The following is a 110,806-nucleotide window of genomic DNA, read 5'->3' as shown; positions in this document are numbered from 1 at the left end:
CCGCTGATTGATTCCGGTGAGATGCGCGGTGCTGTTACTTGGAAGGTTCACAAATGATCGACGTTGCGATTGCCATCGATGAGGAAGCAGTGGCCGTCACGCACGAGCCGCGTGCGCCGGGTGCTTACGTTCCCGGTGGTCGCTATGTCGAGGGTGAGGCAACGCCGGTGATCATTCAAGCGACCATACAGCCGACAACCGGTCGCCAGTTGATGGACATGCCCGAGGGTGTGCGTACAGAAGCGCGCTGGATGGCATGGAGCCGTTCGGAAGTGTCGGAAGACGATCACATCACCCACATGGGCAAGCGCTATCGGGTGTTGTTCCTGTGGCCTCGTTTCGAAGGTGCGTTCTACCGGTTCGCGCTGGGCTTGGAGAAGCGGAATGACGAATGATGCTGTCATTGACGCCGTAGCCAAGTGGGTCGAGTCACGGACCAACCTCGTGACAATCCGGGCGCATGAAGGGGGCAAGTCGCCGCCACTTCCGTACGTCATGGTCTCGTTTCTGGGCATGGATGATGTCCGCCAGCACGAGCAGGACGTGGAATACTTCGATGAGTACGGCAACCAGCTAATTTTGGTCGCTGATAACACACTTCTGACCGCAGATAACGCCACGTCGACAGGCGATGAGGTCACCGAATCCGAGGTGCAAGCTGTTCCGGTTGTCGAAACTGAATGGCGCTTCTCGATCCATGCTTACGGCTCGGATGATGTGACCGGACTGCTGCGCCCCGTGCGGGCTGCGGCGCGGCTTAGTCAGACCATGGAGCCCATGTTTCCGTCTCTGGTGGTTCACCGAATATCACAGGTCCGCAACGTCCCGGACTGGATCAACAACCAATGGCAGCCGCGAGGGCAAATGGACCTCTATGTCCGTGGGATGATCCGCGACGGCATGCTGATCGACGTGATCGAGCAGGCAAGTTTCATCCACATCCGCGCCGAATAATCCGCCCTGACAGGGCATTTTCTGAAAGGGCCACGTAATGGCAAAGATACCCTACAGCAGAGTCGTCAATGTCTCGCTGTCCCGAAATGACAAGTCCCCCAGCCGCCGGGGGTTTGGTACGGCGCTGCTGATCCAGCCCACGGCAATTGCAGGGCAGGTGGATGCGAGCCGCCGGGTGAAGGCCTATGGCACGCTCGATGAGGTCGCAGCGGACTTCGTGACCACCACGGATGCCTACAAGGCGGCTGCGGAAGCGTTCTCGCAGAACCCGCGCCCCTTGCAGATCAAGATTGCGTATTACGATCCGACCGTCGCGGCCAACGCCGCGGGCCTGACGGCGCAGTTGAACCTGATCTACGACTATGACCCGGACTTCTACTTCGTGACCGTGGACAGCAGTTTGCGCGACACGCCAAAGCTTGACGGTCTTGTGTCGTGGGTGCAGTCCAAGAACAAGCAGACCTTCATCGATAGCAACGATCCGCTGATGCTGGTTGCGTCCAACACGACAAACATTGCAGCACGGTTCAAAGGCACGGTTGATCGCACCTCGGTGTTCTACCATTCGGACCCAGCTGAATGGCCTTCCATCGCGCTTGCTGCCAAGCTGGGCACGTTCAACTTTGACGATGCCAACAGCGCATACACAGCGAAGTTCAAGACGCTTGACGGTGTGGCTGCGGTGAACATCGCATCGGCCGCCCTGACCGCTGTTACGGGCTTTGTGCCGGGTATCGGACAGGACAAGGTGTCCGGTCATTGCGCCAACACCTACATCGATATCGGCGGGCGCAACTTCGTCACAGAAGGCTCTACGCTGACACCGAACACTTTCATCGATGAGGTTCACGCAACGGACTGGATCGTAGCGCGGACAGAGGAAGCCATGCTTGGCATCTTCCTGAACAATGCCCGTGTGCCCTTCACTGATGCTGGTTTGCAGCAGGTCGCATCTGCGGCGCGGCAGGTCATGCAGGCGGCAACCCGTGCCGGTCTGGTGGCGAACGATGTGAACCCGTCAACGGGCGATTATCAAGCGGCTGTGACGATCACAGTGCCATCCGTGTTCGATGTGCCAGAAAGCCAGCGTAAGGCGCGTGTTGCCCCGGCCATCGCGGTTAACTTCCGCTACGCGGGCGCGGTTCACTACGCCACCGTCAACTACACCATGCGTTTCTAAGGATCATAGAACATGGCAACCACAACCGCATATTCCATGATCAATGTCGTTGCTACAGTTGATGGCCAGAGGGTCATCGGTCTGTGGGACGGCGATGACGCAATCGCAGTATCGAACGGTACAGACATCGGAACCGGACTTATTGGTGCCGATGGCTCCGGCATCTTTTCGCAGTCTGCGGACCGCTCGGCCACAATCAGTCTTAAGCTCCAGCACACCAGCCCAACACACCGGCTCTTGTCGCAAAAGCTGAAACGCCAGCGTGCGCTCGGCGTGGTTTCGACAGCGTTCCCGTTCTCGGTCGTAGACGCGGCCAGCAATGAGGGTGGCGTGGCAGACAAATGCTTCATTCAGCAGGCCCCAGCCGACAACAAAGGCACCAACGCCAACGTTCGCGAATGGTTGTTGTGGACCGCTGAATGGAACCCTGAAATCCCGAACGCCTGATAGGAGAGCATCTTGGCTGAGAAGAAAATCAACGGGCGCACGTTCAAGGTTGCGCCCATGCTTGCCATTGAAGCCGTCGTCATGCAGGCGCGCTTGATGCAGTTGCTTGGCGGCGCACTGGACCGGTTGCCGGAAATCCTTGCCGGACGCAACGACAAGGCCACGGATGAAATGAAGGCCAAGTCCGATGCGATGGCGGTGGCCGCGTTCACTGACATCTTCAAGCATCTGGACCCGCGTGAGTTCGGCAAGCTGGTGAAGGATATCGTTGAACTGGCGTCGATCCAGCGCGAGTCCGGCACATACGATCCGGTCGACATGGACGGCGATTTCACAGGCAACCTGAAAGACCTGATCCCGGTTGTTATCTTCGTTTTGGGTGAGCAGTTCGGGGATTTTTTTTCCGGCGCCCTGGCCAGTGGCAATCTAAGCCGGGTGGCGCGGGCTTAAATCAGAACGAGGTTGAGCGTGTCGCGCCCAACCTCAATATGTTCCTGTGGCGTCCTATCCTTGCCGAACCGCCGTTGTACGACATGCTGGCATTGCGGCAGTGGGTGACATTGCGGGATGTGATGGACGCGCATGAAGCGCTGGATTTGAAGGCGGCTTTGAACGAGCGTGCAAATGCGAAGTGATTTACTTGCCGCGAACCTTCGCCAATGTCGCATTTGATGTTCTGCCCCCACAGATCGGACACCGGTAGGCTTGAAGGCCTGAAAAGAATGTCACGAGGAACCACACTGGAATCCAAAATCCTACGGTTATGACCGATAGAATTAGGTGCAAAATGTGGTTGGGTTTGTTTCGCTCCGCCAGCACGTACCGTGCGTCTGTAGCGCAATACCTTTGCTTCTTTTCAACAGCCATCGTTCCTCGCTTCCTGCCTGATATTCGGAATATGGCGTTCTCCTAAGGATGTAGCAACCCATGATCATTGATGAACTGGTCGCCATTCTTGGTTACGACATTCAAGGTGAAGCCAACCTCAAGAAGTTCACAGCAGGCATTGAGACGGCTGCGGCTAAACTGGTCTCGTTTGCGGCGGTCGCCACTGCGGCTGCGGCTGGTGCAATGACGCTCTTGGGCAAGAATGTCATATCCACCTCAGCGACGTTCGAAAGCTATGCCGCTACCCTTGAAACCATTGAAGGATCAGCGGAGAAGGCGAAAGCCTCTCTGGATTGGGTTGCGAACTTTGGCAAGACCACGCCTTACGAAGTGGGCGAGGTGACAGAAGCGTTCGTCCGGCTCAAGGCTTACGGCCTAGACCCCATGGACGGCACACTGTCGGCTGTGGGTGACGCTGCAAGCGCCATGGGCAAAGGTTTGATGCAGGGCGTTGAAGCCATTGCAGACGCGGCCACGGGCGAATTTGAGCGGCTGAAAGAGTTCGGCATCAAGTCTAAGGCTGCGGGTGACGATGTCACATTCTCGTGGTCCAAAAACGGCAAGGAACTGACGAAGACCGTCAAGAAAAACAGCACGGAAATCACGAAGTTCCTGAAAGAGAACTTTGGCGACCGCTTCAATGGCGCCATGGAGAAGCAGTCCAAGACCTTCAACGGCATTGTCTCGAACTTGCAAGACACATGGGTGGACTTCCAGCGCCGTATAGGTGATGCGGGGTTCTTCGATGCGGTCAAAAACCAGCTTGGACGCCTTACTTCATTTATTGATAGGCTGGACGAGGACGGGACAATTGACCGATGGGCGAAGAACCTGTCGGACGGGTTTGTCTGGGCGACAGACGTGATCGGTAGCGCCTTTACTGTGATGCAGCGCAACTTCGCCACGCTTTCCCAGATCATAGATGAAAACAAGGGTGTGTTCGAAGCCTTCAAGTGGGCGCTGGTGGCCTTGGCTGCTTATGTGTTCCCGATCACGGCGGTTATCGTCGCGCTGGGCTTGGCGCTTGAAGACTTCCTGACCTACATGCGCGGCGGTGAGAGCGTTATAGGCGCGTTCATCGAATGGATGAAGCAACTACCGTCCACGCTGTCCGATACGTTTGGTGAGCTGTTTCCAAAGGCTATAGCAGCCTTTCAGAACATCATCGGTGCCATCCAGAACCAGAACTGGTTAGCGCTGGGGCAGAATATCGCCCGGTTCTTCTTGGATGGCGTTCGGGAAATAGGCACGAACCTTGTTCGCCTGATCACTGATAGTGTCTCATCGGTTGACTGGTCTGGTATCGGCCTGCAAATCGCCAATGGTTTGATGACGGGAATCAAGGGGCTTGTCGGCTTTCTGGCGGGCTTCTGGAGCGAGGTGGCGTCTGATGCAATCAAGACGTTTTCTACGCTGGGCTCTGCCATGGGCCAAGCTATCTTCGATGGTTTGAAAGCGTGGGGTGCGTCTATCCAAGCTTGGTTTGCAAATCTCATTCCAAACATCAATCTTGGCGGCGCTGGTACGGGCGGAGACGGTTCCACACCGGGGCGATTTGACCTGTCGCTCAACCCAGATGATCAGCGCAAGCGCAATCTTGCCGGTGCGCAAGACGCTGCCGCAAGGGCTATCGAGAACTACCGAAACAATACCGTTCGGCAGAGCGGTGGGTCGGCGGCAACGGCAGTGGCGAACGATAACAGCCAGGACAACCGCAACCAGTCCGTGGTGATCAACTCAACAGTCAACCAGACGGTAACGCAAGCTACAGCAGCACCGGGCGCAGCAGCACAGGCAACAGGCGCGGCAGTATCCGGCGCTGTCGGCGCGGCTCGTGTAGAACAAGGACCGGCATTCTGATGAGCATGATCGCGTTTTCCCGTGTGATTGGCCCGGTGCCTATCTCGTGCATCGTGTCGGAGAAGCACCGGAGCCGGATTGAGGTCACAGAGCTGCCCGTCGAAAACGGGTCGAGGATCACGGATCACGCCTTCCTCTTGCCCAAAGAGGTAACATTGGAGGTGGCTGACAATAACGCGGCCGCCACACATGCAGCGTTGGTGCGCTTTCAAGAAAGCCGTGTACCTTTCACGCTGGTGACGGGTCTTAAGGTCTACAAAAACATGCTGATCACGGAAATCAGTCCAGAGCGGGACTCGAAGTTCTCGCGGGTGCTTCGCTGCACGGTGGACCTGAAAGAGGTGATCATCGTCAGCACGTCCTATGCAGCCTCGCCAGACGGTAAGGACAGTAGTCAAGCATCTGGCAAGCCCGGCGGCGAGAAAAGCAGCAAGGCGGCGTCTCCTGACCCTTCACGGGCATCTGGTAGCGCCACACAGGATCGAGCAACCTCAACGGTGCAGCAAGGCGACAAGGCAACGGTTACGGAGCGGGATCAATCCTTGCTTTCCAAATGGACAGGGATCGGCGCGAAATGATTTCCTTTACGGTATCCGATCAAGCCGACCAGCAGTTTTCAGCGGTGGTGAGCAACCGGCGCATCACGCTCCGGCTGCGATACAATCCAACGAACGACCGATGGTCTTTCGATCTGTCGATTGATGATACGCCAGTGCTTCATGGCCGGCGCATCGTCATTGGCGTTGATTTGCTCGCGGCGTTTGACTTCGGCGTGGGTGTGATCTTCGCGGCTCCGGTGGTGGAGGGTGCAGAACCTAACCGGGTCCAGTTGCCGAACGGCAGTGTCAAGTTGCTTCACGCGACACAGGAAGAGGCGGCGGCAGCCTCTGCATAAGAGGGATTCATGCTTCAATACTTACGCAAGATTAGAGCGACGTTCAACGGTGGTTTGACGGTCAACGCGGGCAACAGCCAGTCACACCAATTGAAGATCGGCTTCAACATCGACAAGGGCGTATCCAGTTCGCCAAACACGGCGGACATTGAGATATGGAACCTCAACGAAAGCCACCGAAATTCAATCGGCAAAGAGCTGGACACGATCACACTCGAAGCCGGGTACATGCCTCCGGGTGAGCAAGGCAATGTCGGCATCATTTTCAAAGGTGCAATCCGCGACGTAGAACACCGCCGGGAAGGCGCGGATATCGTCAGCAAGATCATATGCGGCGACGGTGATAAGGCGCTGCGCAAGGCAACCATTTCCAAGTCCTACAAGAAAGGCACCCCTGTCAAAGAGGTTGTCGAGGACATTTACAAGGAACTGGAGAAGGACGGTGTGAAGCGTGGGGAATGGAAGTTTCCCGATGACATGCCAGAAACCTATCCCAGACCATACGCCATGTGTGGGTCCTGTCGGCGTGAACTTGATACCATCGGGCGCGGCATGGGCTTCTACTGGAATATCCAGAATGAAACCATGGAGATCATACCGGGCGACGGGTACGTGGGCGGCGTGGTGCTGCTATCGGCCCAGACCGGTTTGATTGATGCGCCGACGATCACAGACAACGGCGTCCGCGTCACCGCTTTGCTCAATCCTGAAATCAGGCCGAACCGGCGTGTGCAGGTGATCAGCGAAACGCTCCAGATGAACGGCGAGAACGGCATGTTCCGGGTCTCGACATGCACCTATTCCGGCGACAATCGAGATGGTGACTTCAAGGTGGAAATACACGGCGAAGCGCTTCAAGGCGGCAAGGTCGATCAAGGCAAAATCGGCAAGCGCAAAAAGCGAAAAGCCAAGACATAGGAGGCGTTCATGCCGGGATATCTGGGGAAGGCCACCAACGGTGCACGCGATGTCATTGGACAGCAGATAGAAGCCGACAGAGAAGCCATGCTGGGGCCGATACCGGGGCAGGTGGTGGATTATGACCCCGCCAGCGGAACGGCCACTGTGCAGCCTCTCTATCGGCCTGTGCACAACGGCGAGCAGGTTGATATGCCTGTCCTATACGAGGTGCCGGTGGACATGCCGCGCACGGGTAATGCAGGCATCACGTTTCCGGTCCCGGCAGGCACTAAGGTTATGCTCACACCGCAAATGCGAAGCATGGACAACTACGACACGGGCGAAGGTCGGTATGCTTTCGACAGCCGGTCCTTTGCACTGTCTGACATGCGCGCCTCGATCTCTGGCGGCGACAGCTTGGCCGATCCATTGCCTAACGTGGATCCGGACAATTTCCACATCCGGTTCGACCCAGAAGGCCAATACGGAGTTCGAGGAAGCCCGGAGGGAAAAATCGCCATCGAGGGTGCGGAAGGCAACGTCTACCTAATCCTGGCGGAGTTCATGGAGCTGGTGGCGTCGGATCAATTGCAGATCAATTACGGCTCATCGGCAGGCACAGGCCACCAATTGCAGAACCGCGCGCAGCTGATTGAGTTGGCCGCGAAAGTAAGGGCGATGGCGCTATGACTGAACGTGTAGGGCTGGCCATTGATGAAACCACCAATGACCTGAGATTGACCGCTGACGGCAATCTGGCGCTGGTGCAGGATGCAGAGACCGTAGGTCAACACGCTCGCCAGCGGCTGAATACGCACGAAGGCGAATGGTTTCTTGATACGACAGCCGGTGTTCCTTGGCTGAACAACATCCTCGGGTCTGGTTATGACCCGGCACTGGCCGAAGGCGTCGTGAAGGCGGAGATACTGGACACGGACGGCGTTGAGGAAATCACCTCATTCTCTGTTCGGTTCGACCGCTCCACACGCGGGCTTGTGATCCACGGCGTCAACGTCCGAACTGAATATGATATAGAGGTTGAAGTATGACCGATTACGGCGTTGTTTCGACGGGATTTTCGCGCAAGCCGCTATCCGTGATCCTGTCTGAGATCGAAGCCAGCAACATCACGATATTCGGTCCCGGTCTGGTGCAGACGTCACAGTCGCCTATGGGGCAATTGAACGGGCTGCGTGCCGATTTGATCACACAAGCATGGGAAATGTTCGAGGACGTCTATCAGTCCTACGATCCAGATCAGGCGGACGGCACGCGGCTGGATATTCTGGCCCGCCTGCGGCTGATCACTCGGCAATCAGGTGAAACAGATGCGTCGTTGCGGTCTGCAATATCGAACGCCGGTCTGGCCAATACCCGGGATGCTGACTTCTACCGCGCTGTGGTAAATGTCGACGGCGTGACCTATGCCAAGATTTACGCGAATGACGACAACACCATTGATGCAAACGGTCTGGATCCACACAGCGTGAGCGTGGCCGTGCTGGGCGGCGATGATGTGGAAATTGCAACGGTCGCGCGCCAGTACATCGTCCCCGGCATTTCGTCGTTCGGCAATACGGCGGTATCAACCACGGTCGGCGGGTTTTGCCGCTCTATGAGGCTTTTACGGCCTGATGAGGTGCCAATCACGCTTGCACTCACTGTATCGAAGCAGAACGGTGCGAACGGTTGCCCACCACCATCAAATGCGGCCATTGCTCAAGCGCTTTGGCTACAGTTCAACGCGGCTGCAACGCGTCCTGACAACGGGCAGGACATCACGCTTCACATGATCCGAACCTATGTGTCATGCGCGTACCCGAACGTTCAGATCATGGACATTGACGGTGGCAGGGTAGGCGGCGCTCAAGGTGATCTGCCTATCAGCATCGGTTTTGCAGAGATTGCCACGCTCGGACTGAACGCGATCACCATCACGGCGGTATGACATGCCTTACACTCATCTGGACGCATGGCTTGATACTGCTGACAGTAGCACGGCTGATGCTTCCTCGACGGCACTGACGGCAGACACCGGCGGATTGTCTGGCCCGGCTTTGATCGAAGAACGGATCAACCGGATACTGACGCAATACCGGGAAAGCCCTCGGCTTCTGGGCATCCTTCGAAATGATCTTGAAGCGGTCGCGGACATCATCGTCGCCAGCTTTTCACTGCCGGATGCGTTCGACATCAACAGCGCGACCGGTGATCAATTGACCCTTGTCGGCAAGCGTCTGGGCTGGCCACGTTGCCACTGCGTTTGCACCATTCAGCCGGTGTTTGGATTCTCGTGCGGGCAGGTGACGCCAAACCAGCCAATCGTTGGGTTCTGCGAAGGTGGTTCATGGTTCGGCTGCAATGAGGCGGGCACGACAGATTACTGCTTTGCCGACGATGAGGTCTATCGCAATTACCTGCTGGCGCGCCGGTATCAGGCGTTACAGCTTTGGGACATAGAAAGCCTTCAAGACGCGGCTGCCCATCTGTGGGGCGACAGTGCTTCGGTGGTCAACATGGGTGGTGGTCGCGTGGCCGTATCGCCGGGCCGTTCGCTTACACTTGCAGAGCAGACAGAGTTGCCGCTGGCCTTCCGAGTCCTGCCAATCGCACCGGGCATCAAGCCCCACGTATCGTTGAACGCCGGTCCGGTCTTCGGGTTCGGCGCTGGCTGGGCTGGCCTTTGCGAAAGCGCGGAATGGTTCTGCCCAACACCGATCGATCCTTACACCTGCTCATAGGAGTGGCTAAATGCCGTTATTCACAAAAGGGGTTGCTCCTTGGAACAGCCTCGATGACAACACGCGTGCGCCGCTCGCTTCTGAACTTGAAGGCGGCTATCCATGCGGGCAGGCTGACCAAAGCCTGTTCAATTTCACAACCGGCTATCCGTGGGGGCAGATACACAACGTTCTGCTGAGTTCGGCGGTATCGGTTGACTATCCGAACCTTCTCCAGCTTGCGCAGGCTATCCAGTCGCAGAAGATGAACTACACGGTTGCGGCAGGATCAACCAATGCGCTGACTGTCGCTTTGACCCCTGCACTGGAGTCTTATCAGGACGGTGTGCTTATCCGCATGAAGGTAAGGATAACCAATACCGGCCCTGCAACGTTGAGGGTTGGTACGCTGGCAACCCTGCCAATCGTGCGCGCCGACGGTTCGCCTTTGCAGCGTTCGGACCTCATTGCCGATCAGGTTGTTGATCTGGTCTGCACCGGCACAGCGTTTCAGGTGTCGGGTCTCAAAACCATTGATCTGCCCAGCCGTAATCTGTGGTCCAAAACCACGGCTGGCGCTGGCAGCTTCGTTGTACCTGTAGGCGTCTTCAAAATCTTCGCTCGGGTTGTCGGCGGTGGCGGTGGTGCTGCGGGTGTCGGTCAGTACGCAGACGGATCGGCCAAATGCTCGGGCGGCGGTGGCGCTGGTGGGTATGCTGAAAAATGGATCGATGTTGTTCCCNGTGAACAACAATGGTAGCCCCGGCCAGAATGGGGGCAGCACCACTCTGACTGCTAACGGCACCATTATCTCAGCTACCGGCGGGGAACAGGGTTCCGGTGCCACCACTGTCGCAGGTGGTTACGGCGGCATTGGCTCCGGTGGTGATTTGAATTTCGCTGGTGGGTTTGGAACCGATGGTGCGCCCGTAAATGGTGTCTATGGCGGTAACGGCGGCGCTGGTGCGTTCGGTGGTGGCGGTCGATCCGGCACAAACGGCGGTATCAATGGCGTTTCTCCCGGCTCTGGCGGCGGTGCGCACTACGGTTATTGGGCTGCAAACGGCAAGGGTGGCAATGGCGCTGACGGCGCAGTCATCATTCAGTATTAAGGGAACGGTCATGAAGTACGCCAGAATTGCAAATGACATCGTGGCCGAAGTGGTTGATCTACCGGACGACATGGCGGTGACAGATCTGTTTCACCCGGACATCGCGAAAACGATGTTTGAAGCACCAGCGGATGTAGACCAAGGGTGGTCATACATCGAAGGTGAATTCGCGCCTCCGACAGTTGAGGGCTTTGACCTCGACCAGATCAAGGCTGACTTGGCCGCAGCGGTTGATGCATCGGCGGAAGTGGCCCGGCTCAAATACATCACACCGGGTGCGGGGCAGGCCATGACCTACCAGCAGAAGGTTGATGAGGCCAAACGTCTACAAGCTGCTGAGGGCACACCGAAGGCGGCTGACTATCCCATGCTGTCGGCAGAGGTCGGCATTACCGGCAAGACGCTGGTAGCCGTTGGTGAAACCGTGCTGGCTTCCTTCGCACAATGGCAGCAGGTCGGCGCACAGATCGAAGGCTTGCGGCTGGGTGCCAAGGCCAAGATCGGCGCTGCCAAATCCGAAAAGACAGTCCGGGCCGCAGCCGTGGTTGACTGGCCTTAATCCAAAAAATCAGGATACCCATCCATGGCTATTAAAACGATCAATGTTGGCGTCAAACCCAACGATGGGACCGGCGACCCTAATCGTGACGCATTCATCAAAGCGAACGACAATTTTCAGGAACTGTTTTCGAACACGGATGCCGCACAGGTAGCGACAGACGCTGAGGCTCTACAGGGCATTGACGATCTGCGGCGCATGACGCCAGCCAAGGTGCGCAAATTCGTTGAATCGTTCGTGGGTTCGGCAGGCCGCAAGGCAATCGAGTTCTTCGCGACGGCTACCGAACGCGATGCTATCAACGCGGCACTCACAGCCACCAATGCTACTGTTTCCACCCTTGCGGACTCTGTGCAGGGTGCAGCCGCAGGCAACGTCAGTGCCGTGTCGTGGTCTGTATTGAGTGCCATCGTTGGAACTCGTGTAGGGCAACCTGCGACTGTGGCTGATACGGACACCGGCACTCACACCGATCCGGTTGTGGGCGGCACTGTCTCCAACGCTGGTGAATACGCTTGGAGCGCAAGTCCGGCTGGATGGCGGTGGGTAAGCAACTCTGCCAGTCTCGTGAAGACTGCGGTGTCTCCATCCGCCCTTTATTTCGGCTCGTCTCCGATCTTGTCGGATTGGTTCGGGGATTACGGTCAAGCCAGAACCTTCTATGTCAACCGGACGTTTTTCGCCCGCACCTTGAAGGGCGCAACCTCGCTCACAATCGGCACTGACAGTGCACGTATCCCAGGCTATACGGAGCTACAGGTTTCCGGCACGACCACTCTGTACGGGGTTTTCATCAACCGCCTTACAGGTGAAATCACAGCGTTCGCACAGAACGCATTCCCGGTCTTGAACGATACGCAAGTGCACCTGTTTGACGTGCGGGGCGGCATCATCAGCAATGAAGATTACCCCGTCATTCCGATTGAGAATGGAATAGGTGGCTTGTACGCCTTCAATGCGTTCGTCATTGAAGAAAACAACACCATCCTTGTGCCGCGCGTATCGTGGAACAGCAGACTTTTCAGTTCGATCCGGCCTACTCCAGCAGGAATGTTCGAAAAGGAAGTAACAGGGTTTGCTTCGTCGGCAACCGGCCAAGTGCTTTACTTTGACCAGATCGCAGCAGCAAAAGGCATTGACCCATTCATCGTTGCGAGCAACCCGGCTTGGCCTGAAAGCGCAACAACGTTCCCGCTTGTCAGCAAGGCAGGCAGCGCGTCCCCGTATGCGTCGCCAAAGGGAGTTCCGCTTATCGGTGCGGTTCCGGGCGGCAGTGTTCCAAACCAAGCCAATATGGGCAAGAACGCAGTCGAGCGCGCTACTCTGCTTTACCGCACCACCTTACCCTGTGACATCACAAATGCCGACTTGATTGCACTCGGGTTCACTCGTGGCGTTAACGACACGACTTACTACACGCCTTACTACGGGAACGCCCTCAAGGATCCAACTGCCGGCGCTCTTTTGCATGCTCGCTTCTATGTGCAAAGTGATGCAGACAACAACTTCCCTGTTATGCAGGCGCGTTGGTTGGACGCGAATGGTGCCACCATAACCACGGTGACGGCATCTATCGAAAAGCAGATCGGCCTACGGGCAGCAAGCTATTTCGTTCGGGGTGCAATCCCAGACGGCGCGACAGGCGTATGGTTTGGAACCATTGCAGCCGCGAACCGGGATATTCGTCTGTGTGGCTTGCAAATGCACAGCGGGGCTCGCGTTCCACTGTGGATCCTGCGGTCTGATTATCCGGCACCTGTTGACGCGTCTGGAAGCGACCCAACCACAAACCCGGCTGTCAAGCAGGCGATACTGCTTGCTGGCGACAAATCAGACGGGAAGCTTCTATACCCGAGCGAAATGTTCTTGATAGAAGGACGGGAGCAGAAGCTGTACGGAGACCAGTTGTTTGAAACCCGTACGGACGGCCAAGACGTGTTTATGACGTTGGAAGCGCGTTCCATGATGGCAAACAACGAATGGCCTTTGCCAGCCTCCGGCAAGCGTGAATTGACCGTTAAAGGGGGCGCTCTTGCCGCGTCAACGGCTTTGGTCACCCGCACAATCAGCCAAGCGAGCAAGGATAACCGATCCCTGCGCGAACTGAACGTACGGACCGCCGGCCTGACTGCGCTGACCGGTTCGTCTTCGACGGCTCTGTTCATCGGCGACAGCCTGACTGAGTTCACTGGTTACCCGCAAGCGGCAGGTCGTGAATTGGCCAAGGCAGGCATGACACTGAACTTCACCGGCACGGTGGATATCAGAGAAGCTGATGCGGCAACTGGTGGACAGAACATCGTGAAGGGCGAAGGTCGCGGCAGTCGTGACATTCGCAACTACACCTATCAGGACGGTACGGGGGCTGCTGTTCCCTGTGATCCATTCCCAGACAGCTTTATCGCTACCTATCTGGCGATGAGCACAACGGACAAAAAGGCTTACAATCCGTTCCTACGGCCTGCTACCGGAGCGGACCCAGCGGACCGCGTGTTCAATGGGTACATCTTTGATATGCGGTTCTACCTGACCCGTTTTGGTCTGGCCGATCCGGCGATTGTCGTTTTCAATCTGGGTACGAACGACATCAATCACGGCGGGCTGCCTGCGCAGTCGGCTGCGGTTGCCACCGGCATCAAGGTTCTAATCGCTCAAACACTGTTGGCGTTGCCAAACGCTTATGTAGGGCTGGTGGTAAACCCGCTTCCCCGCACAGTGTCTGGTGACAGCAAATGGTCACAGCAGGTCATGCTTTACAAGATACTTCAAGCCGCCGCACTGGCGCGTACAGAACTTGATGGGGCAGGGCGTCCACGGGTATCGCTCATTCCGGCATATGCTCACTGCACGCCAGATACGGGCTATACTGAAACAGCAGGCGATACGGACCCCGCTACCGGTGCCAAGACTGTCTCAATGACCGATCCCCTGCACTATAAGGGAACCGTCAAAGAGCAGGTTGGGCGAGCTGTCGCGGCTTGGATTGCTTGCCGAAAGGTGGGGGCTTAGGCCCCCGCAACCTTTGCTTCACGCACATTCGTAATCCGTAGGGCCGCTTCCTCGGGCGTGATGCCAAGTTCGTTCAGAATAACCTCCACGTGATCCCAATACTCAGACGCCTGCGCTTCGTTGTAGCTTTCGATCTGGTAAACGGGAACCATCTCATATCCGAAAATGGCGTCGATGAGTTCCTTGATGCCATCGGGCGGTGTCTCAGGTCTTGTGGACTGATTTGTCATTATTCTCTCCTTGATAAAACGATGATTGCACGGGCACCCCACGGCATCAAGTGATGCTTGGTCCCTATGGTTCAAAGGACATCGCTATGAATTTCAACACATGGCTGCAAAGCCGGTTGACGGCGCACGGCTATCCAGTCGGTGCCATTGACGGGATTGTTGGCGGCAAGACAATTAAGGCGCTCTATAGCTTCCTGTCGGCAACGAAGCTCACAGACGGCGATTTCATTGAGATAGCCGCGAAGCTGGATGCCCAACCGGAAACCGCGCCCGCGCCTGTCTCTGGCGGAATGAAGACTAGCGCCAATGGCCGCAAGCTTATCGCGGAACACGAAGGCAATATGCTGACGGCCTATCAGGATAGCGTGGGGGTCTGGACAATCGGCGTGGGCCATACCTCTGCGGCCGGCGCACCTGTCGTCACCAAGGGCATGAAGATCACCGCCGCGCAGTCAGATGAAATCTTGTCGCGCGATCTGGCTAACACTGAGAAGGAAGTTCGCGACCTACTCAAAGTCGATGTGACGCAAAACGAGTTTGATGCGCTGGTGTCATTGGGTTTCAATATCGGCGGTACCGCGCTTGGCAAGTCAACATTGATACGCAAGCTGAACGCTGGCGACTGGGCGGGGGCAGCCGATCAGTTCCTTGTCTGGAACAAGGCCAAGGGCCGCGTACTCGCTGGCCTCACAAAGCGCCGCAAAGCTGAGCGTACACTCTTTCTCTCCAAGTAGGACGATTTACTATGAAAACCTTCTTTCTCGCTCTGTGGCCCGTACTGGAGCCGCTGGTAGCTCTGTTCGTCACCATTGTCGGTCCCGTGCTGGTGACATGGATTTCAGCACAGCTTATCGCTTTCCTTAAGATCAACAGCGAGGCTCGAAAAGCCGAGCTGGAAAAGACGGTGAGCGAGGCATTGCATCGGTCCATCGCCAACGGACTGAAAGCCGCTGTCACCAAGTTCAAAGCGGACTCGGTGTCTACGGTCATCATCAACGCAGCCGCCGACTACGTGGTTGCAAACAACCCGGATGCAATCAAGCGGTTCGATATCTCACCGGGCACGCTGAACGAGATGATCCTTTCGAAGGTGCCAGACGTTCTTGCCACAATCAACAAGGCAAACACGCCATGATCATCGTCCGCGTGTACCGAGGTGTTGCCGATCACTTCCCCATCCGGGTATCGGAATGGGTCATGGTATGGCCCGCCCTCGGCATGTGGCTGGCTTTGCAGATCGACATCAACATGTTCACCACATCGCCATCGTTTACCACTTTGGCGGAATGGGGCAGCCAAGGCACATGGGCGCTTGTCGTTGCAGCCAGTGCGATATGCAGACTGGCCGCGCTGACAATCAACGGCACGTTCAAGGGTTTCGCTTTCTCGCCGCAAATCCGGGCAGCGGCTTCAATCGTCGGCGTCGTTGTCTGGTCGCAGATCAGTTTGGGGTTCTTTGTTGCCTACATGAGTTCCGGCGGCGCTCTGTCTGGCGCTGTCGTTTGGTCTACGCTCGTACTTCTGGAAATCGCCAATGTGCACCGGTCATGGTCCGATGTCGGCAAGAATGCAAGGGATCGGTAAGCATGGACCTTGGCAGTCTCGACATTGAGAAATTGGCAAACGCAATCGTAGTGCTGGTCTGCGGGCTGGCAGCTGGGCTTGGCTTTAGGTCCGGGCGTAAAGGCACGGATAAAACCCCGCAAGCGTCTCCCGTTGGCACGGTAGAGGTCGCAGCGGCACTGGTGGACAATCGCGCTGTAGCGTCTCTCACGGGCGAGGTGGCAGCGCTCAATATCAATTTAATGGAAAGCCGGAAGGTGTCCTACGGGCATGCAGAACGGATCAACGCCAACCTACAGGATTTGACCGAAGCTGTCGAAAAACAGACAGCCGCGCTGGTCGGTCTCAAAGAGGAAATGATCCGGCGGCACTGACATAAACATTCTGAAAAAATCCCCCCGGTGGCCTTTATTGGTCGCCGGGGGTTTTTTGTCGTTTCAACTATCGCCGACCTCACCCGGCAACGCCTTCCGCCGCGTCAAATCCTTTATGCTGTAAACCGGTATGAACCCGGTGCGCTGTAGCGGCGACATGGCAGCCTTCAGTTCTTCCTTCTCACGCTCGGCTGTCTTGCACAGGAATAGCAGCGTCTCTATCGCAGCCAGCATATCGCCGCGATGATCACGAACGATAGATGAGGGGGACCATAGGTCAATTTCGTCTGGGGTGAATTTTTGGCGCACGTCTGCAATCTCCTGCGATGGTCACAGTAGCTGTGGTTTTGAACTGATGATGAATGCCGGCATCAGCGGCTTGATGTTCTCATCATGTTCTACTCGAAGGAAAGAGTCAAGCGAGTCGGCGGGATAGATGGGATTTAAGATGTCAGGTTCAGTGAACCTAGTGGGCGCTTCGTAGGGCGCTACCATAACAGTCAAATAAGTGTGCAATATCAGGTAGTTCCGATGGTGGTCGTGACAGGGATTGAACCTGTGACCCCTACGATGTCAACGTAGTGCTCTCCCGCTGAGCTACACGACCATTCGGTGAGGCGCATACACCACAAAACCCTTTGCCACGTCAAGTGTGCTTTTCAGAATTTTGTGATGTTTTTCGGTTTGTTAGGCGGCCAGCATCTTGTTCACTTCATCCACCAGATCACGCAGGTGGAAGGGCTTGGATAGCACCTTGGCGTCCTTCGGTGCCTTGGAATCCGGGTTGAGCGCTACAGCCGCAAAGCCGGTGATGAACATGACTTTCAGGTCCGGGTCCAGTTCGGTTGCGCGGCGCGCCAGTTCGATGCCATCCATTTCCGGCATGACGATATCGGTCAGCAGCAGGGAAAAAGGTTCTTCACGCAGCCGGTCATAGGCGCTTGCGCCATTGTCATAGGACAAGACCTTGTAACCTGCTTTTTCCAGCGCTTTGACCAGAAAGCGACGCATGTCGTTATCGTCTTCAGCTAGGAGAATTTTTTGACTCATGGGATTGGCCGCTGCTATTCTTTAAAAAGGATTTTCTGCCCGCACAAGACGGCATTTGGGTAAATATCCGATGAACGAAGCCGAATTCAAGGCCGCACACGCAACTGTGCGCCAATCTTAGGTTATCGTGATGGAAAGTCTGGACACAGCCATGCCAGACTGGCAACATGACAACCAGCCAGAGCATGTATAGCAGGGTATGATGACGGCGGAAATGTATGCCAGTGAGCCGTTCGATGTGTGCGAACCCGATGCACTTCGTCTGCCGATCGTGCTGAACTCGCCTCACAGCGGACGGGATTATCCGGCTGCTTTCCTCAACGCGTCCAGGCTGGATTCCCTGTCGATTCGCCGGTCGGAAGATCATTATGTCGATGAACTTTTCGCCCCTGCCGTGGCACTGGGCGCGCCGCTGCTGCGCGCACATTTTCCACGCGCCTATCTCGATGTGAACCGCGAGCCCTATGAACTCGACCCGCGCATGTTCGATTCGCCGCTGCCGCCCTACGCCAATGTCAGTTCCATGCGGGTGGCCGGTGGGCTTGGCACCATTCCACGCCTTGTGGCGGAAAACATGGATATTTACCGCAGCCGCCTGCCGCTCGCCGAGGCATTCGAGCGTATTGAGACAATCTACAAGCCCTACCACGCCTGCCTGCGGCGGCTGATCGCCCGCAGCCATGTCACCTTCGGTTTTGCCGTGCTGCTCGATTGCCATTCCATGCCCAGCAATGTGAGGCTTCCCCATCACACTCTTCGACCCGATATTATTGTGGGGGATCGTTACGGCACGAGTGCGTCGGCAGACCTGTCGCACTGCGCGGTGGCGCTTCTGGAGGAGCTCGGATTTTCCGTGGCGCGCAACAAGCCGTATGCCGGTGGTTTTATCACCGAGCATTATGGCAGGCCAGCGCGTGGGCTGCATGCCCTGCAACTGGAAATCAATCGGAGCCTCTACATCGATGAACTGACGCTGGAGAAAAAGCCGCAATTTGCAAGGCTCGCCGCCGATATGCTGACCTTCGTGGCGCAACTGGCTGAGCATGTAGAGATATTTGCCGATCAAAGCCGTCTGGCGGCGGAATAGATCGCTCTCAAAAATCAAACCAATAACCCTCAAGGCTTCTTCATGCTTCCAGATCGTGCTTTTTTCAATCAGCTTGCCGAAGCTGCCGCGGCAGAAACGCTGCCCCGGTTTCGTACCGGTATCAATGTGGTGAACAAGGAAGCCGCAGGCTTTGATCCGGTGACGGAAGGCGACCGCGCCGCAGAAACCGCCATTCGCGCGTTGATCAGCGAACGCTATCCCGAGCACGGTATTCTAGGTGAGGAACATGGCAGTGTGGGGCTGGACCGGGACTATGTCTGGGTAATTGATCCCATTGATGGCACCCGCGCCTTTATCTCCGGCCTGCCTGTCTGGGGTACGTTGATCGGCCTTTACCGCAACGGCAAGGCTGTGATGGGGATGATGGATCAGCCCTTTACGGGCGAGCGGTATTTTGCCGACAGCACCCATTCATTTTATGAAGGCCCGGGCGGCGCGCGGACGTTGACGAGCCGCAAGGGTGTGACGTTGGCGCAGGCCACGCTGTTTACCACGTCGCCACATTTGCATACGGGCGAAAACAAGGCCCGTTTTGATGCGCTTGAAAACACCGTGCAACTCAGCCGTTACGGCACGGACTGCTACGCATTTGCGCTTTTAGCATCCGGACATATCGATCTGGTGGTCGAATCTGGTCTGAAGCCCTATGATATCGGCGGGTTGATTGCGCTGATCGAGCAGGCGGGCGGTGTGGTAACCACATGGGATGGTAGCCCGGCGGAAATGGGCGGCGATATCGTGGCGGCAGGCAGTGTGGCCCTGCATGCGGAGGCACTGGCGCTGCTGAGAGGCTAAAGTCAGCTTCCCATACTGCCATCGTCCCCTTGTGTGCCAGGGATAAAGGCTTCTATAGCCGCCATCACCTGCGCGCGGTAGCGGTCCGCCTCCTGCAGCAGTTCGTGGCGTGCGCCGTCAATGGGGATGAGGTGTCCTGCCCGGAAATTGCGGGCAAACGCCTCGAAAACGGAGAGGGGCACCAACGGGTCCTGTCCCGGTGCCAGAACCAGCGTGGGAATATGAATGCGGGTAAGGTGGCCGCGCACCGTGACACGCCGGATGGCGCTCAACAACTCATGCAGCCACCGGCCGCTGGGTTGCGCCAGAAACAACTCGGGATGATGCTCCACAATCGCCATGTTTCGGGCGAAACGTTGGGGATCGGCGGTCAGGAGATTTCGCTCGAAACCAGCCTGTTGACGCTCCCGGCTAAGGGGCAGGGACCCAAGGCCGAGCATGCTGGTCATACGGGCCAGTACCGCAACCAGGCCCGGGCGAATGATCTGACCGCCGAGATGAATGAACGGCGCACAGAGCACCATGCGGTCGATCCGCCCTTCCAGTTCCGGTGCCAACGACAGCGCGACCAGACAGCCCATGGAATGGGCAAGAAGGAAAAACGGGCGGCGTGTATCCGGCAGCACGATGTGATCCATGAACAGCCGCAAATCGTCTTCATAGTCGGAAAAGCGCCGGACATGCCCCCGGCGCACATGCTTCATCAAACGATCCGACGCACCCTGTCCGCGCCAGTCGAAAGTAGCAACCCACAGACCCCGCGCGGTCAGGTCGCCAATTGTTTCATAGTATTTCTCGATTGTTTCATTGCGTCCCTGCAACACCAGCACGGTGCCGTGGCATATCTCCGTCTCGCTACGGAAAACTGCGTAGCGGAGGCGGCGGCCGTCACTGCCTTCGAAAGTGCCGGCATGGGCCTGCGGTGGAACGGGATTATCAGGCGTCGCGTGAAGCATAACAGTCATCATAAACCCGGAATGGTCGGTAAAGTGTGCCGCTAACAGGGTTAGGAGATCGCAGCGCATCCGTCAAAGAAAATGCTGTCCAAAAGCCTCTTGACGCTCGCCAAATCAATTCCCATCTCTTGGTTCACAGGCGCCGATACCGGGTCTGTTCACCGGTTTTGCACTCGCCTCGTGAAGGGAATGTGAAACCACCTATCGCAATTCGTCGCTCACTGGAGGACACCATGCGTCACGTTGATTTTTCCCCCCTGTACCGTTCCACGGTTGGTTTCGACCGCCTGTTCACCATGTTGGACAGCCTCGGCCAGCCAGATCAGGCCCAGACCTACCCACCCTACAACATTGAGCGCACCGGCGATAACACCTACCGCATCACTATGGCCGTTGCCGGTTTTGACCAGAGCGAACTGAGCATTGAAGCCCGTGAACAGACGCTGACCGTGAAGGGTGAAAAGGCCGACGACAAGGCCGATGAGATCGCTACACAGTTTCTGCATCGCGGTATTGCCAAGCGCGCGTTTGAGCGCCGCTTCCAGCTTGCCGATCATGTGGAAATCAGTGCCGCTTCGCTGAAGAACGGTCTTCTGCACATAGACCTGCTGCGCCAGATTCCCGAAGCTGCAAAGCCACGGAAGATTGCGATTACAGCGGCCAATGCAGAGCCCAAGCAGATTGAAGCCACCACGGCTGCTGCTTAAACGTTCGGTTGCAGTCGATAACAAGGCGGTGCCCCTGAGGGGGTGCCGCTTTTTGCGTTTATGATTGGGTAACGGTCACGACCAGCGCGGGCTTTGGCTGTCGTGCAAATCGCTGGGCCAGCACCGCGCACACCATCAGCTGAATCTGGTGGAAAATCATGATGGGCAGAACAATTGCCCCCACACTCTGTCCGGCAAAGATAATGTTGGCCATGGGCACACCGGTCGCCAGCGATTTTTTCGAGCCGCAAAAGGTAATCGTGATCTGGTCCTCCCGCGAAAAGCCCATCAGGCGGCTGCCGAAATAGGTGATCATCAACACCAGCGCCAGAAGCACGATATCGACAGCGACGACAACGATCAGATCCTGCGCCGACAGTGTTTGCCAGATGTGCTGGGTAACAGCCTCGCTGAACGCTAGATAGACGACCATCAGAATGGAGCCGCGATCCACCGGCATCAACAGGGTTTTGCGCGCGCGGATGAAGTTGCCGATCCACGGTTGCAGGATTTGCCCGATCACGAATGGGGCCAGCAATTGCAGCAGGATGGAGGTCAGTGCATCCAGCGAAAAGCCACCATGCCCGCCTGCCGAAAAGACCAGCCCCACCAGCAAGGGCGTCAGAAACATGCCGAAAATGTTGGAGGCCGATGCCGAGCAGATGGCCGCTGGCACATTTCCGCCTGCCATGGACGTAAACGCAATGGACGACTGCACGGTGGAGGGCAGCACGCATAGAAACAGAATGCCGGTATAAAGCGCCGGTGTCAGCAGGCTGGGAACCAGCAGGCTGGTTGCAAGGCCAAGTAGCGGAAAGATGGCGAAGGTAACGGCCAGAATCACCAGATGCAGGCGCCAATGCAGCAACCCCGCCAGTACGACCTCGCGCGACAGCCGCGCGCCGTGCAGGAAGAAAAGAAGGCCGATTGCGATTTTCGTCGCCAGTCCAAAAATCTCCGCCGCTTCACCACTGACCGGAAGGAAAGACGCTACGGCGATGGTGGCCAGCAGCATCAGGGTGAACGTGTCGGGCAGGAAACGGCGCATTGGGGTCTCATTTGGTATGGGTAGGACGAACGTAACTGGCTTGAAGCATAAACGGAAACCCGGTCATGCCATTGCTCTCGGCAAATGTTGTCAGGGTCCTCACTAAAGTGGATACTTGTGAGCTAGGCACTCTCCACTCTCCTCCGTCATTCCTGTGCTTGTCATAGGAATCCATGACGGGTCCAAATGAAATTAGAGAGTGCCTCTAACGACCCACCATCAGCAATGGGCCAGAAATCCATCCACATCGGCCTCTATAGTCGCAAAGCTCGTCACTAGACGGATCATCACCTCGTCGTCTGCCACCTGTCCCGCCAAGGCAGCCGGTACGTGCCAGTCATAAAACACGGCGCCCTTATCGCGCAGGGTCTGGGCTGCCTGCTTGCGGATAATGGCGAAGACTTCGTTGCCTTCCGGCTGCCAGGCCAGCCGTGCGGTGTCCGAGCCAGAGAGCCCCGAGGCCAGCCGCGCCGCCATGGTGTTGGCGTTTCTGGCGAGCGACAACCAAAGATCGTCCTGCAAATAGGCTTCGAACTGCGCGGCAATAAAGCGCGATTTGGAAAACAGTTGCGCCGAACGCTTACGCAGATAATGCATCTCGGTGGCGCGGGCCGGGTCGAACAGCACCAGCGCTTCGGCACACCAGCACCCGTTTTTGGTGCCGCCGAAGGACAGCACGTCCACACCGCGCTTCCAGGTCATTTCGGCCGGCGTGGTGTCAAGCGCGACGAGCGCATTGGCAAAGCGCGCACCATCCATGTGCAAGGGCAGATTGTGAGCGCGGGCAACGGCGGCAATCTCGTCGATTTCGTTCAACGTATACAGGCTGCCCACTTCGGTTGCCTGTGTCATGGACACAGCCATGGGCTGCCCACCATGCACGAAATCAGGTGAAAAGCGGCGGATTTCCGTGTCTAACAGGGCAGGATCCATCTTGCCGTTCGTGCCATCGACCGGCGCCAGACGCGCACCATGCGAAAAGAACTCCGGCGCACCGCATTCATCCACATTGATGTGCGCTTCGCGGTGGCAGAACACATGTCCGCCGGGGCGGTTGTAGCTGGCAAGCGCAAGAGAGTTCGCCGCCGTGCCGGTGCCGACGAAAAAGACAGAAACATCCCGTTCGAAAATCTTGGCGAAGCTCTGCTCCACCTGGCGGTCCAGTTCGCTGGTGCCGTAGGCGCTGGCAAAGCCGGATGCGGCTTCGCTCAAGCTTTTGGAAATGGCCGGGTGGGCACCCGCCCAGTTATCGGAGGCAAAAATCATGAGAGTCGGTCCGGGATGGTTTGAAGGTGCGCCGACAATACGCGCCTCAAAAATGGGATCAATGGGGGTGTTGGTATGTTAGCGGTATTCCAGACTTTTGAAATCAAGTCTCTAAAAATGCCATGAAAATGAAATTTAATTACGTTATCCCACTGAACTTCGTAATCTTCGTGTCTGCGCTGTCATTTTTCTGCGTGAGCGGCCTTGCGAATGCGGCCAAGTTCTGTCATAAGCCTCCTGAAATAGGACAGTCATGCTGTCCTATTTCGGTCTTGAGACCGAAAGAGCCGTGGACAGCAGAATTTGATTTCTCAACCCGACGGTTTCGCTTTACGGTCTTAGGGCGCGCATCGACCGAAGTATGACCCGATACAATTGAGTAAGTTCAGGCAGACTTGAAACAAGCCGCCCCCGGCGGACGAATGGAGGACTGACGATGACCGAACCCCTGTCGCCAACCCTGTCGCACTCCGGCACGGCATCGGCCACGCACAAAACGGTCGATCACTGTTCCACCTTACCGTCCAAACAGGGCTTCCCCGAGCGTCAGGGCCTATACAATCCGCGCAACGAGCACGATGCCTGCGGGGTTGGTTTCGTGGCCCATATGAAAGGGCAGAAGTCACACCAGATCGTGCGCGACGGTCTGTTCATGCTGGAAAACCTCACCCATCGTGGTGCCGTGGGTGCCGATCCACTCATGGGCGATGGTGCCGGTATTCTCGTGCAGATTCCAGACCAGTTCTTCCGCGAAGAAATGGCGGTACAGGGCGTAACCCTGCCGCCCGTTGGCGATTATGCCGTCGGCTATCTCTTTATGCCGCAGGATCACGCCGTCAGCGACCATATTAAAAGTGTGTTTGCCGATGTAATTGCCGAAGAGGGTCAGGTGCTGCTGGGATACCGGTCCGTGCCGGTGGACAACTCATCGCTGTCGAAGGCGCCCGATATTGCCGCCACAGAGCCGTTTCATGTGCAGGTTTTCATTGGTAAAGGTGCGGATGTCGCGTCGACCGAGGACTTCGAGCGCCGCCTGTTTACCCTGCGCAAGGTCATTTCCAACCGTATTTATGCGGAAAACCAGGGTCGTGATAACGGCTTCTACATCGTGTCACTCTCGGCCAGCACGGTTGTCTACAAGGGCATGTTCCTCGCCTTTCAGGTGGGGGCATATTATAAGGACCTGAGTGATCCGCGCTTCGTGTCCGCCGTGGCGCTGGTGCATCAGCGGTTTTCCACCAACACATTCCCGTCCTGGCGGCTGGCGCACCCCTACCGTATGGTGGCGCACAATGGCGAAATCAACACCTTGCGCGGCAATGTGAACTGGATGGCCGCGCGTCAGGCATCGGTGTCGTCACCGCTGTTCGGAGATGATATCTCCAAGCTGTGGCCAATCTCCTACGAAGGCCAGTCCGATACGGCCTGTTTTGATAACGCGCTCGAATTTCTGGTGCGCGGTGGCTATTCCATGGCCCATGCGGTGATGATGCTGATCCCAGAAGCATGGGCAGGCAACAAGCTGATGGCGGACGACCGCAGGGCGTTCTACGAATACCATGCGGCGCTGATGGAGCCATGGGATGGCCCGGCTGCCGTGGCCTTTACCGATGGCCGCCAGATCGGCGCGACGCTGGACCGCAACGGCCTGCGCCCGGCACGCTACATCGTCACCACTGACGACCGCATCATCATGGCGTCGGAAGCGGGTGTGCTGCCGGTGCCGGAAGAAAACATCGTGTCCAAGTGGCGCTTGCAGCCCGGCAAGATGCTGCTGATCGACATGGAGAAAGGCCGTATTATCTCCGACGACGAGTTGAAGTCGTCACTGTCAAACCGCCATCCCTACACCAAATGGCTGAACGATACGCAGCTCATTCTGGAAGACCTGAAGCCGGTGGAGCCGCGCGCGCTTCGCCGTGACGTGTCGCTGCTCGACCGTCAGCAGGCCTTTGGCTATACGCAGGAAGATACCCGCATTCTGATGTCGCCCATGGCGACAACGGGGCAGGAGGCCATCGGCTCCATGGGCACCGATACGCCGATTTCGGCCATGTCGGACAAGGCAAAGCTGCTTTACACCTATTTCAAGCAGAACTTTGCGCAGGTCACCAATCCGCCGATTGACCCGATCCGCGAAGAACTGGTGATGAGCCTCGTGTCCTTCATCGGCCCACGCCCGAACCTTCTGGACCATGAGGGTGCCGCCCATGCCAAGCGGCTGGAAGTGCGCCAGCCAATCCTGACCAATGGCGATCTGGAGAAAATCCGCTCCATCGGCCATACCGAAGACCGCTTCGACACCAAGACGCTGGACTTTACCTATGATGTGGAACTGGGGGCCGAAGGCATGCCCGCCATTCTGGACCGCCTGTGCGAGCGTGCGGAAGCCGCCGTCAAGGGTGGTTACAACATCATCGTTCTGTCAGACCGGCAGATTGGCCCGGACCGTGTGGCCATTCCGGCCCTGCTGGCAACGGCAGCGGTGCACCATCATCTCATCCGCAAGGGACTTCGCACGTCCGTCGGTCTGGTCGTGGAAACCGGTGAGCCGCGTGAAATCCACCATTTCTGCTGTCTTGCAGGCTACGGGGCGGAAGCCATCAACCCGTATCTGGCCTTCGATACGCTGACCGACATGCACAAGCGCGGTGAGTTTCCGCCGGAAGTGGAAGCCAGCGAGGTGGTGTACCGCTACATCAAGGCTGTGGGGAAGGGTATTTTGAAGGTCATGTCCAAGATGGGCATTTCCACCTACCAGTCCTATTGCGGGGCGCAGATTTTCGATGCCATCGGCCTGAAAACCGATTTTGTTGATCGCTTCTTCTTCGGTACGGCCACCAACATCGAAGGCATCGGTCTGGAAGAAATTGCCGCAGAAACCGTCAGCCGTCACCGCTCCGCCTTTGGCAACGATCCTATTCTGCGCAAGTCGCTGGATATCGGTGGCGAATATCTCTATCGCGTGCGCGGCGAAGCGCATGGCTGGTCGCCCAACTCCATCGCCGCGCTGCAACACGCTGTGCGGGGCAATGCGCTGGATCGTTACAAGGAATTTGCCGAACTGGTGAATGGCGATGCGCTGCGCATGAACACCATTCGCGGCCTGTTTTCCATTAAGACTGCCGCCGACAGTGGCCGTCAGCCCGTGTCCATCGATGATGTGGAACCGGCCTCGGAAATCGTCAAACGTTTCTCCACCGGCGCCATGTCCTTCGGCTCCATCTCGCGCGAAGCGCACACGACGCTTGCGATTGCGATGAACCGCATTGGCGGCAAGTCCAACACCGGCGAGGGCGGCGAGGAATCCGACCGCTATCTGCCGATGCTGGACGGTTCGGCCAACCCGGAGCGCTCCGCCATCAAGCAGGTGGCGTCCGGCCGCTTCGGTGTGACGACGGAATATCTCGTCAATGCCGATATGCTGCAAATCAAGGTGGCGCAGGGTGCCAAGCCCGGCGAGGGCGGGCAGTTGCCCGGCCATAAGGTGGATGCGACCATTGCCAAGACACGCCATTCCACCCCGGGCGTTGGCCTGATTTCACCGCCGCCACACCATGACATCTACTCTATCGAGGATCTGGCGCAGCTCATTTACGACCTGAAAAACGTCAATCCGGCAGCCGATGTTTCGGTGAAGCTGGTGTCGGAAGTGGGCGTGGGTACGGTTGCCGCAGGCGTTGCCAAGGCACGCGCCGACCATATTACCGTGTCCGGTTATGATGGCGGCACGGGCGCGTCGCCGCTGACATCGCTGAAACATGCCGGGTCCCCATGGGAGATCGGTCTGGCGGAAACGCACCAGACACTGGTTCTGAACGGTCTGCGCTCGCGCATTGCGCTTCAGGTTGATGGTGGCTTGAAGACGGGTCGCGATGTCATCATCGGTGCGCTGCTGGGTGCCGACGAGTTTGGCTTTGCGACCGCACCGTTGATTGCGGCTGGCTGCATCATGATGCGCAAGTGCCACCTCAACACCTGCCCCGTGGGTGTGGCAACGCAGGACCCGGTTCTGCGCAAACGCTTCAAGGGCGCGCCAGAGCATGTCGTCAACTACTTCTTCTTCATTGCCGAGGAAGTACGGGAGATCATGGCCTCCATGGGCGTGACAAAGCTGGATGATATTATCGGCGCATCGGAGCTTCTGGAGCGCGATGCGATGGTGTCGCACTGGAAATCCAACGGTCTCGATTTCTCGAAAATCTTCTACAAGGTGGATGCGCCCAAGGAGGCAACCTACTGGACCGAGCGCCAGCATCACCCCATCGAGGATGTGCTGGACCGTCGCCTGATTGCCGAGGCCATGCCCGCACTGGAAAACCGCACCCCGGTTGCCATCGATGTGGACATTCGCAACGTGGACCGCTCTGCCGGTGCCATGCTCTCTGGCGAAGTGGCCAAGCGCTACGGCCATCGTGGCCTGAAGGATGACACGATTGCGGTAACGCTGCGCGGCACGGCCGGCCAGTCCTTCGGCGCGTTTCTGGCGCGGGGCATCAGCTTCAACCTGATTGGCGATGGCAACGACTATGTCGGCAAGGGCTTGTCAGGTGGCCGTATTGTCGTACGTCCGCCGGAGAACTCCCAGATCGTGGCGGCAAAATCGATCATCGTCGGCAACACCGTGCTCTATGGCGCGATCTCCGGCGAGTGCTACTTCAACGGCGTGGCGGGTGAGCGGTTTGCGGTGCGCAATTCCGGTGCCGTGGCGGTGGTGGAAGGTGTTGGCGACCATGGCTGCGAGTACATGACCGGGGGCGTGGTCGTGGTTCTGGGCCAGACGGGCCGCAACTTTGCAGCCGGCATGTCCGGCGGCGTGGCCTATGTGCTGGACGAGAGCGAGGACTTCCCCGAGCGCTGCAACATGGCGATGGTGGAACTGCAACCGGTGCCGGAGGAAGACGACATGCTGGAGAAGCTGCATCACCATGGCGGCGACCTCATGCACAAGGGCCGGGTGGATGTGAATGGCGATATGACCCGCCATGACGAAGAGCGGCTGGTGCAGCTGATCTCGAACCATCTCCACTATACCGGGTCGGCTCGTGCCAAGCATATTCTGGACGACTGGGCACACTTCCGACCCAAGTTCCGCAAGGTCATGCCGGTGGAGTACCGCCGCGCTCTGGAGGAAATGGAACGCATGGGAATGCCGGAGGCTGCGGAGTAATCCGCCGTCTCCGCCCCATCGCTACACTTTTGTTTTGACGCATTGTCCAAACGTAAAAGCGCTGCCGCTTCTACTGGACATGCTCTCACAGCAGCATTCAGGATTTAAACTATGGGCAAGGTAACAGGCTTTCTCGAAATCGACCGGCAGGTCGGCAAGTATCAACCGGCATCGGACCGCATTCGCCATTTCCGCGAATTCACCATTCCCATGTCGGATGCGGAAGTGGGCAAGCAGGCGGCGCGCTGCATGGATTGCGGCATTCCGTTCTGTCACGGCCCGACGGGCTGTCCCGTCAACAACCAGATCCCCGACTGGAACGATCTGGTCTATAACAACAACTGGGACGAGGCGATCCGCAACCTGCACTCGACCAACAATTTCCCGGAGTTTACCGGCCGCATCTGTCCCGCCCCGTGCGAGGAAGCCTGCACGCTGAATCTGGAAGACATGCCCGTCGCCATCAAGACGGTGGAACAGGCCATTGCCGATAAAGCCTATGAAATGGGCTATATCGTACCACAGCCGGCCACCACGAAAACCGGCAAAAAGGTTGCCATCATCGGCTCCGGTCCGGCGGGTCTGGCGGCGGCGCAGCAACTGGCGCGCGCAGGCCACGAGGTGCATGTGTTTGAACGCGAAAGCCGTCCCGGCGGCCTGTTGCGCTACGGTATTCCCGATTTCAAGATGGAGAAGAACTTCATTGACCGTCGCGTCGAGCAGATGCGCGGCGAGGGTGTTACGTTCCATTGCGGCGTGAATGTCGGCGTGGATGTGGCCATGGACAGCCTGACCGGCGAGCATGACGCGGTGCTGTATTGCGGCGGTTCCGAAACCCCGCGTGAAGCCGGCATTCCCGGGCAGGATCTGGAAGGCGTTCATGATGCCATGCCATATCTGGTGCAGCAGAACCGCCGTGTGGGCCGCGAAAACATCGACAGCACCGGCTGGCCGTCGGCGCCTATTCTGGCCGGTGGCAAGCACATCGTGGTTGTTGGCGGAGGTGATACGGCGTCCGATTGCGTCGGCACCGCATTTCGCCAGGGGGCCGTCAAGGTCACACAACTCGACATTCGCCCGCAGCCGCCGGAGAAGGAAGACAAGCTTGCGGTCTGGCCGTTCTGGGCCACGAAAATGCGCACATCGTCCAGTCAGGCCGAAGGCGCACGCCGCGAGTTTCAGGTTGCGACACTCGAATTTGTCGGTGAAGACGGCGTGCTGACCGGCGTGAAATGCTGCCATGTGGACGAGCGGCGCAAGCCGATTGCCGGTACGGAATTCATCATCCGCACCGATCTTGCGTTCATCGCCATCGGCTTTTCAGGCCCCGGCACCGATAGCGTGCTGAAAGATATGGGTGATCGGCTGGAAATCGGTCAGGACCGTCGCGGCGGCTCGTTCGTGAAGGCCAACGATACCGACTATCGCACTTCCGCCGACAAGGTCTGGGCGGCGGGCGATGTGCGCCGTGGCCAGTCGCTGGTGGTGTGGGCCATCCGCGAGGGACGTCAGGCAGCGCGGGCCATCGACGAAGCACTGATGGGCGCCAGCGTCTTGCCCCGGTAAGAAGCGGTGTTTTACAAATGAGACGCATGGCGTAAAAGGGGGGCGAAAACCCCAACAGTATAAAGAACAGCCATGCGTCCCCTAGCTATCCTTCTGAACCGACTGTCCGTGCTGGCCATTGCCATTCTCGCCATCGGCACGGGTCTGGCTCAAGCAACCCCGGCGCTGGTCATTGATGCCAAAACGCTGCAGGTTCTGCATGCCGAAGATGCAGGCCAGCCGTGGTATCCGGCCTCCACGGCCAAATTGATGACCGCATGGGTGGTGTTTGAAGCGCTGCGGGCAGGCGAGGTGACGCTGGAAACGCCGGTTGTGCTGTCGCCAGCGGCGATGAAACAGGCCTCGCTTCACGCCGGTTTGTCCGTCGGCCGCGCCATGAAGCTGGAAGACGCGCTCTATGCCCTGATTGCCGCCTCCGCCAATGATGTGGCAACGGCGATTGCGGAAACCGTGGGCGGCAATCAGGCAGACTTTGTGGCGCGCATGAACAAGGGCGCTGCCGCTCTGGGTCTGACCGGCAGCCGCTTTGCCAATCCGAATGGCTTGCCCGACCGCAACCAGCAGGTCACCGCGCGGGATCTGGCAATGCTGGGCATTGCCATTGACCGGACGTTTCCTGAGTACGCCCGCTTTTTCCACACAGGCGGCGTGACGGTCGACGGTAAGGAAGTGGACTCCTACAACGAGTTGCTCAGCCGATATCCCGGCACAATCGGTATGAAAACCGGCTTCTTATGCCTGTCGGGGCGCAATATCGTGGCGCTGGCAGAGCGTGGCGATCGCCGTTTGATGGTTGTTCTGTTGGGCGCAACGACGGAACGGGAACGCAGCGAAAGAACCGCCAAATTTATGACCGAGGCTTTCGAGGGTCGCCTGCCTGCCAGCGCGCAGTTTCTCGATGACCTGCGCAACGACGCCAAGGGTAAACCGGAGGACATGCGCGCCCGCATTTGCAGCGACAAAAGCGCTGCCTATGAGGCAGAACGCGATCTCCTCTATCCAATGGGACTGGAGGGGCAAGAAACCTATCTTGGACCTGTCCAGCCGGTTCCCATCCATGCGATTACGACATGGGCTGCCATTCCATCGCAGGATGAAAAACCGCAATCTGTTCCGTTGCCTGCTGCAAAGCCATGATTTTACGCATTGTCCGGGCGTGAAAGCGGCTCCGCTTTCACTGGAAATGCTTTACCGCTCCAAACGGAAATCATCCACGCGGCCAGCGGGTGCATCCACCACTTCGCCTTTCAATACCAAAAGGTCACGCGGGCTGTTGCCTGACGGTGCAGTTAGTGGGCCCGCGCCCAGCAATTCTGTTCCACCGTCAAGGGCCGGATCGGTAATGCCGATTGGTTGCGTTTCCTTGATATCCTCATGGCGGATGGGTGCGGTGACCAGCAAATCCGTCAATCCGGCGCTGCCCGGTGCGGTGCCGCTGCCCCCCGCCGTGGCGCTGATCGTTGCGCCGCCCAGAAGACGGCGAATGTCTTTTTCCACATAGAAAGCAAGCTTGCGCTTGCCCGCCTTGGTGAAAATGATGCCGTCCTGTCCGCGCAGACGCACCTGCTGCCCGTTGATATCCGAACCCGTCAGAACGAATTTGCCGCTCTCATCCACGAACCCGTCCCAGATGTCGATGAACTGGCCGTTCGCCTTTTCAGCTTCTGTCTTAAACAGCCCGTTCAACGTTACCATGTCGGTGGTGATAGAGGGAGACTGGAACGGTGGCATGCCCACCCACAACAGCGGTATGCCCGCTTGTTTCGCGGTATCGGCCAGCGCCGCAATGCGCGATGTATAGGCCTCGGTCCAGACCGGGGTGCGGAATTTTTCTTTTCCGCTCGCAAGCGTCATCTGCTGGCGGTCGTTCGCACCCAGACTGATGACCACCACGGAAGGCTTGGTTTCGCTGAGATAGCTCGGAAGCGTCGTCTGCCAATTGAAATAATCTTCGCGCACCAGACCCGAAGACCCATTGGCGCGGGTCTGGATGACCACGCCGGGGGAGGTCTCAAACGCTTGCTGCAAGCCATCGCCCAAAGCACTGGCGACGAAATCACCGATAACGAGCACGGTCTTGGCATCTGGCGCTTTTTCAACCGCCGGTGTCGGCGAGGCCTGGGTCACCGCGCTTGGGGCGGCTTTGCGTGGTTTCTGGACACGGCGGGGCGGGGGTGGAAAGTCGCCGGGGGCCGCACGGTACACCGGTTCGCGTGGCCGCTGCTGATTGCCGAACAGCATCTGAAACAACGTGCGGCGCTGCTCCTGCGCCTGTGCGCCGCCAGTCGCCGGCAGCGCGGCTGCAACAGCCCCCAGCGCCAGAAAGGCGGCGGCGCGCATCCACATCATTTGCGAATGCGCTTCAGCAGGTTCTGCGAGGGCTCACCATCCGGCGTCATACCCATGCGGCTTTGCAGTGCCTGAATGGCAGCTTTGGAGCCCGAGCCAAAATTGCCGTCCACTTCGCCATCGTAATAGCCAAGCTCTTTCAGGCGCGTTTGCAACTCGAACTTTTCGTCCATATCCAGCGTACCATCCGGGCGGTTCCAGCGCTGCTTCATGCCGCCATATCCGGCAAGCTGATCGGCCATCAGGCCAACTGCCAGAGCGTAGGAATTGGACGCGTTATAGCGCTTGATGACGAAAAAATTTTTGGTCATCAGAAAGCCGGGGCCGCTTGCGCCATTGGGCAAAATCAGTTCGGCGCGGTCGCCGGAGCTGCGATACCCTGTCGGCGTTGGACGGGCAAAGCCAAGCTTCGTCCATTCCGCCAGCGTTTTGGTCTGGCCGCTATAGCGGTTTCCACCGGCTGGAACCGTAACTTCGTAGCCCCAGGTCTTGCCCGTCTGCCAGCCATTCTTGCTCAACAGGTTTGCGGCGGTCGCTAACGCGTCTGGCACGGAATTCCAGATGTCACGATGGCCGTTTCCATCGGCGTCAAAAGCATACAGCATGTAGCTGGTAGGAATGAACTGTGTATGACCCATGGCACCTGCCCAGGAGCCTGTCATCTGGCTGGGTGCGATATCGCCGTTCTGGAGAATTTTCAGTGCGGCAATCAACTGCGTGCGGGCAAATTTGGCCCGCTTCGGATCGCCATAGGCGAGCGTCGCAAGTGCGCGCGGCACGTAATGCAGCCGGTCTTCCTTCTCCAGAATAGCGCCGTAGTTGGATTCCATCGACCAGATGGCCAGAAGAATGTTCCGGTCCACGCCGAACCGGCGCTCGATAGCCGCAAGTGTGCGGCCATGTTTGGCAGCCATTTCACGCCCGATCCGCACCGTGTACGGGTTTACCCGCGCATCGAGATATTCCCAGATCTGGCTTTTGAACTCGGGCTGGTAGGCGGCCTTGCCCAACACATCCGGGTCCGGCTCGGTCACGCCCTTAAAGGCTGCGCGGTAGGTGGCCTTGGTAATACCGCTTTGGGCGGCGGTGGCGTAGAAAGAATTGATCCAGTTTTGAAAACCGGCATCGGCGCGCGCGGGCGCTGCTGCCGAGAGCGACGCGAACGACAGAAACAGGCCAAGGGCTGCGTGGCGAAAGACTGGCTTACCATTTTTGATCTGGCGATTTTCGGTCTGGCTATCTTTGGTCATGGCATAGGTTCCGTTCCGGGTATGGTGGCACCCTCGTGCCGCCAAGCATCTCTCAGGTGCTGCAAACAGGGCAGCGCGTGGGCTCAACGATACGCAAACGAAGTCAACAAATTCTTTACCATGAAACTTATCTTTCGTCTGTTGTGATTTTAGATGTGTCACACTCGTCATCCGCAGTTTCTTAAGGAATTGCTCAATTAACTCAATGCGCTACGCCGGTATCTTGACGGAACGGGGGCCGCGCTACATGTAAATAAGCCGTGATCGTCGTGGATTTTTGCCATATTGATCCGGTTACGGAGCGACACATTTTTTTGCTAGGAGATGCAGGTGGTTGATAAGCGTAAGGTTCGCAAGGCAGTGTTTCCGGTAGCGGGTCTTGGAACCCGGTTCCTGCCAGCGACCAAAGCCGTGCCTAAGGAAATGCTGACGGTTGTGGACAAGCCCGTACTGCAGTACGTGGTGGATGAAGCGCTGGACGCCGGTATCGAGCACCTGATTTTTGTGACAGGTCGCGGCAAAGGCCTGATCGAAGACTATTTCGATATTCAGGTCGAGCTTGAGCAGACCCTGCGTGAACGCAACAAGACAGCCGAACTCACGCTGCTGGAAAGCATTCTGCCGGAAGCCGGTAGCACCAGCTTTACCCGTCAGCAGGCGCCGCTGGGTCTGGGCCACGCCGTCTGGTGTGCGCGCGAACTGGTGGGAGAAGAGCCATTTGCGCTGCTTCTGCCGGATATGATCATGCGCGGCGAAAAAGGCTGCCTCAAGGGCATGGTGGAACTGTACGAGCAAAGCGGCGGCAATGTGATCGCTGTTGAGGAATGCGACCCGGATCAGGCGCACAAATACGGTATCGTCGGCGTTGGCGACAAGGTTGGCGAGGGCTTCAAGGTCACGCAGATGGTGGAAAAGCCTGCCAAGGGCACCGCACCTTCCAACTTCTTCATCAATGGACGCTACATTCTCCAGCCGGAAATCTTCCCGATTCTGGCTACGCAGGAGCGTGGTGCGGGCAATGAAATTCAGCTGACCGATGGAATGCTGAAACTGTCGGAAGCGCAGGAGTTTGCCGCCTACCACTTCAAGGGCAGCACCTATGACTGTGGTTCAAAGGATGGCTTCATTCTCGCAAACGTTGCGTTCGCGCTGGCGCGCGCCGATATTCGTCCGACGGTTGAAAAGCAGCTGGCAGAGCTGTTGAACGCTGCCAAGTAATTTGGTTGAGTCTTGAAACATAAAAGCCCGCGATGATCTTGCGGGCTTTTCAGCAGTTTAAGGAAAAGTGCGACGCGGTTTTCCGTCTGACACTGCGCCAAACAAGGCTCTATTTCTGTTCGACCGAGATGCCTTGCTCGCCGATATTGACCTGCACACCGGAAGGTTCCTGTTCCTTCTGGTAAGTGTAATAGCCAAGGCCAATTACCACCACCACCAAAGCGCCGAGCACGGCGTAAAGCATATTTCTGTTCATCTCTGTCATCCCTTATATGCTGGGCCTTATATGATGGGCAACAGCTACGGCATACGCTTTCAGCCGTCAATCTCTCCCAAAAGGTCTTTGGCGCGGCGCACACTGGTGCGGCGAACGTCCGCCTCATCGCGACGGCTGGCAAAGGTTTCGCTGGCCATCAACTGTTCAGCCAGATCGACCGGCAGGGAGAGAACGACCCGTGATTCCCGGTCACTCAGGCCCCCATGGGCTGAGCGCTTGCCCGTAATCATGCCCCCCGCAACCGTGTTGTTTGTATCGGGATCGATCAGGATGAACGCACCGGTGTTGCGGTTCTGCTCGTAAGGGTCGAATATTGCCAGCTCGTCAAAGGCCAGATGCACCTTGCCAATGGCGTTCATTTCCAAAGTTTCGGATGCGGTCCACTTGCCGCTGGCCAGATCCAGCTTGGTGGAGGCCCGCACGGTTACGCGCTGGCGGCGGCTGCCGCTTTTCAGCCAGTAGCGCTTTCCCGGCTCGATACCATCGGGCTGCAACACCACGATTTGCGCATCGAAAGCAAGTCCGGTCTGCGGCGCGCTGTCAATGGCGGCAATCACGTCGCCGCGTGACACATCCACTTGCCGGTCCAGCACCAGCGTGATCGCATCGCCCGCAACGGCTGCGTTGCGCACAAGGTCGAATGTTACGATCTTGGAGACGTTGGCAACCATGCCGGAGGGAAGGATAACAACGGAATCCCCCGGCTTGACCGAGCCGCCCGCAACGGTGCCCTGATAGCCGCGAAAGCTTTCGCCCGGGCGGCAGACCCGCTGCACGGGCAGGCGGAAGCCGACTGTCTGGGCTGAACGAACGGTTGCCAGTTCCAGTGTTTCCACCAGTGTCGGCCCGTCATACCACGGCATGGACGCCTTGCCGTCGTAAACGACATTTTCGCCCTTCAAGGCTGACAAGGGAATGGCCGTCACTTGGCGGACCCCAAGCGACAGGGCCAATTCCCTGAACTCAGCGGAAATCGCATCAAACCGCGCCTGATCATAGTTGGTCAGGTCGATTTTGTTGACCGCCAGCACAAACTGGCGAATGCCCATCAAGGTGGCAATGGTGGCGTGGCGACGGGTCTGCTCCAGCAGACCGGCGCGGGCATCGACCAGCAGCACGGCGAGATCGGCCGTGGAGGCGCCCGTCGCCATATTGCGGGTGTATTGCTCGTGGCCGGGGGTATCGGCCACGATGAAGGACCGGCGCTCGGTTGCGAAATAACGATAGGCGACATCGATGGTGATGCCCTGTTCGCGCTCGGCCTGCAAACCATCCAGCAGCAGGCCAAAATCCGGCAGTCCCAGATCGTTCTGGCGTCCCAGGCCGGAATCGCGTGTCAACGTTGCGGCCTGATCGTCCTTCACCGCCTTGGTGTCCCATAGCAGCCGACCGATCAGGGTAGACTTGCCATCATCCACACTGCCGCAGGTGATCAGGCGAAGCGGGCGGGAATCTCGAACGACCTTTTGTGTTTCCACCGCCGGTGCGGCTTTCTCAACCACGGTCAATGCTGGTGCGTCGATGTCACGCGATAATGCTTCCTGAGAAAGGGCTGTTGCCGTTGCAGCTTGAGCGGTCATCAGAAGTATCCTTCGCGTTTTTTCTTTTCCATCGACCCGGACTGATCGCGATCAATCGCGCGGCCCTGCCGCTCGGAAACCGTCGCCGTTTCCAGCTCCGTAATAATGTCGTCCAGCGTGGTGGCTTGCGAGCGAATGGCACCCGTTAGCGGAAAACAGCCAAGCGTGCGGAAGCGGATTACGCCTTCCTGGAGGGTTTCGCCGGGCAGCAGTTCAAGGCGGGGGTCTTCGGCCAGAATCATCATGCCATCACGCTCCACATAGGGGCGCTTCTTGGCAAAATAGAGCGGCACAAGCGGAATATCTTCTGCCTGAATGTAGCGCCAGATATCCACTTCCGTCCAGTTGGACAGCGGGAAGGCGCGCACGCTTTCGCCCTTGCGCACCATGCCGTTATAGATGTTCCACAGTTCCGGGCGCTGGTTGCGTGGGTCCCAGCGGTGGTCCGGCGTGCGGAACGAGTAGATCCGTTCCTTGGCGCGGCTGGCCTCCTCATCGCGCCGCGCACCGCCGAAGGCGGCATCATAGCCGCCAAGGTCCAGCGCCTGACGCAGCGCTTCGGTCTTCATAATATCGGTATAGCGCGACGAGCCGTGGGTGAACGGAGTAATGTTTTCCGCTGCACCACGGGGATTGGTGTAGGAGACGAGATCAAGATCGTACTCCTTCACCACCGCATCGCGAAACGCGATCATCTCGCCAAACTTCCAGCCGGTATTGACGTGCAGCAGCGGAAAGGGGATGCGACCGGGGTAAAATGCCTTGCGCGCCACATGCAGCAGCACGGAGGAATCCTTGCCGATGGAGTAGAGCATCACAGGCTTTTCAAACTCTGCCGCGACCTCGCGGAAGATATGAATGGCTTCGTTTTCCAGCGCTTTCAGATGAGGGTCAAGCGGAGGCTTGGTTGCGGGGGTGTCTCTCAGCTCCGTGTCCGGGCGGCTGTCGGGCATTGTCATTCTCCGGAAGAAAAAATTATCGTGCGGCGCTGGATGCCAGCGGGATGGCGCTCGTGGCGGCTTCGGCCACGTGCAGGCCGCATTCGCGTTTTTCGTCGTTTTCCCACCACCATCGACCGGCGCGCTCAGGCTCGCCGGGTTTGATGGCGCGGGTACACGGTTCGCAGCCTATGGATGGATAACCCCGCGCGTGGAGCGGGTTGATGGGAATGCGGTGCGCGTCCACATGGGCGCGAAGGCGGTCAATATCCCAGTCTGCCAAAGGGTTGATCTTGATCAGACCACGGTCCAGATCGGCTTCGGCAAAGGGGGTATCCGCACGGTTGCCGGATTGTCCACGGCGCAGGCCGGTGATCCAGTACTGTGCGCCTTCCAGCGCCGCTGCCAACGGCACCAGCTTGCGTACGCCACAACAGGCATGCCGGGCTTCCACGCTTTCGTAAAATCCATTGAGGCCATACTGCGCGGCAAAGGCGCTGACGCCCTCGGGCTCAGGGTAGAACCGGTGGATGAGAATATCGTAGGTCGCTTCGGTCTTGTCGATCAGCGCGACGGTTTCGTTAAACAGACGGCCCGTTTCCAACGTGGATACATCGATGTCGAGCGCCTGCTCGCCGATGGCTGCTGTAATCACCTGATCCTCGATGCCGAGGCTGGTCGTGAAGACCGCACGCCCATCCAGCTCCGCGACCAGCGCCAGGCGCTGGTGAAGATCAAGACAGGCCAGCCGGTCGTTAAGAGCGGCGACGGCTTCGGGCAGAATGGCAGACATCAGGCAATCCCGTTTTATGATATGTCGGAATATCGCAGGTTGTACTGCTAAAGCATAGAAAACCCATTTCCATTATCCGCGCTTATGAGCAAATAAACCACAAGAAGCGGGCCTCCGGCAGAAAGCCTCACCGATCCGATGTTTCCCACCGTGGGTTGATCCATGGCTCAAGATTGGAGCGGGCCAGCGGCTGGCGACCGAGGATGTGATCGGCGGCCTTTTCTCCCGTCATGATTGAGGGGCCATTGAGATTGCCATAGGTCACATGTGGGAAAATGGAGCTGTCAGCGACGCGGAGACGCTCAACACCGATCACGCGCGTTTGTGGGTCTACAACCGCCATTCGGTCGCTGGCCGCGCCCATCTTGCAGGTGCCGCACGGGTGGTAAGCGCCTTCCAGATGCTCCGCCAGGAACGCATCGATCTGCTCGTCGCTCTGCACCTGCGCGCCCGGAGAAATTTCCGGCCCGCGATAGGGGTCGAAGGCTTTTTGCGCAAAAATTTCGCGGGTGAGACGCACCGTGTGGCGGAATTTGACCCAGTCATCGGGGTCGCTCATATAGTTGAAGCGAATGACCGGCGCATCTTCCGGATTGCCAGATCGCAGCGTAACATGCCCACGCGATTTCGACATGTTATAACCGACATGGGCCTGAAACCCGTGGGCTTTGGCGGCTGATTTACCGTTATAGCTGATAGCGACGGGAAGAAAGTGGTACTGGATATCCGGCCACTTTACCCCGGGGGCCGAGCGGATAAACGCGCAGGCCTCGAACTGGTTGGATGTACCGAGCCCTCGTTTTAAAAACAACCATTGCGCGCCGATCAGGCCCTTCGATAACAGGTTGAGATGCGAGTACAGCGTGATGGGCTGCGTGCACTCCTGCTGCATGTAGTATTCCAGATGGTCCTGCAAATTGCGGCCCACGCCGGGGCGGTCGGCCACAACAGGAATGCCGTGCTGCTGCAACTCCGCCGCCGGGCCGATGCCCGATAGCATCAAGAGCTTGGGCGAATTGAACGCGGAAGCAGCAATGATGACTTCCTTGCTGGCGGAAATCACATGTCTCTGCCCGCCGATATCCACTTCGACACCGGTCGCAACACCGTTTTCCACGATAACCTTGCGGGCAAAGCAGCGGATCAACCGGCAGTTCGGGCGCTTCAAAGCCGGACGCAGATACGCGTTTGCGGCAGACCAGCGCCGCCCGTTGTGGATGGTCTGTTCCATCAAGCCGAAGCCTTCGCCCTTCTGGCCATTATAGTCGTCGGTGGCCTCGAAACCGGCTTGCTGACCGGCTTCGATGAAGGCGGAAAACAGCGGATTGACGGCGCTTCCCCGGCGCACATGCAGCGGGCCATCCTCTCCGCGCCAGCCCTGCCTGCCGCCATGGGAGGTTTCCATGCGCTTGAAGTAGGGCAGCACATCGGCATAGGCCCAGCCCTGAGCGCCCATCTCTTCCCAGCGGTTGAAGTCCTCCGCATGGCCGCGCACATAGACCATGCCGTTGATGGAGGAGGAGCCGCCGATCACCTTCCCGCGCGGGGCAATCATAACGCGGTTGTTGAGGTGCGGCTCCGGCTCGCCGGTATAGCCCCACTCATAGCGGCGCATGTTCATAGGGTAGGCGAGCGCTGCTGGCATCTGGATAAAGGGACCGGCATCGCTGCCGCCAGCCTCCAGCACGATCACGGAATGCTTGCCGTCCTCCGACAGGCGGTACGCCATGGCAGAGCCTGCCGAACCGGAGCCGATGATGACGTAATCCGCTTGATCCATGATCGAGACTCAGTAAGGAGATTGCACGGGCGACATTGCCACATACACGGTCTTCAACTCGGTATAGTGGTTCAGCGCGGCGAGTGAATTTTCCCGCCCGAAGCCCGATTGCTTGGAACCGCCGAAGGGAATTTCGACGGGGCAGAGATTGTAGGTGTTGATCCAGACAATACCGGCTTCCAGCCGGTCGGCCACGCGGTGTCCGCGGGTGAGATCGGCGGTAAATACACCCGCTGACAGGCCGAACTCCGTGCCGTTGGCGCGAACCAGAACTTCGTCTTCATCGTCAAAATCCAGTACGCACATGACAGGCCCGAAGATTTCCTCGCGGGCAATCGTCATATCGTCCGTCACATCGGCAAAGACGGTCGGTTGAATATAGGTGCCTTCGGCATTCACGGCATTGGGAATGCCGCCGCCGGTAATCAGCCGCGCGCCTTCTTCCCGGCCTTTTGCAATGTAATCCAGCACCTTTTCGCGCTGGGCCATGGACACCATCGGCCCCATCTGCGTGGCGTCATCCAGCGGATCGCCGATCACGATGGCGTCCGTGCGCTCTTTCAGGCGGGCCAGAAACGCGTGTTTGATAGTGCGATGCACGAAAACGCGGGTGCCGTTGGAGCAGACCTGACCGGTAGAGTAGAAATTGCCAAGCATTGCGCCGCCAATGGCCGATTCCAAATCGGCATCGTCAAACACGATCAGGGGGGATTTGCCGCCCAGTTCCATGGTCACATGGCGCAACCCACTGGCCGCTGCCGCATAGACCTTGCGGCCCGTGGGGACCGAGCCGGTCAGCGACACCTTGGCCACATCCTTATGGTTCACCAGCAGGGGTCCGGTCTCGCGGTCACCCTGAATGACGTTAAACAGCCCCTTCGGCAGACCGGCTTCCACCAGAATCTCGGCGATTTTCAGCGCACCCAACGGCGTGTTTTCCGAAGGTTTGAACACCATGGCATTGCCGGAGATCAACGCTGGCGCGGTTTTCCAGCAGGCAATCTGCTGCGGGTAGTTCCACGCGCCGATGCCGACACAAACGCCCAGCGGCACCCGTTTGGTGAAGGCGAAATCCCCGCCCAGCGGAATGTAATCGCCATTCAACGCGGCTGCCGCCACGCCACCGAAAAACTCGAAGCTGTCGGCACCGGACGTCGGGTCCGCAACGATGGTTTCCTGTATCGGCTTGCCGGTATCGAGCGTTTCCAGTTCCGACAATTCGCGGTTGCGTGTCCGCATAATGTCGGCCGCGCGCTTGAGAATGCGCCCACGGGCGGTGGGGCTGAGGGCTGCCCATTCCGGCTGTGCCCGCTTGGCGGCAGCAATGGCGCGTTCCACAATGGCAGGCGTGGCGGCATGCAGCCGGGCGATAACCTCGCCGGTTGCAGGGTACACGCTATCGAATGGCGTGCCGTCCTTGTCCTCCACATAATCGCCATCAATAAAATGCGAGGCTTTGGGCTGGGCTCTCAATTCATTCACCTCTTGGATAGCGTTTGGACTCTTCCAGAATATTCAGGTCCATATGGTTGCGCATGTAGCGCTCTGACGCTTTTTGCAGCGGCTGGTAATCCCACGGATAGTAGCTGCCATTGCGAAGGGCCTCATACACAACCCAGCGCCGCGCTTGACTTTCACGCACGGCGGCATCGAATGTATGCATATTCCAGCGGGCCAGCCGCATTTCCGTGAATGCCGCCAGCGTGCGAGCATGGGCGGGGTCGCCCGCAAGATTGATCGTCTCGGCGGGGTCGGACTCCACATCGTAGAGTTGATCGGGATCTGCGAGGCAATGGATATATTTCCACTTGCCCTCGCGAATGGCGACAAGCGGCGCGATGGAGCCTTCGGCGGCATATTCCATCAGCACCGGCGCAACACGCGGCTCGCCACGGGTCATCGGCATCAGGCTGGTGCCATCGGTCCACGGCATGATCTCCTCCATGGAGATCCCGGCGATGTCGGCCAGCGTTGGCGCTACATCCAGATTGGAAACCGGGGCCAGATAGGTGCCGCTGGCAATTCCGGGGCCGGCTACCATCAGCGGCACACGGGCGGAACCTTCAAAGAAGTTCATCTTAAACCACAGGCCGCGCTCGCCCAGCATATCGCCATGGTCGGAGCAGAACAGAATGGCCGTGTTTTCCAGCATGCGCGTGCGGGTGAGGGTGTCCATCAGCTCGCCCACTTTCTCATCAATGTAGGAGATGTTGGCAAAATAGGCGCGTCGTGAGCGGCGCACGTCTTCCTGCGTGACAGCAAAGTTCTTGTAATCGCAGGCTTCAATCAACCGCAGAGAATGGGGGTCCTGCTCCGACAGGGGAATATCTGGGGTTTCCGGCAGCAGATAGGGACAGTCTTCGTAGAGATCCCAAAATTTCTGCCGCGCCACATAGGGGTCGTGCGGGTGCGTAAATGAAACCGTCAGCGCCCATGGGCGGCGTTCGGCATCATCGTTTTCACGCGACAGATGGTAGAGTTTCTGATTGGCCAGAAACGCCACTTCATCATCATATTCCATCTGGTTGGTAATTTCAGCCACGCCTGCGCCGGTGACCGAGCCGAGGTTGTGATACCACCAGTCAATCCGCTCCCCGGGCTTGCGGTAGTCCGGCGTCCAGCCAAAATCAGCCGGGTAGATATCGGTGGTCAGCCGCTCCTCAAAACCATGCAACTGATCCGGCCCGACAAAGTGCATTTTGCCCGATAGCGCGGTGTAATATCCGGCGCGGCGCAGATGGTGCGCAAATGTAGGAATGGAAGAGGCATATTCGGCTGCGTTGTCATAGACTTGTGTGCGGCTGGGCAACTGTCCTGCCATGAAGGAAGCCCGTGCCGGGGCACAGAGCGGCGAGGAGGTGTAGTTGTTGACGAAGCGTGCCGAACGCGCGGCCAGCGCTTTCAGGTGCGGTGCATGCAGCCACTCTGCGGGACCATCCGGAAACAGCGTGCCGTTGAGCTGATCGACCATGATGATGAGAATATTCGGCTTCATGCGGGGCGTGCCTTGAATGTCATGTTCACAGGTTAAGCTATCGTGCTTACTGCTGTTTTGCTGCAAAAGGTATCTTAAATCCGACACGGCGCTATGACATTCAACCGCTTTGACTTCTGGTTTGCTAACGCTTGAGCGCTATTCGATCTGATTGAATCAGATCGGCGCTCTAAGTCCTTTAATTGTAAGCATATCTTTTCGATCCTCGCTTCGCTCCGGTCGGATTATGCTTTAACTCTTAGCCCTAGCTGAAATTGGATAGTTCGCCATGATACCCGCCACCATGTCCCTCATTGATCTGCCAAGCCCCGGCGCGCCGGACGCGATGGTGCTGTCCACAGGCCCGGTGCCTGAGGTTACGCCCGGTCACGTGCTTGTCCACGTGCAGGCGGCGGGGGTGAACCGCCCGGATGTGGCGCAGCGCAAAGGCGAATATCCGCCGCCGCCCGGTGCAAGCCCCATTCTCGGTCTGGAAGTGGCCGGTGAAATCGTCAGTGTCGGCGAGGGGGTAACCCGTTTCGCAGTTGGCGACCGGGTCTGCGGTCTCGCCAATGGTGGCGGCTATGCGCAATACTGCCTGCTGCCGCAAGGGCAGGTTCTGCCGTGGCCCAAGGGCTATGACGCCGTACAGGCCGCAGCCCTGCCGGAAACCTTCTTCACCGTCTGGGCAAATGTTTTCGATATTGGGCGACTAAAGAAAGGTGAAACCTTGCTCGTGCACGGCGGAAGCAGCGGCATCGGCACCACGGCCATTCAGCTTGCGAAAGCCTTCGGGGCAAAAGTCTTTGTCACCGCCGGGAGCGATGACAAATGCAAGGCTTGCATCGATCTGGGAGCTGAGCGCGCCATCAACTATCGGAATGAAGATTTTCAGGCTGTCATCAAGACGCAGACCGATGGTAAAGGCGTGGACGTTATTCTTGATATGGTGGGGGCCGCGTATTTCGACCGTAACCTGTCATCGCTGGCGCGCAATGGCCGTTTGGTCATCATCGCCTTTCTCCTGGGAGCAGTGGCCGACAGGGCCAACCTCACGCCAATCCTGACCAAGCGGCTGACTGTGACTGGCTCCACACTCCGCCCCCGCACAGCGGATGAAAAAATGGCCATTCGCGATGGGTTGCTAAGGGACGTCTGGCCCTTGCTGGAGGCTGGAACCGTTGCGCCCGTCATCCACGATATTGTGCCGTTTGCAGACGTTGCGGAAGCGCACCGGCTGATGGAATCCAGCACCCACATCGGCAAGATCATCTTGAAACTGATATAAAAGCATTTGCCGCTTGTAATCGCGAGAATATCGCTTACCTTGGTTTCAACAGCAACGTAACGAAAGGAAGGTGATCCAATGTCTAATGAGATTTCGAGCCTCGTGACTGGCATGGGAATGGGTGTGGTTTTGACGGGGCAGCCCTCGGCCTGACCCAACCTTCCGCGGATCATGATGATCCAGTGCCTTCACAGGCAGAACTCATGGAGGGCCGCTTTTAGCGGCCCTTTTTGTTTGTCTCGTTTATTCTGCCGTCTGCTGTCTGGCGTTTTCAGCGGCCATCAGTTCCATTTCTTCAGCCAGCGCCCGCGCAACCGAAGGGCGCGCGTTTAGCCGGGTCAGGTAATCGTTAACTGTCGCAAACAGCCGCAAGTCGATGTCCACAAACTGCGCCCAGTTCAAGACGACAACAAGATAGGCATCCGCCACGCTGAAATGTTCGAGCAGATAATTGCGGTTGTGAAGATGTCTGTTTAAGCGCGTGAAACGCTCTGCAGCAGACTGGCGCGCAAAGGCTTTGGCACCATCATTTGATACCGTGCTTAACAATGGCGTGAAGACCTGCTTGTGCAGTTCAGTGCTAACAAAACTTAGCCATTGCGCGAGCTTGTACTTTTCCGGTGCCGTTGTGGGCCCAATGCCCGCAGCCGGATAGGCGTCGGCCAGGAAAGTTAGAATTGAAAAATTTTCGGTTAGAATGGTTCCATCGGCAAGACGCAAGGCAGGCACTTGGCCGCTCGCGTTGATAGTGCGATAATCGGAGGCATCAGCAATTAGCTGTTTTGTCTGAACATTCACTTGGTGGAAAATTACATCGTTGTCTGCTCCTGCTTCATAAAAGCTGATGCGGCTTGCCATCGAGCATGCAAACGGGGAAAAGAATAAATCCACAGCTGTCTCCCAAAAGTATCTTTGTACATTACAGTACATGAATATTAATTGTTGCTCATAAGTCAACTAATTATATGCGGATCAGTACAAAATATGGATGATGTGAGCAACACGAAGCGAGGGCGTGGTCGTCCGCGAGCGTTCGATACCCAAAATGTTTTAAGCCGTGCGCAAGACGCTTTCTGGAACGGTGGATATGCGGCAACTTCACTTGACAATTTAGTCATTGCGACGGGCCTAAACAGGCCCAGCCTATACAGTGCTTTCGGTGATAAACATGCATTGTATATGGCTGCATTTACGAAGGCGCTTCAGGATACTGTTGCAACGCTCAGTGATCTCCTATCCATTGACGAACCGTTGCAGCAGGCACTGATGCGGTTATTTGCGCTGGCAACGGACACATACCGTACAGGTGAAACTGGTCAGCGCGGGTGCTTCTTCATCTCCACGGCGGTTGTAGAAGCCGTTGGCGATGCTGAAATAAGGGAGTCGCTCAGGCTGGCACTGGACGAAATGGACCGGCTTTTTGAAGACCGTTTCTTACGCGCGCAACGGGTAGGTGAACTTCCTACGGAAGCCGATATACCGATTTACGCGAAGTTAACAACTGCAATGTTGAACGGCATGGCGGTCCGGGCAAGAGCTGGTGCGGACGCTCAGACTCTTACCCGAATGGGGCGTGGTTTGACGACGTTGATTTTGGACGCAAATGCTCGACAGAACGATTAGCGGGTGGTGACAGGGATCAATGCCGTCACGGGCTTACCGTTTGAAAGAACAGGCTGGTGGTGATCGTCTGCTAACAGAATGCCAATAACATGCTTGCCGGACGGAACTGCGCAGTATCCAAAATTGGCTTTTATCAAGTTTCCGCCGAAGTCGCTGTTCATGCTGTTATAGGTCTTTCCCGGGACGCTGCATGTGTCTCCGTCAGGATCGATTTTCATGTGAATGTGACCGCACCGTGGATCACCGCCGCACTGTCCCGCTGGCATGAGCCTGAAATTGCTTTTCACAACGACGCCCACCGATTTTTGAGTATCGCTTCCCAAGGCGATTTCTGTGTTGGCCACTGGCCAAACAATCTCAAGGTTCGGAGCCTCATCGGCTTGCGCGGTTGAAAGTGCTGAAACAAGCAACAGAACTGTTCCATAAGCGAACTTCATCATGACAATCTCCCTCAATATGTAATCAATGATTACATTAGGAAATACGAATGTCAACAGTTTGAGTTGGTTGGTGACTGTGCTAGTTCGGATTTATGGCAACGTCCGATACCCCTCGATACCATCACGGAAACCTTGTTCAAGCTTTGGTCGAGGCGACCGTTGCTATCATCGAAGAGCAGGGAATAGATCATGTCTCCGTAAGGGAGGCTGCCAAGCGGGCCGGTGTTTCGCCGGGTGCGCCGTTTCGGCATTTCAGGACCAAGACCGCATTGATGACCGCAGTTGCGGAGCAGGCAATGACTCGTTTGAAGCAATCCGTTACCGAGGCCATCTCAGAGGCAGATCCCAATCAACCGCTGAAAGTGTTTGAGGCCATTGGCCGGGGTTATCTGCGCTGGGCTCTCTCAAACACGACTTATTTCCAAATCATCAGTTCGCGAACTCTCATCGATTTTTCAGGTTCTGAAAGCCTTGTTCGAGACAATACCCAAATACGCACATTGATGGTGGACGTATTGACGCAGGCGCGCGATCTCGGGCAACTGCGCGACGGCGTTGATCTGGATCATCTGATCTTAGGCGCACGCGCCATGGTGTACGGCTTAGCGCGTATGGCCGTTGACGGTCATTTTCCGGAATGGCACGTGTCCGAACCAGCACAGGACGCCGTGTTTACCGCCCTGAGCAACTTCATTGCGACATTGAAAAAAGCTGATGCAAAACCGCCGCGAAAGCAGGCTTTCACGGCGGATCGGTAAACGCTGTCAATTCAGGCCGAAGCTTTACGCAGCTTTCTCGTACAGCTCTGCGACGTAATCCCAGTTAATGAGGTTATCGACAAATGCTTCGAGATATTTCGGGCGGGCGTTGCGGTAGTCGATGTAGTAGGAGTGTTCCCATACATCCACACCCAGAATCGGCGTTGCGCCATGCACCAGCGGGTTTTCGCCGTTTGGTGTCTTGGAGATTTCCAGCTTGCCGTTTTTCACCGAAAGCCATGCCCAGCCGGAGCCGAACTGGCCCGCGCCAGCGGCCAGAAAGTCTTCGCGGAACTTGTCGTAGCCGCCGAGGTCGGATTTGAAAGCAGCTTCCAGCGAGCCAGGAAGCTGCTTGCCGCCGCCGCCCTTCTTCATCCAGTTCCAGAAGTGCAGGTGGTTGTAGTGCTGGCCAGCATTGTTGAACAGCGGCTGATTGGTGCCGTAGGATTTCTTGACAATCTCTTCCAGCGAAAGGTCCGCCAGACCGGCTTCTTCAGCAAGCTTGTTGCCGTTAGTTACATAGGCCTGATGGTGCTTGTCGTGGTGATATTCGAGCGTTTCGCGCGACATGTAAGGCGCCAGCGCATCGTAATCATAGGGAAGGTTCGGCAATTCGAAAGCCATGGGTTCTCTCCTTTTGGCAACGGGTTTTGTTAAAAACCGTAAACGGAACATAGGCATGAGGCGGGCAACAGGCAACCGCCTTCATGCTCATTTTCCCGTCGATTCTAAACGAACTGACTAAGACCAGGCACTGAGGCGACAACCTCATCCACCACGTCCGAGCCAGCTTTTTCCCGAGCAAAAGCAATGGTTTCCTTTGCCAGTGCACCAATCTCGCCCATGCCGAGGCCTTCGCCCATCAATTGCTGGCCGAGCGCCATGACACCGCCGCCCATTGCAGAGACGATGCCGCTGAGAAAGCCGCCGCTCTTGCCCTCGCCATTATAGGTTGCCACCGCTTCCGGACCGCCGGGAATAGCGGTAATCATGCTGGCGACCGGCCCGGCCGCGGCTTCGCGCTGCAAAAAGCCCAAAATCATGCCCACGGCTTTTTCTGCCGTTGCCGCATCAATTCCGACATTGGCCACCAGCCGTGCAATCAGTTCATCCATGATACTCTCCATTTTTGGGCCATGTGTTCAGGCTGTCTCAAGGTAATTAAGCGGGCTGTCAAACTCAAGCATTGTTCGTGAGCCTCTTTGGCCTATAACTTGGGTCTATAACAAGGCAATGGTGACCTTACAGGAAACGTGAACGATGTTGCAGGACGGAAAACTTTTTATCGGCACGAGCCGCAAACCCGACGACAGTCTGGGCGATCCGCAATATCTCACCCTGAAGTTCGGCAACCGCCACGGGCTCATCACCGGGGCCACCGGAACCGGCAAAACGGTAACCTTGCAGGTGCTGGCCGAAGCCTTTTCCAATGCCGGGGTGCCGGTATTCTGTGCCGATATCAAGGGCGACCTGTCAGGCATTGCCGCTATTGGCAAGCCCCAGGATTTCCTGCTGGCGCGTGCGAAACAGATCGGGCTTGATCCCTACGAGTTTCAAGAGTTTCCGGCCATCCTCTGGGATATCTACGGCGAGAAGGGCCATCGGGTGCGTGCCACCGTGGCGGAAATGGGGCCGCTCTTGCTGTCGCGTCTGCTCAGCGCCACGGATGCGCAGGAAGGCGTGTTGAACATCGCCTTCAAGATTGCGGATGAGGGCGGTCTTCCACTGCTGGACTTCAAGGATTTGCAGGCCATGCTGGCCTATATGGCGGAAAACGCTGCAACGCTCTCCGGTCAGTTCGGGCAGGTATCGAAAGCCTCTGTCGGCTCTTTGCAGCGAGAATTGCTGATTCTGGAGCAACAGGGAGCTGAAAATTTCTTTGGCGAACCCGCTCTGAAAATCACCGACATCATGCGCACCACCAATGACGGGCGCGGCGCTATCTCCGTGCTTGCGGCTGAAAAGCTGATGATGAACCCCCGACTGTACGCTACATTTCTGCTGTGGCTGCTCTCTGAATTGTTTGAGGAACTGCCGGAAGTGGGCGATGTCGACAAGCCCAAGCTTGTCTTCTTCTTCGATGAAGCGCACCTTTTGTTCAACGACGCGCCGAAAGTGCTGGTGGAGCGCGTGGAGCAGGTGGTTCGGCTGATCCGATCCAAGGGCGTCGGGGTCTATTTCGTAACGCAGAACCCGCTGGATGTGCCGGAGACCGTGCTGGCCCAGCTTGGAAACCGTGTGCAACATGCACTACGCGCCTACACGCCGCGTGAGCAGAAAGCCGTCAAGACCGCCGCTGAAACCTTCCGCGCCAATCCGGATTTTGACAGCGCGGAGGCAATTACCAATCTGGCGACAGGCGAGGCTTTAGTATCCATGCTGGAAGGCAAGGGAGTGCCCTCTATCGTCCAGCGCACGCTCATTCGCCCACCGTCTTCGCGATTGGGGCCTTTGACAGATTCGGAGCGCAAGGAATTGATGGCTGTCAGCCCGGTGCGCGGGCTCTATGATGCGGATGTGGACCGCGAGTCGGCCTATGAAATTCTGGCGGCGCGGGCCGCCAAGGCGACAGAAGCTGCACAGGAGGCAACGAAGCAGGCTGAAAAACCCAACAACCGCTGGACCCTTCCAGGGTTTGGCGATGAGGACCAACCGGCTGGCACGGGAAGCCGCCGTTCCGGCCAGCAGAGCACGCCAAGGACCAGAGCACCATCACGTGAACGACAGACGGTGGTGGAAGCGGCGGTGAAATCCGTAGTACGGGCCGCTGGCTCGCAGCTTGGCCGCGCGCTGATCCGCGGTATTTTGGGTAGTCTGCGCCGCTAGAGCATTTCCAGTGAAAACGGTGTCGTTTTCGCGTCCGACAATGCGACAAAACAAGGAGTTTGAGCATAATCCAACCGGAGCGAAGCGAAGATTGATAAGATCATGCTTGAAAAACAGAGTTTAGAGCGCTGTTCTGATTCAATCAGAACAAAAGCGCTCTAAAGTAAAAAAGCCCGGACGAACCGGGCCTTTTGTTTGTCTGCATCAATCAGGCAACCGTCAGTCCAACCTCGATATTGCCGCGTGTCGCGTAGCTGTATGGGCATACGACATGGGCCTTTTCAACCAGACCTTCCAAAACGGACCGCTCCAGTCCACTGGCTGCGATTTGAATGGACACATCCAGACCAAAGCCTTCGCCATCGTCACGCTTGCCGATGCCAACGCTGGTCGTCACAGTGGTTTCTTCTGGAAGCTTGACCTTCTCACGTCCGGCAACAAACTTCAGTGCGCCGAGAAAGCAAGCGGAATAACCGGCTGCAAACAGCTGCTCAGGGTTGGTGCCAGTGGCACCATTGCCGCCCAGTTCCTTTGGCGTGGTCAGCGTTAGATCAAGAATGCCGTCTTCGCTCTTGGAAGTTCCGGTACGGCCGCCGCCGCTGGCAGTTGCTCTCGTTGTGTACAGAACGTTCATGTCACTCTCCATGTTTCGACTGAATTATGTATATCGCGCAACTGAATTGCGCGCAAGTTAATTTTGCAAATTGCATTTCATCGTCTATCCTGCGATAATGCGCGGATGGAAAAGAAAGTTGCACAGAATTTGCAAGAAAACGGGCCCGCTACGGTTGCGGTCGATCAGCAGCTCTGTTTTGCGGTGTATTCGGCAGCGCACGCGTTCAACCGCGCCTATAAACCACTGCTGGAAAAGCTTGGCCTGACCTATCCGCAATATCTGGTCTTGCTGGTGCTGTGGCAGGGCGATGGCATCACCGTCAAGGCCATTGGGGACGTTCTGGGGCTCGACTCCGGCACCCTGTCTCCATTGTTGAAGCGGCTGGAGGCCACGGGGCTGATTTCGCGCAACAGGGATGGCAAGGACGAGCGGCAGGTGTTTATTGTGCTGACGGACAAGGGACGGGCGCTGGAGGCGGATGCGGCCAACGTCTTTACCGACATAGGTTTGGCAACCGGATGTTCGCAACAACAGGTGGACGATCTGCGTTCCTCTCTCCAGACCCTGTCACATAACCTTGCGTCCGCGACACCGGTTCGTTGAGTGAGCCGGTATCGCGAGTCCCTTCGCTCTGATCAGTTGTCGATCTCTTTCGAGATGACATCCAGCGTCTGCGCATTCAGTTTGAGATCATAGTGGTTGTGATCGGACGCCATTGCATTGTTAACATCCCATTGAGTGCTGTCTGTATCGAACTCAACCTCGCCCCAAGACATGTAACCCAGAGCTTTCAACTTGGTTTCTATCCGGGTTTTCTCCTCAGCTGTCGGTGCGCGGTCTGCCAGTGCCGGGCCTGCGAAAGCCGTTGTGAGCAGACCGAGAAGCGTTAGGGCCGAAACGTGTTTCATTCTATCCTCGCAGGTTAAATTGTGTACACGCTAATTTAGGATAGACTTTCCATTCGTCAATGGTGCTGGTTAAACGACAAGAATTGGAGATCCGTTTCGCACCCGATCGTAGAGATGAATGACATCCTGATTCATCATGCGCACACAGCCAGATGATACGGAGCGACCGATTGATTTCCATTCCGGGGTGCCGTGCACACGGTACAGCGTATCCTGCCCGTTCTGAAAAATGTAGAGCGCGCGCGCGCCGAGCGGATTTTTAAGCCCCGGCGCCATGCCGCCATTGGCAATGGAATAGGGTTGCAGATTGGGCTGGCGGGCGACCATTTCATCCGGCGGCGTCCAGCGCGGCCATTTGCGCTTCCACTGAATAACGCCCCGACCGGACCACGCGAAGCCTTCCCGCCCCAAACCCACTCCATAGCGGATAGCGCTGCCGCCGCCCTGAACATGATAGAGAAAATGGTCCGCCGTATCGACAATGATGGTCCCCGGCGCTTCCTGAAACGGATCTCGAACCTCCTGCCGGTAAAAGCGTGCATCGATTTGCCGGTACGGGACGGGTGGTATGGAAAAACCACCATCAAGCACGCCGGCATAGTAGGATTCGTAGATGCTGTTTTGCTCCGGCAGACCTGTGGGAACAGGCTCGGGACCGGGCACGGCGCGGCCGTATTCATCCTCAAACCCTCCGGCAAATCGCCCTTCGAGCGCGGGGTTGCGGTATATCGGCGCTGTCTCGTAACGAAACTGGTCAACATTCATGGAGGATGTGCAACCGGCAAGGGTTCCCGCAGCCGCAAGGCCGGAAAGCGAAAGAAACTGACGGCGAGAAAGGTTGGGAGGGGTTGTCATGACGGCACAGTGATTCCAGTTTGCAGGTTATGTGTTCCCATATGCAACTGGCGCGTGGCTTGTGCAGCACACGCATTTTCACAATTTCGGCATTGCTTGCGAAAAATTCATGAATCCATAACGGCGGCGGGGTGTTGTGCGCCGCCTGCTCTGGTTATGGTGGGCTTGCGATCACGAAATCAAAGGGACCGATATGCTGACGATCTACGGTGTTTATACATCCCGCGCTTCGCGCACCTACTGGCTGGCCGAAGAGCTGGGTATTCCCTTCACCTCGGTTCCGGTCATTCAGGGTCGCCGTCTGGCCGATCCGCTGGCCGAAGATGCTGCAATCAACACCCAATCGCCAGCTTATCTCGCTATCAATCCCATGGGGCAGATTCCGTTTGTCGATGATGATGGACTGAAACTGCAGGAATCGCTTGCCATCAACCTGCATCTGGCCCGCAAGCACGGCGGACCTCTGGCCGCTGCTGATGCCAGTGAAGAAAGCCTGATGACGATGTGGTCATTCTGGGCGGCGACGGAGGCGGAGGTTCACAGCATCAAGATTGTGAAGGCCAATGATTCCGGCCAGCAAGATACGCCGGAAGGCCGTGCTCTGATCAGCGAAGCCGTCACAGCCCTCAAGAAACCGCTGTCTTTTCTGAATGAGCGCTTGTCCCACACCGGTTTCGTTGTGGCGGACCGCTTCACGGTTGCCGATATCAATGTGTCGGAAGTGCTGCGTTACGCCATGAGCGAGCCAACGCTATTCGAAGATGTGGCTCATGTTCGCGCATGGCTGGAAACGTGCCATGCACGGCCCGCGTTCAAGGCGATGATGGCACGGCGTGCCGAAGAAATCGCAGGCTGACGACACACCAAAAGCTACCGGGCCTCGAACGATAGAATTATTTCCATGAGGCCCGGGAAGTTTGCTTCCAGATCGTCAAAGCGCACGACACTGATATTTTCCACACCCTGCTTATGCGTGCGGATGATCCCCGCTTCGCGGAGAATGCGCATATGGTTGGACAAGGTCGAGCGCGGCATGGCAGGGCAGGGCGCGGCCGCACCGCAGTTTTGCCCCTCTCTCATACTCCACAATTTGCGCACGATACCAAGCCGCGTGGGATCACCCAGCGCAGATAGAACGCTGGTTAAGATGTAATCGTCCCGATTTGGATGAAGGAATTGAGCCATACGCCGTATCTAGCATGACCCTTGACACCGATCAATATTTCGATAAAACCGAAATATCGTAATACGGAATTAAAGGAAGATGATGATGGAAGCTACGGGCTCATTCAAAGGTAAGGTTGTGGTGGTGACCGGTGGCTCCACCGGCATTGGCCTGTCTGCCGCTCAGCAGTTCCTGAACGAAGGCGCTGCGGCTGTGTACGTGACCGGGCGCAGCGAAAAGACGTTGAACGCGGCTGTTCACCAATTGGGAGAACGCGCAATTGCTGTGGTGTCCGATGTGTCGCAGCAAGCGGACATTGAAGCGTTGAAAGCGCGCATTGAGAAAAGCGGACACAAGGTGGATGTGCTGTTTGCCAATGCCGGTATTGCAGAAAGCAACGCTTTGGGCGCAACCAGCGAAGAGCTTTACGACAGGATTTTCGACATCAACGTGAAGGGAATATTCTTCACGGTTCAAACCTTGTTGCCCGTGTTGCGGGATGGCGGCGCCATCGTGTTAACAGGGTCTATCGTAGGCAACAAAGGCAATGAGGGCCTCAGCGCCTACAACGCATCGAAGGCCGCAGTGCGTTCGTTTGCGCGCACATTTGCCAATGATCTCAAAAGCCGCGGGATCCGGGTCAATACGGTCAGCCCGGGTGCCACCCGCACGCCGATTATGGAAAATGGCTTGAAGCTGGATGACGAAAAGATAGCGGCTTTTGACGCGTACCTCAAAGCTGTCTCACCCATTGGGAGAATGGCGCAGCCTGAGGAGATTGCCTCTGCCGTGCTGTTTTTGGCGTCGGATAAGGCCGCATATATCAATGGCATCGAACTTTCCGTCGATGGCGGTCTGGCGCAGGTTTGAGCGTTAGAACGCCCATCCCCCTGCGGGTCTGACCTCTCCTACCTCTAAGCGGTTCCAGTTTTTCAGGCTTCGCTGCGAGGCCTTCCTCAATTGCGCGTGTATCTCCGGTTCTTCCGCAAAAAAGCGGGCGAGGGTGGCGGCCACCATGCTTTCGGCGGCGCGTGTTGCGCCGTCTTCACATTTCAGCGCAATGCCGATGCCCTGCTCGGGGACGGCGGCGCAGAACACGCCTTCGGCACCGGTTTTGGCGAAAATGCGGCCGGGGGCGATTTCCATCAGATGCGTGCAGGCACGGCCCGTTCCGGCCACATAGAAAGGCTCGGCCATGCACGCAGCCATCAGGCGTCGGGCAGCCGTTGCCCGCGTGCTTGCCAACCCGGTTCCCGTCGCCATGCGCGCAAAGCCATGGGCAAGATTTTTCAGCGGCATGGCATAGGCCGGAATGGAGCACCCGTCCGTTCCACAGACATCCGGTCCCAGAACCGCACCGGTCAGGCTTTCCATAACGCCACGGATTTCAACCTGTATCGGGTGGTCCGGCTGGACATAGCCGTCTGTTTCCAACCCAAGATGACAGGCCGTACAGAGAAAGCCGGAATGCTTGCCACTGCAATTGTTGTGCAGGGCCGTCGGCCTGTCCATGCTGCGCACCTGGTCCACCAACACTTTCTGATCAAACGACCAGTGCGCCCCGCATTCCAGAGCATCCACGTCACGGCCAGCCCGCGCCAGCATGTCGGCGGCCAGTGCCACATGCGCCGGCTCACCGGAATGCGAAGAGCAGGCTAGTGCCAGATGCCGGTTGTCGAAGCTGTAAGCATCCGCCGCCCCGCTTTCCACCAGCGGAAGGGCCTGCATGGCTTTGCAGGCAGACCGGGGAAAGACGGGCGTGTCGATATCACCAAGGGAAAACACTGTTTCCCCGTCCCCATCCACCACGGCCACCGCGCCGCGATGCGTGCTTTCAACGCGCGTGCCGCGTGTGACTTCAACCAGTACGGGATTTTGCATCTCATGCCCTCAAAACAACCGATTGATGTGCTTAAACCAAATCCTGCCACACTTCACGCTCTCAAGGGCCGTTCATGAAATTTTTCAAGTTGCTGATGATTGCCATATCGATCGTCTACTTTTTGCCGGTGATAGTGGCAGCCGCGCTCTGGGTGCTGGGCGATCACCCGGCCAGCTGGCGGGATGCTACATGGAGTTCCGCCGGTATCCTGCCGCCCGCCAAGGCCTCGCCGGATGCTGCAATCTATATTTTTTCGGCCAAGACCGGCGGATTCAAGGGTGCCGTGTCCAGCCATTCATGGATTGTCACGAAGGCGGAAGGTGACCAGACGTACAATCGGTACGACAAGGTTGGCTGGGGCTCACCCATACGCCGCAACGGCTATCCCGCCGATGCGTTCTGGTACTCCAACCCGCCGCAAATTATCAAAAAGGTGGAGGGTGCGGAAGCAGCGCGGCTGATACCGCAGGTCGAGAAGGCCATTCAGGGCTATCCCTATTCCAAACCGGGCGGCTACCAGATTTTCCCCGGACCCAATTCCAATACCTTTGTGGCGCATGTGCTGCGCTCCGTACCGGACCTTGGCGTGGTGTTGCCGCCGGATGCGGTTGGTCGCGACTATCTGCCGGAGGGGCGTTTTTTTGCCATAGATGCCGATCACCGGGATGTTCATGCGACGCTGTTCGGCCTCGCCGGAATTTCCGCCGGATTGCGCAGCGGGCTCGAAGTGCATTTTCTGGGCCTTGTGGCGGGGCTGGATATCATGCGCCCCGGCATCAAGATTCCTGTGTTCGGACGCTTCGGCGTTTAGAGCGCTTTTCGATCTGATGGAATCAGATGGGCGCTCTAAGCCTTTTATTTGCAAGCATAATCTTTTCGATCCTCGCTCCGCTCCGGTTGGATTTTGCACGAAGCCATAGATCACGCAAGGGTCTGCATATACCGCATGCCCGTGACCGGACCAGCCTTGAATGAAAGGTGCTCATAGAATTTGTGCGCCTTGAAATTGCCCGTGGCGGCGCTGACGGACAGGAAGGCGCAGCCGGACTGGCGGGCATGGTCGCGCGCCTTTTCCACCAGATGATGGCCGATGCCTGTATTGCGGTGCGCAGTGCGCACAAACAGGTGGTGCAGTTCCATGCCGCGCGTGCCTTCGGCAGCGCGGTAGAGCGGGCAGAGAATGGCGTAGCCGATCAGCTCGCCAGCCGCTTCTGCGACCAGCGCATGAATCCAGGGCACGGAACCGAACAGATCCCGTTCAAGCTGCTGCAATGTGGACGCGGTCTTGTCCCCATGCTCTGCCACCAGCGCGGTGATCATGTCATGAAGAGCGGGCAGGTCACGAATTTTCGCCGTGCGTATCGTCACGACAGGCGGTCGAAGTGATTGCAAATCCAGTGTGGCACTCATGGTCTTTCCCTTATCAGGTTTCGCCATCAGGTGCCGATCAAACAAAAGCCGCCTGATGGCGGCTTGTTGACATTATCAATCAGGCCGCTCCTATGGGAACAGCCAAAAATACGCCCGCGATTGATGAACGGCTTTGATCATGGTGAAAGTCATGCATCTTTACCGCTTTGTTGTCAATCGGGGATCTAGAGCATTTCCGGTGAAAACGGAGAGGTTTTCACGTCCGGACAATGGGACGAAACAAGAGGTTAGAGCATTTCCGGTGGATACATGGTCGCCGGAAATGCTCTATCGCCGCAGTGCCAGCCCTACACCCACCCGCGTGATACTGGTATCGGCAGCATTGGCTTGCGTGGTGCGTTCGTAGGATACGTCTCCCGTCAAAGCGAGATATCGGCTGAAGTTCCATGTCAGTCCTGCCGAGGAAAACCAGATTTTTTCATCGTTGGAGAAGGCGGAATTGGAATAATCGCGCAACGTCAGGCTGTTGGTCAGTTGTGCCACCATCGTGCTACGCAACTCGTGCCGAATATCGGCGCTGAGGGTGTAATTGACCGAGCCACTTTCCCCTGCTGTGGTCGAGGGTTCGATGGCGGTCGCAAGCCCCAGCGTTACATCGGTGCCGCGATGCGGCGACCAGACCACCCGGCCATCAACAGTAAACGCGTCCAGCGCACGCAGGCGGACATCGCGAAATTTCGCTTTCTCGTAACCCAGAGCCAGTTCACCGCGAAGCTTTTCGCCCATATCCAGCTCCACGCCGGTGCGGGCCGCAGTGGTTCTGGCAGAGCGCTCATAGCCCTGAAAATCACGGCGCAGTTCGTAGCGGGAGGTGCCGACGGCGGCTTCGATAAAGGGAACGAGGGCTGGCGAAAGCTCAAAGCCCAGCCTGCCGGTCAGCGTCGCCTGATCCCGGTTCCGGTCGCGCAGCGACAGGCTCTGCCCGTTGATGAGGCGCGCATTACCGTAGGAATAGCGCTCAAGATCCAACTTGACGCCGCCGCGTAACAGGCCAAGATCGCGCGCAATACCGGCACCCAGTACCGTGCGACTGACGCCCGCCTGCGTATCCGCATTGGACAAGGCATTGGGATCGGTCGCGTCCTCGCGCCGAAAGCTGTAACCGGCATTGAAATTCGCTATTGTTGCGTGGTCAATATCAAGACGCAACCGTGCATCGATATCCGCGCGCGGGCGGGTCTGGCCCCGGCCAGATATGTTGTTTTGCCAGGCACCGTCACCGGTCACCACCAGTTGATGGCGCGACCAGTCGGACGTCAGAACCCCATTGCCGCCAGTTTCCAAAAAGCTGCGCGAGCGCTTGCCATCTGTATCATCCGTGTTTTCATGAACGATTTTTTCGCTCAGTGTCGGCTTCAGCACGAAGGAGCCGAGGCGAATGCCCGGTGCATCGTTGCGTGTCGGGTCGAGCCGGGGGCGTAGTCCGTCGATTGTGCCTTCCCGTGTATCAATACGGTTGGACTGGGGGCCAGCAGGCTCGACCAGATCATCGTCGATACTGGAGATGGCGGGCGTGAGTGCCGGAGCCGACGGTTGGGGAGAGGTGATCAACGAACTATCAGTGAGAACGGTAGTAGTCGACGCAATGGGGTTTGCTGACGGAACCGGAACAGTTTGAGCCGCCGCAGGGAATGCGAACGCTGCGCACGCCAATCCCAACCCCACGCTGGCGCGGGCCAAAAGGCCGGTAGTGGGGTCAAGGACAGAGGCCAAGTCGCTGTTTCCGTGGGAGGTTCCAAGCGTTAACCTCTAGCGGTTTATGGTTAACCAAATCTTGACGCGCTTTGGCCTCTGCTCAAAACTAAGGACGCACCGCGCTTTACCTGGCAGTGGACAGAAAAAGCGGAAAGCGCTAACCATTCCGCTCATGATCAAGCGCACCGCACATATCCGTCCGAGCGAAGCCGTGGCATCTGCCATTCGCACCATCAACACCGAGCAACAGGGCTTGCTGGCCATGATGCAGGCGCTGGATGGACCCTTGTGCGCACCGTTCTGTGCCGCTGTGGAAAAAATCGCAGCCAGCGAAGGCCGTGTTATTGTCACCGGCATCGGCAAAAGCGGGCACATTGGCATCAAGCTTGCGGCCACCTTGGCGTCTACGGGAACGCCGGCGTTCTTCGTGCATCCGGTAGAGGCAACGCATGGCGACCTTGGCATGGTTACGCAGAACGATGTGATTCTGGCCATGTCATGGAGCGGGGAAAGTTCTGAGCTGCAGGGAATTGTCTCCTATTCGCGCCGCTTCTCCATTCCCCTGATTGCGTTGACTGCTGGCGAAAAATCGACGCTTGCGCGGGAAGCCGATATCGTTCTTCTGCTGCCCAAGGTACAGGAAGCCTGTCCTCATGGGCTGGCGCCCACCACATCGACCCTGATGCAGCTTTCCATGGGGGACGCGCTGGCGGTTGCGCTTCTGGAAGCACGCGGTTTTACGCCCGAGGATTTCCGCACCTTCCATCCCGGCGGCAAACTGGGCGCAAGCCTCTCCTATGTCAGTGATGTGATGCATGAAGGCGAGGATATGCCGCTGGTTACCATCGGCACAGGGCTGACCGAGGCGGTCATGATGCTGTCGAAAAAACGCTTTGGTTGCGTGGGGGTTGTTGGCGAAGATGGGCTTTTGGAAGGTATTGTGACCGATGGCGACATCGCCCGCAATCTGGACCGCAATCTATCCTCGCTGCGGGTGGAGGATATCATGACCCGCAATCCCAAGACGGTGCGCACCAAGACCTTGGCCACCGCCGCCATGGCGTTGCTGGACCAGTTCCACATTTCCGCCTTGCTGGTGACCGACGAAGAGCGCCGTCCGGTCGGTATCGTTCACTTCCACGATCTGTTGCGGATCGGGGTAGCTTAGAGAACTATTCGATCTGCTTGAATCAGATCGGCGCTCTAAGTCATTTATTTGTAAGCATAATCTTTTCGATCCTCGCTTCGCTCCGGTCGGATTATGCTCTAGAGAACTGTTAAATACTTTTCGTAATACTCTGCTGCAATTTCGGGCTTGTCTTTGAGAAACTCTACCAGTTCCGGCGCCTCTTTTTCGAATACCCAAGGCTCGTCCCGTTCCTCGACCGGATAAGTTATTAGATTGGTCAGTTTCTTTGCTTTCATCCGCGCCATTACGGCATCGCTAACGAAAAGGGCGTCGCCGCCCCCGCCCCCCAAGAATAGTGAACCAAAGACCTTCCGTTCGCCGAAGGCGGGACGACTGATGACATATTCGTCCTCACGCACATGATAGTTTGGCAGCCCAGTACGCGGACCAACTTTAACCCTCACAATTTCGGAGATCTTGCTTTTGGACAGCAAGACGCACGGTGCCATGCGTGTTGGATGAAAGATGAAATAGCTGTCCTCATAAGGTGTGCCGTCCTTGCGACGCAGTTCCACCGGAAAGAACTGGTGCACATTCGGCTCGAACTCTTCAATAATCGCCTTGAACCGGGCACTGACCACCGACGCGTCCATAATGCGGAACGCATCTACAAGCCTAACCTTGTTTGTCTGGATCGCGATGGTTGGAATATTGCTGGTATCGGTGACCTTCGGGCTGGGCACCCAGACAAAAAACGGCAATCGCGTCTTCTCATCTACACGCGAACCGCTTTTATCCTGCCACTCGAACTGCGGTCCTTCTGGCCAAAAACTCAGATACCCTGCCATGCGTGTTTCCTGAAACTGAAAGGACGTGTTACCCGATGCATCATGCCTGATTCACCCAATGCGTTCTCGCAATTTTCGATGCAAACGCCTGACAGCTTCACACCGTGCTTTCAGCTTGTTCCACACAGACGCTCGCCGAAACGGAACGGTACACAGCGAAACAATCCCTAATTGTCATCAAAAAGATATCACTAATATAGATAATGCAAGCAGTGTTCGTCTTTGAGTCTTTATCAGTGAGAAGAAGTCAGCAGGAACGCGGCATGTTTCAGAACGGTCGATCTACGCGACAGCTTCCACCACCAAATCGCGGCCTGCGCTTGAGGCGACCCGCACACGTGCGCCCACCGGTAGATCGGGTCCGGTCACGGACCAGATCGTATCATCGAGCCGGATGCGGCCGCGCCCTTCGGCGATCGGTTCTGCCAGGATTGCGGTGCGGCCTACAAGGCTTTGCCCACGCTGGTTGAGGTTGGGTTCGTCGGTGATCTGGTTGCTGCGGCCAAGCACACGCCGCCCGACAAGCACCGTGACGCCGGAGAGAACGGCGAACAGCACCCATTGCACCTGCCAGCCCCAAACCGCATGGTCCCATAACGCCAGCGAAAGCGCACCAACGATCAAGGCCGCGATGCCGATCCAGATCAGAAACACGCCCGGTGCGACGACTTCGGCCGCCAGCAGCAGGAAGCCGAGCACGAACCAGCTCCACGGGCCAAGCTGCGTCACAGCGTCCAGAATCATGGTCAGCTTTCTCGGCTGGAATCAAATGGGTTGCGAACCTGCGCGGTGGAAGGCGGCGGTGGAGGGGTCAGCACCCGCACCGGACGATCCGGTGTGCCAAACACGTCCTTGGCAATTGCCCCGATGCCACCGAGCGAGCCGATGAGCGCGGAGGCTTCCATCGGCATCAGAACGATTTTCTGATTGGGTGCGGTGCCGATAGCAGCCAGTGCCTCGGTGTATTTCTGTGCGACGAAATAGTTGATGGCCTGCACATCGCCAGCGGCAATAGCGGCGGATACCATCTGTGTTGCCTTCGCTTCGGCTTCGGCCATGCGCTCACGCGCTTCGGCATCGCGGAACGCGGCCTCCCGCTGTCCTTCGGCCTGGAGGATGGCGGATTGCTTGGAGCCTTCCGCACGCAGGATTTGTGCGGCGCGCGAGCCTTCGGCTTCCAGCACCTGCGCGCGTTTTTCACGCTCTGCCTTCATCTGGCGGGCCATAGCGTCCACGAGGTCCTTGGGCGGCTGGATATCCTTGATCTCGACACGGGTAATCTTGATGCCCCACGGATTGGCAGCCTCGTCCACGACTCGCAACAAGCGGTCGTTGATCGTATCGCGGTTGGACAGCAATTCGTCCAGATCCATAGAGCCCATCACCGAGCGGATGTTCGTCATCGTCAGGTTCAAAATGGCGTTCTGGAGATCGGAGACCTGGTAGGCTGCCTGTGCGGCGTTTAAAATTTGGTAGAAGGCCACGGCATCTGCCGAGCAACTGGCGTTGTCCCGGGTGATGACTTCCTGTGTCGGAACGTCCAGCACCTGCTCCATCACATTCAGTTTTGCGCCAATGCGATCAATGAAAGGGATGATCAGGTTGAGGCCCGGTTCCAGCGTGCGTGTATAGCGGCCAAACCGTTCCACCGTATAGCGATAGCCTTGTGGAATGGTCTTGATGCCGGAAAACAGCACCAGAATGACCAGCGCGACGAAAACGATAACGACGATATCAAGACCCAACATACTGCTCTCCGCATCGACTTAGAGCATTGCCAGTGAACGTGGAATCACTTTCACGCCCGGACAATGCGACAAACAAGAGGTTAGAGCATTTCCGGCGAACACGTGTTCGCTGGAAGTGCCCTAAGGCATTGAAAAGAAAACCCGCTGAAAACGTTTTGACCGTTTTCAGCGGGTTATCAAGCAAAAGTTTCCATGAGACCATTTCCAGTAAAAGTGGAATCACTTTTACGTCTGGACAATGCGGAAAACAAAAACTCTATCGGTAGAGGTTCAGGCCCAGCCGGACAGTTCGCGTCTCACGACGTTTTCCAGCACGCGCATGCCGCCTGCGCTGTCATTCAGGCAGGGAATATGGGTAAATTTCTCGCCGCCATTGTGCAGGAAAATTTCGCCTGCTTCTTCGGCAATTTCCTCAAGCGTTTCCAGACAGTCCGAGACAAAGCCGGGATTGATTACGGCGATGCGCTTGACGCCCTCCTGAGCCATCTTTTCAATTGTCTTGTCGGTATAGGGTTGCAGCCATTCTTCCGGTCCAAAGCGGGACTGGAATGTGACCTGCAATTTTTCCTTGGTCCAGCCGAGGCGTTCGCGCACCAGCCGTGCCGTCTTGTAACACTGGCAGTGGTAGGGGTCGCCTTTCATGAAATAGCTTTTGGGAATGCCGTGGAACGAGGTCAGCACAACCTCCGGCTCCCAGTCGAGCGTTGCCAGGTGGTTGGTAATGGAGTTGGCAAGTTCCTCGATATAGACAGGATCGTCATGGTACGGTGGCACGGTGCGCAGCGCCGGTTGCCAGCGCATTTTCAACAGGGTTTCAAACACCTTGTCATTGACGGTGGCGGTCGTTGCTGCCGCATATTGCGGGTACAGCGGAAAGACGAGAATTTTCTCACAACCGTCTTTTTGCAGCGCTTCAACACGGGAGGCGATGGAAGGAGTGCCATAACGCATGGCCCAATCCACCTGCACATTGTCCATGGAGGCGAAGGACTCGGCCATCTTCTCCGCCTGATTGCGGGTGTAGGTGCGCAGATAGCTTTCGTTCAGATCATTGTTCCAGATGGACGCGTAGGCCTTGCCGACCTTGCCCGGGCGGGTGTTAAGAACGATGCCGTAGAGGATGGGATACCAGAACAAACGCGACCATTCGATCACGCGCTTGTCACTCAAAAACTCTCTGAGGTAACGGCGCATGGATTTGAAATCTGTGCCATCGGGTGTGCCGAGGTTGACCAGAAGCACACCGACCTTGCCGAATTTGACCGGCGGGTGGTTCATGGCTTTCATTTCGGGGGTTGCATACATGGTATCGTTCATTCCTGACTTGTTCTTTTTGTTATACGCCAAAGGGTCATTGCGGTTCAGACTTATTCTAAAAATAAACGCCGACGGGGTACAGGCCCCATCGGCGTTTTCGTGAGAGACAAATTGTCTCTTGTTTTGGATCGACAATTCGTCACTGGGACAGTAGCAAGCTGCCGATTTGCTTTCTGGGTTTCAGCACCAATTCAATCTCCACGCCCTCGGATGCTTCATAGAGGTTTAGTGCCTGTGTGTTGATACCCTGCGGATTCAACATGACATTTGAGGTGTTCGTGTCCGTATCAAACGAGCAGCTTTTGGTTTTACATTTCAGCTTCAGGCGGCCGTGCAACTGTCCACTATCTGTGCGCCGCTGATCAAACAACTCGATTTTCAGATTGTTGTTATCGATCAGAATGCAGGGTCTAGCATTCAGGCAGGTTGCGGTTCCCGCAGTCGGTTCCGCACCGGCAAACATCAATCCGTAGTTGACTGTTAAAGGTGCCCCTTTCCATATCTCGTTGTGATACGAAACATCCTGTTGGCTTGACGCCAACAGGATCAGTGCAAGGATGAACGACACTAGGACCATGCGTTTCCTCGATAATTAAAGCATGTCTCCCAAAAGTGGGCACCGGTTTTGGTAAAAAGACATGCGTCAAAAGAACTATTTGAAGCGCGGCGCATGATTTCGATTAAACGCGACCCGCTTAGCGCTGCTGAGGCAGCGTTATCGTTTGTCCGATTTCGAGTTTGCGCGGGCGCAGCTTTGGATTTTCACGGGCGATGGCTTTCCATTCGGCACCATCGCCATACGCTGTTTCGGCGATATCCCAAAGGGTGTCGCCGCGTTGAATTGTGTGGCTTGTCGGCGTGGCCTTCGCGGCAGCAGTCGTGCCACTTGCCACGGTGATGCGGCCTTCTACAACCGGCGTATAGGGGCGGTGGGCGGTGAGATAAGCGGCAACGGTATCTTCAAGGCTGGGCCCGAAGTCATAGGCATTCTGCGCTTTTTCGGCAAAAACCGAGAAGCCATCGCCACCCCGGCGCACATAATCATTGCTGACGATGCTGTAGAGGGTGTCGGGCTTAATGGGTGTGAAGCCACTGTCTGATTTCGCTTCAGTTGACAGCACGCGGCTGCCCTTCGGACGGCTACCATCATAGCTGTAGCGCATGCCGGACACTTGCAGGAACCGACCCGCGCCATTCTCGAGGTCGCTGACGCCGTTTTCAAGCGCTGCAATCAGATCACGTCCGGTGAGCTGGAATGTGGCAATGCTGTTCTGGAAAGGAAGCACCGTCAGCACTTCGCCCATGGTCACCATGCCCGCGTCAATCGAGGCGCGCACACCGCCGCCATTTTGCAGGGCAATGGTGACGCCCTGACTTTTGACCCGATCAAGCATGGCGTCGGCCACCAGATTGCCCATGCTGCACTCACGCACACGGCAGGTTTCGCGCGCGCCGTCGATGACAGCGCTGGATTCGGACACTTCTTTCTGGCGCATGGCTTCCAGCGGCTTGGCAAGTTCGGCAACGCGAGCCGTAAAGCCTGCATCCGGTTGCACGGCGCTATCCAGCAATTGGGGAGCGCCCTTGGCGGCAGTGACCTTGCCGGTGTCATCAAACGTGACCGTCAGGTCGCCGAGATATTTGGAATAGGCGTAGGCGGTAACGATGGGGACATCCACACCCGCCGGATTTTTCACCAGTGTCGGGTAGGGACCAGCGGCTTTCGGGTCAGTCGAGGACAGAAGCGTGTGGCTATGACCACCAACAATCACGTCAATGCCATCGACGGCAGCGGCAATCTCCTGATCCCGGTGATAGCCGACATGGGACAGGAGCACGATCTTGTTGACACCCTGCGCGGTAATGTCCTGCACGGCCTGCTTTAAATAGTCGATTTCGTCGCGGAATGTGATGTCCGGTCCGGGCGAGGAGGTCTCATTGGTATCGGTGGCCAGCACAGAGACGATGCCGATCTTTTGCCCGCCGACATCCTTGATCATGAAGCCGGGGATGCGGCCAGCGAGTGGCGAGCCCGATTTGGCGACCGTATTGCCGGAAATAATCGGAAATTTCGCCGCGTCCAGAAATTTCATCAGTTCCTGCGGACCATCGTCAAATTCGTGATTGCCAACAGCCATAGCATCAAAGCCGATGCCGTTCATGAACTCGGCAATCGCCTGTGTTTTGTAGGTCGTGTAAAACAGCGAGCCCTGAGACTGGTCCCCGGCATCCAGCACCAGCACATTGCTGCCGTTGAGCGCCGCACGGCGGGCATCAATGGCTGTTTTCATACGGGCGATGCCGCCAAGGCATTCGTTCTTCGTGGCTTCTTCCGGCGAGCAGGTGGAATCGTATTTATTAATTGCTTCGATGCGGGAGTGGAAATCATTGATGTGCATGATTGTCAGATCATAGGCGGACGCTACCGATGTGGTGGCGGCAAAACACGTGGCTGCAATGAGACCGGCGCGGAAAGATCGAAGCATAGATATTACCCCATTTGCTATGGTGAGATCGTTTATCAGCAAAGGGCGATTTGCAAGGGGAAATGGTGACTGCTGTTGGGGTCATACAAAAAAAGCCCCCGAAACGGGGGCTTTATGACGATCCATTGACAATCGGCCAGCTCAGCCGCGACGGGTCAGCGAGAACTGTGCGCCGCTGTCGGTCGTGCAGTTCAACTGGTTTGGTGTCACCAGCGAGCAATTGACCTTGGACTGGGTGTTGCGCACCAGCGAGGTCATGTTGATTTCCACCAGCTTGGGCAAGCGGTTGGTGTAGTTACCGGATGCCAGCAACTGGTTGGTGTCCGTTGTGCGTGTGGAGAACGTACCGCCATTGAAGGTGGAAACGATGCCGTTGGGGTCGGCCCACGAGCCTTCAACACCTGCGGCCTGACGAACGGGTGGCAGCGAGGCTACCTCCTGACGCGGCGCTGTCTGGCAGGATGCGAGGGTGGCGGCGAGGCCGATCAGGGCGATTTTTACGTTCAGTGTCATGACGCTAAGCTCCGGTATGGCTGGCACGGCGGCCGATTCCTTGGAACAAACCATGACGCGGCCTCAAGATGAATGCAAGACTTTGAAACGTTAACGCGAAACGCCCGCAGAGTTGATCTGCGGGCGTGTCGAAATTGCAACGAATAGCAGAGTTAGCGCACCAGAATGTTGCGGAACGCCCAGGGGTTCTTGCTATCCAGATCCTCCGGGAACAGGCCGGGGCGACCGTCCAGCGGCGTCCAGTCGGTATAATGGCCTTCAACGGGGCCAAGATACGGTGCCTGCACTTCAAGGCAGCGCTTGTAGTCGATCTCGTCGGTATCGACGATACCGGCTTTCGGGTTTTCCAGCGCGTAGACCATGCCGGCCAGAATGGCGGAGGAAACCTGCAACCCGGTTGCGTTCTGATAGGGTGCCAGTGCGCGCGCCTCTTCCAGCGACAAGCGGGAGCCGTACCAGTAGGCGTTCTTGTCGTGGCCGTAGAGCAGCACGCCCAGTTCATCGATGCCATCAACCAGTTCGTCCTCGTGCAGCACATGCTGCACCGGTTGCGCGTTGCCGCCATTGCCGAACATTTCATGCAGCGACAGCACGGCATCATTGCAGGGGTGATAGGCATAGTTGACGGTGGGGCGATAGTTGACCTCATCGTCCTTGATCACCGTGTAGTAATCGGAGATCGACACCGCCTCGTTGTGGGTGACGAGAAAACCATATTGCGGGCCGGGGGTAGGGCACCATGTGCGCACGCGGGTATTGGCACCAGCCTGTTCCAGATAGATTGCGGATTTCGGGCCTTTTTTCTGCTTTTTGGCAGTCTTCGGCATCCACTCTTCATGGGTGCCCCAGCCAAGTTCGGCAGGTTGCAAGCCTTCGGCAATAAAGCCTTCGACCGACCATGTATTCCAGAACGTGTTCAGTGGCTTGGGGTCTCTGGCGCGCTGGGTATCGCGCTCGGCAATGTGAATGCCCTTGACGCCAGTCTTTTTCATCAGCTTGGCCCAGCCTTCACGGTCGTCCGTTGCGGGCTCGTCGAATGTCAGCTCAAGATCGTTGGCAAGGTTGACCAGCGCTTGCTTGACGAACCACGACACCATGCCGGGGTTTGCCCCGCAGCAGGAAACAGCGGTGGTGCCGCCGGGATGCTTCTTCTTCTCATGGCGCACGGTTTCGCGCAGCGCGTAATTGGTGCGCTCGGAATTATCAGCATCGCCATCGAAGTAGAAGCCGAGCCATGGCTCGACCACCGTATCGATATACAGCACATCCAGCTTGCGGCAGAGCTTCATCAAATCCAGCGATCCGGTATCAACCGACAGGTTGACGCAGAAACCCTGACCGTCACCTTCGGTCAACAGGGGCTTTAACAGCGCCTTGTAGTTGTCCTTGGTCACGGCTTCCTTGATGTGGCGAATACCATGGCTTTCCAGAATGCCAGTGGTGTCGTCTCGCGGTTCGATCACGACCATCCGGTTTTTGTCGAATTTGAAATGACGCTCGATCAGCGGCAGCGTGCCGCGACCAATAGAGCCAAAGCCGATCATCACGACCGGGCCTGTGATTTCGCCATAAACCGGGTGGTTCGTTTCTGCCATTTAGTGCATTCTCCTGGAGTTTTCAGTCAAGCGTTGGAAGATCAGCGGGCGCAAAAGGTTGCGGCATCCGCACAACCTCGTAGAGCATAGTTCCCTGTCACAATAAAGAGGCGACCATGCCCCCTGTCTCCTATAGGTTAATCTTTACAGGGATAAGACCGCGCAAAGAATTGCCGACAAAAAGCGTATGCGTTGCTAAATCCGCGATGGTGAGTGTCTGCTCAACCGCCTTACCGTCTTTCAGAAGCGACTGGCGCAGAACGCCTGCCAGCAGGCCGTTTGCCAACGGCGGCGTCTTTAGAGGGCCATGGTTTTTGCGCGCAAACAGCGAGGTGAAGGTGCCTTCACACACCAGACCGTCTTCGTTGCACAGCAAAACCTCGTTTGCTTCCTGGGTGGAAAACTCCGCGCGGGCGGCCTCGTAGACGGCGCGGCGGCTGGTCTTGTGTCGGATCAGGGGATCAGCGGACGTCAGGCGTGTGGCGGCAAGTTTCACAGTCCACACGGTGCCGTTGGGTAAAGGTATATAGGGTGTGACGGTCACGGATATTGTGCCGTCAGTGGCCAAAGTCAGCCGCAGGCGTGCGTGGCTCTTTGCTTCGCTCACAGCGGCCTTAAGCCGGGATTCAGCCGTGAGCGGCGGGGGGAAACCGAGTGCTTGCGCCGAATGAAACAGCCGAGCCAGATGCAAGGGCAGGCACGAAAACCCGGTTTGCGGGTTCCAGCCAAGCGTCTCAATCAGCACAAAATCGTTCATGCCGTCAGGTCCACGTCGCCGCTCGCAAAACGGGCTTTCAGCAGGCATTCGGCATATTCCGACTCTGCGGTTGAATCAAACACAATACCGCCGCCGACGTTGAACACGGCGTGTCCATTTTCGTGCAGCGTGATGGTGCGGATCGCGACATTGAACTGCATATCGCCACTTGGCGCGATGGTGCCGATGGCACCGCAATAGATATCGCGCGGCCCGTCTTCCAGCGTGTGGAGAATTTCCATCGCGCGCATTTTGGGTGCGCCGGTTACAGATCCGCATGGGAAAAGCGCCGCGAATATGTCGCTGATCGATACCTCCGGCTTGAGCTTTGCGTGCACATGGCTCACCATCTGGTGGACGGTCGGGTATGTCTCAATGTCGAACAGCCGCGGAACTGAGAGGGAGCCGACTTCTGTTATGCGCGAAATATCATTGCGCAGAAGATCGACGATCATGCGGTTTTCGGCCTGCGTTTTTTCGTCGTCCAGCAGGGCTCGCCGAATGGCGTCGTCGTCTTGGGGCGTTGCTCCGCGTCTGGCCGTGCCCTTCATGGGGTGGGTCTCGATGAAACCCTCTTTCACACGAAAGAACAGTTCCGGCGACCGTGACAGGATCACAGGACCGGCGAGATTGACAAGTGTACCATATTTTACCGGTTGCCGCTCGATCAGCGACCAGAACGCCGCCAGCGGATCGCCTGCCCAGTGCGCGCGAATCGGCATCGTCAGGTTGCCCTGGTAGCAGTCTCCCTGCCGCAAATGCTGGTGCAGCGTGTCAAAGCGTTGCCGGTAGGCGTCGAAATCCCAACCGGGGCGGAACCCGGTGAGAAAAGGCTCGTTCTCCACCCGCTGGCGTGGCGTAGCCAGAGCGTGGGCCGTTTGAGGACGGTCGAAGACACCAAAGCACAGAAGCGGGGTCGCCCGGTTTTCTGCCGCCAGCGGTGCCAGCTTCGGCTCAAACAGAAAGCCCGCTTCGTAGGAGAGATAGCCCGCGAGCCAGTGGCCTGCTGCATGCGCCGCTTCGACAGCTTGCAGGGCCGGGAAGAAATCCGCTTTCGTGTAGGCGGTAATGATGCGCAAGGGTTCAGCGAAGACCGTTACCCGGTCTTCGCTGTCATCGCGAAACAGCACAAAGGGCCGCTCCATCATACGCGGTTGATATCCTTGTCGATAGTCTTGTCCAGCGCTTCCAGCTCATCGATCAGCCCCTCGATCATCGACAGGCCCTGCGCCCAGAAGGCTGGGTCTGTGGCATCCAGCCCGAACGGTTTCAGCAGCTCGGAATGGTGCTTGGCACCGCCCGCTTTCAGCATGTCGAAATACTTCTGCTGAAAGCCGCTTGCCGCATTCTGGTACACGGCATAGAGCGAGTTGACGAGGCAATCACCAAACGCATAAGCGTAGACATAGAATGGCGAGTGAATGAAGTGCGGCACATAAGCCCAATAGGTTTCATAGCCCTCGGAAATGCGAATGGCTGGTCCTAAGCTTTCTGCCTGTACCGATAGCCAAAGTTCGCCGATGGCATCGGCCGTCAGTTCACCTTCGCGCCGTGCGGTGTGGACCTTGCGCTCAAACTCGTAGAACGCAATCTGGCGCACCACGGTGTTAATCATGTCTTCCACCTTCTGTGCCAGCATGGCCTTGCGCTCACGGGCATCGCGCGTGCGCTCCAAAAGGGCGCGGAAGGTGAGCATTTCGCCGAAAACAGAAGCCGTTTCCGCCAGCGTCAGCGGCGTGGATGCCATCAATGCACCCTGTCCGCCTGCCAGCACCTGATGCACGCCGTGGCCCAACTCATGGGCAAGCGTCATCACATCGCGCGGCTTGCCCATGTAATTGACAAGGACATAAGGGTGGGCCGAGGGCACGGTGGGGTGAGCAAAAGCGCCGGGAGCCTTGCCGGGGCGCACGGGGGCGTCGATCCAGCGTTCATCAAAGAAGCGACGGGCAATATCGGCCATTTCCGGCGCAAAGCCGTTATAGGCGGACAGAACCGTATCCTTGGCGGTTTCCCAGGAAATTATGGCGTTGGAGGTTTCGGGCAGGGGTGCGTTGCGGTCCCAATACTCCATCTGCTCCATGCCCAGCCATTTGGCTTTCATGGCATAATAGCGGTGGGACAGGCGCGGGTAAGCCTCCTTGACGGCTGCGGCCAGCGCGTCCACCACGTGGCCCTCCACCCGGTTGCCCAGATGCATGCTGTCGGCCACATCTTCGAATCCGCGCCAGCGGTCTGAAATTTCCTTGTCCTTGGCCAATGTGTTGGTGATCAGCGTAAACGTGCGGATGTTGGCCTTGAACGTGGTAGCCAGCGCCTGTGCCGCGGCCTTGCGCTTTGCGGGGTCAGCATCCTGAAGCATCGTCAGGGTCACTTCCAGTGGCAGTTCTTCCCCATCCACTGTGTAGCGCAGCGCGGCCATAGTCTCATCAAACAGCCGGTTGAAAGCGGCTGCACCTGTCATGGATTTCTCCATGAACAACTGCTCCAGTCTGTCATCCAGCTGGTAGGGCTTTTCCAGCCGGAGATCGTGGATCCACGGCGCGTAATGGGCAGATACGGCATCGTTGGCGATGCTGGTTTCGATCAGCTTGTCATCGAGACGGTTGAGTTCAAGCGTGAAAAACAGAAGATGGCTGCCGATTTCCACCATTTTGCTCTGCATATCGCCGTAGAGCTTGCCATTGGCCGGGTTGGTCGTATCGGAAAAATAGGTGAGGCCAGTGTAGGAGCCGAGGCGACCGAGCAAATCCTGCAGCGCCTCCATGTCGCGCACGGCGGTACCGAGCCCATTCTCGCCGGTCTGAGTGGCTGCTTCCTCCAGCCTGCCTTTCCAGCGGGCCTCGAACGCCACAGCCTCCCGCAACGCCCGCTCCTGATCGTTCCGAAACTTAAGCGAATCAGGGGACAAATAGAGGTCTTCCAGCCTCCAGACAGGCAGATTTCCAAGCTCGGGATTGTGTGCGCTGTGCGCATCCTGCGCGTGGAGAGGGCTGGAATTCATCATCGTATCGACTCCGGACATGTTTTCGCCTTTTCTAACCTGCCTTATGTAGAAAGGGAATTGTCCCTTTGCCACCCCATCGCTAACCGCCTTCATTGAGACTGGAATGCCCTTTGGCTTGGCTTTTTTGCTGGTTTCGTTTAGGCCTTGTTAGTAATCTGTTCACTATACTATAACGATGGATGACATCTGTGGCATATTTGCCATGCTGTCACCGTATTTGAGAGCCAAAAAGTCCGCACTGGACACCGTCTATCAAACGGGCCATCGCACGGGGATCACGTTGCTTACATTGATCGGATCGACACAGCCAGAAGGCCCAGCCAAGCGCAGCTTGTGGCAGGCCATTGGCAATGCCGCAGTCAAGCACGCACCGCGCGCCATGGCTTGCCTGCTCACATTCGCGATTTTGACGACGCCGCTCACCGTGGCGTCATCGCTGGAAGCCCGTGGCGAAACCCGCACGCTGAAAGTGTACTTTATTCATACGGGTGAAAAGGCTGCGATCACGTTCAAGAAAAACGGACGTTACGATGCAGCTGGTCTGCAGCAGTTGAACCGGTTCCTGCGCGACTGGCGCCGCAACGAACCGACGAAGATGGACCCACGGCTGTTTGATCTCGTGTGGGAAGTCTACACCAAGTCCGGCTCGCGCGATTACATTCACGTTGTTTCAGCCTACCGTTCACCCAACACCAACAATATGCTACGTTCGCGCACCAAGGGCGTGGCCAAGCGTAGCCAGCACATGCTGGGCAAGGCCATGGACTTCTACCTGCCGGACGTAAAGCTGAAGACGCTGCGCGAAATTGGCATGCGCTTTCAGGTCGGTGGCGTGGGTTACTACCCCACATCCGGTTCGCCCTTCGTGCATATGGACGTTGGCTCTGTGCGCGCATGGCCGCGCATGAGCCGCAACGAACTCGTGCGTCTGTTCCCCGATGGCAAGACGATGCATCTGCCTGCCGATGGCAAGCCGCTTCCCGGCTTCGATCAGGCAGTTGCCGACTATAAGCGCCGCGTTGGTGCCAACACCGTGGAAGTTGCCGGTGGTGGCTCCACAGGCTCTACCACAGCCAAGCGTCGCGGCCTTCTGGCCATGCTGTTCAATCGCGGCGGGGATGAAGATGAAGAACCCAACGCAATAGCCAGTGGCGCTGGCGGTGGAGATGACGAGGGCGGCGCTGCACCAGTGCAGACACGCACGGCTCCCTCGCGTGTTGCTCCCGTACAGCCAACCCAGCCGCAGACACTTCCCGGTGTAGCATCCGAGCCTGAACAGGCACCGGTCGCTGTGGCCGCTGTTGAGCCGTCCGCCGCACCATCCGTGAATGCAGTGGCAATCAACGCGCCTGTGCCGCTCGTGCGTCCGGCGTTCCGTGACGGTGCAGCGCCAGCTCAAGGCTCCAGCACGCAGTCTGCCATGGAAGTGGCCATGGTTGCACCACCGCGTAACGCAGCCGAAGCTGCTTTGGCGGCAGCAGCGCCTGTGGCGCCAACGCCAAGTGGTGAGTTTGCCGATCTGTCCGCCTATTCGGTTCCCGTTCCTGCCCTTCGTACGCTTCCGGGTTCCAGGGCGGGGTCGCAGGCAGCGGCCGAGGAAATGATGACGGCGTCCGCGACGCCCGGTACGCCTGCCATGGGCGCTGCGTCTGCGATGAACGAAACCTCGCCCCTGGTGACGGGTTTCATTCCCGTGCCGTCCATGCGTCCCGCCGGTCAGGCGGCGTTAGCTGCTGTTGCTGATGCGACCGTTGCGGTGCCCACCTTCGCTCCGAGGACTCCGGCGTCGACTGCACCGCGTGAGATGGAACTGGCAAGCCTGCCAGCGTCCCGCACGCCAGTACCGCCGACCCGCACGGCTGTTCCCATGGCGCAGACGTCCGCTTCTCCAAGCTCTGCACCGCAGACGGTTGAGCAAGCGGTTGCCTTGAGCAATCCTGACGCTGTTGAAGATGGCGAAGAGGCGATGCCAGAAACGATGGCTGCCGTTTCACCGGATGCCACGGAACCTGCCGCAACGGTTCTGTCCGAAGACACCTTCACCAAACCGGAGACTGCATCCAAGGGTGCGCGTCCCAAGAAGCAGGATGCCGAAGCATCCAGCCGTTCATCCATTCGCACCGAGCCGAAGGTCAACAAGAAGATCATCTCGCAGTGGGCACTGACCAATGGACGCGTGGAAAGCTTGAAAAAGCCGGTGACTGCACCGCAGTTCGTCAGCAAGCAGCTGCGCACGGCACCAACGACCGTGTACTCGGCAGGCTTCTCGGCCAAGACCACCACGGCTGACGCCGGCCGGTTTACCGGCACCGCCGTCAACTTCATGGAAGTCAAGAAGTTCAGCACGAATTGATTGCAAACGACGATCAACAAAAAAGCCCGCCAAATTGGCGGGCTTTTTTGTTGGGGTGTTCAGTCCCTTATTCTTCGTCTGCAGGAGCGACCGCCATGCCGAGCGCTTGCAGGTAGGTATCCAGAATAGCTTCCTGTTCCAGTCGCTCATCGTGGTCCTGCTTGCGGATCGCGATCACTTTCTTCAGGATTTTCGTATCGAAACCGGTTGATTTGGCTTCGCCATACACATCCTTGATATCGTCGGCGATGGTTTTCTTCTCTTCTTCAAGCCGCTCGATCCGCTCGATAAAAGCGCGAAGCTGGTCGCGTACGACGCCGTGAACATCGGACATGGTGTTCTCCTGTCATGATATTAATCTAGATTCGTGTCTCTACGCATTGTCCAGGCTTAAAAGCCAACCCGCTTTCAGTGGAAATGCCGTTGCGCTGTCACGTGCCGCGAACGGCCCGTCAGGTCAAGGGTGTTTTGGCAACTGTACCCGTTTTGTGTGGACGCGTGGCTCTATCCCAAAACGAATCGTCTCGGGAGCCAAGCGTCACTCCCCATTGTGGCTGCGCTCGAAGGCGGCTTTCTGCCCTTCGGTTGCCTCGGTCTGATGTTGCGCGCGCCAGTCCTCATACGGCATTCCGTAAACAATTTCGCGAGCATCGTCTTTGGTCAGCGCAATGCCGGTCTCGACGGCTGCTTCCTGATACCAGCGGGACAGACAGTTGCGGCAAAAGCCGGCGAGGTTCATCAAATCGATGTTCTGCACATCGCTGCGTTCGCGAAGATGAGCAACCAGTCGCCGAAAGGCGGCGGCTTCCAGTTCGGTTTTCTGCATTTCATTCAGTTTGGTCATGGCTGTGTTCTCCACGGACTTACACGCCCTGTTCGGGATATGGCCCGGTGCGTGAGGGGTGAATGCTATAGGAATGAAGGTCGGCACGGTCATTGATGGCGGACAGAAGCGGGGCCAGCCGTCCCGTCCATTCATCCACACCGGCTTCGTGGCCGATCAGATCCTGCCGCACCTCGATCAAGGCGTGCGCAATGCCCGCAATCAGGCAGTGCCGATACATGGTGTCACCCGCCAGTGCGCCGTCATAGGGCTCGTTGTCGCCAATCAGCAGGTCGCCTCCGGCGCTTAAGCCTTCGATCAAGGGATGGGCGATGCGCGCATCATTGTCCCACAACACGGCAGCGTGCCAAGGGCGCGGCACACCCTTCCAGACCGGTGTATAGGAATGGAGCGAAATGACGATGGGTGCCACGGCGCTGGCATTCGCAACCTCGGCCAACGTCCGGGCAATGGCGTTGTGGTAGGGGCGGTAAAAGGTTTGGAGCCGGTGTTCGCGCTCCGTATCGCTCAAAGGGTGGTTGCCGGGGATGATTGCGCCATCGGAAAGCTTCATGATCAGGGTCGGGTCGTCCTCGCCCCGATTGGGATCGATCAGCAAACGGGAAAACCGGCTCATGACCGCAGGCACACCAAGGCTTGCCGCCAGCTTGCGGGTAAGGGGCTCCACACCGATATCGTAGGCGATGTGCCGGCTGAAGCTAGCGGGATCCAGCCCCAGGCTGCCGTAGGTGTCCGGTACGATATTCGTGGCGTGGTCGGCAAGAAGAAGCAGGCCCTTGGTCGTGTCCCCGGCGATGATTTCATAGCTTGGCGCATCAGTCATGCTTGTTCGCACTCTCGTCGCAATGTTCTGTCAATCCTCTTGTCACGTCGCCATGGCATTCGCAAGGCAAAGGCAAAATCTGCCATAAAGACGGTGTCAGGGTAGAAAAAATGAAAATATAATCGATTAATGTTGCGTTGACTTTCCCCGTCCTTCGTCGCAAGAAAGTCCCACAACAAAATTGCAATGGAGAAGCATTGGAAGCCGTGTCCGATTATCCTTTGCCCGGCCTGAACATAGCGTTACGGCGGTTTACCCGAATTGTCTTTTTCAGTTTGGCTACCATCACTGCCTTTCTGGCAGCCGATGCCGCGCATGCTGAATTTCGCGTTTGCAATGGCACGCAAAACCTCGTCGGCGCGGCCATTGGGTATCGTGCCAAGGATGGATGGGTGACCGAAGGCTGGTGGCAGGTGCCTGCCAATACCTGCGCAACACTGATCGAGGGCGAGCTTACCTCGCGCTACTACTACCTGTACGCGGAGGATGCCGCGCGCGGAGGCCGCTGGAGCGGTAATGTGAACATGTGTCTGGCGGAGAACGAGTTCAAGATTACCGGTGTGCAGGACTGTTATGCCCGTGGTTTCCAGCGCATGGGTTTCAAGGAATACGATACGGGGCGTCAGGGTAGCTGGATGGTTCAGCTTTCCGATACCCCAAGTTCGCAAGAGAGTCAGAACTGATGAAGCGCAATAGAAAAGTCAAAATCCTCGCCACGCTTGGTCCCGCATCGTCGGACGAAGCCATGATCCAGAAACTGCATGAGGCAGGGGCTGATCTTTTCCGCATCAATATGAGTCACGCCAGCCATGATGTCTTGCGCTCGCTCATTCAGCGTATCCGCGCCGTTGAGGCCCGTTGTGGCCGCCCCATCGGCATTCTCGCCGATTTGCAGGGTCCGAAGCTGCGTGTTGGCAAATTTGCCGATGGTAAAGTCCAGTTGAAGGTCGGGCAGACCTTTACCCTCGATAACAACGAGGCGCCCGGCGACAATACCCGTGTTCATCTGCCCCACCCGGAAATTCTGGAAGCCGTCAAAGCCGGACACCGTCTGCTGATTGACGATGGCAAGCTGCATCTCCATGCCGAAAGCTCCGATGGCAAGAGCATTGTCTGCACGGTTGTATCCGGCACCTCCATTTCAGACCGCAAGGGTGTCAGCCTGCCCGATACGCTTCTGGAAGTCGGCGTGCTGACGGACAAGGACCGGGCCGATCTCGATGCGGTACTGGCAACCAATGACGTCGACTGGGTGGCGCTGTCCTTCATTCAGCGCCCGGAAGATCTGATCGAGGTTCGTAACATTGCGGGCGGTCGTGTTGGGCTGATGTCGAAGATCGAAAAGCCGCAGGCCATCGAGCATATCGATGAGATCATTGCGCTGTCAGATGCCTTGATGGTGGCCCGTGGCGATCTTGGCGTCGAAATGCCACTGGAAACCGTTCCCGGTCTGCAAAAGCAGTTGATCCGTGCCTGCCGCCGTGCGGGCAAGCCGGTCGTGGTCGCCACGCAGATGCTGGAATCGATGATCTCTGCGCCTGTTCCGACACGCGCCGAAGTTTCCGACGTGGCAACGGCTGTGTTTGAAGGTGCCGATGCCGTGATGCTGTCGGCCGAATCGGCGTCCGGTGATTATCCGGTGGAAGCTGTCTCCACCATGGCCTCTGTCGCCAGCACGGTTGAGCGTGATCCGCATTACCCGGGCATTATCTACGCGCAGCGCACGCCGCCGGAAGCAACGGGTGCGGATGCGATTTCGCTGGCTGCGCGCCAGATTGCCGAAACCATGCAGCTGAAAAGCATCGTGTGCTATACATCGTCCGGCGCTACGGGCTTGCGCGCTGCGCGTGAGCGTCCAGAAGTGTCGATACTGGCGCTGTCACCGGTCATTCAAACGGCCCGTCGCCTGTCCGTGGTCTGGGGACTGCACTGCGTCGTCACCCATGACGCCGAGGATCTGGATGATATGGTCAACCGCGCTTGCCGCATCGTTGTGGACGAAGGCTTTGGCGCTCCCGGAGACCGCGTGATTATCTCCGCCGGTGTGCCGCTGGGCACACCCGGCGCAACCAACATGTTGCGCATCGCTACAATTGGCGCGGATGGTCACAGCGGCGTTTAATAACCGCCCTTATTCATGATCATTCACAAGGCGGGCATCGACCCGCCTTGCTGTTAGCTGCAGGTCATGCGGAATGCCCGCCAGTGTTTCAATGGCTTCTATGGCGAGATCATTGGCCACATAATCGGATTTGTGGCCCATATTGTGCACGGTGACGAGTTGCGATCCGGCAATGGCCCGGTGCAGGGCCTGTGAATGCAGCACGGGTGACACCACGTTATCGGCATCCCCGGTTATGATCACCGTCGGCGCTGTGATCTGGCTGTAAAAGGGTGAAACCTTCTTTGTATAGTCCAGTAGATTGGCAATATCGGTGGCGTTTGCGCGGAATGCCGATGGCTGCAACAATAGGCCCGGCGCTGTGTTGGCAACATAATTATCGGGCCGGTGGTTGGGGGCGAAGACGCTTTTCGTGCCGGCATCCAGCAGTGTCAGCCCGACAGGGAGCGTTACGATATGGGTCAGAAGCCAGCCGACATAGGGCATTTTCGCTGCTGAATTGTACCAGGCAATTCCCCCCGGCCATGGATGTGTGGCAGGGGAAAGAAAAACCAGCCCCAGAACCTTGTCCGGGTGCCTGAGAGCAAAGGTGGCGACCACGGCACCGCCAAACGAATGGCCGACGATAATAGCTTTTTTGATACCGCGTTTGTCCATCACGGCGGCAATCGCATCGGCCTGCCCGTCCGGGAAGCCGTTCTGTGGGCCGCCACGGTCGGAATAGCCAAAGCCCGGGCGATCCACATACAGCATCTCGGCGCGGCCTTGCAGTGGCTTGGCAAAGGCGAACAACTGATCGCGTAGATTGCCGCTTGCACCGTGTACAAAGACTATAGGGGGCAGGTCCGCATCGGCAGTGGCAGGCATCAGTACGCTATTCATGGCGTAGCCGCCAATGTCGATTCGCTCACCCATATTGGGGTACGCGGCTCGGATGGCGGCCGTTTTGAAAACGGTGAAGAGGAAGCCAGCCAGACACAGCAGAAGCAGAAGGCAGAGAATGGACAGCAGGACGATAGACACGGGATTGCGAGCAAACATGCGGATCCTTTGGATGTGCAGGATGTATGGTTGCTATACGTGCGCGACATGAAAACGTTTCACGCGGGAGGTGTTTCCAGTTGTGTATATTTTTGAAAGTATCGGTTGGTAACCGTTGGATGTCAGGTGCGCTGCCCATCCAGCTTTTCAGACAACACCTTTACTTGTTCCTGCGCCATCTTCTCTGCTGGATAAATCTCCAGCACCTGGTTCCATGCCCGGAGCGCCAGTTCATCCTTGCCGGACGCGGCGAGAATTGCGGCCATTCCGGCCAGCGCACCGAAATGGCGCGGCTCCAGCGCCAGCACGCGGTTGATATCGGCCATGGATTTTCGATAATTGCCCAGCTGATAGTTCAGCGTTGCGCGACGATTCCAGCCTTCGACATAGTCGGGTGAAAGGTAAATAACCTGATCCAGCAGATCGAAGGCCGTGCCATTGCGCTTGTCCGCAATGGCTTTGGTGGCCCATTCCATCAGCAGGTTGATGGTGGGGCTACCCGCATCCTGAAGATGCGCATGTACCTGACCCGCGATGCGCAGCGCAGCATCCGAATCGCGCTCACGCTTGAGCGCGGCAAACAGATCGTTCAGTTCTGTCTTCGGGTCGGGAAGGCGAGGGGAGCTCTCAGGTGTTGCCGGAGCAACACCGTCTTGTGCTGCGACACTTCCGAACGGAAGGGCACCCGCAATCAGACCCACAATGAGACAGCGCAAAATGAACATGGCGGGTAGAGTAACCCGCCACGGCAGAAGATCAATCAACATTTGCGTGTGTTCCTCAGGTCGAAACCTGAGGAGCAACATCAGCCCTGCCGTGCCTTGTAGCGCGGGTTCTGCTTGTTGATGATGTATACGCGGCCCTTGCGACGCACGAGACGGTTCTCGCGGTGACGTGTCTTCAGCGACTTGAGCGAATTCTTGATCTTCATTTTTCTGATCCGCAGGTTAGGGAAGAATCATTCCCGATAAACTTAACAATCAAAAGCGCGCCACGGGGCGCGCTCTTGAACCATGGGTGGGGCAATACCTCGTCACCACATGGGTGTCAACCAGTTTGGCCCGGTTTTCCGGCCTTCAACAGGCTAAAACTGCCGCTTTTCATCGGAATCTGACAGCAGGCTTGCCGGGGTTTTGGTCAGCCACGTGACATGGCCCATCTTGCGGCCCGGACGCGCTTCACGCTTGCCGTAAAGGTGCAGCAGGGCATCGGGGCGGGTCAGCCATTGCGGCACATCATTGATGTCGTCGCCGATCAGGTTCTGCATTACGCAGTCCGAGTGGCGCCGCGTCGAGCCAAGCGGCAAGCCGGTTACAGCGCGGATATGCTGCTCGAACTGCGAGACAACACAGGCCGTTTCCGTCCAGTGGCCGGAATTGTGTACGCGCGGCGCAATCTCGTTGGCGATCAACGCGCCGTCTGCCAGAACGAACAGCTCCACCCCGATGACACCGACATAACCCAAGGCCGCGAGAATCGTTTCTGCCGCGTGTCTGGCCGCCTCAGCGGTTGCCTTCGATATACCGGCAGGCACGGTTGAGGTGTGCAGAATGCCGCTGCGGTGAACGTTTTCAGCCGGATCGTAGCAGGCGATTGTTCCATCCACGCCCCGGGCGGCGATAATGGAAATCTCCTTGACGAACGGCACGAAGCTTTCGAGAATCAGCGGCACATTGCCAAGAGCGGCAAAGGCATTTTTGTCATGTGCCTCTTCTTCCCGAGTCTTGCCGGCCGGGGTCCGGCTGGCGCGAAACACCATCTGTCCCTTGCCGTCATAGCCCATCCGGCGTGTTTTCAACACGCCATTGCCACCAAAGTCCGACAGTGCAGCCTCTAAATCAGACTGGCTGTCCACAACGCGAAAGTCAGCGGTGGCGATGCCGCTGTCGTTGAGAAAGCGCTTCTCGCTCACCCGGTCCTGCGCGACATCCAGCGCGCGCGGGGAGGGGCGGACGGGACAGGTTTCCGACAATATCTGCGCGGCCTGCACCGGAACGTTTTCAAACTCATAGGTGATGAAGTCGGAAACCTCTGCCAGTTGCGCAAGCGACTGTGGATCGTCATAGGCACCAACAATCTGTCGATTGGCGGCTTGAGCTGCGGGGCAACCGGGCTGCGGGTCAAGAATCACCGTATTAAAATTCAGCCGTGCGGCAGCCAGCGCCAACATGCGGCCAAGCTGGCCGCCTCCAATAATGCCGATTGTACTCATAGATCGTCCACGGGGTATTCGGCGACAGCCGCCGTTTGTGTTTCGCGGTAAGCATCCAGCCGGTCGGCCAGATCGTCGTCTGACAGGGCAAGAACCGCAGCGGCCAGAAGGGCGGCATTGACTGCGCCTGCGCGCCCGATGGCAAGCGTGCCGACAGGAATACCTGCTGGCATCTGCACGATAGACAACAGGCTATCCTGACCAGACAGGGCTTTGGACTGAACGGGAACGCCGAAAACCGGCAGGGGTGTCATGGATGCAGCCATGCCCGGAAGATGGGCGGCACCGCCTGCACCGGCGATGATGACCTTGAAACCCTCTTCACGCGCCGTTGTCGCAAAGCGCACCAGCCGGTCCGGCGTGCGGTGGGCCGAGACGATTCGCGCTTCATAGGCAATATCCAGCGCATCCAGCGTATCGGCGGCGTTCTTCATGGTTTCCCAATCGGACTGGCTTCCCATGATAATGGCAACGGGCGGGGCAACGGCATCTGTCATTGTCGCAAATCCTGTTTTGGCCCAGGTCAGGCAATGATATCGGGAATGACCTGGTCTTCAATTTTGGTGATGGTATCCTTGATCACCAGTTTCTTCTTCTTCATGCGCTGGATACGCAGGGCGTCGCAGCCAGTTTGAATCATGGCATTGATGGCCACATCAAAATCCTCATGTTCCTGACGCAATCGCGCAAGGTTCAGTCTGAGGTCGGCCTGATCCTGATTGGGCATGCTTGAAGTCCCCGTCGGCGCTGTATGCTGGCCCCTGGCCGCCACAGCATTGTTCTGCAAGGCATTTATCGCGTGTCTCTGCTGCCACCCGATGGCGGCATCCTCTAGCATGAAAATGCGGGCAACGGGAAGTTATCCTTGCCATGATTTCGCCTTCGACTTTTGAATAATAACGTGGCAGACTGACGTCGTTACAACCTGAAGCGTGATGCTTTTTTCGGCAAAGCGCTAAGCAAAGGAAGGAACTGTCTCATGAGCATTGAAGCACATCTTGCAACGCTTGAGAAAAAACACGGTGTTTTGGAAGAAGAAATTCATACCGCACTGACCCAGCCTTCTACACACGACCAGCACATTGCAGACCTCAAACGCCGCAAGTTGCGCTTGAAGGACGAAATCGAAAGAATTCGCACCTCAACCCATTAATTTATACTGTGTCATTGAACCGTCATAGCTCTACGCCTTTTGGATGATGGTTGATACAACGGTGTGAGGACGCCGTTTACCTTGACAACGAGGCCCGCCTGCCGCTGTCAGTCTCGGCTGGCGGGCCTTCTTGTTCTCAGAGGATAGCGGAAATTCCGTCGTAAATCAGCTTTGTCCCGGCAATGCCCGCCATGGTGTACATAAAGGGATAAAAGACCTCCGGCCGCATCCGTCGCACGGCCCATGCGCCGCAGAGCGTTGCGACAATTGCCAGTGGAAACAGGCTGGCCGAGACTGCAAAATTGGACAGATCAAGCTGGCCCAGCGCAAAGTAGGGAATGAGCTTGACCGCATTCAGAATGGCAAAAAACCGTACCGATGTTCCAGTATAGTCGCGTTGCGGCAGTTTGAGCGGCAGGGCGTAGATTTGAAACGGTGGGCCGCCCGCATGGGCAACAAAGCTGCCATAGCCCGCAAAGCCACCCCAAAACAGGGCGGGCAGACGCCGCTGCCCCTTGGCGGCAATGGTGATGCCGCGCCGCGCCCGCCAGACATTTAGCCCATAGCGTAGAACGAACAGCACGGTGATGAGGCCGATAATCAGGCGCAGCGCATGACGCGGCACAAAGGCGGAGGTTGCCCAGCCGATGGCGATGCCGGCAAGGGCACCGGGAAGCAGCATAGTCAGCGTACGCCAGTCCCCGTGCTTTCGCCAGACCCAGAGCGACACCAGATCCATGGCGATCAGAATAGGCAGCAGAATGGCCGCCGCCTGCACCGGGGAGACAACCAACGAGAGGATGGGCACCCCCATCAGCGAGAGGGCCTCGCCCATGCCGCCTTTTGTCAGGCCAACCAGCAGCACGGCTGGAATGGCGGCGTAATAGAAGCCAATGTCCGGAAGCATTTTGTGCGCGCTGTCCTGTTCGTGGGGTCGTCGGGTCTCCACTTGTGGCAAATCTATGCTATGTGGCAATGAAAACCTGCGCTGCGCAGGGTTTATCATTAGGCTTCGTTGCACGCGGATGCCAGAAAACGGACTGTATCGATGACCACGCCTGAAGACCGCTGCCGCCTTGTGCTGATTGTTCCGGAAACGGACGACGCCGGAAAACTGGAAAAGATCGTTGAGGATGCCTTGAGAGGCGGGGACGTCGCCTCCGTGATCATCCCGCAATACACTTCCAGCGACGCAGAGTTTCAGAGGTTGGCCGAGGCTCTGGTGCCTGTGGTTCAGGCAGCCGGGGCTGCGGCGCTGGTTGCGGGCGATAGCCGCGTGGCGGGCCGTGCACGGGCCGATGGCTTGCACATTGCCGCCGGAGCACCGGATCTGGCCGAAGCCTTGGAAAAGTTTTCCCCCAAACTGATCGTCGGCGGCGGCAATGCGACAGACCGCCACCATGCGCTGGAAATCGGCGAGGTAAAGCCGGACTACATGTTTTTCGGCAAGCTGGATGGCGATATCAAGCCCGAAGCGCACCCGAAGAATCTGGCTCTTGGTGAATGGTGGGCCTCAATGATCGAGATTCCTTGCATCGTCATGGGCGGCACCGACCCAGCCTCGGCACTTGATGTCGCGCAAACTGGCGCGGAGTTCGTCGCCCTTCGTCTTGCGGTGTTTGGTGAGCCCGAGCAGGCCGCAAGCATTGTTGCGCAGGTGAATGCGCTTCTTGACGAAAAAGCGCCACGGTTTGAAGATTAGATCGCTTTTCGATCTGATTGAACCGGATCGGCGCTCTAATGAATTTTGCGTAAGCATAATCTTGTCGATCCTCGTTTCACTCCGGTCGGATTATGCTTTAGGACGTTTCCATGAAAAAACCGGTCTCGCACATGCTCCGTTCCCTGCTGCCTGTATCCTTGGGCTTTGCGCTGTCTTTGGGCGGCGCGCTGTCTGGGGCGTGGGCGCAGCAGGAAGGGCGAGACCCGGTGATACCCGTGCCATCTCCGCGTGATCCAGTGGCGCAAAAACTGAAACCCGTTCAACAGGGCGAAATCACCAAGGGCAACAAGCCCTCCATCAATGATGCGGTGCGAAGTGGCGGGGGCCTCAATCTTCTGGAGCGCATGGGAGCGCCTTTGCCGGACCTGCCGCCGGAAAAGACCTATAAGGGCGCAGTGGATGAGGCCTATGGTGCCTATCAACGCGGCCTGTATCTGACGGCGATGAATCTGGCTTTGCCCAAGGCGCAGGCGGGCGACCCGGCGGCGCAAACGCTGGTAGCCGAAGTCATGCAGAATGGCCTTGGCGTGAAGCGCGACCGTAAGGGCGCTGCCTTCTGGTACGGGCAGGCGGCTGAGAAAGGCGATCCCGCCGCCATGTTCAAATACTCGCTGATCCTGCTCGATGGCGAACTGGTGACGCGCGACACGGCCAAATCCGAAGAGCTGATGCGCAAGGCTGCGGACCGTGGCAATGCTCAAGCCCAGTTTAACTATGCGCAGGCGCTGGTGGCCGGTGCGCCCGGCACCAAGGGGCTGAAAGCGGCACTTCCTTATTATGAGAAGGCCGCCGCGCAAGGGGTGGTAGACGCGCAGTATGCTGTATCTCAGCTTTATCTGAACCTTGAAGACATCGACGCTGCCAAGAAGGCCGAAGCGCGCCAGTGGCTGACCCGTGCTGCCAGCGCCGGTTATGATACTGCGCAGTTTGATCTGGCCATGTGGTATCTGGATGGTACGGTGGGCGATCAAAATCTGGAAGAAGGTTTCCGCTGGATGCGCCGCGCTGCTGAAGGTGGCCATGTGGCCGCGCAGAACCGGCTGGCCCATCTCTACATCAATGCGCTGGGCACGCGGCCCGACCCGATTGAAGCCACCAAATGGTATCTGTTGTCACGCCAGGCCGGTTTGAAAGATGAGCTTCTGGACGACTTCTATGATGGCTTGACGGACGAGCAGCAGAAGGCCGGGCAGGAGGCAGCGGGGCGCCACCGCGCTTTGTAGTAAAGCCCAATGAAACATGTTTCATGATGGAATGATGACGCACGCGCACGCGAACACTTGAAACCGAGGGTGTTTTGTGGTCTTGAAGCGCGGTTTCGGTGTCCCTGCGGGGTCTGTCGATCAGCCCTTACGGAAGTGCCCCATGAAGATCAACGGAAATGAAATTCGCCCCGGCAACGTGGTCGAGCATAATGGTGGCCTTTGGGCCGCAGTGAAGTGCACAACGGTCAAGCCCGGCAAGGGCGGGGCGTTCAATCAGGTCGAGTTGAAAAACCTGATCGACGGCACCAAGCTGAACGAGCGTTTTCGTTCGTCCGAAACGGTCGAGCGTGTCACACTGGAACTCAAGGATTTTCAGTTCCTGTTCGAGCAGGGCGACGCGCTCGTGTTCATGGACAATGAAAGCTACGAGCAGCTGGAATTGCAAAAGGATTTCGTCGGCGACCGCGCGGCCTTCCTGCAGGACGGAATGATGGTGACGGTGCAGCTCTATGATGAGCGCCCCATCGGCATTTCGCTGCCCGATCAGGTGGTGCTGGCCATTGCCGAGGCAGATCCGGTGGTAAAAGGACAGACGGCGGCGTCATCCTACAAGCCCGCCATTCTGGAAAACGGTATTCGCGTTCTTGTGCCGCCTTTCATTGCAGCTGGCGAGCGCATTCTGGTGGACACCAACGAAATTACCTATCTGCGCCGCGCCGATTGATAGGCTGTGCAGCTTGCGCCGTTCGGGCGTTGAGCGCACCAAGAAACGATAGGGCGACCGTATTCACGGCGGAAGCCCCCAATAAAGGATTTGCCTCATGGCCCGTTCAGCTCTTCTCAATGTTATGGTTCAGGCCGCGTTCAAGGCAGGAAAGTCGCTGGCGCGCGATTTCGGCGAGGTGCAGAACCTGCAGGTGTCGCTGCGTGGCCCGGCCGACTTTGTGGCGCAGGCAGACCGCAAGGCCGAAAAGCTGATCCGCGAAGAGTTGATGAAGGCCCGCCCGACCTATGGTTATCTGGGTGAAGATGGCGAAGAAATGAAGGGCACCGATGGTGCCCATCGCTGGATCGTCGATCCACTGGATGGCGCCACCAATTTTCTGCACGGCCTGCCGCATTTCGCGATCTCCATCGCGCTGGAGCGCAATGACGAGATTGTCGCTTCCGTTATCTTGAACCCGGCAACGGATGAGCTTTACACCGCCGAGCGGGGTGGTGGTGCGTTTATCAACGACCGTCGCCTGCGTGTTGCAAGCCGCAAGGCGCTGTCGGATGCGATCGTCGCCAGCGGCACACCGCATCTTGGCCACGGGAACCACGGCAAGCATCTCGTAGAATTACGCCATGTGATGGGCGAAGTGGCGGGCGTGCGGGCGCTGGGCGCACCGGCGCTGGATCTGGCCTATGTGGCCGCTGGCCGTGTCGATGGTTATTGGGAGCGTGGCCTCAACACCTGGAATCTGGCGGCAGGCGTGTTGTTGATCCGCGAATCCGGCGGCTGGGTTTCTGATATGGATGGCGGCAAAAAGCCGATCGATACCGGCTCCATCATTGCTGCCAACGAGTTCATTCATAAGGCGCTGCATGAGGTGGTCAATCGCCCGATTCCGGCGCGCTGACACCAGGAACAGGATATTCTGAAATGAAACCCTGCCATTTAAAAATGGTAGGGTTTTTTTTGATCCTGTTGTAACTTCGCGACCAAATGAATGGACGGCATCACGGGAAGAGAGACTGGAATATGGCGAAGTTGTCACTGTCGGGTTGGGATGCGACGCAGCCGGAGGGCGAGCGATACAATCCGCAGAAGCTTTCGAGCCCTATGGTGTTTTTCTGGACCATGGTGATCTTTCTCATCATCGTGGGCTTTGTCGGTGCGATTCTGTTTCGTCAGGCCCATGCTGCGTTTGTCAGCAATCCCGGCCTGAATGGGCTTATTCTCGGTGTCCTGCTGATCGGCATTCTTCTGGTGTTCAATCAGGTGCTGACCCTTCGTCCAGAAGTGCGCTGGTTCAACTCGTTCCGTGCTGCCGGAAGTGCGGATAAGGTGGGGCGGGAGCCGGTGCTGCTGGCACCCATGCGCGCGCTCATCGGTCAGCGTCATTCCATGGCGATTTCCACCACGGCGCTGCGCTCCATTCTGGATTCCATCGCCACCCGTCTGGACGAGTCGCGCGATACTTCGCGCTATCTGATCGGCCTTCTGGTGTTTCTGGGTCTTCTCGGCACGTTCTGGGGTCTGCTCGGCACGATTGGTTCCATCAATACGGTCATCCAGTCTTTGGATGCGGGCTCCGGCAACACCGAGGATGTGCTATCGGCCTTGAAAAGTGGCCTGTCGGCGCCTTTGGCGGGCATGGGCACGGCGTTTTCCACCTCGCTGTTCGGCTTGTCCGGGTCGCTGATCCTTGGCTTTCTGGATTTGCAGGCGGGCCGCGCACAGAACCGGTTTTATACCGATCTTGAAAACTGGCTCTCGTCTGTAACAGATGTTAGCGATGGCATTCAGGCCACCGGTGTTGATACGGGCAATGACAGCCTGCGTCTCCTGAGTGAACAGATTGCCCACATCGCCGGAGACGGCAGCGCCAGCCAGCGCACGACCGCTGCCATGGCGACACTGGCCGATGGCATTCAGGGGCTGGTGAAAAACATGCGCAGCGAGCAGCAGATGCTGCGCGACTGGATCGAGGCGCAGCAGGAAGAGGCCAAAGCCATGCGCCGCACCATGGACCGGCTGACGGCGCAGCTTGGCCAGCTTGGTGAGGTTGCACCGCCTTCACGTCCGATTCCCCAACGCCGCCCCCCGAGCGAATCGGCAGGGGAATAATCCATGGCTTTGTCCCGCAACCGTCGCCGGGAGCGCACGATTGATTACTGGCCGGGCTTCGTCGATGCGCTATCGACCCTGCTTCTGGCCATCATGTTCCTTCTGTCCGTGTTCGTGCTGGCGCAATTTCTGCTGAGCCGCGAAATCAGCGGCAAGGACGAGGTGCTGAACCGCCTCAACAGCCAGATCAATGAATTAACGCAGCTTCTGGCGCTGGAAAAAAGCGGCAAGCAGGATCTGGAGGACTCGCTGGCCAATCTCCAGGCGTCACTCAGCCAGTCCGAAGGGGAGCGCTCGCGGTTGCAGTCGTTGCTCGATCAGGATAGCGGCGCATCCGGCACGGCGCAAAACCAGATCGGGACGCTGACCGAGTCCCTTGCTAATGAAAAGCAGGTGAGTGCACGGGCCATGAGCCAGATCGAGCTGTTGAACCAGCAGATCGCGGCCTTGCGCAACCAGATTGCTGCGATTGAGGCGGCCTTGAACGCTTCGGAGGCAAAAGACGCTGCGTCTCAGACCAAGATTTCCGATCTTGGACGACGCCTGAATGTAGCCTTGGCTCAGCGTGTGCAGGAACTGAACCGTTACCGGTCGGATTTCTTTGGGCGCTTGCGGGAGATACTGTCGGATCGGGAAAACATCCGCATCGTCGGGGACCGTTTTGTGTTTCAGTCCGAAGTGTTGTTTCCATCGGGTGGCAATGCGCTGAACCCCGCCGGCGCGGGCGAGATGGACAAGCTGGCCACTGCCCTGCTGGACCTTGCGCGCGAGATACCGCCCGAGATTAACTGGGTGCTGCGCGTGGATGGACATACGGACAACGTGCCCCTGTCCGGCTCTGGCCGTTACGCCGATAACTGGGAGCTATCCTCCGCACGCGCCACATCCGTGGTCAAATATCTTATCAGCAAAGGCGTGCCCGCAAACCGGCTTGTGGCTGCGGGCTTTGGAGAGTTTCAGCCGCTGGCGGAAGGCGACACGCCGGAATCACGCGCCACAAACCGCCGGATTGAGTTGAAGCTGACAGAGCGCTGACGGTTCATTTGACTATACAGTCTATGAGGTTCAGGGGCTGACGCTCTTTCGCTTGCGACGTTGGCAGTGGCAATATTTAACCTTGTACGCTGATTTTATGCCGTCATGCTCGTCTTATCGACAGTCAAAGCACCGGCGGCATTGGCCTTGATCGACTCGATGGCGGCGTGAGCCGATGCCTTGGTCGTATATCCTTCGGATGCCAGCATAACCTCACCATTGGGTGCCCGAAGGTTAAAGCGAAACTGGCCCTGTGCATCCCGGAAGATCTCGAACTTATACATAATGGCACCTCTCGTGGTTGATCGCCGTCTAAAGTAACGTGCAAGCTTCTGGATTCAATAGCTCTATTGTGCAGCATCCAGCATGGTTTCGTGACCATGGTCGAATTGCAGACGTGCCAGCTTCGCATACAGGCCAGCTTCGCGCAGCAGTTCGGCGTGGGTACCTTCCTCAATAATCCGGCCCTGATCCATGACCAGGATCCGGTCGGCTTTCAGCACAGTGGCAAGCCGGTGAGCAATCACAATGGTGGTGTGCTGCCGCATCAGTCCGTCCAGCGCCTTCTGCACCAGTGTCTCACTTTGCGCGTCCAAAGCCGAGGTGGCTTCGTCGAGCAGCAGCACGGGAGCGTTTTTCAGGATTGCACGGGCAATGGCGATGCGCTGGCGTTGGCCGCCCGATAGCATGACCCCACGTTCTCCCACCTGTGAATCATAGCCCTGATCCAGCCGGTTGATGAACTCATCGGCTTGCGCCGCCACCGCTGCCGCCTGCACCTGTTCCAGGGTCGCATCGGGCGCGCCAAAGGCAATGTTGTCGCGAATGGATGCCGCAAACATCGACACATCCTGAGGCACGATTGCAAACCGCTCACGCAGGGCTTTCGGGTCTACAGAACGGGCATCGACGCCATCAACCATAACGGAGCCCGACAGGGGGTCATAAAAGCGCAACAGCAGGGAAAAGATCGTGCTTTTACCCGCGCCGGAGGGACCGACAATGGCCACCGTTTCTCCCTTGGCAACCGTGAATGACAAACCTTTCAGGGACTGCGTGTCCGGTGCCGATGGATAGGCGAAGCTGACGGAATCGAACGCCACCTCACCCAAAGGCGGCTGGGGCAGGGTGGCGGGGTTGGCAGGGGTCCGGATCTGCGGCTGCTCGTCGAGCAGTTCCCCGAGGCGCTCGGTTGCGCCAGCGGCCTGCGAAAGCTCGCCCCATACTTCCGAAAGAGCACCGAGGCTGCCTGCGGCAAACACGGAGTAGAGCAGGAACTGACCGAGTGTACCGGCTGTCATGGCACCCGCCAGCACATCCTGCGCTCCGAACCACAGAACCGCCACAACGCTGCCGAAAATCATCATGATCGCAATGCCGGTGAGGAAGGACCGGGCCCGCACGGCGGCGCGCGCGGCCTCATAGGCGCTTTCCACCGATGCGGCGTAGCGCGCACGCGCGGCTTCCTCGCCATTGAAGGCCTGAACGGTGCGGGTTGCGGAAATCGATTCACCTGCAAATGCAGAGGCGGCGGCCAGCGTATCCTGCGCCTCACGCGACCTGCGGCGCACGGAGCGGCCAAAGGCCACGAGAGGAAACACGATGATGGGAATGGCCGCCAGCACCATGCTCGACAATTTGGGACTGGTGATCACCATCATGCCGATGGCGCCAATACAGAGAATCATGTTGCGCAGCGCCACCGATGCAGTTGCGCCCACGGCAGATTTGATCTGCGTGGTATCGGCGGTTAACCGGGAGACAATTTCGCCGGACTGCGTGACGTCGAAAAAAGCGGGCGACAACCGCGTGACATGGTTGAACACATCCCGGCGCAGATCGGAGACGATTCGCTCGCCCAGCGTAATGACAAAATAGTACCGCCCGGCGCTCGCCAGCGCCAGCAGCACCGCCAGCACCATCAGCATGCCGAAATAGGTGTTGATGAAGCCGGCATCGGAGGATGAAAATCCGTGGTCCACCATACGGCGCACGGCAAGCGGGAGAACCAGTGTGGTGATGGCAGCAAGCGTCAGGCAGATCAACGCACCGGTCACCAGACCTCTGTAGCGCGCTATATAGGGCAGAACCTTGGCGAGGGGCCGAACCGACGGGCGGCCTGTTGCTGTATCCGGTTTTTTTGTCACGCTACCCCCGATCATGCCACAGCGCACACAGACGGATATCCATGGGTTGCAGCACTTGTTATCCTCTTGGCCTTCATGTATAGGCACGCAATCAAATTGGCGAGCCGTTGCCAAGCGGTCTACGGCTTCATTTACGTGTTCGGTCGCGATGACGCAATGATGTGCGTCAATTGGACCACAGCAGGAAGAGTGTTATGAAGGCTGATATCCATCCCGACTACCACATGATCAAGGTGGTCATGACCGACGGTACCGAGTACGAAACCCGTTCCACATGGGGTTCGGCAGGCGCAACCATGAACCTTGAAATCGATCCTACGTCGCACCCGGCCTGGACTGGTGGCAACCAGCAGCTGATGGACCGTGGCGGTCGCGTTTCCAAGTTCAAGAAGCGTTTCGAAGGTCTTGGTCTCTAAGACCGTTTCTAGTCTTGAGCGTTTGCTAAAGCCCGGTTTCCCCGGGCTTTTTCTTTGCCTGCCGTTTGCCCCGTTCTTGACGCTGTGTCTTCTCTCCGTTTACATGTATAGACATAATGACGATACATGAGGGAACGAATGACACAGCAGGCAGGCGGCGGGGTGGTTGAGACCCGCACGATTGAAATGGTGGCGGAGCGAGAGCGGCATGGCCATCCCCATAACCAGTTTACACTCTGGTTCAGCGCGAACTTGCAGATCACGGCTGTCGTGGATGGTGCTCTGGCCATTGTTTTCGGCGCGGAGGCGCTCGCGGCTATTATCGGGCTGCTGATTGGCAATATTCTCGGCGGTATCGTCATGGCGCTGCACTCCGCGCAGGGGCCAAGGCTTGGCCTGCCACAGATGATCTCCAGCCGTGCACAGTTCGGTGTCAAGGGTGCAACATTGCCACTGATTCTAGTGGTGCTGATGTATGTTGGCTTCGCTGCAACGGGCACGGTTCTGTCGGGTCAGGCACTCAACCTGCTGTTCGGTGTTTCGCGGCCGGAGTTCGGCATTCTGCTGTTTGGCGGCATGACAGCGGTGGTGGCCATCGTCGGCTATAAGCTGATCCATTTGGTTGGTCGCGTTGCGACCATCATCAGCCTCATCGGTTTTGCGTATCTCACCTACCGGCTGTTCTCGACCTATGATGTGGCATTGGCGTTCGGGCAAAAACCATTCACCATCTCCACCTTCCTGCTGGCGGTGGCCCTCTCGGCGAGCTGGCAGATGACGTTTGCACCTTATGTTGCCGACTACTCTCGCTATCTGCCGTCCAGCACCAGCAAGACGGCCACGTTCAACTATACGTTCTTTGGAAGCGTCATCGGTGCGCAACTGGCCATGACATTTGGTGTGCTGATCGCAGCGCTCGGCGGAAACTTCCTGAAGAATCAGGTCGGCTTCATGGGCGAACTGGCCGGTCCCGCCTTCGCGGCTGTGGCCTTCATGACCATTGTTGCCGGAAAGCTCACCGTCAACTGCCTGAATGCCTATGGCGGCTTTATGACCATGCTGACGACTGTCAGCTCGTTCAGCAATCAGCGCACGATCTCACAAGCGGCACGCATGGCCTACATCATTGGCTTCGTAGCCGTGTCCATGGTGGTGGCACTGCTTGCCAGCGCTGACTTTCTCAACAACTTCAAGAATTTCATTCTGGTGTTGCTGGCCGTCTTCGTGCCGTGGAGTGCTGTCAATCTCGTGGATTACTACCTGATATCCAAAGAGCGGGTCGATATCCCGGCGCTTTACGATCCAAATGGACGCTACGGTGCCTATAACTGGCCTGCACTCGGCTCGTATATTGCTGGTGTCTTGATACAGATACCGTTTCTGAACCAGGCGCTGTACCAGGGCTTTGCGGCACGGATGCTGAACGGTACGGATATTTCCTGGATCGTCGGGCTGATTTTCACCTCTGTGCTTTATTACGTGCTGGCCCGCAAACGCCAGAGCGTGCCCGATGGTATGATCTTGCCGGATGGCCGCAAGGCATAACAAAAGGCCCGCTGGCATCGCCGGCGGGCTGCTTATTCTCAAAATATAACGGCTTAGCTTTGCCCGAACGCCGTCTGCAACAGGCTGATCTGCGCCTGCACGCTGTTCTGGTTGTCGGGCACGAACGCGGGCAACTCATGCGGACGATAGATTTCACGATCCAGCAGCGCAATCCGCTTCTGCAAACGCTGTGACCGCTCAACCAGATCACGGAACGATTCCGGCAGTTCGGACCAGCCGGGTGCGTCGCGGTCTACGTTGAATGTGTCGAGGCGAACCTTGTTCTTCTCGGACATGATCTGGTCGCGCGACATTTCGCCATTGTTGACAGCTCGTTGCAACAGCAACCATGAGGCCATTTGCATCAGCCGGGTTGTCAGACGCATGGACTCGGCGGAATACAGAACGGATGCCATGCGCGGCAGAACCTTGGATGCATTGCGTCCGTCGCCATCGAGATAGGCAGCGGTTTCTTCCACCAGACCCATGCCTTCGGCGTACAAACCTTTGAACTGTGCAGATGAAGCTGCGTGACCAGCGAAGCTGACAGTGTTCAATCCTCTATCGGACATGCTCTGTATTCCCTAGTTAACGCATCACTCAAACACGCGAACGACAGACCATTGCAAAGGTTCCGCCGCTCAATACCTCATATTAGAATGATCCTATAACGCGGTTCGCGCAAGTATATTCTTAAAGAAAGGTTAATCTCCACAGGTCTTGTAAAGTTCTCCACCGTTGCGGCCTAAATTGCACAAAAAAAGAGCCGCTTTCGCGGCTCTCAAGGTAAAACAGGGAGAAAATCAGAGCTATTCACCAGAAGGATCATTGTCTGAGGCCGGAAAAACCGACTATCTCTGTCATATACAGTATCAATTACTTTATGGTTAACAAATTTGTCTGATGTTACCAGGCCTGAGCCAGCGGTTCTTCCGCTGCTACTGCTTCCTCATCGGGGAAGGGAGCAGCATTGGGGGAGAGTTGCAGGCTTTCCGGCGTAATCATCGTTCCCGATGTAACTGTAGCCGTATACGCATCGCGCTCTTCCACCGGCAGGGCTGCGCGGCGGCGGCTGCGGAAGACGGCGTAGCCTGCAATCAACAAATGGGCCGTTGCCGTGACGCCGAACAGCGCGTAGGGACCAAAATTCGACATGACCGGACCACTGATCGTCGGGCCGATAATCGTACCAATACCGTAAAGCAGCAGCAGTCCACCCGCTACCTTTACGAAGTCTTCCGAACTCGTAAAATCATTGGCGTGGGCAACGGCGACCGGATAAATTGCGTTGGCCGTAGCCCCGTAGACCGCGATGAGGATCAGCAGCCACGTCACGTTCGCCGGTTGGACGGCAAACATCAGCAGGCCTGCCACACCGCCGATTGCGGCCAGTCCGGCAACCACATAGCGCCGGTCGATCCGGTCGGACAGACGCCCGGCGGGCAGTTGCATGATTGCACCTGCAAAAATGGTGACACTCATCATGATGGCAATCGTGCTGTCGGCTAATCCGGCTTCACGCCCGAAGACAGGGCCAAGCGTGCCGAATGCACCATTGGCGACGCCCACGAACACGATGCTGATGCACGCGACCGGTGATGTACGCAACAGGCTGGGGAGATCCAGACGCACCGTGTTGAGGGGCTGCGGGGAAGCGGCAGTTGACAGGGTTGTCGGCAGCATAGCGAGGCAATAGACGATGCCAATCACCATGAACAGGATCGGCGTGGAGGTATCGCCCAGCGGCAGGATCATCTGTCCGCCGACCACGCCAAACAGGGTAATGGCAATATAGAGCGAGAAGATCATGCCCCGGCTCTCATTGGTCGCCCGCTCGTTGAGCCAACTCTCAATGATCATGCAGGTGCCTGCGGTGGAAAAACCGGTAATGGCGCGCAGCGCAATCCACCAGATCGGGTCCACCATGATACCCGTCAGCAACGCCACGATGGCCAGCAGGGCTGCGAAGCCGCTGAACGCCCGCACATGGCCGGTGCGTTTGACGATGTTGGGGGCCAGCAGGCAGCCCAGCACGAAGCCACTGGCCCAGGATGTGCCGAGCAGGCCGAGCGTGGTGGAAGAGTAGCCTTCCGCCGCACCCCGAACAGGCAGCAGCAACCCGTGCAGGCCATTTCCCAGAAAGACAAACAAGGTTCCCAACAACAGTGCAAACACGGAAAGCAGGTTTGTTTTCATGATCATGCCAAGGTTTGAGTCGCAAAAATACGACAGCGCCGCGCGTCAGATATGACGCGCAAAGGACGCTGTAGCACCATAAAATGCTGCATAATTTCTTCCCAATTTCAATTCCGAATAAAGGAATTATGCAGCAACGTTAAAGTTTATAAAAGCCAGTGCGGCTGCGCCGTGAAAAATGTGATTGGCGTCGAAATATGATTTTCTTTGATTGCCTGTAAACGTGTCCGCGATATGACGTTAACTCTGAAAACGAAAGAGCCGCCATGTCGAAATTACTGGCCCTGCTGCTGTTGCTGGCTATGGTCATTCACCTCATCAAACCTTTGGGGCTCCCGGGTTTGCGCAAGCGGCGCGATTTCTGGAAAATTGCCGTTGGTGCCATTGCGCTGATGATGGTGACGATACTCATTCGTCCATGAAAAAAGCCACCCCGCAGAGCGAGGTGGCTTCGTCATATTGTGGATGGAAACGAGACTTACGCGGCTTTTTCCAGCTCGATCTTCCAGCCGCCTTTGGCGGCCAGGCCGCACATTTTGGCTCGGTGCGCAAAGGCGCGTTGACCAGCGGCAACATTTTCAGGCTTACCGCCCCATGCGGTCAAACCTTCGGTCTGCAGCGCGCGGCCGTAGGAGAATGTCAGCGGCCATGGCAGATCATAATCGGCATTCATGGCGGAGAGATGCGCGGTCGCTTCCTCGGTGCTCTGGCCGCCCGACAGGAAGGTGATGCCCGGAACGGATGCGGGAACGGTGTTCTTCAACACCCGCACGGTGCGCTCGGCCACTTCATCGACAGAGGCCTTGCGGGCCTTCTTGCCATCGATCACCATGCTGGGCTTCAAAATCATGCCTTCAAGGTTGATGCGCTGGGCAGCCAGTTCCTCAAAAGTCACGCGCAGAACGTATTCGGTCACGTCCTGGCTGCGCTCGATGGAGTGATCACCCGGCGTACCGTCCATCAGAACTTCAGGCTCGATCATCGGAACGATACCGGCCTCCTGGCAGAGAGCAGCGTAGCGCGCCAGCGCATGGGCATTGGCGCGAACGGCACCGGCACTTGGCAGCACATCGGATACAGCAAGAACACCGCGCCATTTGGCAAAACGCGCGCCCGCTTCATAGTATTTTGCCAATCGACCGGCCAAGCCATCAAGGCCCTCGGTTACGGTCTCATCGGCAAAATGCGCCATCGGCTTTGCGCCCGTATCAACCTTGATGCCTGGAACGGCACCGGCGGCGCGGATCAGGTCTACCAGCGGCGTGCCATCGGCCGCTTTTTGAAACAGCGTTTCCTCGTAGAGGATGACACCGGAAATATGGCTCATGCCTTCATTGGCGCGAAACAGCATTTCGCGATAGTCGCGGCGAGAGGTCTCGGTGGACTCCAGCCCAATCGTTTCAAAACGCTTGCCGATCGTCGCTGTGGACTCGTCCGCCGCCAGAAGTCCCTTGCCGGGGGCGACCATAGCCACGGCAATATCTTCGATTCTCTCGCTCATGCTGCAACTCCCATTGTCAAGATGGTTTGCGATAGCAGATGTGAAAGAGCCCGAAAATACCGCCGAAGCGACCTAAAACGATTGAATTTTTTTTAATCGTTTGAAATATCAGAAGAATTTTGATTGGGCGTTTCAAGGTGCATATTGGAGGTGGACGTGCAAAGGCCGCAGCAGGTATCTGCACCGACTGCGGCCTTTGGTCACTGATGGATAGGCTTACCTGGACTGGTTCAGGATATCGACGCCGGGCAGGGGCTTGCCTTCCATCCACTCCAGGAACGCGCCGCCCGCTGTCGAAACGTAGGAGAAGTCGTCGGCAACCTCTGCATGGTTGAGCGCGGATACGGTATCGCCACCACCGGCGACGGAAACCAGATTGCCGCTCTTTGTGCGCGATGCGGCATGCTTGGCCGCTGCAACGGTGGCCTTGTCGAACGGCGCAATTTCAAAAGCGCCCAAAGGTCCGTTCCACACCAGTGTGGCCGCCTTGGAAATCCAATCATTGATCGCGTCGACCGACTTCGGGCCGACATCCAGCACCATGGCATCGGCGGGAATGGCTTCAATAGACACGACCTCATTGTCCGCGCCCGCCTTGAACTCGCGAGCGACGACACCGTCTACTGGTAGCACGATGGCGCAATTGGCCGTTTCAGCCTTCGCCATAATCTGGTTGGCGAGATCGGCAAGGTCGTGCTCGCACAGCGATTTTCCAACGTTGATGCCTTTTGCAGCCAGAAATGTGTTGGCCATGCCGCCGCCGATCACCAGAGCATCCACCTTGGTGACGAGGTTCATCAACAGGTCAATCTTTGTGGAAACCTTGGCGCCGCCAACAATGGCGACGACCGGCTTCTTCGGCTTGCCCAGACCCTTTTCCAGCGCTTCCAGTTCCGCCTGCATGGTGCGGCCCGCATAGGCAGGCAGATGCCGGGCAAGGCCTTCCGTAGAGGCATGGGCGCGGTGCGCGGCGGAAAACGCGTCATTCACGTAGATATCGCCATTGGCAGCCAGCGCCGCTGCGAAATCAGCGTCGTTCTTTTCCTCGCCTTTGTAGAAGCGGGTGTTTTCCAGCAGCAGAACATCCCCGTTCTTCAGCTCTGCTATGGCGCTTGCGGCCTTGTCGCCAATGCAATCGGCAGCAAAGTGGACCCGCTGATCAAGGATGTCTTCAACGGCGGGCGCAATCAGCGCAAGCGACATGTCCGCGACGGCCTCTCCCTTCGGACGACCGAAATGCGCCAGAAGAATAACCTTGCCACCCTTTTCCGACAGTTCGCGGATGGTGGGGGCGACCCGCTCGATGCGTGTGGCATCTGTTACCCTGCCATCTTTTACGGGAACGTTGAGGTCCACGCGTACCAGCACGCGCTTTCCGGCAATGTCGGTCAGGTCATCAAGGGTATTGAAGGTCATGAGAGTCTCCGGTCAGTGTCGTTTGAATAGCGTGGGATAATCGGTCACCAGGCCGAAATCATCCACCGGCAGATCGGCCGTAAAGGTCCGGTCTGCCGCCGCATAGCGATAGAGTTTGCCATTGGTCAGGCAGGTGTAAATCTGATGGTCGGGAACGGGCTGCAGGGTTTCAAAAGGCACATACAGCATTTTGAAAGCCACGGGGCCGCTGTCCATGTTGAGCGACAGGCGGCGAATGGGAAGCGTGTTCGTGAAGGGGGTGCCGGACAGATCGATATCCACGCAGCCTGTCAGGTGCTCGACCAACTGGCCTGCTTCATCCAGCCAATGGCCGGGCTTTGGGCTGCGTAAAGCCAGCCGCTGCCCATGATTGTTTTCCACCCGGAAGGATGTGACCTCCCACTGGGCATTGCAATCGATGCGATAGTGCATACCGTAAGGCTGCCCGCCGCGCTCGCCGATCAAAACACTTCCGGCGCGGAAGCCCGCGCCGGAAGAGGTTATCGTCATATGCTCCAACCCGTCTCCCTCGGCTGGGCGCCAGCGCACAGTGAGGGACGAGGGAAGGGGGCGAAACATGGTTTAGATCAGCTTGCCGAAGGCAACAGCCGTATCCGACATGCGGTTGGAGAAACCCCACTCATTGTCGTACCAGGACAGGATACGCACGAAATCGCCATCCAGAACCTTGGTCTGATCCGCTGCCACGGTGGACGAATGCGCATCATGGTTAAAATCGATGGAGACGAGCGGCTCGGTGATGTAGCCCAGGATACCCTTCAGTTCGCCTTCAGCGGCTTCCTTAAGGGCAGCGTTGACTTCCTCAGCCGTAACCTTGCGCGACGGCACGAACTTCAGATCCACGACCGATACGTTCGGCGTTGGAACGCGGATGGATGAGCCATCGAGCTTGCCCTTCAACTCCGGCAGAACCAGGCCAACGGCCTTGGCGGCACCCGTCGATGTCGGGATCATGGACAGGGCTGCAGCGCGGGCGCGGTACAGGTCCTTGTGCATGGTATCGAGCGTTGGCTGATCACCCGTGTAGGAGTGAATCGTGGTCATGTAGCCTTTTTCGATGCCGATGCTCTTCATCAGGACATAGGCAACGGGTGCAAGGCAGTTGGTAGTGCAGGATGCGTTGGAAATGACCAGATCATCCTTGGTCAGCGCGCTGTGGTTGACGCCGTACACGATGGTCTTGTCCGCGCCATCGCACGGTGCCGACACGATCACGCGCTTGGAACCGTTGGACAGATGGGCAGACGCCTTTTCCTTGGTTGTGAAAAGGCCCGTGCATTCCATGGCGATATCGACGCCATCCCATGGCAGTTCCTTGGGGTCGCGGATGGCTGTTACCTTGATCGGGCCACGGCCCACATCGATGGTGTCGCCAGTGACCGTAACGGTGCCGGGGAATTTGCCGTGGACCGAATCGTAGCGAATGAGGTGTGCATTGGTTTCAACCGGGCCGAGATCGTTGATGGCAACGACCTCAATGTCCGTGCGGCCGGATTCAACGATGGCGCGCAGAATGTTGCGGCCGATGCGGCCGAAGCCGTTGATGGCGACTTTAACTGTCATTGATAGTGCTCCTGAAACAAAAATCAGACCGTGAAATAGGTTGGGCACCCTATTGTTCGCACAATAAGTGAGCGCCCAACCGTGTCACATCAGGAAAGCTTGGCTTCCGCTGCTGCAACGACGGCTTCCGCCGTGATGCCGAAGTGCTTGTAGAGTTCCTTATAGGCGCCGGAAGCGCCAAAACTCTTCATGCCGATAAAGATGCCATCCGAGCCGATGAAGTGATCCCAACCCTGACGGATGCCGGCTTCAACCGCAATCTTGACCGGCGAGTTGCCGATAATGGCGCGCTGGTACTCTTCCGACTGATCGTCGAACAACTCGAAGCAGGGAACCGATACAACGCGTGTCGCGATACCCTTGTCGGTCAGTGTCTTGCAGGCATTGACCGCAATTTCCACTTCCGAGCCGGAGGCGAAAATCGTAACCTTCGCATCGCTGGCGGACACAACGTCATAAGCGCCATGTGCGCACAGGTTCTTTTCTTCAAACTCGGTGCGGCACGCAACAAGGTTCTGGCGAGACAGGGCAATGCCGGAGGGGCGATGCTTTTCGTTCAGCGCAACTTCCCAGCATTCCGCCGTTTCCGTGGCGTCAGCCGGACGGAACATCAGCAGACCCGGAATGGCGCGCAGCGCCGCCATGTGCTCGACCGGCTGGTGGGTCGGGCCATCTTCGCCCAGACCAATGGAATCATGGGTCAAAACGTGGATGACGCGAATGCCCATGAGGGCGGCCAGACGAATGGACGGACGGCAATAGTCGGAGAAGATCAAGAAGCCGCCGGAATAGGGGATCAGGCCGCCATGGAGCGCAATGCCGTTCATGGCTGCGGCCATGCCGTGCTCGCGGATACCGTAATGCAGGTAACGACCGGAGAAATCCGTTGGTGTGATCGACTTCGTCTGGCTGGTCTTGGTGTTGTTGGAGCCGGTGAGGTCGGCCGAGCCGCCAATGGTTTCCGTCAGGACACCGTTGATGACTTCCAGCGCATCCTCCGATGCCTTGCGGGTTGCAAGGGTCGGCTTGGTTTCTGCCAGCTTCTTCTTGTAGTCGGCAATGGCCGGTGCCAGCGCACTTTCCAGCTCGCCGGCGAAGCGGCGGGTAAACTGTGCCTTTTTGTCGGCATCGGTCTTTTCCAGACGCTCTTCCCATTCCTTGCGCACCTTGACGGAGCGCAGGCCAGCCAGACGCCAGTTGTCCAGAATATCGGACGGAACGACGAAAGCTTCCGATTCCCAGTTCAGAGCCTTGCGGGTTGCTGCAATTTCCTCAGCACCCAGTGCCGAGCCGTGAACCTTGTGGCTACCGGCCTTGTTTGGCGCGCCAAAGCCGATGACGGTCTTGCACGCAATCATCGTGGGCTTGTCGGATGTCTGTGCCTGCTCGATAGCAGCGGCAATGGCATCCGGATCATGGCCGTCAACGGCAATCGTGTTCCAGTTGGCCGCGCGGAAGCGCATGTGCTGGTCTGTCGAGTCCGATACGGAAATCGCACCGTCGATGGAAATGTTGTTGTCGTCCCAGAAGACGATCATCTTGTTGAGCTTGAGGTGGCCTGCAAGCGTAATCGCTTCCTGGCTGATGCCTTCCATCAAGCAACCATCGCCCACCAGTACATAGGTGAAGTGGTCCATAAGATCGGAGCCGAACTCGTCGGCAAGCTTCTTTTCGGCGATTGCCATGCCCACGGCCGTGGCAATGCCCTGGCCGAGCGGGCCGGTGGTGGTTTCGATGCCGGCGGCGTGGCCATATTCCGGGTGGCCGGCGGTCCGGGCACCGAGCTGGCGGAAATTCTTGATGTCTTCAATGCCGATGTCCTCGTAGCCTGTGAGGTACAGCAGCGAGTAGATCAACATGGAGCCGTGACCGGCTGACAGCACGAAACGGTCGCGGTTGGGCCAGTTGGGGTGTTTGGGATCGAAGTTGAGGTAACGGGAGAATAGAACCGTTGCCACATCGGCGGCACCCATCGGCAGACCGGGGTGGCCGGAGTTTGCGGCCTCGACGGCATCCATGGACAGAAAACGGATTGCATTTGCCATCCGGTCGTGTTTTTCGCGAGAGATCATGACTATTCCGCTTGAGTTCGTTGCCAGGGGACGGCCTCTATCCTCCAGGACCGTATAAGCACTCGACACATAGCACCCCTACAGGCCAAGTCAATCGTTCTGAACGCGCATCCGCGTGAGCGCTTGAATGCCAAAGCCCGTTAAAGCAAGGGTTATGCCACTGAAAACAGTGCGAACGGTGTTCCAGAATTGCCATTGTGACGAATAGTCCTGCCAGATGCGCGCGGCTTCTTCCACGTTCAGTGGGGCAGACACCAAAGCAAGGGCTTCGTTCATTGGTACATTAATAGCGAATGTTAAAATCAGGCCTCCGCATAGGTATATAATGGCTGCGCTTGCAAACAGGAGCGTTGACCGTTTGAACCCGAAGAAGTGGCTCAGGACTGACGTTACCAATAAGAAGGCAGGTGTTCCAAAAAATGCAGGAGCAAAGACGGCATTTCGGACAGAGCTGTTCATAGCCTGCATGGCTTCAATAGCGACAGCGGGATGTGCTTTATCCAGCCCCCACATTGTAGAGCATACCCAGGCATAAAAGAAACCGAAGATTGCACCGCTCAGAAGCAGGGAAACGTATGCAAAGAGATAGAGTGTTCTGACCATGAGAATGATGTCCGCCTAGATCAAGGTAATTTGTTCGATTGGTAAAGACGTAAGAACAGGCCCAATTGATGCCTGGCTCTCTCCTGAATCTCGAAAGGCTGTAATTCCTCGATGGTGCCAATGGCGCGTCGTATCTGTAGATCACCGATCAGCAAAGCAAAGTAAGTCTCTGCAACCTCATCAAGGTTATAGCAGCGGAGCTGACCTGCCGCGCAGGCTGATTGCAGGATGTCGACAACAAGCGGTGCAATTGTGTTTCGCCCAAACTGTGCTAACTCCTTCCCCAATGTCGCGGTATCTGTCACGTCACCAACTGCTGCCCGATTAAGGATAATGGCCCTCTGGCTCGTTACCAATGCCAGCAGGACCGGTCCCAGAGCCTCCAGCGTTTTCAAAGGATCGCTTTGTCCAGCCTTCGCTGCTTCCAACAGGTCTTTCGCGGCTTGAGCGTTGCTTTGGATCAGCGAGCGAAACAGTCCCTGTTTGTTACCGTAATGTCTGTATAGCGTCTCGTTAGAAACGCTGGCCCGTTTGGCAATCGCAAGGAGGGATGTGCTTCTGTAGCCACATTCCTCAAGGACAGCATAAGCAGCTGTTTCAATCCGGTCTTGTCGCGCATTTTGTTTCACAGTCTTCATGTCGAAATCGTACAGAAGTGTACGGCTTTGTAAAGCAGCTATATTAGAAATTTCTGGAATTATTCGTGTGTGTAAAATCGCCATGTTTTGCTTGTCTTTGCCAGCAAGACCTTTGATTGGATCGACCAAATCGTCAAAAACATGTTGATGCACTGCCTATTGCGTTCCGTCCTTTGGCGCGGTTGTTGACGCTGGCGTGATCGGTTTAATAGTGTGGTGGGCCCGGCGGTCGGTGTTGGCGGCAGCGATTCGGGCGGAATCGGGTATTGGAATGACATGATGTCAACACGCAAGACAGTTCAGATGACGATTGAGGAGCTGCGCGGCGCCGTGGCGAGCCTCGATAATGCCATTGATGCGCGTTTCGACAAGGAGCGGGAGCGAGGCGAGGTTGAGGGTGAGGTGCGGCGCATCAACACCGATCGCTCCAGGCTTGCCCAGGAACTGGATCAGGCTGAGTTTCGGGCCAATCGTCTGGAAGAGGTTAACCGCGAGGTATCGCGCAGGCTGGTCACGGCCATGGAAACCATTCGTGCCGTTCTGGATCGATAAAAGAAATTCCACGCCTTCAACCAGAGGCGGCGTTGTGCGAAGCGGGGAACATCAATGGCGCAAGTAACAGTCATGATCGACGGCAAGGCCTATCGCATGGCGTGCGAGGAGGGGCAGCAGGAGCATCTGTCCGATTTGGGCCAGCGGTTCGATCAATATGTCAGCCATCTCAAAAGCCAGTTTGGCGAAATCGGAGATCTGCGGCTGACGGTTATGGCCGGAATTATGGTCATGGATGAGTTGAGCGAGATTACGCGCCGCCTGTCCAGCCTCGAAACGGAAACGGCGAATTTGCGTCACGGCCGCGATGCCGCAGTGTCAGATGCATCGCGCACCGAGGAAGCGCTGGCAGCGGCGCTGGGTGACGTGACCACCCAAATCCAGAGCCTTGCCGCTAAGCTGCATGGCCGCCCCGGCTCCTAATAAAGTTTACAAGAGACTGGCGAAGCACGGCTTCATACTCTATATCTGAGATGCGGTCTGCGCTCCCCGACAGGAACCACAATCCCTGGGGCCATACTCGATCCATTGGGAGCTGTCCCTGTTTGGACCCGTGGGTTCAAGCACACGGCGCCCACCTACTTTGTAGGCACCCAGGATCGTAAAAAATCCATCGGTTGTGTGGATCGCACCTTTTCCTTACATCTCTTAGACCGGTTTTGCAGGATAGAGAGATGACCCCACCAGAGAAGAAGACCCGCTTAAGGGCCATGACGCTGGCAAAGCGCGATGCGCTGACGCCAAACCAGAAAGCCGCCCACGAACAAGCGCTGCTTCACCACGCCATCAACACTTTGAATGTGCCCGCTGGGACTATGCTGGCAGGGTTCTGGCCCATTCGGTCCGAGCCTGATATTCGGCCTGTGCTGGCGCATTTTCAAAGCCTTGGGGTTCATCTCTGCCTGCCTGCGGTGCTTGACCGGGAAACCATCGTGTTTCGTCAGTGGCTTGCTGGCAGCGCGCTCCACCCTGCCGGTTTTGGCACCATGAGTGCCGGTGCAGCTGCACCCGTTGTTGACCCCGATGTTCTGCTGGTGCCACTGTCTGCCTTTGATCGCCGTGGCAACCGGATCGGGTACGGTGCCGGACATTATGACCGCGCCATTCACAAACTCCATGAAAAAGGCCGCTTACCGAGGCTGATCGGCATTGCTTTTGATGTGCAAGAAGTGCCATCAGTGCCAGCGGAGCCGCATGATGTGGCCCTTTCCGCCTTATTGACCGAAAGCGGATTGCGAAACTTCGTTAAAGGAAATCAGGCGGACAATGCGGCTTCTCTTTCTCGGTGATATGGTCGGCAAAACCGGACGCACGACCGTCTGGGATAAATTGCCCGGGCTGATTGCTGACCTCAAACTCGATTTCGTCATCGTCAATGGCGAAAATGCCGCAGGCGGTTTCGGCATTACCGAGGATATCTATCTGGAAACCATCAATGCCGGGGCCGATGTCGTGACCACTGGCAACCACGTGTGGGACCAGAAGGAGGCCGTGAGTTTCTGCGAGCGCCACGACCAGTTTTTGCGGCCGGCCAACTATCCCGCTGGCACCCCCGGTCGCGGCTCAAACCTGTATTTTGCTCGCAATGGCGCGCGCGTTCTGGTGGCCAACATCATGGGCCGCGTGTTCATGCACCCCGAGTTGGACGACCCCTTCAAAGCGGCGGAAACGATACTGGAAGCCTGCCCGCTGAAAGAGCAGGCCGATGCAATTATCTTTGATTTTCATGCGGAAGCGACCAGCGAGAAGCAGTGTTTTGGCCATTTTGTCGATGGGCGCGCAAGCTTTGTGGTGGGAACGCACACGCATGTGCCGACGGCTGACCACCAGATTTTAAACGGCGGCACGGCCTATATGTCGGATGCCGGTATGTGCGGGGATTACGATTCCTCGCTTGGCATGGAAAAAGAGGAGCCGCTGAACCGCTTCATCTCCAAAATGCCGAAGGGCCGGTTTGAGGCCGCCCATGGTCCGGCGACGATCTGCGGTGTGGGCGTGGAGATTTCCGACCGCACGGGGCTTGCCGAAAAGATTGCGCCGCTGCGCATTGGTCCAAGGCTTGCAGAAACCTTGCCGGAGTTCTGGACGTAAAGCGGCTTTAAATCTATAACGCCGCCATTCAACACGACATCACAGGGTTATTGATAGCCCGCAAAATAAGCATAGGGGTGCCATGGCTGGCCATTCTCAGTTTAAAAATATCATGCACCGCAAGGGTCGTCAGGACGCCGTGCGGTCCAAAATGTTCTCCAAGCTGGCGCGTGAAATCACCGTTGCGGCCAAGGCCGGTCTGCCCGACCCCAGCATGAATGCCCGCCTGCGGCTGGCGATCCAGAACGCCAAGGCCCAGTCCATGCCCAAGGATAATATTGAGCGTGCGATCAAGAAAGGCTCCGGCGCGGACGGTGAAAACTACGAGGAAGTGCGCTACGAGGGCTACGGCCCCGGCGGCACGGCGGTCATCGTGGAAGCGCTGACGGACAACCGCAACCGCACGGCATCTTCCGTGCGCTCCATTTTCACCAAGGCTGGTGGTGCGCTGGGGGAAACCGGCTCGGTCTCCTTCTCGTTCGATCATGTGGGCGAAATCGTCTATCCGCTGTCGGTTGGCGATGCCGATACGGTCATGGAAGCGGCGATTGAGGCCGGTGCCGATGATGTGATCAGCGATGAGGACGGCCATTCCATTATCTGCGCATTTGAAGATATGGGGCAGGTCTCCAAGGCGCTGGAAGATGCGCTGGGCGAAGCCGAAACGGTAAAAGCCATCTGGAAGGCCCAGAACACCGTGCCGGTGGATGAAGAAAAAGCCCAGTCGCTGATGAAGCTGATCGACACGCTGGACGACGATGATGACGTGCAGAACGTCTATTCGAACTTCGAAGTGTCTGACGAGGTCATGGCCAAGCTTTCGGCTTAACGGTAGTAGAGCGCCGGTTTCAGATCGGCGCTCTCTAGTTGTTAAGTACTTAAAAGCGATAGGTGATGCCGCTGCCGATCAGCCATGGATCGTGCTGGGCTTTGCCCGTCAGGGCCGCGCCGCCGACTGTGATGTCGAAATCAGGACGAAGGAAGATTTTCTTCACGTCGACGTTCACGCCCCAGTGGTCGTCCATCATATAATCGAAGCCGACCTGCAAAGCAGGGCTGACCTTGTTCTCCACATCCAGATCCGTTGCCACACCCTTGGCCTTTTGGTTGTAGAACAGCGTGTAGTTCACACCCGCGCCCACATAGGGCTTGAACTTGCCGAGATCCGTAAAGTGATATTGCAGCGTCAGGGTTGGTGGCAGCATCCAGACCTTGCCGACCTCGCCCAGACTAGCGATGGTATCCTCGCCCCGGATTTTGGCATAGGTGGTGCCGAGAATGAGTTCGGCCGCGATGTTATCGGTAAAGAAGTAGGAGATATCCAGTTCCGGAACAAGCGTATCGGAATAGGATAGACCCGAGCCTGCAACACCGTTGACCGAGCCGGAATCGCGCGTGATTACACCCAATGCCCGCAGGCGAAGCTGCCATGCGGAGCGCTCTGCGGTTGCTTCCAGCGGATCGGCCGCGTGGCCGCTGTTGGCCAGAAAAAAGACCGCAGCCCCCGCTGCCAGTGCCTTTACCCAGGTTCTTGTCGTCATGATCATGCCCTCTTGATATCTGTGTGCGTCCAGATGGTAAGGGTACAGGGTGGGAGGACGGTTGATTCAAGTCAACTCGCTAGAAACCCTCGGAGGTAATGCTGGCCTGTGGCGAATACGCAACATAACGAATTGATAGATATCAGTTATTAGCATCTGATAACGCCTGCAAGAGAGCGCGGCTAGAAGCAGGCAAGCGTTCATAACAAAACGCCGCCTTTGTGCTTCACAAAGGCGGCGGAACGTTCAAGTGGTAAGTGTCAGGCGTGCTATTCGTCGCCGAGATCGCGAATGGCACCGCGCGATGCGCTGGTGGCAAAGGCCGCATAGGCGCGCAGCGCCTTGGAGACCTTGCGCTTGCGCACTTCAACCGGCTTCCAGCCCTTGGCTTCCTGCTCCAGGCGACGGGCCGAAAGGTCGGCATCGTTGACGCTGAGGTGAATGGTGCGGTTGGGGATGTCGATTTCGATGATATCGCCTTCCTTCACCAAACCGATCAGACCGCCTTCAGCCGCTTCCGGCGAGACGTGGCCGATGGACAGGCCCGACGAACCACCGGAAAAACGACCGTCCGTAATCAGCGCGCAGGCTTTGCCCAGCCCCTTGGATTTGAGGTAGGAGGTCGGGTACAGCATTTCCTGCATGCCAGGGCCGCCGCGCGGACCCTCGTAGCGGATCAGCACGATATCGCCAGCCTTCACCTGATTGGCCAGAATGCTGCGTACGGCAGAATCCTGACTTTCGTACACACGGGCAGGGCCGGAAAATTTCAGAATGCTGTCGTCGACGCCAGCGGTTTTAACGATGCAGCCATCGAGCGCCAGATTGCCATACAAAACAGCCAGACCACCATCCTTGGAAAAGGCGTGCTCGGCCGAGCGGATAACACCGGATTCTCGGTCGTCATCCAGTTCGTCCCAGCGCGCACTCTGGCTGAAGGCGGTCTGCGTGGGAATGCCACCGGGAGCGGCCTTGAAGAAGTTGCGCGCCGTTTCACTCGTCGTGCGGGAAATATCCCACCGGTCCAGTGCATCGCCCAGCGTGGCGGAGTGGACGGTGGGCAGATCGTTGTTGAGCAATCCAGCCTTGTCCAACTGTCCCAGAATGGACATGATGCCGCCAGCGCGGTGAACGTCTTCCATGTGCACGTCTGCCTTGGCCGGGGCCACCTTGCAGAGCACCGGAACCTTGCGCGACAGCGCATCGATGTCCGACATGGTAAAATCGACTTCGCCTTCATGGGCGGCTGCCAGAATATGCAGCACCGTATTGGTGGAGCCACCCATGGCAATATCCAGCGCCATGGCGTTTTCAAACGCGCCCTTGGTGGCGATGGAACGCGGCAGCACGTTGTAATCGTCCTGCTCGTAATGGCGCTTGGCGATATCCACGATCAGGTGACCGGCTTCCACGAACAGGCGCTTGCGATCCGAATGGGTAGCGAGCGTGGAGCCGTTACCGGGCAGAGACAGGCCCAAAGCCTCGGTCAGGCAGTTCATGGAATTGGCGGTAAACATCCCGGAGCAGGAACCGCAGGTGGGACAGGCGGAGCGTTCGATGACCTTGACGTCTTCGTCCGAAATGCTGTCATCGGCGGCGGCAACCATAGCATCGACGAGATCGAGCGCATGTGTCTTGCCGTGCATGACGACCTTGCCGGCTTCCATAGGCCCGCCCGATACGAACACCGATGGGATGTTAAGGCGGAGCGACGCCATCAACATGCCGGGGGTGATCTTGTCGCAGTTGGAAATGCAGACCATGGCATCGGCGCAGTGGGCGTTGACCATGTATTCCACACTGTCGGCGATAATTTCACGCGAGGGCAGGGAGTACAACATGCCGTCATGGCCCATGGCGATACCGTCATCGACGGCGATCGTGTTGAATTCCTTGGCAACGCCACCGGCGGCTTCGATTTCGCGAGCAACCAGTTGGCCGAGGTCTTTCAGGTGCACGTGGCCGGGCACGAACTGAGTAAAGGAGTTGACCACCGCGATAATCGGCTTGCCGAAATCGCCATCCTTCATGCCGGTCGCGCGCCAGAGGCCGCGGGCACCGGCCATGTTACGACCGTGGGTGGTTGTACGGGAGCGATAGGCAGGCATTTGGCTTTTCCTTGAACGAAAAGGGGGAACGCTAGGGGCGGATGTTCACATCTAGCGACTGTCACCGGAAATTTTAAGTCCTGCTACCGCAAAAGTCGCGCCGCGTCACGCTTTCTATTGAAATTTTACGAAATTGTGACACGGCCACGACGAAATTTTAAACCGCTGTGCGGCGTTTTGACAACGCGCGGAACACCAAAAAACCTGCAATAAGGCCCGTCAATGCCCATTTTATCGGCAGCACATCGGCTGTTTCCGAGCGGATTGGCAGCACGGTGACTGTGCCGGGGCTAGATTCGTAGCCCTGTTTGCCCTCGGCTTTAGCCTGTTCGATCTGTTGCGGCGACACGACCCATTCAGCGCCGCGGCTGCGGTCGATCATCATGAAGCCGACGCCAACGATCACAGCGACGATCAAGGCGATAAGGGCGTTTACAGGTTTGCTCATATATTGTCTCCTTTACAAAGGAGGGGGCTTAAACGCCGCCGCCGACCCTATGCAAAGGGGCATGACCAGTTTTAGGGGTGCTCTTCACACAAAAATAGCCCGGACAATGCCGGGCTATCATGAGGATCAGTTGCAAAGCGCTTATACCAATCGTCGTTAATCTTGACTCGTGGAATTCCCAAAAACCGCCGAATCTGAATC

The 110,806-nt window shown here is 57.5% G+C and carries 116 protein-coding genes, 1 tRNA gene, 1 other RNA gene and 1 pseudogene (1 of these 119 cut by a window edge); 57 read left to right on the top strand and 62 right to left on the bottom strand.

From position 1 onward, the window contains the following. The 18 genes and pseudogenes from IFT84_RS17455 to IFT84_RS17365 form a co-directional block, all read left to right on the top strand. Window positions 1-57, top strand: partial view of a hypothetical protein gene (locus IFT84_RS17455; protein WP_244651263.1) — the final stretch only. The gene continues 408 nt to the left of window position 1, outside the view; only the last 57 of its 465 coding nucleotides appear in the window; its start codon lies beyond the left edge, outside the window; the stop codon is at window positions 55-57. Further along, complete coding sequence (locus tag IFT84_RS17450; RefSeq protein ID WP_192121722.1) at window positions 54-395, top strand: hypothetical protein; 342 nt, start codon at window positions 54-56, stop codon at window positions 393-395. Before IFT84_RS17455 ends, IFT84_RS17450 begins: the two co-directional genes overlap by 4 nt. Next, window positions 385-954 carry a phage neck terminator protein gene (locus tag IFT84_RS17445; RefSeq protein ID WP_192121720.1) on the top strand — a complete coding sequence of 190 codons (570 nt, stop codon included), beginning with the start codon at window positions 385-387 and terminating at the stop codon, window positions 952-954. The genes IFT84_RS17450 and IFT84_RS17445 overlap by 11 nt, the downstream gene beginning before the upstream one ends. Window positions 955-991: 37 nt before the next feature. Beyond that, window positions 992-2,134: a DUF3383 family protein gene (locus IFT84_RS17440; RefSeq protein ID WP_192121718.1), complete on the top strand. Its 1,143-nt coding sequence runs from the start codon at window positions 992-994 to the stop codon at window positions 2,132-2,134. 12 nt (window positions 2,135-2,146) lie between these two features. After that, window positions 2,147-2,581 carry a phage structural protein gene (locus tag IFT84_RS17435; protein ID WP_192121716.1) on the top strand — a complete coding sequence of 145 codons (435 nt, stop codon included), beginning with the start codon at window positions 2,147-2,149 and terminating at the stop codon, window positions 2,579-2,581. 12 nt (window positions 2,582-2,593) lie between these two features. After that, complete coding sequence (locus tag IFT84_RS17430) at window positions 2,594-3,031, top strand: phage tail assembly chaperone (RefSeq protein WP_192121714.1); 438 nt, start codon at window positions 2,594-2,596, stop codon at window positions 3,029-3,031. A 38-nt stretch (window positions 3,032-3,069) separates the two neighbouring features. Beyond that, window positions 3,070-3,216 (top strand): hypothetical protein, encoded by a 147-nt coding sequence (locus IFT84_RS17425; RefSeq protein WP_192121712.1) that lies wholly within the window; start codon window positions 3,070-3,072, stop codon window positions 3,214-3,216. Window positions 3,217-3,508: 292 nt separating this feature from the next. Next, on the top strand, window positions 3,509-5,329 hold the full coding sequence (locus IFT84_RS17420; RefSeq protein WP_192121710.1) for a tape measure protein: 1,821 nt from the start codon (window positions 3,509-3,511) through the stop codon (window positions 5,327-5,329). Next, the gene (locus tag IFT84_RS17415) at window positions 5,329-5,907 is read left to right on the top strand and encodes a phage baseplate protein (RefSeq protein ID WP_192121708.1); all 579 of its coding nucleotides are present in this window, start codon (window positions 5,329-5,331) and stop codon (window positions 5,905-5,907) included. Before IFT84_RS17420 ends, IFT84_RS17415 begins: the two co-directional genes overlap by 1 nt. Then, window positions 5,904-6,224, top strand: coding sequence for a phage baseplate plug family protein (locus IFT84_RS17410; protein WP_192121706.1), 321 nt, complete (start codon window positions 5,904-5,906; stop codon window positions 6,222-6,224). Before IFT84_RS17415 ends, IFT84_RS17410 begins: the two co-directional genes overlap by 4 nt. A 9-nt stretch (window positions 6,225-6,233) precedes the next feature. After that, window positions 6,234-7,142: a phage protein gene (locus IFT84_RS17405; RefSeq protein WP_192121704.1), complete on the top strand. Its 909-nt coding sequence runs from the start codon at window positions 6,234-6,236 to the stop codon at window positions 7,140-7,142. A gap of 9 nt (window positions 7,143-7,151) precedes the next feature. Then, entirely contained in the window at window positions 7,152-7,814 is a 663-nt protein-coding gene (locus tag IFT84_RS17400; protein ID WP_192121702.1) for a Gp138 family membrane-puncturing spike protein, read from the top strand. Beyond that, window positions 7,811-8,173 (top strand): hypothetical protein, encoded by a 363-nt coding sequence (locus tag IFT84_RS17395; protein ID WP_192121699.1) that lies wholly within the window; start codon window positions 7,811-7,813, stop codon window positions 8,171-8,173. The genes IFT84_RS17400 and IFT84_RS17395 overlap by 4 nt, the downstream gene beginning before the upstream one ends. Beyond that, window positions 8,170-9,072, top strand: coding sequence for a hypothetical protein (locus IFT84_RS17390; RefSeq protein ID WP_192121697.1), 903 nt, complete (start codon window positions 8,170-8,172; stop codon window positions 9,070-9,072). The genes IFT84_RS17395 and IFT84_RS17390 overlap by 4 nt, the downstream gene beginning before the upstream one ends. Window position 9,073: 1 nt before the next feature. After that, a complete protein-coding gene (locus tag IFT84_RS17385) occupies window positions 9,074-9,865 on the top strand; it encodes a DUF2612 domain-containing protein (RefSeq protein ID WP_192121696.1) in 792 nt (263 codons plus the stop codon). A gap of 722 nt (window positions 9,866-10,587) precedes the next feature. Then, window positions 10,588-10,956 (top strand): annotated as a pseudogene (locus IFT84_RS17375) (hypothetical protein); the annotation flags it as partial. A gap of 10 nt (window positions 10,957-10,966) precedes the next feature. After that, window positions 10,967-11,515, top strand: a complete 549-nt coding sequence (locus IFT84_RS17370) for a hypothetical protein (protein WP_192121690.1) — start codon at window positions 10,967-10,969, stop codon at window positions 11,513-11,515. Between the two features lie 24 nt (window positions 11,516-11,539). Next, window positions 11,540-14,524, top strand: coding sequence for an SGNH/GDSL hydrolase family protein (locus IFT84_RS17365; protein WP_192121688.1), 2,985 nt, complete (start codon window positions 11,540-11,542; stop codon window positions 14,522-14,524). Here IFT84_RS17365 and IFT84_RS17360 read toward each other — a convergent pair. Continuing rightward, window positions 14,521-14,754, bottom strand: coding sequence for a hypothetical protein (locus IFT84_RS17360; RefSeq protein ID WP_192121686.1), 234 nt, complete (start codon window positions 14,752-14,754; stop codon window positions 14,521-14,523). The two genes, IFT84_RS17365 and IFT84_RS17360, sit on opposite strands and share 4 nt — an antisense overlap. 86 nt (window positions 14,755-14,840) lie before the next feature. On the opposite strand from IFT84_RS17360, the gene IFT84_RS17355 reads away from it, so the two are divergent. The 4 genes from IFT84_RS17355 to IFT84_RS17340 are packed head-to-tail and all read left to right on the top strand — an operon-like array spanning window position 14,841 to window position 16,691. After that, window positions 14,841-15,488: a lysozyme gene (locus tag IFT84_RS17355; RefSeq protein WP_244651262.1), complete on the top strand. Its 648-nt coding sequence runs from the start codon at window positions 14,841-14,843 to the stop codon at window positions 15,486-15,488. Between the two features lie 11 nt (window positions 15,489-15,499). Beyond that, window positions 15,500-15,889 carry a hypothetical protein gene (locus IFT84_RS17350; RefSeq protein ID WP_192121684.1) on the top strand — a complete coding sequence of 130 codons (390 nt, stop codon included), beginning with the start codon at window positions 15,500-15,502 and terminating at the stop codon, window positions 15,887-15,889. After that, window positions 15,886-16,338 carry a hypothetical protein gene (locus tag IFT84_RS17345; protein WP_192121682.1) on the top strand — a complete coding sequence of 151 codons (453 nt, stop codon included), beginning with the start codon at window positions 15,886-15,888 and terminating at the stop codon, window positions 16,336-16,338. The genes IFT84_RS17350 and IFT84_RS17345 overlap by 4 nt, the downstream gene beginning before the upstream one ends. Window positions 16,339-16,340: 2 nt before the next feature. Continuing rightward, window positions 16,341-16,691 (top strand): hypothetical protein, encoded by a 351-nt coding sequence (locus tag IFT84_RS17340; protein WP_192121680.1) that lies wholly within the window; start codon window positions 16,341-16,343, stop codon window positions 16,689-16,691. A 63-nt stretch (window positions 16,692-16,754) separates the two neighbouring features. Here the strand turns inward: IFT84_RS17340 and IFT84_RS17335 are convergent, their stop codons facing one another. The 3 genes from IFT84_RS17335 to cpdR1 all read right to left on the bottom strand — a co-directional run bounded on the left by IFT84_RS17335 (window position 16,755) and on the right by cpdR1 (window position 17,741). Further along, a complete protein-coding gene (locus IFT84_RS17335) occupies window positions 16,755-17,000 on the bottom strand; it encodes a hypothetical protein (protein ID WP_192121678.1) in 246 nt (81 codons plus the stop codon). 223 nt (window positions 17,001-17,223) lie between these two features. Next, window positions 17,224-17,298: transfer RNA gene (locus IFT84_RS17330), tRNA-Val, on the bottom strand. A gap of 80 nt (window positions 17,299-17,378) precedes the next feature. Continuing rightward, window positions 17,379-17,741: a response regulator CpdR1 gene (cpdR1, locus tag IFT84_RS17325; protein WP_192121676.1), complete on the bottom strand. Its 363-nt coding sequence runs from the start codon at window positions 17,739-17,741 to the stop codon at window positions 17,379-17,381. 202 nt (window positions 17,742-17,943) lie between these two features. On the opposite strand from cpdR1, the gene IFT84_RS17320 reads away from it, so the two are divergent. Beyond that, window positions 17,944-18,828 (top strand): N-formylglutamate amidohydrolase, encoded by an 885-nt coding sequence (locus tag IFT84_RS17320; RefSeq protein ID WP_192121674.1) that lies wholly within the window; start codon window positions 17,944-17,946, stop codon window positions 18,826-18,828. A gap of 42 nt (window positions 18,829-18,870) precedes the next feature. Further along, window positions 18,871-19,644, top strand: coding sequence for a histidinol-phosphatase (gene hisN, locus IFT84_RS17315; protein WP_192121672.1), 774 nt, complete (start codon window positions 18,871-18,873; stop codon window positions 19,642-19,644). Between the two features lie 2 nt (window positions 19,645-19,646). Here the strand turns inward: hisN and IFT84_RS17310 are convergent, their stop codons facing one another. Further along, a complete protein-coding gene (locus IFT84_RS17310; protein WP_192121670.1) occupies window positions 19,647-20,609 on the bottom strand; it encodes an alpha/beta fold hydrolase in 963 nt (320 codons plus the stop codon). Window positions 20,610-20,833: 224 nt separating this feature from the next. On the opposite strand from IFT84_RS17310, the gene IFT84_RS17305 reads away from it, so the two are divergent. Then, window positions 20,834-21,307 carry an Hsp20 family protein gene (locus tag IFT84_RS17305; RefSeq protein WP_192121668.1) on the top strand — a complete coding sequence of 158 codons (474 nt, stop codon included), beginning with the start codon at window positions 20,834-20,836 and terminating at the stop codon, window positions 21,305-21,307. A 58-nt stretch (window positions 21,308-21,365) separates the two neighbouring features. Here IFT84_RS17305 and IFT84_RS17300 read toward each other — a convergent pair whose 3' ends face one another. Together IFT84_RS17300 and IFT84_RS17295 are read right to left on the bottom strand one after the other, a co-directional pair. Beyond that, window positions 21,366-22,355 carry a bile acid:sodium symporter family protein gene (locus tag IFT84_RS17300; RefSeq protein ID WP_192121666.1) on the bottom strand — a complete coding sequence of 330 codons (990 nt, stop codon included), beginning with the start codon at window positions 22,353-22,355 and terminating at the stop codon, window positions 21,366-21,368. A gap of 219 nt (window positions 22,356-22,574) precedes the next feature. Further along, window positions 22,575-23,621 carry a threonine aldolase family protein gene (locus IFT84_RS17295; RefSeq protein ID WP_192121664.1) on the bottom strand — a complete coding sequence of 349 codons (1,047 nt, stop codon included), beginning with the start codon at window positions 23,619-23,621 and terminating at the stop codon, window positions 22,575-22,577. A 436-nt stretch (window positions 23,622-24,057) separates the two neighbouring features. Between IFT84_RS17295 and gltB the strand changes: the two genes are divergently transcribed. The 3 genes from gltB (at window position 24,058) to IFT84_RS17280 (ending at window position 31,494) form a co-directional block, all read left to right on the top strand. Next, a complete protein-coding gene (gltB, locus tag IFT84_RS17290; protein ID WP_192121662.1) occupies window positions 24,058-28,791 on the top strand; it encodes a glutamate synthase large subunit in 4,734 nt (1,577 codons plus the stop codon). A gap of 111 nt (window positions 28,792-28,902) precedes the next feature. Continuing rightward, complete coding sequence (locus IFT84_RS17285) at window positions 28,903-30,357, top strand: glutamate synthase subunit beta (protein WP_192121660.1); 1,455 nt, start codon at window positions 28,903-28,905, stop codon at window positions 30,355-30,357. Window positions 30,358-30,429: 72 nt separating this feature from the next. Then, window positions 30,430-31,494 (top strand): D-alanyl-D-alanine carboxypeptidase family protein, encoded by a 1,065-nt coding sequence (locus IFT84_RS17280; protein ID WP_192121658.1) that lies wholly within the window; start codon window positions 30,430-30,432, stop codon window positions 31,492-31,494. Between the two features lie 51 nt (window positions 31,495-31,545). Here IFT84_RS17280 and IFT84_RS17275 read toward each other — a convergent pair whose 3' ends face one another. After that, window positions 31,546-32,706, bottom strand: coding sequence for an SGNH/GDSL hydrolase family protein (locus IFT84_RS17275; RefSeq protein ID WP_192121657.1), 1,161 nt, complete (start codon window positions 32,704-32,706; stop codon window positions 31,546-31,548). Next, complete coding sequence (locus IFT84_RS17270; RefSeq protein ID WP_192121655.1) at window positions 32,703-33,956, bottom strand: lytic murein transglycosylase; 1,254 nt, start codon at window positions 33,954-33,956, stop codon at window positions 32,703-32,705. The genes IFT84_RS17275 and IFT84_RS17270 overlap by 4 nt, the downstream gene beginning before the upstream one ends. Window positions 33,957-34,286: 330 nt before the next feature. Between IFT84_RS17270 and galU the strand changes: the two genes are divergently transcribed. Further along, a complete protein-coding gene (gene galU, locus IFT84_RS17265) occupies window positions 34,287-35,174 on the top strand; it encodes a UTP--glucose-1-phosphate uridylyltransferase GalU (protein WP_192121653.1) in 888 nt (295 codons plus the stop codon). 109 nt (window positions 35,175-35,283) lie between these two features. Here the strand turns inward: galU and IFT84_RS17260 are convergent, their stop codons facing one another. The 7 genes from IFT84_RS17260 to betC form a co-directional block, all read right to left on the bottom strand. Continuing rightward, window positions 35,284-35,430 carry a hypothetical protein gene (locus IFT84_RS17260; protein WP_192121651.1) on the bottom strand — a complete coding sequence of 49 codons (147 nt, stop codon included), beginning with the start codon at window positions 35,428-35,430 and terminating at the stop codon, window positions 35,284-35,286. A gap of 59 nt (window positions 35,431-35,489) precedes the next feature. Next, window positions 35,490-37,031 carry a sulfate adenylyltransferase subunit CysN gene (cysN, locus tag IFT84_RS17255; RefSeq protein ID WP_192121649.1) on the bottom strand — a complete coding sequence of 514 codons (1,542 nt, stop codon included), beginning with the start codon at window positions 37,029-37,031 and terminating at the stop codon, window positions 35,490-35,492. Beyond that, window positions 37,031-37,984 carry a sulfate adenylyltransferase subunit CysD gene (cysD, locus tag IFT84_RS17250; RefSeq protein ID WP_192121647.1) on the bottom strand — a complete coding sequence of 318 codons (954 nt, stop codon included), beginning with the start codon at window positions 37,982-37,984 and terminating at the stop codon, window positions 37,031-37,033. Before cysD ends, cysN begins: the two co-directional genes overlap by 1 nt. 22 nt (window positions 37,985-38,006) lie before the next feature. Continuing rightward, the gene (locus tag IFT84_RS17245; protein ID WP_192121645.1) at window positions 38,007-38,762 is read right to left on the bottom strand and encodes a phosphoadenylyl-sulfate reductase; all 756 of its coding nucleotides are present in this window, start codon (window positions 38,760-38,762) and stop codon (window positions 38,007-38,009) included. Window positions 38,763-38,889: 127 nt separating this feature from the next. Continuing rightward, entirely contained in the window at window positions 38,890-40,542 is a 1,653-nt protein-coding gene (betA, locus tag IFT84_RS17240) for a choline dehydrogenase (RefSeq protein WP_192121643.1), read from the bottom strand. Window positions 40,543-40,551: 9 nt separating this feature from the next. Further along, the gene (gene betB, locus IFT84_RS17235) at window positions 40,552-42,015 is read right to left on the bottom strand and encodes a betaine-aldehyde dehydrogenase (RefSeq protein WP_192121641.1); all 1,464 of its coding nucleotides are present in this window, start codon (window positions 42,013-42,015) and stop codon (window positions 40,552-40,554) included. Window position 42,016: 1 nt separating this feature from the next. Further along, window positions 42,017-43,537 (bottom strand): choline-sulfatase, encoded by a 1,521-nt coding sequence (betC, locus tag IFT84_RS17230; protein WP_192121639.1) that lies wholly within the window; start codon window positions 43,535-43,537, stop codon window positions 42,017-42,019. Window positions 43,538-43,805: 268 nt separating this feature from the next. On the opposite strand from betC, the gene IFT84_RS17225 reads away from it, so the two are divergent. Then, on the top strand, window positions 43,806-44,804 hold the full coding sequence (locus tag IFT84_RS17225; protein ID WP_192121636.1) for an NAD(P)H-quinone oxidoreductase: 999 nt from the start codon (window positions 43,806-43,808) through the stop codon (window positions 44,802-44,804). Between the two features lie 243 nt (window positions 44,805-45,047). Here the strand turns inward: IFT84_RS17225 and IFT84_RS17220 are convergent, their stop codons facing one another. Then, window positions 45,048-45,695 carry a glutathione binding-like protein gene (locus tag IFT84_RS17220; RefSeq protein WP_192121635.1) on the bottom strand — a complete coding sequence of 216 codons (648 nt, stop codon included), beginning with the start codon at window positions 45,693-45,695 and terminating at the stop codon, window positions 45,048-45,050. A 93-nt stretch (window positions 45,696-45,788) separates the two neighbouring features. On the opposite strand from IFT84_RS17220, the gene IFT84_RS17215 reads away from it, so the two are divergent. Then, a complete protein-coding gene (locus IFT84_RS17215; RefSeq protein ID WP_192121633.1) occupies window positions 45,789-46,427 on the top strand; it encodes a TetR/AcrR family transcriptional regulator in 639 nt (212 codons plus the stop codon). Here IFT84_RS17215 and IFT84_RS17210 read toward each other — a convergent pair. Beyond that, window positions 46,424-46,867, bottom strand: coding sequence for a hypothetical protein (locus IFT84_RS17210; protein ID WP_210321730.1), 444 nt, complete (start codon window positions 46,865-46,867; stop codon window positions 46,424-46,426). The two genes, IFT84_RS17215 and IFT84_RS17210, sit on opposite strands and share 4 nt — an antisense overlap. Before the next feature lie 92 nt (window positions 46,868-46,959). Between IFT84_RS17210 and IFT84_RS17205 the strand changes: the two genes are divergently transcribed. After that, a complete protein-coding gene (locus IFT84_RS17205) occupies window positions 46,960-47,625 on the top strand; it encodes a TetR/AcrR family transcriptional regulator (protein ID WP_192121631.1) in 666 nt (221 codons plus the stop codon). A gap of 24 nt (window positions 47,626-47,649) precedes the next feature. On the opposite strand, the gene IFT84_RS17200 is transcribed toward IFT84_RS17205, so the two are convergent. Both IFT84_RS17200 and IFT84_RS17195 read right to left on the bottom strand, forming a co-directional pair. Next, the gene (locus IFT84_RS17200; protein WP_192121629.1) at window positions 47,650-48,249 is read right to left on the bottom strand and encodes a superoxide dismutase; all 600 of its coding nucleotides are present in this window, start codon (window positions 48,247-48,249) and stop codon (window positions 47,650-47,652) included. A gap of 104 nt (window positions 48,250-48,353) precedes the next feature. Next, window positions 48,354-48,740 carry a hypothetical protein gene (locus IFT84_RS17195; RefSeq protein WP_192121627.1) on the bottom strand — a complete coding sequence of 129 codons (387 nt, stop codon included), beginning with the start codon at window positions 48,738-48,740 and terminating at the stop codon, window positions 48,354-48,356. Window positions 48,741-48,885: 145 nt separating this feature from the next. Here IFT84_RS17195 and IFT84_RS17190 point away from each other — a divergent pair, with 145 nt between their 5' ends. Continuing rightward, window positions 48,886-50,451: a helicase HerA-like C-terminal domain-containing protein gene (locus tag IFT84_RS17190; protein ID WP_192121625.1), complete on the top strand. Its 1,566-nt coding sequence runs from the start codon at window positions 48,886-48,888 to the stop codon at window positions 50,449-50,451. Window positions 50,452-50,659: 208 nt separating this feature from the next. On the opposite strand, the gene IFT84_RS17185 is transcribed toward IFT84_RS17190, so the two are convergent. Continuing rightward, the gene (locus IFT84_RS17185; RefSeq protein ID WP_192121623.1) at window positions 50,660-51,085 is read right to left on the bottom strand and encodes an organic hydroperoxide resistance protein; all 426 of its coding nucleotides are present in this window, start codon (window positions 51,083-51,085) and stop codon (window positions 50,660-50,662) included. Between the two features lie 105 nt (window positions 51,086-51,190). On the opposite strand from IFT84_RS17185, the gene IFT84_RS17180 reads away from it, so the two are divergent. Beyond that, window positions 51,191-51,670 carry a MarR family winged helix-turn-helix transcriptional regulator gene (locus IFT84_RS17180; protein ID WP_192121621.1) on the top strand — a complete coding sequence of 160 codons (480 nt, stop codon included), beginning with the start codon at window positions 51,191-51,193 and terminating at the stop codon, window positions 51,668-51,670. Between the two features lie 32 nt (window positions 51,671-51,702). Here the strand turns inward: IFT84_RS17180 and IFT84_RS17175 are convergent, their stop codons facing one another. Next, window positions 51,703-51,975, bottom strand: coding sequence for a PepSY domain-containing protein (locus tag IFT84_RS17175; RefSeq protein WP_192121619.1), 273 nt, complete (start codon window positions 51,973-51,975; stop codon window positions 51,703-51,705). A gap of 69 nt (window positions 51,976-52,044) precedes the next feature. Beyond that, on the bottom strand, window positions 52,045-52,830 hold the full coding sequence (locus tag IFT84_RS17170; protein WP_192121617.1) for a L,D-transpeptidase family protein: 786 nt from the start codon (window positions 52,828-52,830) through the stop codon (window positions 52,045-52,047). Between the two features lie 193 nt (window positions 52,831-53,023). Between IFT84_RS17170 and IFT84_RS17165 the strand changes: the two genes are divergently transcribed. Then, window positions 53,024-53,686: a glutathione S-transferase family protein gene (locus tag IFT84_RS17165; protein ID WP_192121615.1), complete on the top strand. Its 663-nt coding sequence runs from the start codon at window positions 53,024-53,026 to the stop codon at window positions 53,684-53,686. A 14-nt stretch (window positions 53,687-53,700) separates the two neighbouring features. On the opposite strand, the gene IFT84_RS17160 is transcribed toward IFT84_RS17165, so the two are convergent. Then, window positions 53,701-54,015 (bottom strand): ArsR/SmtB family transcription factor, encoded by a 315-nt coding sequence (locus IFT84_RS17160; RefSeq protein ID WP_192121613.1) that lies wholly within the window; start codon window positions 54,013-54,015, stop codon window positions 53,701-53,703. Between the two features lie 85 nt (window positions 54,016-54,100). Between IFT84_RS17160 and IFT84_RS17155 the strand changes: the two genes are divergently transcribed. Further along, the gene (locus IFT84_RS17155; protein ID WP_192121611.1) at window positions 54,101-54,865 is read left to right on the top strand and encodes a glucose 1-dehydrogenase; all 765 of its coding nucleotides are present in this window, start codon (window positions 54,101-54,103) and stop codon (window positions 54,863-54,865) included. Between the two features lie 3 nt (window positions 54,866-54,868). Here IFT84_RS17155 and IFT84_RS17150 read toward each other — a convergent pair whose 3' ends face one another. After that, window positions 54,869-55,876, bottom strand: a complete 1,008-nt coding sequence (locus tag IFT84_RS17150) for an asparaginase (protein WP_192121609.1) — start codon at window positions 55,874-55,876, stop codon at window positions 54,869-54,871. A 74-nt stretch (window positions 55,877-55,950) separates the two neighbouring features. Between IFT84_RS17150 and IFT84_RS17145 the strand changes: the two genes are divergently transcribed. Next, window positions 55,951-56,688 (top strand): DUF3750 domain-containing protein, encoded by a 738-nt coding sequence (locus IFT84_RS17145; protein WP_192121607.1) that lies wholly within the window; start codon window positions 55,951-55,953, stop codon window positions 56,686-56,688. A gap of 110 nt (window positions 56,689-56,798) precedes the next feature. Here IFT84_RS17145 and IFT84_RS17140 read toward each other — a convergent pair whose 3' ends face one another. Together IFT84_RS17140 and IFT84_RS17135 are read right to left on the bottom strand one after the other, a co-directional pair. After that, entirely contained in the window at window positions 56,799-57,287 is a 489-nt protein-coding gene (locus IFT84_RS17140; RefSeq protein WP_192121605.1) for a GNAT family N-acetyltransferase, read from the bottom strand. Window positions 57,288-57,575: 288 nt separating this feature from the next. Continuing rightward, window positions 57,576-59,021: an outer membrane beta-barrel protein gene (locus tag IFT84_RS17135; protein ID WP_244651261.1), complete on the bottom strand. Its 1,446-nt coding sequence runs from the start codon at window positions 59,019-59,021 to the stop codon at window positions 57,576-57,578. Between the two features lie 154 nt (window positions 59,022-59,175). Between IFT84_RS17135 and IFT84_RS17130 the strand changes: the two genes are divergently transcribed. Further along, window positions 59,176-60,171, top strand: a complete 996-nt coding sequence (locus tag IFT84_RS17130; RefSeq protein ID WP_192121603.1) for a KpsF/GutQ family sugar-phosphate isomerase — start codon at window positions 59,176-59,178, stop codon at window positions 60,169-60,171. A 98-nt stretch (window positions 60,172-60,269) separates the two neighbouring features. Here IFT84_RS17130 and IFT84_RS17125 read toward each other — a convergent pair whose 3' ends face one another. From IFT84_RS17125 to IFT84_RS17075, 11 genes are all read right to left on the bottom strand, one after another. Then, on the bottom strand, window positions 60,270-60,980 hold the full coding sequence (locus tag IFT84_RS17125) for an imm11 family protein (RefSeq protein WP_192121601.1): 711 nt from the start codon (window positions 60,978-60,980) through the stop codon (window positions 60,270-60,272). A gap of 282 nt (window positions 60,981-61,262) precedes the next feature. Continuing rightward, window positions 61,263-61,724 (bottom strand): NfeD family protein, encoded by a 462-nt coding sequence (locus tag IFT84_RS17120; RefSeq protein ID WP_192121598.1) that lies wholly within the window; start codon window positions 61,722-61,724, stop codon window positions 61,263-61,265. A 2-nt stretch (window positions 61,725-61,726) separates the two neighbouring features. Then, window positions 61,727-62,728: an SPFH domain-containing protein gene (locus tag IFT84_RS17115; protein WP_192121597.1), complete on the bottom strand. Its 1,002-nt coding sequence runs from the start codon at window positions 62,726-62,728 to the stop codon at window positions 61,727-61,729. A gap of 270 nt (window positions 62,729-62,998) precedes the next feature. After that, window positions 62,999-64,045 (bottom strand): ferrochelatase, encoded by a 1,047-nt coding sequence (hemH, locus tag IFT84_RS17110; protein ID WP_446737614.1) that lies wholly within the window; start codon window positions 64,043-64,045, stop codon window positions 62,999-63,001. 139 nt (window positions 64,046-64,184) lie between these two features. Next, a complete protein-coding gene (locus tag IFT84_RS17105; RefSeq protein WP_192121594.1) occupies window positions 64,185-64,622 on the bottom strand; it encodes a hypothetical protein in 438 nt (145 codons plus the stop codon). 118 nt (window positions 64,623-64,740) lie between these two features. Further along, window positions 64,741-66,531 carry a bifunctional metallophosphatase/5'-nucleotidase gene (locus IFT84_RS17100; protein ID WP_192121592.1) on the bottom strand — a complete coding sequence of 597 codons (1,791 nt, stop codon included), beginning with the start codon at window positions 66,529-66,531 and terminating at the stop codon, window positions 64,741-64,743. 141 nt (window positions 66,532-66,672) lie between these two features. Then, the gene (gene omp10, locus IFT84_RS17095; RefSeq protein WP_192121590.1) at window positions 66,673-67,044 is read right to left on the bottom strand and encodes an outer membrane lipoprotein Omp10; all 372 of its coding nucleotides are present in this window, start codon (window positions 67,042-67,044) and stop codon (window positions 66,673-66,675) included. A 152-nt stretch (window positions 67,045-67,196) separates the two neighbouring features. Further along, window positions 67,197-68,639, bottom strand: a complete 1,443-nt coding sequence (locus tag IFT84_RS17090; RefSeq protein ID WP_192121588.1) for a homospermidine synthase — start codon at window positions 68,637-68,639, stop codon at window positions 67,197-67,199. 130 nt (window positions 68,640-68,769) lie between these two features. Next, window positions 68,770-69,396, bottom strand: coding sequence for an aminotransferase class IV family protein (locus IFT84_RS17085; protein ID WP_192121586.1), 627 nt, complete (start codon window positions 69,394-69,396; stop codon window positions 68,770-68,772). Next, window positions 69,393-70,541, bottom strand: coding sequence for an aminodeoxychorismate synthase component I (locus tag IFT84_RS17080; protein ID WP_446737619.1), 1,149 nt, complete (start codon window positions 70,539-70,541; stop codon window positions 69,393-69,395). Before IFT84_RS17080 ends, IFT84_RS17085 begins: the two co-directional genes overlap by 4 nt. Further along, the gene (locus IFT84_RS17075) at window positions 70,541-72,403 is read right to left on the bottom strand and encodes a M3 family oligoendopeptidase (protein WP_244651274.1); all 1,863 of its coding nucleotides are present in this window, start codon (window positions 72,401-72,403) and stop codon (window positions 70,541-70,543) included. The genes IFT84_RS17080 and IFT84_RS17075 overlap by 1 nt, the downstream gene beginning before the upstream one ends. Before the next feature lie 280 nt (window positions 72,404-72,683). Between IFT84_RS17075 and IFT84_RS17070 the strand changes: the two genes are divergently transcribed. Then, window positions 72,684-74,756 (top strand): DUF882 domain-containing protein, encoded by a 2,073-nt coding sequence (locus IFT84_RS17070; protein ID WP_446737618.1) that lies wholly within the window; start codon window positions 72,684-72,686, stop codon window positions 74,754-74,756. Between the two features lie 67 nt (window positions 74,757-74,823). On the opposite strand, the gene IFT84_RS17065 is transcribed toward IFT84_RS17070, so the two are convergent. From IFT84_RS17065 to IFT84_RS17055, 3 genes are all read right to left on the bottom strand, one after another. After that, window positions 74,824-75,090 (bottom strand): DUF2312 domain-containing protein, encoded by a 267-nt coding sequence (locus IFT84_RS17065; protein ID WP_192121578.1) that lies wholly within the window; start codon window positions 75,088-75,090, stop codon window positions 74,824-74,826. 204 nt (window positions 75,091-75,294) lie between these two features. Next, a complete protein-coding gene (locus IFT84_RS17060; RefSeq protein WP_192121576.1) occupies window positions 75,295-75,600 on the bottom strand; it encodes a DUF1244 domain-containing protein in 306 nt (101 codons plus the stop codon). Between the two features lie 19 nt (window positions 75,601-75,619). Continuing rightward, window positions 75,620-76,423 carry an N-formylglutamate amidohydrolase gene (locus IFT84_RS17055; RefSeq protein ID WP_192121574.1) on the bottom strand — a complete coding sequence of 268 codons (804 nt, stop codon included), beginning with the start codon at window positions 76,421-76,423 and terminating at the stop codon, window positions 75,620-75,622. Between the two features lie 260 nt (window positions 76,424-76,683). Between IFT84_RS17055 and IFT84_RS17050 the strand changes: the two genes are divergently transcribed. Both IFT84_RS17050 and pyk read left to right on the top strand, forming a co-directional pair. After that, on the top strand, window positions 76,684-77,106 hold the full coding sequence (locus IFT84_RS17050) for a DUF1036 domain-containing protein (protein WP_446737617.1): 423 nt from the start codon (window positions 76,684-76,686) through the stop codon (window positions 77,104-77,106). Next, window positions 77,106-78,545: a pyruvate kinase gene (gene pyk, locus IFT84_RS17045; RefSeq protein WP_192121572.1), complete on the top strand. Its 1,440-nt coding sequence runs from the start codon at window positions 77,106-77,108 to the stop codon at window positions 78,543-78,545. Before IFT84_RS17050 ends, pyk begins: the two co-directional genes overlap by 1 nt. Before the next feature lie 9 nt (window positions 78,546-78,554). Here the strand turns inward: pyk and IFT84_RS17040 are convergent, their stop codons facing one another. The 6 genes from IFT84_RS17040 to IFT84_RS17015 all read right to left on the bottom strand — a co-directional run bounded on the left by IFT84_RS17040 (window position 78,555) and on the right by IFT84_RS17015 (window position 82,525). Next, window positions 78,555-79,586 carry an alpha/beta fold hydrolase gene (locus tag IFT84_RS17040; RefSeq protein WP_192121570.1) on the bottom strand — a complete coding sequence of 344 codons (1,032 nt, stop codon included), beginning with the start codon at window positions 79,584-79,586 and terminating at the stop codon, window positions 78,555-78,557. Window positions 79,587-79,708: 122 nt separating this feature from the next. Next, a complete protein-coding gene (locus tag IFT84_RS17035; RefSeq protein ID WP_446737616.1) occupies window positions 79,709-80,311 on the bottom strand; it encodes a tetratricopeptide repeat protein in 603 nt (200 codons plus the stop codon). Window positions 80,312-80,391: 80 nt separating this feature from the next. Next, the gene (gene ykgO / locus IFT84_RS17030; protein WP_192121566.1) at window positions 80,392-80,517 is read right to left on the bottom strand and encodes a type B 50S ribosomal protein L36; all 126 of its coding nucleotides are present in this window, start codon (window positions 80,515-80,517) and stop codon (window positions 80,392-80,394) included. 153 nt (window positions 80,518-80,670) lie between these two features. Then, window positions 80,671-81,798 carry a 5-(carboxyamino)imidazole ribonucleotide synthase gene (locus tag IFT84_RS17025; protein WP_192121564.1) on the bottom strand — a complete coding sequence of 376 codons (1,128 nt, stop codon included), beginning with the start codon at window positions 81,796-81,798 and terminating at the stop codon, window positions 80,671-80,673. After that, window positions 81,795-82,295, bottom strand: coding sequence for a 5-(carboxyamino)imidazole ribonucleotide mutase (gene purE, locus IFT84_RS17020; protein WP_192121562.1), 501 nt, complete (start codon window positions 82,293-82,295; stop codon window positions 81,795-81,797). Before purE ends, IFT84_RS17025 begins: the two co-directional genes overlap by 4 nt. A gap of 26 nt (window positions 82,296-82,321) precedes the next feature. Further along, window positions 82,322-82,525: a YdcH family protein gene (locus IFT84_RS17015; protein ID WP_192121560.1), complete on the bottom strand. Its 204-nt coding sequence runs from the start codon at window positions 82,523-82,525 to the stop codon at window positions 82,322-82,324. 252 nt (window positions 82,526-82,777) lie between these two features. Here IFT84_RS17015 and IFT84_RS17010 point away from each other — a divergent pair, with 252 nt between their 5' ends. Next, a complete protein-coding gene (locus tag IFT84_RS17010; protein ID WP_192121558.1) occupies window positions 82,778-82,951 on the top strand; it encodes a YdcH family protein in 174 nt (57 codons plus the stop codon). A 136-nt stretch (window positions 82,952-83,087) separates the two neighbouring features. Here the strand turns inward: IFT84_RS17010 and IFT84_RS17005 are convergent, their stop codons facing one another. Then, window positions 83,088-83,858, bottom strand: a complete 771-nt coding sequence (locus tag IFT84_RS17005; RefSeq protein ID WP_192121556.1) for a sulfite exporter TauE/SafE family protein — start codon at window positions 83,856-83,858, stop codon at window positions 83,088-83,090. 141 nt (window positions 83,859-83,999) lie between these two features. Between IFT84_RS17005 and IFT84_RS17000 the strand changes: the two genes are divergently transcribed. The 6 genes from IFT84_RS17000 (at window position 84,000) to IFT84_RS16975 (ending at window position 89,747) form a co-directional block, all read left to right on the top strand. After that, window positions 84,000-84,653, top strand: a complete 654-nt coding sequence (locus IFT84_RS17000; protein ID WP_192121554.1) for a thiamine phosphate synthase — start codon at window positions 84,000-84,002, stop codon at window positions 84,651-84,653. 110 nt (window positions 84,654-84,763) lie between these two features. After that, the gene (locus IFT84_RS16995; RefSeq protein WP_244651260.1) at window positions 84,764-85,897 is read left to right on the top strand and encodes a tetratricopeptide repeat protein; all 1,134 of its coding nucleotides are present in this window, start codon (window positions 84,764-84,766) and stop codon (window positions 85,895-85,897) included. A gap of 142 nt (window positions 85,898-86,039) precedes the next feature. Continuing rightward, window positions 86,040-86,603 (top strand): elongation factor P, encoded by a 564-nt coding sequence (gene efp / locus IFT84_RS16990; protein ID WP_192121552.1) that lies wholly within the window; start codon window positions 86,040-86,042, stop codon window positions 86,601-86,603. A gap of 97 nt (window positions 86,604-86,700) precedes the next feature. Further along, the gene (locus IFT84_RS16985) at window positions 86,701-87,501 is read left to right on the top strand and encodes an inositol monophosphatase family protein (protein ID WP_192121551.1); all 801 of its coding nucleotides are present in this window, start codon (window positions 86,701-86,703) and stop codon (window positions 87,499-87,501) included. An 86-nt stretch (window positions 87,502-87,587) separates the two neighbouring features. After that, complete coding sequence (locus IFT84_RS16980; RefSeq protein ID WP_446737613.1) at window positions 87,588-88,712, top strand: flagellar motor protein MotA; 1,125 nt, start codon at window positions 87,588-87,590, stop codon at window positions 88,710-88,712. A gap of 3 nt (window positions 88,713-88,715) precedes the next feature. Further along, on the top strand, window positions 88,716-89,747 hold the full coding sequence (locus IFT84_RS16975) for a peptidoglycan -binding protein (protein WP_192121547.1): 1,032 nt from the start codon (window positions 88,716-88,718) through the stop codon (window positions 89,745-89,747). Window positions 89,748-89,842: 95 nt separating this feature from the next. Here IFT84_RS16975 and IFT84_RS16970 read toward each other — a convergent pair whose 3' ends face one another. Then, window positions 89,843-90,031, bottom strand: coding sequence for a YegP family protein (locus IFT84_RS16970; RefSeq protein WP_192121545.1), 189 nt, complete (start codon window positions 90,029-90,031; stop codon window positions 89,843-89,845). Window positions 90,032-90,094: 63 nt separating this feature from the next. Continuing rightward, window positions 90,095-91,909 carry an ABC transporter transmembrane domain-containing protein gene (locus IFT84_RS16965; RefSeq protein WP_192121543.1) on the bottom strand — a complete coding sequence of 605 codons (1,815 nt, stop codon included), beginning with the start codon at window positions 91,907-91,909 and terminating at the stop codon, window positions 90,095-90,097. Between the two features lie 179 nt (window positions 91,910-92,088). Between IFT84_RS16965 and rpmE the strand changes: the two genes are divergently transcribed. Both rpmE and IFT84_RS16955 read left to right on the top strand, forming a co-directional pair. After that, entirely contained in the window at window positions 92,089-92,310 is a 222-nt protein-coding gene (gene rpmE / locus IFT84_RS16960; RefSeq protein WP_192121542.1) for a 50S ribosomal protein L31, read from the top strand. A gap of 138 nt (window positions 92,311-92,448) precedes the next feature. Beyond that, window positions 92,449-93,855 carry a purine-cytosine permease family protein gene (locus IFT84_RS16955; RefSeq protein WP_192121540.1) on the top strand — a complete coding sequence of 469 codons (1,407 nt, stop codon included), beginning with the start codon at window positions 92,449-92,451 and terminating at the stop codon, window positions 93,853-93,855. A 53-nt stretch (window positions 93,856-93,908) separates the two neighbouring features. Here IFT84_RS16955 and rcdA read toward each other — a convergent pair whose 3' ends face one another. Together rcdA and IFT84_RS16945 are read right to left on the bottom strand one after the other, a co-directional pair. Next, window positions 93,909-94,427, bottom strand: coding sequence for a protease adaptor protein RcdA (gene rcdA, locus IFT84_RS16950; RefSeq protein WP_192121538.1), 519 nt, complete (start codon window positions 94,425-94,427; stop codon window positions 93,909-93,911). A 334-nt stretch (window positions 94,428-94,761) separates the two neighbouring features. Further along, window positions 94,762-96,051 carry an MFS transporter gene (locus IFT84_RS16945; protein WP_192121536.1) on the bottom strand — a complete coding sequence of 430 codons (1,290 nt, stop codon included), beginning with the start codon at window positions 96,049-96,051 and terminating at the stop codon, window positions 94,762-94,764. A 266-nt stretch (window positions 96,052-96,317) separates the two neighbouring features. Here IFT84_RS16945 and IFT84_RS16940 point away from each other — a divergent pair, with 266 nt between their 5' ends. Beyond that, window positions 96,318-96,473, top strand: coding sequence for a hypothetical protein (locus IFT84_RS16940; RefSeq protein ID WP_192121534.1), 156 nt, complete (start codon window positions 96,318-96,320; stop codon window positions 96,471-96,473). A gap of 56 nt (window positions 96,474-96,529) precedes the next feature. On the opposite strand, the gene IFT84_RS16935 is transcribed toward IFT84_RS16940, so the two are convergent. The 7 genes from IFT84_RS16935 to IFT84_RS16905 all read right to left on the bottom strand — a co-directional run bounded on the left by IFT84_RS16935 (window position 96,530) and on the right by IFT84_RS16905 (window position 104,018). Continuing rightward, complete coding sequence (locus tag IFT84_RS16935) at window positions 96,530-97,552, bottom strand: class I fructose-bisphosphate aldolase (RefSeq protein WP_192121531.1); 1,023 nt, start codon at window positions 97,550-97,552, stop codon at window positions 96,530-96,532. Between the two features lie 216 nt (window positions 97,553-97,768). Beyond that, entirely contained in the window at window positions 97,769-98,968 is a 1,200-nt protein-coding gene (locus IFT84_RS16930) for a phosphoglycerate kinase (protein WP_192121529.1), read from the bottom strand. Window positions 98,969-98,980: 12 nt separating this feature from the next. Next, window positions 98,981-99,547 carry a putative glycolipid-binding domain-containing protein gene (locus tag IFT84_RS16925; protein WP_192121527.1) on the bottom strand — a complete coding sequence of 189 codons (567 nt, stop codon included), beginning with the start codon at window positions 99,545-99,547 and terminating at the stop codon, window positions 98,981-98,983. Between the two features lie 3 nt (window positions 99,548-99,550). After that, the gene (gene gap, locus IFT84_RS16920; protein WP_192121525.1) at window positions 99,551-100,552 is read right to left on the bottom strand and encodes a type I glyceraldehyde-3-phosphate dehydrogenase; all 1,002 of its coding nucleotides are present in this window, start codon (window positions 100,550-100,552) and stop codon (window positions 99,551-99,553) included. Window positions 100,553-100,641: 89 nt separating this feature from the next. Continuing rightward, the gene (gene tkt / locus IFT84_RS16915) at window positions 100,642-102,624 is read right to left on the bottom strand and encodes a transketolase (protein WP_192121523.1); all 1,983 of its coding nucleotides are present in this window, start codon (window positions 102,622-102,624) and stop codon (window positions 100,642-100,644) included. Between the two features lie 90 nt (window positions 102,625-102,714). Further along, window positions 102,715-103,227 (bottom strand): anthrone oxygenase family protein, encoded by a 513-nt coding sequence (locus tag IFT84_RS16910; RefSeq protein ID WP_192121521.1) that lies wholly within the window; start codon window positions 103,225-103,227, stop codon window positions 102,715-102,717. Window positions 103,228-103,247: 20 nt separating this feature from the next. Next, on the bottom strand, window positions 103,248-104,018 hold the full coding sequence (locus IFT84_RS16905; RefSeq protein ID WP_192121519.1) for a TetR/AcrR family transcriptional regulator C-terminal domain-containing protein: 771 nt from the start codon (window positions 104,016-104,018) through the stop codon (window positions 103,248-103,250). Window positions 104,019-104,144: 126 nt separating this feature from the next. Here IFT84_RS16905 and IFT84_RS16900 point away from each other — a divergent pair, with 126 nt between their 5' ends. From IFT84_RS16900 to IFT84_RS16875, 6 genes are all read left to right on the top strand, one after another. Beyond that, window positions 104,145-104,417 carry a DUF4164 domain-containing protein gene (locus tag IFT84_RS16900; protein ID WP_192121517.1) on the top strand — a complete coding sequence of 91 codons (273 nt, stop codon included), beginning with the start codon at window positions 104,145-104,147 and terminating at the stop codon, window positions 104,415-104,417. A 54-nt stretch (window positions 104,418-104,471) separates the two neighbouring features. Then, window positions 104,472-104,840: a cell division protein ZapA gene (locus tag IFT84_RS16895; protein ID WP_192121516.1), complete on the top strand. Its 369-nt coding sequence runs from the start codon at window positions 104,472-104,474 to the stop codon at window positions 104,838-104,840. 51 nt (window positions 104,841-104,891) lie between these two features. Then, window positions 104,892-105,049, top strand: a non-coding RNA gene (ssrS, locus tag IFT84_RS16890) — 6S RNA. 42 nt (window positions 105,050-105,091) lie between these two features. Beyond that, window positions 105,092-105,706, top strand: coding sequence for a 5-formyltetrahydrofolate cyclo-ligase (locus IFT84_RS16885; protein WP_192121514.1), 615 nt, complete (start codon window positions 105,092-105,094; stop codon window positions 105,704-105,706). Next, complete coding sequence (locus IFT84_RS16880; RefSeq protein WP_192121512.1) at window positions 105,684-106,508, top strand: TIGR00282 family metallophosphoesterase; 825 nt, start codon at window positions 105,684-105,686, stop codon at window positions 106,506-106,508. Before IFT84_RS16885 ends, IFT84_RS16880 begins: the two co-directional genes overlap by 23 nt. 82 nt (window positions 106,509-106,590) lie before the next feature. Further along, a complete protein-coding gene (locus IFT84_RS16875) occupies window positions 106,591-107,337 on the top strand; it encodes a YebC/PmpR family DNA-binding transcriptional regulator (RefSeq protein WP_192121510.1) in 747 nt (248 codons plus the stop codon). Window positions 107,338-107,386: 49 nt separating this feature from the next. On the opposite strand, the gene IFT84_RS16870 is transcribed toward IFT84_RS16875, so the two are convergent. From IFT84_RS16870 to IFT84_RS16860, 3 genes are all read right to left on the bottom strand, one after another. Next, a complete protein-coding gene (locus IFT84_RS16870) occupies window positions 107,387-108,049 on the bottom strand; it encodes an OmpW/AlkL family protein (RefSeq protein WP_192121508.1) in 663 nt (220 codons plus the stop codon). A gap of 269 nt (window positions 108,050-108,318) precedes the next feature. Further along, window positions 108,319-110,157: a dihydroxy-acid dehydratase gene (gene ilvD, locus IFT84_RS16865; protein ID WP_192121506.1), complete on the bottom strand. Its 1,839-nt coding sequence runs from the start codon at window positions 110,155-110,157 to the stop codon at window positions 108,319-108,321. Window positions 110,158-110,314: 157 nt separating this feature from the next. Then, the gene (locus IFT84_RS16860) at window positions 110,315-110,605 is read right to left on the bottom strand and encodes a hypothetical protein (protein ID WP_192121504.1); all 291 of its coding nucleotides are present in this window, start codon (window positions 110,603-110,605) and stop codon (window positions 110,315-110,317) included. Window positions 110,606-110,806: the final 201 nt, after the last annotated feature.

Source organism: Rhizobium sp. CFBP 8762 (assembly GCF_014841565.1).
Classification (GTDB): Bacteria; Pseudomonadota; Alphaproteobacteria; order Rhizobiales; family Rhizobiaceae; genus CFBP-8762.
The sequence above is the reverse complement of the archived record's forward strand: the minus strand, read 5'-3'. Positions and strand labels throughout refer to the sequence as shown.

What these genes read in the sequence shown, in the direction of transcription:
- IFT84_RS17450 (WP_192121722.1), top strand. Translation starts at nt 54, where the DNA reads ATGATCGACGTTGCGATTGCCATCGATGAGGAAGCAGTGGCCGTCACG.
- IFT84_RS17445 (WP_192121720.1), top strand. Translation starts at nt 385, where the DNA reads ATGACGAATGATGCTGTCATTGACGCCGTAGCCAAGTGGGTCGAGTCA.
- IFT84_RS17440 (WP_192121718.1), top strand. Translation starts at nt 992, where the DNA reads ATGGCAAAGATACCCTACAGCAGAGTCGTCAATGTCTCGCTGTCCCGA.
- IFT84_RS17435 (WP_192121716.1), top strand. Translation starts at nt 2,147, where the DNA reads ATGGCAACCACAACCGCATATTCCATGATCAATGTCGTTGCTACAGTT.
- IFT84_RS17425 (WP_192121712.1), top strand. Translation starts at nt 3,070, where the DNA reads ATGTTCCTGTGGCGTCCTATCCTTGCCGAACCGCCGTTGTACGACATG.
- IFT84_RS17420 (WP_192121710.1), top strand. Translation starts at nt 3,509, where the DNA reads ATGATCATTGATGAACTGGTCGCCATTCTTGGTTACGACATTCAAGGT.
- IFT84_RS17415 (WP_192121708.1), top strand. Translation starts at nt 5,329, where the DNA reads ATGAGCATGATCGCGTTTTCCCGTGTGATTGGCCCGGTGCCTATCTCG.
- IFT84_RS17410 (WP_192121706.1), top strand. Translation starts at nt 5,904, where the DNA reads ATGATTTCCTTTACGGTATCCGATCAAGCCGACCAGCAGTTTTCAGCG.
- IFT84_RS17405 (WP_192121704.1), top strand. Translation starts at nt 6,234, where the DNA reads ATGCTTCAATACTTACGCAAGATTAGAGCGACGTTCAACGGTGGTTTG.
- IFT84_RS17400 (WP_192121702.1), top strand. Translation starts at nt 7,152, where the DNA reads ATGCCGGGATATCTGGGGAAGGCCACCAACGGTGCACGCGATGTCATT.
- IFT84_RS17395 (WP_192121699.1), top strand. Translation starts at nt 7,811, where the DNA reads ATGACTGAACGTGTAGGGCTGGCCATTGATGAAACCACCAATGACCTG.
- IFT84_RS17390 (WP_192121697.1), top strand. Translation starts at nt 8,170, where the DNA reads ATGACCGATTACGGCGTTGTTTCGACGGGATTTTCGCGCAAGCCGCTA.
- IFT84_RS17385 (WP_192121696.1), top strand. Translation starts at nt 9,074, where the DNA reads ATGCCTTACACTCATCTGGACGCATGGCTTGATACTGCTGACAGTAGC.
- IFT84_RS17370 (WP_192121690.1), top strand. Translation starts at nt 10,967, where the DNA reads ATGAAGTACGCCAGAATTGCAAATGACATCGTGGCCGAAGTGGTTGAT.
- IFT84_RS17365 (WP_192121688.1), top strand. Translation starts at nt 11,540, where the DNA reads ATGGCTATTAAAACGATCAATGTTGGCGTCAAACCCAACGATGGGACC.
- IFT84_RS17360 (WP_192121686.1), bottom strand. Translation starts at nt 14,754, where the DNA reads ATGACAAATCAGTCCACAAGACCTGAGACACCGCCCGATGGCATCAAG.
- IFT84_RS17355 (WP_244651262.1), top strand. Translation starts at nt 14,841, where the DNA reads ATGAATTTCAACACATGGCTGCAAAGCCGGTTGACGGCGCACGGCTAT.
- IFT84_RS17350 (WP_192121684.1), top strand. Translation starts at nt 15,500, where the DNA reads ATGAAAACCTTCTTTCTCGCTCTGTGGCCCGTACTGGAGCCGCTGGTA.
- IFT84_RS17345 (WP_192121682.1), top strand. Translation starts at nt 15,886, where the DNA reads ATGATCATCGTCCGCGTGTACCGAGGTGTTGCCGATCACTTCCCCATC.
- IFT84_RS17340 (WP_192121680.1), top strand. Translation starts at nt 16,341, where the DNA reads ATGGACCTTGGCAGTCTCGACATTGAGAAATTGGCAAACGCAATCGTA.
- cpdR1 (WP_192121676.1), bottom strand. Translation starts at nt 17,741, where the DNA reads ATGAGTCAAAAAATTCTCCTAGCTGAAGACGATAACGACATGCGTCGC.
- IFT84_RS17320 (WP_192121674.1), top strand. Translation starts at nt 17,944, where the DNA reads ATGACGGCGGAAATGTATGCCAGTGAGCCGTTCGATGTGTGCGAACCC.
- hisN (WP_192121672.1), top strand. Translation starts at nt 18,871, where the DNA reads ATGCTTCCAGATCGTGCTTTTTTCAATCAGCTTGCCGAAGCTGCCGCG.
- IFT84_RS17310 (WP_192121670.1), bottom strand. Translation starts at nt 20,609, where the DNA reads ATGACTGTTATGCTTCACGCGACGCCTGATAATCCCGTTCCACCGCAG.
- IFT84_RS17305 (WP_192121668.1), top strand. Translation starts at nt 20,834, where the DNA reads ATGCGTCACGTTGATTTTTCCCCCCTGTACCGTTCCACGGTTGGTTTC.
- IFT84_RS17300 (WP_192121666.1), bottom strand. Translation starts at nt 22,355, where the DNA reads ATGCGCCGTTTCCTGCCCGACACGTTCACCCTGATGCTGCTGGCCACC.
- IFT84_RS17295 (WP_192121664.1), bottom strand. Translation starts at nt 23,621, where the DNA reads ATGATTTTTGCCTCCGATAACTGGGCGGGTGCCCACCCGGCCATTTCC.
- gltB (WP_192121662.1), top strand. Translation starts at nt 24,058, where the DNA reads ATGACCGAACCCCTGTCGCCAACCCTGTCGCACTCCGGCACGGCATCG.
- IFT84_RS17285 (WP_192121660.1), top strand. Translation starts at nt 28,903, where the DNA reads ATGGGCAAGGTAACAGGCTTTCTCGAAATCGACCGGCAGGTCGGCAAG.
- IFT84_RS17280 (WP_192121658.1), top strand. Translation starts at nt 30,430, where the DNA reads ATGCGTCCCCTAGCTATCCTTCTGAACCGACTGTCCGTGCTGGCCATT.
- IFT84_RS17275 (WP_192121657.1), bottom strand. Translation starts at nt 32,706, where the DNA reads ATGATGTGGATGCGCGCCGCCGCCTTTCTGGCGCTGGGGGCTGTTGCA.
- IFT84_RS17270 (WP_192121655.1), bottom strand. Translation starts at nt 33,956, where the DNA reads ATGACCAAAGATAGCCAGACCGAAAATCGCCAGATCAAAAATGGTAAG.
- IFT84_RS17260 (WP_192121651.1), bottom strand. Translation starts at nt 35,430, where the DNA reads ATGAACAGAAATATGCTTTACGCCGTGCTCGGCGCTTTGGTGGTGGTG.
- cysN (WP_192121649.1), bottom strand. Translation starts at nt 37,031, where the DNA reads ATGACCGCTCAAGCTGCAACGGCAACAGCCCTTTCTCAGGAAGCATTA.
- cysD (WP_192121647.1), bottom strand. Translation starts at nt 37,984, where the DNA reads ATGCCCGACAGCCGCCCGGACACGGAGCTGAGAGACACCCCCGCAACC.
- IFT84_RS17245 (WP_192121645.1), bottom strand. Translation starts at nt 38,762, where the DNA reads ATGTCTGCCATTCTGCCCGAAGCCGTCGCCGCTCTTAACGACCGGCTG.
- betA (WP_192121643.1), bottom strand. Translation starts at nt 40,542, where the DNA reads ATGGATCAAGCGGATTACGTCATCATCGGCTCCGGTTCGGCAGGCTCT.
- betC (WP_192121639.1), bottom strand. Translation starts at nt 43,537, where the DNA reads ATGAAGCCGAATATTCTCATCATCATGGTCGATCAGCTCAACGGCACG.
- IFT84_RS17225 (WP_192121636.1), top strand. Translation starts at nt 43,806, where the DNA reads ATGATACCCGCCACCATGTCCCTCATTGATCTGCCAAGCCCCGGCGCG.
- IFT84_RS17215 (WP_192121633.1), top strand. Translation starts at nt 45,789, where the DNA reads ATGGATGATGTGAGCAACACGAAGCGAGGGCGTGGTCGTCCGCGAGCG.
- IFT84_RS17210 (WP_210321730.1), bottom strand. Translation starts at nt 46,867, where the DNA reads ATGATGAAGTTCGCTTATGGAACAGTTCTGTTGCTTGTTTCAGCACTT.
- IFT84_RS17205 (WP_192121631.1), top strand. Translation starts at nt 46,960, where the DNA reads ATGGCAACGTCCGATACCCCTCGATACCATCACGGAAACCTTGTTCAA.
- IFT84_RS17200 (WP_192121629.1), bottom strand. Translation starts at nt 48,249, where the DNA reads ATGGCTTTCGAATTGCCGAACCTTCCCTATGATTACGATGCGCTGGCG.
- IFT84_RS17195 (WP_192121627.1), bottom strand. Translation starts at nt 48,740, where the DNA reads ATGGATGAACTGATTGCACGGCTGGTGGCCAATGTCGGAATTGATGCG.
- IFT84_RS17190 (WP_192121625.1), top strand. Translation starts at nt 48,886, where the DNA reads ATGTTGCAGGACGGAAAACTTTTTATCGGCACGAGCCGCAAACCCGAC.
- IFT84_RS17185 (WP_192121623.1), bottom strand. Translation starts at nt 51,085, where the DNA reads ATGAACGTTCTGTACACAACGAGAGCAACTGCCAGCGGCGGCGGCCGT.
- IFT84_RS17180 (WP_192121621.1), top strand. Translation starts at nt 51,191, where the DNA reads ATGGAAAAGAAAGTTGCACAGAATTTGCAAGAAAACGGGCCCGCTACG.
- IFT84_RS17175 (WP_192121619.1), bottom strand. Translation starts at nt 51,975, where the DNA reads ATGAAACACGTTTCGGCCCTAACGCTTCTCGGTCTGCTCACAACGGCT.
- IFT84_RS17170 (WP_192121617.1), bottom strand. Translation starts at nt 52,830, where the DNA reads ATGACAACCCCTCCCAACCTTTCTCGCCGTCAGTTTCTTTCGCTTTCC.
- IFT84_RS17165 (WP_192121615.1), top strand. Translation starts at nt 53,024, where the DNA reads ATGCTGACGATCTACGGTGTTTATACATCCCGCGCTTCGCGCACCTAC.
- IFT84_RS17160 (WP_192121613.1), bottom strand. Translation starts at nt 54,015, where the DNA reads ATGGCTCAATTCCTTCATCCAAATCGGGACGATTACATCTTAACCAGC.
- IFT84_RS17155 (WP_192121611.1), top strand. Translation starts at nt 54,101, where the DNA reads ATGGAAGCTACGGGCTCATTCAAAGGTAAGGTTGTGGTGGTGACCGGT.
- IFT84_RS17150 (WP_192121609.1), bottom strand. Translation starts at nt 55,876, where the DNA reads ATGCAAAATCCCGTACTGGTTGAAGTCACACGCGGCACGCGCGTTGAA.
- IFT84_RS17145 (WP_192121607.1), top strand. Translation starts at nt 55,951, where the DNA reads ATGAAATTTTTCAAGTTGCTGATGATTGCCATATCGATCGTCTACTTT.
- IFT84_RS17140 (WP_192121605.1), bottom strand. Translation starts at nt 57,287, where the DNA reads ATGAGTGCCACACTGGATTTGCAATCACTTCGACCGCCTGTCGTGACG.
- IFT84_RS17130 (WP_192121603.1), top strand. Translation starts at nt 59,176, where the DNA reads ATGATCAAGCGCACCGCACATATCCGTCCGAGCGAAGCCGTGGCATCT.
- IFT84_RS17125 (WP_192121601.1), bottom strand. Translation starts at nt 60,980, where the DNA reads ATGGCAGGGTATCTGAGTTTTTGGCCAGAAGGACCGCAGTTCGAGTGG.
- IFT84_RS17120 (WP_192121598.1), bottom strand. Translation starts at nt 61,724, where the DNA reads ATGATTCTGGACGCTGTGACGCAGCTTGGCCCGTGGAGCTGGTTCGTG.
- IFT84_RS17115 (WP_192121597.1), bottom strand. Translation starts at nt 62,728, where the DNA reads ATGTTGGGTCTTGATATCGTCGTTATCGTTTTCGTCGCGCTGGTCATT.
- hemH (WP_446737614.1), bottom strand. Translation starts at nt 64,045, where the DNA reads ATGAACGATACCATGTATGCAACCCCCGAAATGAAAGCCATGAACCAC.
- IFT84_RS17105 (WP_192121594.1), bottom strand. Translation starts at nt 64,622, where the DNA reads ATGGTCCTAGTGTCGTTCATCCTTGCACTGATCCTGTTGGCGTCAAGC.
- IFT84_RS17100 (WP_192121592.1), bottom strand. Translation starts at nt 66,531, where the DNA reads ATGCTTCGATCTTTCCGCGCCGGTCTCATTGCAGCCACGTGTTTTGCC.
- omp10 (WP_192121590.1), bottom strand. Translation starts at nt 67,044, where the DNA reads ATGACACTGAACGTAAAAATCGCCCTGATCGGCCTCGCCGCCACCCTC.
- IFT84_RS17090 (WP_192121588.1), bottom strand. Translation starts at nt 68,639, where the DNA reads ATGGCAGAAACGAACCACCCGGTTTATGGCGAAATCACAGGCCCGGTC.
- IFT84_RS17085 (WP_192121586.1), bottom strand. Translation starts at nt 69,396, where the DNA reads ATGAACGATTTTGTGCTGATTGAGACGCTTGGCTGGAACCCGCAAACC.
- IFT84_RS17080 (WP_446737619.1), bottom strand. Translation starts at nt 70,541, where the DNA reads ATGGAGCGGCCCTTTGTGCTGTTTCGCGATGACAGCGAAGACCGGGTA.
- IFT84_RS17075 (WP_244651274.1), bottom strand. Translation starts at nt 72,403, where the DNA reads ATGATGAATTCCAGCCCTCTCCACGCGCAGGATGCGCACAGCGCACAC.
- IFT84_RS17065 (WP_192121578.1), bottom strand. Translation starts at nt 75,090, where the DNA reads ATGTCCGATGTTCACGGCGTCGTACGCGACCAGCTTCGCGCTTTTATC.
- IFT84_RS17060 (WP_192121576.1), bottom strand. Translation starts at nt 75,600, where the DNA reads ATGACCAAACTGAATGAAATGCAGAAAACCGAACTGGAAGCCGCCGCC.
- IFT84_RS17055 (WP_192121574.1), bottom strand. Translation starts at nt 76,423, where the DNA reads ATGACTGATGCGCCAAGCTATGAAATCATCGCCGGGGACACGACCAAG.
- pyk (WP_192121572.1), top strand. Translation starts at nt 77,106, where the DNA reads ATGAAGCGCAATAGAAAAGTCAAAATCCTCGCCACGCTTGGTCCCGCA.
- IFT84_RS17040 (WP_192121570.1), bottom strand. Translation starts at nt 79,586, where the DNA reads ATGTTTGCTCGCAATCCCGTGTCTATCGTCCTGCTGTCCATTCTCTGC.
- IFT84_RS17035 (WP_446737616.1), bottom strand. Translation starts at nt 80,311, where the DNA reads ATGTTCATTTTGCGCTGTCTCATTGTGGGTCTGATTGCGGGTGCCCTT.
- ykgO (WP_192121566.1), bottom strand. Translation starts at nt 80,517, where the DNA reads ATGAAGATCAAGAATTCGCTCAAGTCGCTGAAGACACGTCACCGCGAG.
- IFT84_RS17025 (WP_192121564.1), bottom strand. Translation starts at nt 81,798, where the DNA reads ATGAGTACAATCGGCATTATTGGAGGCGGCCAGCTTGGCCGCATGTTG.
- purE (WP_192121562.1), bottom strand. Translation starts at nt 82,295, where the DNA reads ATGACAGATGCCGTTGCCCCGCCCGTTGCCATTATCATGGGAAGCCAG.
- IFT84_RS17015 (WP_192121560.1), bottom strand. Translation starts at nt 82,525, where the DNA reads ATGCCCAATCAGGATCAGGCCGACCTCAGACTGAACCTTGCGCGATTG.
- IFT84_RS17010 (WP_192121558.1), top strand. Translation starts at nt 82,778, where the DNA reads ATGAGCATTGAAGCACATCTTGCAACGCTTGAGAAAAAACACGGTGTT.
- IFT84_RS17005 (WP_192121556.1), bottom strand. Translation starts at nt 83,858, where the DNA reads ATGCTTCCGGACATTGGCTTCTATTACGCCGCCATTCCAGCCGTGCTG.
- IFT84_RS17000 (WP_192121554.1), top strand. Translation starts at nt 84,000, where the DNA reads ATGACCACGCCTGAAGACCGCTGCCGCCTTGTGCTGATTGTTCCGGAA.
- IFT84_RS16995 (WP_244651260.1), top strand. Translation starts at nt 84,764, where the DNA reads ATGAAAAAACCGGTCTCGCACATGCTCCGTTCCCTGCTGCCTGTATCC.
- efp (WP_192121552.1), top strand. Translation starts at nt 86,040, where the DNA reads ATGAAGATCAACGGAAATGAAATTCGCCCCGGCAACGTGGTCGAGCAT.
- IFT84_RS16985 (WP_192121551.1), top strand. Translation starts at nt 86,701, where the DNA reads ATGGCCCGTTCAGCTCTTCTCAATGTTATGGTTCAGGCCGCGTTCAAG.
- IFT84_RS16980 (WP_446737613.1), top strand. Translation starts at nt 87,588, where the DNA reads ATGAATGGACGGCATCACGGGAAGAGAGACTGGAATATGGCGAAGTTG.
- IFT84_RS16975 (WP_192121547.1), top strand. Translation starts at nt 88,716, where the DNA reads ATGGCTTTGTCCCGCAACCGTCGCCGGGAGCGCACGATTGATTACTGG.
- IFT84_RS16970 (WP_192121545.1), bottom strand. Translation starts at nt 90,031, where the DNA reads ATGTATAAGTTCGAGATCTTCCGGGATGCACAGGGCCAGTTTCGCTTT.
- IFT84_RS16965 (WP_192121543.1), bottom strand. Translation starts at nt 91,909, where the DNA reads ATGATCGGGGGTAGCGTGACAAAAAAACCGGATACAGCAACAGGCCGC.
- rpmE (WP_192121542.1), top strand. Translation starts at nt 92,089, where the DNA reads ATGAAGGCTGATATCCATCCCGACTACCACATGATCAAGGTGGTCATG.
- IFT84_RS16955 (WP_192121540.1), top strand. Translation starts at nt 92,449, where the DNA reads ATGACACAGCAGGCAGGCGGCGGGGTGGTTGAGACCCGCACGATTGAA.
- rcdA (WP_192121538.1), bottom strand. Translation starts at nt 94,427, where the DNA reads ATGTCCGATAGAGGATTGAACACTGTCAGCTTCGCTGGTCACGCAGCT.
- IFT84_RS16945 (WP_192121536.1), bottom strand. Translation starts at nt 96,051, where the DNA reads ATGAAAACAAACCTGCTTTCCGTGTTTGCACTGTTGTTGGGAACCTTG.
- IFT84_RS16940 (WP_192121534.1), top strand. Translation starts at nt 96,318, where the DNA reads ATGTCGAAATTACTGGCCCTGCTGCTGTTGCTGGCTATGGTCATTCAC.
- IFT84_RS16935 (WP_192121531.1), bottom strand. Translation starts at nt 97,552, where the DNA reads ATGAGCGAGAGAATCGAAGATATTGCCGTGGCTATGGTCGCCCCCGGC.
- IFT84_RS16930 (WP_192121529.1), bottom strand. Translation starts at nt 98,968, where the DNA reads ATGACCTTCAATACCCTTGATGACCTGACCGACATTGCCGGAAAGCGC.
- IFT84_RS16925 (WP_192121527.1), bottom strand. Translation starts at nt 99,547, where the DNA reads ATGTTTCGCCCCCTTCCCTCGTCCCTCACTGTGCGCTGGCGCCCAGCC.
- gap (WP_192121525.1), bottom strand. Translation starts at nt 100,552, where the DNA reads ATGACAGTTAAAGTCGCCATCAACGGCTTCGGCCGCATCGGCCGCAAC.
- tkt (WP_192121523.1), bottom strand. Translation starts at nt 102,624, where the DNA reads ATGATCTCTCGCGAAAAACACGACCGGATGGCAAATGCAATCCGTTTT.
- IFT84_RS16910 (WP_192121521.1), bottom strand. Translation starts at nt 103,227, where the DNA reads ATGGTCAGAACACTCTATCTCTTTGCATACGTTTCCCTGCTTCTGAGC.
- IFT84_RS16900 (WP_192121517.1), top strand. Translation starts at nt 104,145, where the DNA reads ATGTCAACACGCAAGACAGTTCAGATGACGATTGAGGAGCTGCGCGGC.
- IFT84_RS16895 (WP_192121516.1), top strand. Translation starts at nt 104,472, where the DNA reads ATGGCGCAAGTAACAGTCATGATCGACGGCAAGGCCTATCGCATGGCG.
- IFT84_RS16885 (WP_192121514.1), top strand. Translation starts at nt 105,092, where the DNA reads ATGACCCCACCAGAGAAGAAGACCCGCTTAAGGGCCATGACGCTGGCA.
- IFT84_RS16880 (WP_192121512.1), top strand. Translation starts at nt 105,684, where the DNA reads ATGCGGCTTCTCTTTCTCGGTGATATGGTCGGCAAAACCGGACGCACG.
- IFT84_RS16875 (WP_192121510.1), top strand. Translation starts at nt 106,591, where the DNA reads ATGGCTGGCCATTCTCAGTTTAAAAATATCATGCACCGCAAGGGTCGT.
- IFT84_RS16870 (WP_192121508.1), bottom strand. Translation starts at nt 108,049, where the DNA reads ATGACGACAAGAACCTGGGTAAAGGCACTGGCAGCGGGGGCTGCGGTC.
- ilvD (WP_192121506.1), bottom strand. Translation starts at nt 110,157, where the DNA reads ATGCCTGCCTATCGCTCCCGTACAACCACCCACGGTCGTAACATGGCC.
- IFT84_RS16860 (WP_192121504.1), bottom strand. Translation starts at nt 110,605, where the DNA reads ATGAGCAAACCTGTAAACGCCCTTATCGCCTTGATCGTCGCTGTGATC.